Raw genomic sequence first — 111464 nt, forward strand, 5'->3', positions numbered from 1 at the left:
CTTCGATCTCTTCATGTCCGGTCCTCTCCTTGGGACGGACTCTAGCATCAGATAGACGAGTTATCGGGGGGCACAGCAGCCCGCCTGCCGCCCCACCGCAATCGGGCTGGCCCAGGCTCCGCTGCCAAATGCTTCCCCGACAGCTTCAACCGCAACTGCTGTGACGCCCTCTGGTCCCTCAATCTTCGATCCCATCAACGACCCCCGGCGGATGCTGCCACACCGCCGTCGGACCGAACTCCGCGCGGCATCGCTCAGGCCGTTATAAGTTCGGCGATCCGGGCAGGCGTGCTCGCTGTCCTTCGTGATCTTGAAGCGCCGCTTCTGTCGCGCGATCAGCTGGTCGTCATGCGGCCCGGCCCCGGCCATGTGCACGAGGTGGTCGAGGTCTCCCTGCCGCGGCCACGCAGCCGCGACACCGAGGCGTTCTCGCATCTGCGCGGGCATCTTCTGGCGGCGCTGGCCGAAACGCCTGCGGAGGTCGTGGCATGATCGAGCTTGTGTCCCCCAGCCGTTGCGTGCGCTGTGACCTGTGCTTCGGGGTCTGCCCGATGGATGTGTTCGACCGGGCCGACGACGGGCTGCCGGTGATCGCCCGCAAGGCGGATTGCCAGACCTGCTTCCTGTGCGAGGCGCATTGCCCGACCGATGCGCTCTATGTGGCGGCCGAACGGCGCCCGGCCCCGACGCCGTCCGAGGCGGAGCTGGCGGAGCGTCAGCTTCTCGGCAGCTATCGGGCGCGGCTTGGCTGGGGCAAGGGCCGTCGGCCGCCCAGAAGTTTCGACGAGGCGCTCGCGCTCTCGCAGCGGCCGGACGCGGCCGCCGGGGTGTCCCCCGCGGGCGGGCGACCGGGTGCACAGCCCCGGAAGGAGGCCCATCATGGCTGACGGATCCCGACATTCCAGCCCGGAGCTGCAGCTTGCGGCGGATGTCCTCGTGATCGGCGGCGGCCCGGCCGGCACCTGGGCCGCGCTGGCCGCGCGCGAGCAGGGCGCCAAGGTGATCCTCGTCGACAAGGGCTGGTGCGGGGCGTCGGGCGTCGGCGCGGCGGCGACCATCGGCCATTGGTGGGTGGCGCCGGAGGGGCGCGCCGCGGCGATGGCGGCAAAGGCCGTCGATGCCTGCGGGCTTGCCGACGAGACCTGGATGGAGCGCGTTCTTGCGGAGACATGGGCAAGCTGGCCGGGCTTTGCCGAGAGCCGCGGCTATGTCGGCGATCCGACCTATCGCAGCGGGCGCGGCGGGCAGGTGGTGGTGCAGGGGCCGGTCTATCTGCGCGAGATGCGCCGACTCGTGCTGCGGGCGGGGGTCACCATCCTCGATCATGCGCCGGCGGTCTCGCTGCTGATGGATGCGGCGGGGCGCTGCGCCGGGGCCGAGGGGGTGCTGCGGCAGAAGGACCAGCGCTGGCGGATCGATGCCCGCGCGGTGGTGCTGGCGGCCGGCGGGTCGGCGCTGCGCAGCGGCTGCATCGGCTCCAGCGTCAATACCGGTGACGCGCTGCTGATGGCGGCAGAGCTCGGCGCCGAGTGGTCGGGGATGGAATTCTCGAACTACTACGGCATCGTGCCGAAGGGCGGGTCGGTCGACAAGAACGGCTATCTGCTGCAGGCGGCGTTCTTCGATGCGGCCGGGCATCAGGTGCATCTCGGCTGGTCCTCGCCCTATGGTGTCATGGGCACCGCGGCGGCCCCGCTCTTCGGGCACGAACCGGTCTTTTGCCAGTTCACCCAGGTGCCCGAGGCGAACCGCCCGTTCCTGCGGGCCGGGCAGCCCAATCTGTTTACCCAGTTCGACCGGCTTGGCGTGGACCCGTTCACCCAGAAATTCGAGGTCGAGCCGATGTTCGAAGGCTCGGTGCGCGGTTCGGGCGGGATCGTCGTCAAAGGACCGGACTGCGCCTCGTCGGTGCCGGGGCTTTGGGTGGCGGGCGATGCCGCCTCGCGCGAGATGCTGGTCGGGGCCTCGTCGGGGGCGGGGGCGGTCAATGCCGCCTGGACGCTCGCCTCGGGCCGCTGGGCCGGGGCCGGGGCGGCGCGTTCGGCCCGGGCGCTGGCGCCGGGGCGGGGGGGCGCGGGTGCGCGAGCCCCTGTCGGGGCGCCGGATCGAGGCGGTGCGGCCGCTGCTGCAGGCGCTTCAGGCCGAGGTCCTGCCGATCGGTCGCAACGGCTTTCGCACCGCCCGGACGCTGACCGAGACGCTCGATCTGACCGCGGCGCTCGAAGACGAGTTGCAGTCCGCCCCGCGCGCCGCGGATGCGCGCAGCGCGCTGTTTGCCCGGGAGTTGTCGGGGATGCTGTTCCATGCCCGGACCGGAGCCACCGCCGCCCTTGCCAGACCGGAAAGCCGGGGGATGCACCGGCGCATGGATCATCCGGAAACGTCATCGGGCAACTGGCAAAGGCGGCTTGTGGGGACGGGGGATGATATGACACTTCGGTGAGCCGTGGGCACTGGCAATCCGGACGCCGGCTCCCCATCTTGGCGCCGGAACGGAAAAAGGAAACGACGTGGAAATCCGCCACCTGCCCCCGCGCGCGACCTGGCGCGAGATCGCCGAAGAGGCGGGGTTCGACTTCCATACGATGTATGGCGAACCCTATTGGAACGAGGCCCGCGCCTATCGTTTCTCGCTGCGCGAGATCGAGGAGGAGATCGAGGACCCGGTGACCGAGCTGCACGCGCTGTGCCTTGATGCGGTGGGGCGCATCCTCGCCTCCGAGGAGCTGATGGGGCGGATGGGCCTGCCGCGCGAGCACTGGGACTATGTCGCGCAAAGCTGGCGCGACGGCGATCCCGCGCTCTATGGCCGGATGGACCTTGCCTATGACGGCACGGGCCCGGCGAAGCTTCTGGAATATAACGCCGACACGCCGACCTCGCTGTTCGAGAGCACCTCGTTCCAGTGGCGCTGGCTCGAGGACCAGATCGGCGCCGGCGTGCTGCCGGACGGGGCCGACCAGTTCAACGGCACCTGGGAGGCGCTGGTCGCCCGCTTTGCCGAGATCTTTCCGGGCGCCCCGACGGTGTGGTTCACCTCGGTCGCCGACAACAGCGAGGATTACGGCACCGTCGAGACGCTCGCCTGGGCGGCGAAGGAGGCGGGGATCAACCCGGTCTATCTGACGCTCGACAGGCTCGGGATCACCCCCGAGGGCCGCTTTGCCGATGCCGAGGGCTGGCCGGTGCGCTACCTCTTCAAGCTCTACCCCTGGGAGAACCTGCTGCGCGAACCCTTCGCGGAGCACCTCGCCGGCAGCGGCTGCACCTTCCTCGAGCCGCCGTGGAAGGCGCTTGTGTCGAACAAGGCGATCCTGCCGATGCTGTGGCGCTTCAACCCCGGCCACCCGAACCTGCTGCCCGCCGTGTTCGAGGACGAGCCGGGCGATTTCCCGGACGGCGTGGTGATCAAGCCGCTCTTCTCGCGCGAGGGGGCGTCGCTGCGCATCCTCGACAGTTTCGGGCAGGAGATCGCCGCCTCGGCGGAGCGCGACTATGATGCCTGGCCGAAGATCCGCCAGGCCTATCATCCGTTGCCGGTCTTCGACGGAAAACGCCCGGTGATCGGCGCCTGGGTGGTGGGCGAGCGCTGCACCGGCATGGGGTTGCGCGAGGATGCCGGGCTGATTACCCAGAACCTGAGCCAGTTCGTGCCGCATTACATCGAGGGCTGACAGATGAAACGATCCCGGGCGATGCGCCCGCTGACCATCGGGCTGATCGGGGCCTCGGCCTTCGCGCTGGCAGCCTGCAAGCCGCAGACGGAAGAGGCGACGGCCTTCCCGGACCTGAAATCCTGCCTGGCGGAAACGGCGAAGCCCGGCGCGACGATGACCGAGGACGACTGCACCACCGCCTACGCGCAGGCGGTGCAGACGAACATGGACTCGGCGCCGCGCTATGACGCGATGACCGCCTGCGAGGAACAGCACGGCGTCGGCAATTGCGAGGCGCAGGTGAACCCGAATGGTGGCGGCGGCAGCATCTTCATGCCGCTGCTGACCGGTTTCCTGCTCGGCAAGATGCTGTCGGGCGGCGGCGGGCTGATGTCGCAGCCGCTCTATCCGCAGCGCGGCGGCGGCTTTGCCACCCCGGGCGGGCAGGTCTTCGGCAACAACCGCGGCTCGGCCACGGTGCCGGCCTCGACCTTCAACAAGCCCGCGACGACCTTCGACAAGGCGCCGCTCTCGTCGAAGCCCGCAAGCGGGTGGAGCAACAAGTCGACGGTGAAGTCGACCGGCGGCTTCGGCACGTCGCTCAGCGGCTCGGGCGGCTAGGGCGCTTCCCGTATCTGCGGCTTGACCCGAAGGGGGCAAGCCCGCTATACGCCCCCGGTGGCCCCTTGGGGGCCAGACTCACCAAGAAACGCCGTGTGCCCTCTTCTGTCGCTTGCGAGGGGGTTTCCGGCACAGGAGAAGCGACATGAAACTCAACGAACTCCGCGACAACGCGGGCGCCGCCAAGAAATCCAAGCGCGTTGCGCGCGGCCCGGGCTCGGGCAAGGGCAAGACCGCCGGCCGTGGTATCAAGGGCCAGAAATCGCGTTCGGGCGTCGCCATCGGCGGCTACGAAGGCGGCCAGATGCCGCTCTACCGGCGTCTGCCGAAGCGCGGCTTCACCAAGCCGAACCGCCTCGACTTCGCCGTCGTCAACCTCGGCCTGATCGAGAAGTTCATCGCGGAAGGCAAGATCGACGCCTCGGTCGAGATCACCGAGGACGTGCTGGTCGCGTCGGGCCTCGTGCGTCGCAAGCTCGACGGCATCCGCGTTCTCGCCAAGGGCGAGATCACCTCGAAGGTCACGCTGACCGTGACCGGTGCCTCGAAGCCGGCGATCGAAGCCGTCGAGAAGGCCGGTGGCAAGCTGACCGTTGCCGCTGCCGAATAATCGGTTGTCGGCGGGCTGTGGCCCGCTTACATAAGGCAACAGTTTTCCAGGCGCCGCCGACCGGGAGACGGTCGCGCGGCGCCTCTCGCATGAAAGAGACTGCATATGGCTTCTGCTGCAGAGCAAATGGCGGCGAACCTCAGCTGGGAGGCCCTCGGCAAGGCCACCGAGCTGCGGCAGCGCATCTACTTTACCATCGGCCTCCTCATCATCTACCGGCTCGGCACCTACATCCCGGTGCCCGGCATTGATGCGAACGCGCTGCGCGAGTTCATGGACAAGGCGGGCTCGGGCATCGGCGGCATGCTGTCGATGTTCACCGGCGGCGCGCTTGGCCGCATGGGCGTCTTCGCGCTCGGCATCATGCCCTATATCTCGGCCTCGATCATCGTGCAGCTGCTGACCGCCCTGGTGCCGTCGCTCGAGCAGATGAAGAAGGAAGGCGAGCAGGGCCGCAAGAAGATCAACCAGATCACCCGCTATGCGACCGTGGGCCTTGCGACCTTCCAGGCCTGGGGCCTGGCCGTCAGTCTCGAGAAGGGCGACCTTGCCCACACCCCGGGCATCTTCTTCCTCGCCTCGGTGGTCATCACCCTCGTCGGCGGCACGATGTTCCTGATGTGGCTGGGCGAGCAGATCACCTCGCGCGGCATCGGCAACGGCGTCTCGCTGATCATCTTCGTCGGCATCGTCGCGAACATTCCGCATGCGCTCGCGAGCTTTCTCGAACAGGGCCGCACCGGCGCCGTCTCGACCCCGGTGATCCTCGGCGTGATCGTGATGGTGGTCGCGGTGATCGCCTTCGTGGTGTTCATGGAACGCGCCCTGCGCAAGATCCATATCCAGTATCCCCGCCGTCAGGTGGGCATGAAGATCTATGACGGCGGCTCGTCGCACCTGCCGATCAAGGTGAACCCGGCGGGCGTGATCCCGGCGATCTTCGCCTCGTCGCTGCTGCTTCTGCCGACCACGATCTCGACCTTCTCGGGCAGCCAGACCGGCCCGATCATGTCGACCATCCTCGCCTATTTCGGCCCCGGCCAGCCGCTCTATCTCGCGTTCTTCACCGCGATGATCGTCTTCTTCGCCTATTTCTACACCGCGAACGTGGCGTTCAAATCGGACGAGGTCGCCGACAACCTGAAGAATCAGGGCGGCTTCGTTCCGGGCATCCGCCCCGGCAAGAAGACCGAGGAATATCTCGATTACGTCGTGGCGCGCGTGCTGGTGATCGGCTCGGCCTATCTCGCCGCCGTCTGCCTCCTGCCCGAGATCCTGCGCTCGCAACTGTCGATCCCGTTCTACTTCGGCGGCACCTCGGTGCTGATCGTGGTCTCGGTGACGATGGACACGATCAACCAGGTTCAGTCGCATCTGCTCGCGCACCAGTACGAGGGGCTGATCGAACGTTCGCAACTGCGCGGCAAGAAGAAGTCGGGCCGCAAGGCGCCCGCACGCCGCTGATCTACCGGGGGAAGTGACATGACCAACATCATCCTGCTGGGGCCGCCCGGCGCAGGCAAGGGCACGCAGGCCCGCAAGCTGGTGGAAGAGCGCGGCATGGTGCAGCTGTCGACCGGCGACATGCTGCGCGAGGCCAAGACCTCGGGCACCGAGATGGGCCGCCGCGTCGCCGAGGTGATGGACCGCGGTCAGCTGGTGACGGACGAGATCGTCATCGGCCTGATCGAGGAGAAGCTGAACACGGTGAAGGCCTCGGGCTTCATCTTCGACGGCTTCCCGCGCACGCTGGCCCAGGCCGATGCGCTTGGCGAGCTGCTGGCGAAGAACGGCCAGACGCTTGATGCGGTGATCGAGATGCGCGTCGACGACGCCGCGCTCGTTGCCCGCATCACCGGCCGCTACACCTGCGGCAATTGCGGCGAGGTCTATCACGACGAGACCAAGCCGACGAAGGTTGCGGGTGTGTGCGACGTCTGCGGCAGCCACGACATGAAGCGGCGCGCCGACGACAACGAGGACAGCCTCAAGACCCGGCTGATGGAATATTACAAGAAGACCTCGCCGCTGATCGGGTACTACTACCACGCGCGCAAGCTCTTCACCGTCGACGGGCTGGCCGAGATCGACGCGGTGGCCTCGGCCGTGGCCGCGATCCTCGACGGCAAGGCCGAGTGACATCTTGACGCTTGACCCTGTGGGCAAAAGCCTCTAGGTCACGGCGTCTCGCAAGAGAATCGCCTGAGTCTTCAGGTGAGGGGCCCGGAGCAAGAGGTTTCGGGCCTTGTTGTGAAAAAAGGTTCTGGGGCTACGGAACCGCAACGAAGGGATCCACGCTTTGGCACGTATTGCTGGCGTCAACATTCCGACCGGGAAACGCGTCCCGATCGCTCTTCAGTACATCCACGGCATCGGCCCGATGTTCGCCACGCAGATCGTCGAGGCCGTCGGCATCGATCCGACCCGCCGCGTGAACGATCTGACCGACGCCGAAGTGCTCGCCATCCGCGAATACATCGACGCCAACCTCACGGTCGAGGGCGACCTGCGCCGTGAAGTGTCGATGAACATCAAACGTCTGATGGACCTCGGCTGCTACCGCGGCCTGCGTCACCGCAAGAACCTTCCGGTTCGCGGCCAGCGCACCCACACCAACGCTCGTACCCGCAAGGGCCCGGCCAAGCCGATCGCCGGCAAGAAGAAGTAAGGGGAGGCTGAGACAATGGCTCGCGACAAGACCCGCGTTAAGCGCAAAGAGCGCAAGAACATCGCTGCTGGCGTTGTTCACGTGAACTCCTCGTTCAACAACACCAAGATCCTGATCTCGGACGTGCAGGGCAACGCCATCTCGTGGTCGTCCTCGGGCACCATGGGCTTCAAGGGTTCGCGTAAGTCGACCCCCTACGCCGCCCAGATGGCTGCCGAAGACGCCGCCAAGAAGGCGCAGGAGCACGGCCTCAAGACCGTCGACGTCGAAGTGCAGGGCCCCGGTTCGGGCCGTGAGTCGGCGCTGCGCGCGCTGGCCGCCGTCGGCCTCACGATCACCTCGATCCGTGACGTGACCCCGATCGCGCACAACGGCTGCCGCCCGCCGAAGCGTCGCCGCGTCTGATCTGATTATTACCGATCGGGCCGTGCGGGGGATCCCCGCGCGGCCCGGTCGCTTACGTTTTTAACCTCGGGCGTTCCGCGCTTACGGACATGGGCACGGGACAGGTATGGAGGCAGAACGCATGATCCACAAGAATTGGGCCGAGCTCATCAAGCCGACGCAGCTTGAAGTCAAGCCGGGCAACGACCCGCAGCGTCAGGCGACGGTGATTGCCGAACCGCTGGAGCGCGGCTTCGGTCTCACGCTCGGCAACGCGCTGCGTCGCGTGCTGATGTCGTCGCTGCAGGGTGCGGCGATCACCTCGGTGCAGATCGACAACGTGCTGCACGAGTTCTCCTCCGTCGCCGGCGTGCGCGAGGACGTCACCGACATCATCCTGAACCTGAAGGGCGTGTCGCTCAAGATGGACGTCGAGGGGCCGAAGCGCCTGTCGATCTCGGCCAAGGGGCCGGGCGTGGTCACCGGCGGCGACATCTCTGAATCGGCCGGCATCGAGGTCCTGAACAAGGATCACGTGATCTGCCACCTCGACGACGGCGCCGACCTGTTCATGGAACTCACCGTGAACACCGGCAAGGGGTATGTCGCGGCGGACAAGAACAAGCCGGAAGATGCGCCGATCGGCCTGATCGCCATCGACGCGATCTATTCGCCGGTGAAGAAGGTGGCCTACGAAGTCCAGCCGACCCGCGAGGGCCAGGTGCTCGACTACGACAAGCTGACGATGAAGATCGAGACGAACGGTGCGCTGACCCCCGAGGACGCCGTGGCCTATGCCGCGCGCATCCTGCAGGACCAGCTGAGCATCTTCGTCAACTTCGAGGAACCGGAATCGGCTTCGAAGCAGGACGCGGAAGACGGCCTCGAGTTCAACCCGCTCCTCCTCAAGAAGGTGGACGAGCTGGAACTGTCGGTGCGTTCGGCCAACTGCCTGAAGAACGACAACATCGTCTACATCGGCGACCTGATCCAGAAGACCGAAGCCGAGATGCTCCGCACCCCGAACTTCGGCCGCAAGTCGCTGAACGAGATCAAGGAAGTGCTCTCGGGCATGGGCCTGCACCTCGGCATGGAAGTCGAGGACTGGCCGCCGGAGAACATCGAGGATCTGGCGAAGCGCTTCGAAGACCAGTTCTGAGCGCCCTCGCTTGACACTTTCGGGGGGCGTGGAGTACACGCCCCCCAATCAATGCCCGGGCTGCCGGGGAATGAGGGAAGGAGAGGCTCCGGTGGAGCGTCGACGACCCGAATGGGCATGATGCCCCAACGACGCACCGTCCAACGCAGGCGGCGCAACACAAAGCAAAACGCAATTTCGGAGAAGACCCATGCGTCACGCCCGCGGCTATCGCCGTCTGAACCGCACCCACGAACACCGCAAGGCGCTGTTCGCCAACATGGCCGGCTCGCTGATCGAGCACGAGCAGATCAAGACCACCCTGCCGAAGGCGAAGGAACTGCGCCCGGTCGTCGAGAAGCTGATCACCCTCGCCAAGCGCGGTGACCTGCACGCCCGCCGCCAGGTTGCTGCCATGCTGAAGGAAGACAAGGACGTCGTGAAGCTGTTCGACGTTCTCGCCGCCCGCTACAAGGACCGTCAGGGTGGCTACACCCGCGTCCTGAAGGCCGGTTTCCGCTATGGCGACATGGCGCCGATGGCGATCATCGAATTCGTCGACCGTGACCACTCGGCCAAGGGCGCCGCCGACAAGGCCCGCCTCGAGGCTGAAGAGGCCGCCGAAGACTGATCCTGTCCCGCAAGGGAGAGTTGGAAATCCCGCCCCTTCGGGCGGGATTTTTCATTTCCGGGGACAGATTTTTGTTTCCGTCTGATCACGTTACCTGCCGCAACGTCGCATCAAAGTTGATCGGCTGGATACAATTCACAGTTGATTCTTCCGGCGCGCACCTGTCTAAAAAGACATGTCCATTCACGCCGACATCAACAAATGCCTTGCCGAGCTTGGCCGTCTTGCACCGGACGGCTATTTCATCGGCCTGCATATCCGTTTCGCCGCCCCGGTGATGCAGTTCCAGACCTATCCCGAGGCCTGGAGCGACCATTACACGCGTGAAGCCTATGCCCTGCGCGATCCGACCATCGCCTGGGGCTTCTCGGCGGAGGGCGCCTCGCGCTGGAGCGAGTTCACCCTTCCCGATCCGTTCAACATTCTCGGCGAGGCGCGGAAATTCGGCCTGAACTACGGGCTGACCGTGTCCTGCGGGCCGATCAGCTCGCGCACCATCGCGAGCTTCACCCGCCGCGACCGGGAATTCACCGATGACGAGATTGTCGCGATCTCGCACCAGATCCGGCGACTGCATGACATTACACAGCCGCCGGAGAGCCTGACGAAGGCTCAGATCGAGGCCCTGCGGTGCATCGCTGCAGGGGACCGACATGCCGCTGCCGCTGCAAAACTCGGAATCTCGGAAAGCGCGCTCAAGGCCCGTCTCCTGTCTGCTCGGGAACGGCTGATGGCGCGCACGACCGCCGAAACCATCCAGAGAGCGAAGGAGTACCGGCTGCTGTAGGTCCCTTTGCAACGGTCCGCCCCGGGCATAGCTGCCAACCCGGAGAAAGACCATGCAGACCACTACCCTGTCCTTTGCCAACATGCACAACTATGGCGAGCTTTTTGCGAACCTGTTTCGCGCGCGTCGGCAGAGCTTCATCGTCCAGAAGAACTGGGACCTGCCCGAGGAAATGGGCATGGAGTTCGACCAGTATGACACGCCGCAAAGCCGCTGGATCGCGATCCACGACTTCGGCCATGTGCTGGCCGGAATGCGCCTGACGCCGACCACGGCGCGCTGCGGCATCTATTCCTACATGATCCGCGACGCGCAGAAGGGGCTGCTCGGCGGCTCGATCCCGTCCGACCTGCTCTTCGACGAGGCGCCCGTCTCGCCGCAGATCTGGGAGAGCACGCGGGTGTTCGTCTCGCACGACATCCCGCAGAGCCTGCGCCGCAAGGTGCACTTCCGCCTTGCGGAAACGATGACCAGCGCGGCGCGTGAACTCGGCGCGACACGGCTCATCGCGCTCACCGCGGCGAACTGGCCGCGCTGGTACGGGCGTTGCGGCCTGGCCGCCGAGGCGATCGGCCGGCCGATGTTCATCGACGACGGCGATTACCAGTGCGTCTCGATCGACCTGAGCGGCAAGATGCACTGAGCCTGCCGATGCGGGGGCGGGCCTTCGGGCCCGCTCCGATCTGCCCCTTCCGTCCCGGGCGCCGGGGCGATACTGTGGGCTACCATGTCCGACCTTTTCGACAGCCCCACCCGGGAGCCCGCGCACGAGGCGCCGCGCCCGCTCGCGGACCGGATCCGCCCGCAACACCTTGCCGAGGTGATCGGGCAGGAACATGTGCTTGGCCCCGAGGCGCCCCTGGGCGCGATGCTGGCGGCAGGCTCGCTCTCGTCGATCATCCTGTGGGGCCCGCCCGGCGTCGGCAAGACGACGATCGCCCGGCTTCTGGCGTCCGAAACCGACCGCGCCTTCGTGCAGATCTCGGCGATCTTCACCGGCGTGCCGGAGCTGCGCAAGGTGTTCGAGGCGGCGAAGCTGCGCTTCTCGCAGGGCAAGGGCACGCTGCTCTTCGTCGACGAGATCCACCGTTTCAACAAGGCGCAGCAGGACAGTTTCCTGCCCTACATGGAGGATGGCACCATCCTTCTTGTGGGGGCCACCACCGAGAACCCGAGCTTCGAGCTGAACGCCGCCGTGCTGTCGCGTGCGCAGGTGCTGATCCTCGAGCGGCTGAGCCTGGCAAGCCTCGAGCGCCTCGCGCAGCGCGCCGAGAAGGCGCTTGACCGGGCGCTGCCGCTCAAGGCGCCGGCGCGCGAGGCGCTGCTCGAGATGGCCGATGGCGACGGGCGGGCGCTGTTGAACCTGATCGAGCAGGTGATGGCCTGGAAGGTCGCGGCGCCGCTTGACACCGAGGCGCTGTCGGCGCGGCTGATGCGGCGGGCGGCGAAATACGACAAGTCGGGCGACGAGCATTACAACCTGATCTCGGCGCTGCACAAATCGGTGCGGGGGTCCGATCCCGATGCGGCGCTCTACTGGTATGCGCGGATGCTCGAGGGCGGCGAGGACCCGCGCTATCTTGCCCGGCGGCTGGTGCGAATGGCGGTCGAGGATATCGCCCTGGCCGATCCGCAGGCGCAGACCGTGTGCCTGCACGCCTGGGAGACCTACGAGCGTCTCGGCTCGCCCGAGGGCGAGCTCGCGCTTGCCCAGGCGGTGATCTATCTTGCGCTCGCACCGAAATCGAACGCCGGCTACATCGCCTACAAGGCGGCGCGGGCGGCAGCGAAGAAGACGGGTTCGGAACCGCCGCCGCGCCACATCCTGAACGCGCCGACGCGGCTGATGGAAGAACAGGGCTTCGGCGCCGGCTATCAATACGACCACGACGCCGAGGACGGCTTCTCGGGGCAGAACTACTTCCCCGAGACGATGAAGCGGCCGATCTTCTATGCACCGGTCGAGCGCGGCTTCGAGCGCGAGCTGAAGAAGCGCGTCGACTGGTTCGCGAAGCTGCGCGACAAGCGCAAAACTTGACATTCCGCCCCCCGGAGGCTTTGAGGGCGGCAAAGGAGAGACCGATGCTGTCCACCGTTTTCCAGGTCGCGCTCGGAGGGGCCCTCGGCGCCTCGGCGCGCTACCTCTCGGGCGTGGCGATCCTGCGTTCGTTCGGTCCGCAGACGATTCCGCTCGGGGTGATCTTCGTGAACATCCTCGGCTCCTTCGTCATGGGGGCGCTGGTGACCTTTCTGGGGCAGAAGGAATTGACGCACTGGAACGCCTTTCTCGCGACGGGCATTCTCGGTGGCTTCACCACCTTCTCCTCCTTCTCGCTCGAGGCCTGGACGCTGATCGAGCGGGGCGATGTGGGCCATGCGGCCTTTTACGTGTTTGCCTCCGTGGGCGCGGCGCTGGCCGGTCTGATCTTCGGGGTGCATCTGATGAGATGGGTATTGGCATGAGCGCTGTGCAGACGATCCGGGTGACCGAGGCCGAGGGCGAAAGCCGCCTCGACCGCTGGCTGAAGAAGCACTTCCCGCAGCTGACGCAGGGTGCGATCGAGAAGATGTGCCGCAAGGGCGAGCTGCGCGTCGATGGCGGGCGGGTCAAGGCGAACAGCCGCGTCGCGCCGGGGCAGGAAGTGCGGGTGCCGCCGCTGCCCGACGCCGCCGCGCTGCTGCGCCGCGCCGACGAGCGCCGCGAGGGGCTGCAGATCTCGGATGCCGACGCCGAGATGATCCAGTCCTGCGTGCTGTGGAAAGACGAGCACATCATCGCGCTGAACAAGCCGCCGGGGCTGCCCTCGCAGGGCGGCTCGGGGCAGGGCGACCGGCATGTCGACGGTCTGCTCGATGCGCTGCGCTTCGGCTACAAGGACCGGCCGAAGATGGTGCACCGGCTCGACAAGGACACCTCGGGCGTGCTGCTGATCGCGCGCACCGACCGCATCGCGCGGCATCTGTCCGAGGCCTTCCGGCTGAAGACCACGCGCAAGATCTATTGGGCGGCGGTCGCCGGCGTGCCGAACCCGAAGATGGGCACGGTGCGCTATGGCCTCGTCAAGGCGCCGGGTCATGGCCGCGGCGGCGAGGGCGAGAAGATGATCTGCATCCACCCCTCGAAGGTCGACGCGACCGAGGGGGCGAAACGCGCCACCACCGATTATGCCGTGCTCGATTCGCTCGGCACGCGGGTGAGCTGGGTCGCGCTGGTGCCGATCACCGGCCGCACCCACCAGCTGCGCGCGCATATGGCCGAGATGGGCCATCCGATCATCGGCGACGGCAAATATGGCGGCTCGGGGCAGGAGAACCTGGGCGACGGCTGGGGCGCACAGCTCGGCGGCGAGATCTCGCGCAAGCTGCACCTGCACGCGCGCCAGATCAGCTTCGACCACCCGATCACCAAGAAGCGCATCACCGTGGTCGCGCCCTTGCCCGATCATATGAAGCGCACCTGGAAGACGCTCGGCTGGTACGAGAACGACGTGCCCGCCGACCCGTTCGAGGAGCTTGAATGAAGCTCGTCATCTTCGACGTCGACGGCACGCTCTCGGACAGCGCGGCGCAGATCTGCGCCTCGATGGACTGGGGCTTCTCGCAACTTGGCCTGCCGGTGCCCTCGCGCGCCGCGACGCTGTCGATCGTCGGGCTGTCGCTGCCCGAGGCGGTGGCGCGGCTGGTGCCCGAGCTGCCCGCGGCGACGCGCGCCGAGATCGTCGAGTTCTACAAGAAAAGCTATCAGGACCGCCGCATCGCGCAGCCGGCGCCGCTGTTTGCCGGCGCGGCCGAGACGCTTGACCGGCTGTCCGGGCGCGAAGACCTGCTGCTGGGCGTGGCGACGGGCAAGTCGCGGCGAGGGCTTGACGCGCTGCTGGCGCATCACGGGCTTGCCGGCACCTTCTTCACCCGGCAGGTGGCGGACGATCACCCCTCGAAGCCGCATCCGTCGATGGTGCTGACGGCGCTCGCCGATGCCGGTGCCGATCCGGCCGAGGCGGTGATGATCGGCGACACCACCTATGACATCGAGATGGGGCGCGCCGCGGGCGTGGCCACCATCGGCGTGCGCTGGGGCTATCACCCGGCCGAGGATCTTGTGGCCGCCGGAGCCGACCGGCTGGTCGGGGATTTCGCCGCGCTCGAGGCGGCGGTGGACGAGCTTCTGGGAGGATGCGCATGAGTGGCTGGGCACCGAAACGGTTCTGGACATCGGCCGAGGTCGCCGAGGCGCCGGGCGGCTTTGCCGTCACCCTTGACGGCCGGCATGTGAAGACGCCCGCGAAGGCGCCGCTCGTCGTGCCGAGCCGGGCGCTGGCCGAGGCGATCGCGCGCGAATGGCAGGCGCAGGACGAAAAGATCGACCCGGCAACGATGCCGGTCACCCGCGGCGCCAATGCCGCGATCGACAAGGTGCGCAGCCAGCATGCCGAGGTCGCGGCGCTGATCGCCGACTATGGTGGCACCGACCTTCTGTGCTATCGCGCCGAGGCCCCGCGCGAGCTGGTGGCGCGGCAATCCGAGCATTGGGACCCGCTTCTCGACTGGGCCGAGGCGGCGCTTGGCGCGCGGCTTGCGGTGACCCGGGGCGTGGTGCCGGTGGCGCAGCCCGAGGCGGCGCTGGCCGCCCTTGGTGCCCGCGTCGCGGCGATGGACGAATGGCAGCTGGCGGCGTTGCATGACCTCGTCGGCATCACCGGCTCGCTGGTTCTGGGGCTTGCCGTGGCCGAGGGACGGCTGACCGCGGACGAGGCCTGGACGCTTGCCCAGCTCGACGAGGACTGGCAGGCCGAGCAATGGGGCGTCGATGACGAGGCGGCAGAGCACGCCGGACGCAAGCGCGACGCGCTACTTGATGCCGAGCGATTCTGGCGGATGCGTCACGCGCTTTGAAGCGTGCCGCCGCTGGCAGGTGCGTTACGCCCACCTTTCAGTCATGTGCCTGCATTTTGGGCGAGCGACGTTGCGGCGTCGTTCAACTCCTCTTGACCTTTTTTGATCGTTCGGACCAGACTTGGTCACTGGGGGCGACCCCCAAATAACGTTCCAGACCCCACAGGGGCACTTTTGCCGCCGTCCGCTGGCGGAAACTCAGGAAGAGGTACACATGAAGAAATCGGTATTCTTCGGCACGCTGGTTGCGGCCGGTCTGACCGCGGGCTTCGCTTCGGCGACCACGCTCGAGGACGTCAAGGCCCGCGGCGTGCTGAACTGCGGCGTGAACACCGGCCTCGTGGGCTTCGCCGCTCCCGATGCCAACGGCAACTGGTCGGGCTTTGACGTGGCGCTGTGCAAGGCTGTCGCGGCCGCCGTCCTGGGCGACCCGTCGAAGGTCAAATATGTGCCGACCACCGGTCAGACCCGCTTCACCGCGCTGACCTCGGGCGAGGTCGACATGCTCGCGCGCAACTCCACCTGGACCTTCTCGCGCGATACCGACCTGAAGATGGATTTCGCCGGCGTGAACTACTACGACGGTCAGGGCTTCATGGTGCGCAAGGACAGCGGCATCACCTCCGCCAAGGAGCTCGACGGCGCCTCGGTCTGCATCCAGACCGGCACCACCACCGAGATGAACCTCGCCGACTATTTCAAGTCGAACAACATGACCTATCAGCCGATCGCGGTTGATTCGAACGCCGAAGGCGAACAGCAGTACCTGGCGGGTGCCTGTGACGCCTACACCACCGACGCCTCGGGCCTGGCCGCCACCCGTGCCGCCTATGCCGATCCGGAAAACCACATCATCCTTCCGGAAATCATCTCGAAGGAGCCGCTCGGGCCGGCCGTGCGCCATGGCGACAGCCAGTGGGGCGATATCGTGCGCTGGACCCTCTTCGCGCTGATCGCGGCGGAAGAATACGGCGTCACCTCGGCCAATATCGACGAGCTGGCCAAGGGCACCGAGAACCCGGAAATCAACCGCCTGCTCGGCGTCGAAGGGGACCTCGGGCCGATGACCGGCCTCGAGAAGGACTGGGCCGTGAAGGCGATCAAGGCCGGCGGCAACTATGGCGAGATCTTCGCCGCCACCATCGGCGAGTCGACCCCGATCGGCCTTGCCCGTGGCCTGAACGCGCAGTGGACCCAGGGCGGGCTGATGTACGCCCCGCCGTTCCGCTGATAGACTGACCGCAAGGGGCGTCGCGTCGCGGCGCCCCTCTGCCATGAAGACGTAACCTGCCGGCGGGGCCTGACCCCATCTCACACGGGCAAAAGCCCGGACACCGGACAGGAACAGGGGATACACCATGACCAGCGCATCCGATGCGCCGGACCGAGGGTTCCGGCTCAGTCAGCTTATCTACGATACCCGATACCGCTCGCTCACCATCCAGGTCATCACGCTGATCGTGGTGATGGGGGCGGCGGGCTGGCTTGTCGACAACACGATCCAGAACCTCAGGGTTCTCGGCAAGGACTTCAACTTCGGGTTCCTTGACAACCGCGCGGGCTATGACATCGCGCAGTATCTGATCCCCTACACCAACGACGACACCCATGCCCGGGCGATGCTGGTGGGGCTGCTGAACACGATCTGGGTGTCGCTGCTCGGCTGCGCCACCGCGACGGTGATCGGCATCTTCGTCGGCGTGCTGCGGCTGTCGAAGAACTGGCTCGTCGCGCGGCTGATGACCGTCTATGTCGAGACCTTCCGCAACGTCCCCGTGCTGCTGTGGATCCTGGTCGCGATGGCGGTGCTGACCGAGATCACCCCGGCGCCGAACGCCTACAAGGTGAACCCGGCAACTGGCGAGGCGAGCGCCTCGATGATCCTCGACTCGATCGCCTTCACCAACCGCTATACCGCCATCCCCTCGGTCAGTTTCGAACGCTCGCTCGGCGTGATCGACACCGCGCTGGCGCCGGTCTCGCTCAACGTGCTGGCAATCGTGCTGGTGCTCGCGGGCGCGATCTGGGTGAACCGCAGGCTGCTCGCCCATGCGAGCGCGGTGCAGGATGCCACCGGCGCCCGGCCGGTGACCTGGTGGAAGAGCCTGCTGATCCTTCTGGGGCCGCTCGCCCTGCTGCTGGCCGCGCTTGGCTTCCAGCTGCACGGGCCCACGCTCAAGGGCTTCAACTTCACCGGCGGCACCAATGTGTCGAACGCCTTCGTCGCGCTCTGGGCCGGCCTGTCGCTCTATACCGGTGCCTTCATCGCCGAGATCGTGCGCGCCGGCATCCTCGCCATCTCCAAGGGCCAGACCGAGGCCGCCTTTGCCCTTGGCCTGCGGCCGGGCAAGACGATGCGGCTGGTGATCCTGCCGCAGGCGCTGCGGGTGATCGTGCCGCCGCTGATCTCGCAGTTCCTGAACCTGACCAAGAACTCCTCGCTCGCCATCGCGGTTGGCTACATGGACTTGCGCGGCACGCTGGGCGGCATCACGCTGAACCAGACCGGCCGCGAGCTCGAGGCGATCTTGCTGATGATGCTGATCTATCTGGCGATCTCGCTGGTGATCTCGGGGGTGATGAACCTCTACAACCACAAGGTCCGGCTGAAGGAGCGCTGAGATGAGTGACACGTCGCACAGTGCCGTCTTCGTCCGCAAGACGATGCTTCCCCCCGAACCCGCGCCGGCGCGGCAGACGGGGCTGTCGAAATGGGTGCGCGAGAACCTGTTCTCGAGCTGGCTGAACACGATCCTCACCCTCGCGGGGATCGCCGTGATCTGGGGCCTCGCCAGCCATTTCTACCCCTGGTTCCGCCATGGCGTGTGGAATGCGGCCTCGCTGCCCGAATGCCGCCAGATCATCGCCGCGCGCTGGGGCGAGGGCGCAACCGGCGCCTGCTGGGCCGTGATCCATGCCCGCTGGACGCAGTTCATCTTCGGCTTCTACCCGCCCGAGCTGTTCTGGCGCCCGGTGCTGACCTTCGGGCTGATGCTCGTCGCGGTGGCGCCGGTGCTCTTCACCCAGCTGCCGCGGGGGATGCTGAAATTCTCGGTCGTGTTCCCGCTGCTCGCCATCTGGCTGCTCTGGGGCGGCTCGATCTGGCCGGTGGTGATGATCGCCGCGGGCTTTGCCGTGGGCTATCTGGTGGCCCGGATCCTCGCCCATTGGGGGATGATCCTCGCGATCCTGGGCGCCGTCGTCGCGGCGGTGCTGTTCTGGATCTTCGTGCCGGGCCCGGTCGACGAGATCCTCGGCCGCGTCGCGCCGATCGCGCTCGAGCCCGTGGCCTCGCGCCAGTTCGGCGGCTTCCTGCTCGCCATCACGCTGGGCGCGGGCGGCATCGCGATGTCGCTGCCGCTCGGCATCCTGCTGGCGCTTGGCCGGCAGTCGGACATGTTCCTGATCAAGACCTTCTCGGTCATGTTCATCGAGTTCATCCGGGGCGTGCCGCTGATCACGCTGCTGTTCGTGGCCTCGCTTCTGCTGAACTACTTCCTGCCGCCGGGCACCAACTTCGACATCATCTTGCGGGTGATGATCCTCGTCACGCTGTTCTCGGCCGCCTATATCGCCGAGGTGATCCGCGGCGGGCTCGCGGCGCTGCCGCGCGGCCAGTACGAGGCGGCCGACGCGCTTGGTCTCGACTACTGGAAGGCGCAGCGGCTGGTGATCCTGCCGCAGGCGCTGAAGATCTCGATCCCGGGCATCGTCTCGACCTTCATCGGCATGTTCAAGGACACCACGCTCGTCACCTTCGTGGGCCTGTTCGAGCCGCTGAAATCCATCCCCGATTCGATCCGCGCCGACATCTCCTGGAAGGGCACCTACTGGGAGCACTTCATCTTCGTCGGCGCCATCTTCTTCATCCTCAACTTCAGCATGTCGCGCTACTCGATGTATCTCGAGCGCAAGCTGAAGCGTGACCATCGCTAAGGAGTTCCCCCATGTCGGAACCGCACATCGAGCGCCCCGTCGACCGCAGCAAGCTGCAGGTCTCGGACGAGGTGGCGATCCAGATCGAGAACATGAACAAGTGGTACGGCCAGTTCCACGTGCTGCGCGACGTGAACCTGACGGTGAACCGGGGCGAGCGGATCGTCATCGCGGGGCCCTCGGGCTCGGGCAAGTCGACGCTGATCCGCTGCATCAACCGGCTGGAAGAGCATCAGTCGGGCAAGATCATCGTCGATGGCACCGAGCTGACCTCGGATCTGAAGAACATCGACAAGGTGCGCTCGGAAGTGGGGATGGTGTTCCAGCACTTCAACCTGTTCCCGCATCTGACGATCCTCGAGAACTGCACGCTTGCGCCGATCTGGGTGCGCAAGGTGCCGAAGAAGGAAGCCGAGGAAACGGCGATGCATTTCCTCGAGAAGGTGAAGATCCCCGAGCAGGCGCACAAGTATCCGGGCATGCTGTCGGGCGGGCAGCAGCAGCGCGTGGCGATCGCGCGCTCGCTGTGCATGCGGCCGCGGATCATGCTGTTCGACGAGCCGACCTCGGCGCTTGATCCCGAGATGATCAAGGAGGTGCTCGACACGATGATCGAGCTGGCCGAGGAGGGGATGACGATGCTGTGCGTGACCCACGAGATGGGGTTTGCGCAGGCGGTGGCGAACCGGGTGATCTTCATGGCCGACGGCCAGATCATCGAGCAGAACAACCCCTTCGACTTCTTCAACAACCCGCAGTCGGAGCGGACGAAGCAGTTCCTGAGCCAGATCCTCGGGCATTGAGCCCGGGGCAGGGAGGGGGCGCTGCCCCCTCTGCGCCTGTGGCGCATTCACCCCCGAGGTATTTCCGGCAAGGCGAAAGCCATGAAGGAAGGCCGGGAGGGGATGGCAGGGGCGCTTCGGCGCCCCTATTGCTTGCGGTTCGACGGGGTGAAGAAGTCGAGAAGCGAGCCGCGGCCGGGGTGGACCTGCGACCAGCGGTCGATCTGGAAGTCGATCACCGCCGTCGCGCAGGTCGGGAACTTGCGGAAGTCGGGATCGAAGACCGGGCGCGAGGGCAGGCGCGCGGCGAAGGCGGCGATGCCGGGGTTGTGGCAGATCATCATCACGGTGGGCGCGGTCGCGGTCTTCAGCACCGAGAGCAGCACGCCCGGATCGGCGTGGTAGAGCTCGTCGATGAAGCGCACCTCGGGCAGCGATTCGAGCACGGCCGACTGCACCCCCGCCCAGGTCTCGCGGGTGCGCAGGGCGGTCGAGCACAGCACCTCCTCGGGTTCGAGGCCGCGCGAGGCGAGGAAGTCGCCAAGTTCGCGCGCCGCCGCCCGGCCGCGCGCGTTCAGCGGGCGGTCGATGTCGGGCGTGTCCGGGTCGTCCCAGCTCGACTTCGCGTGGCGGGTGAGGATCAGGCGACGATAGCCAATTGGAGTCATGCGTGAAAATTCCTCATATGCCAGGCGGATTGCTCGGGCAGCCTGCCATAGGATCGGCTGAGGGGGCAAGCCCGGCGCACGGCACATCCGGTGCTGCGGCACGATGTCCCCGCGGGGCGGTCTAGGAAGCCGTGGCAGCCCGGCACGTCGTACCCCGTGGGGGTGAGGGCGCCGGCCGGGCAGGCGGCGGCGCAGGGCGCGGCGCAGCCGGTGCAGGGATGGGGCGCGGGGCCAGGCAGCGCGGCGCGGCCGGGCAGCGCGATGGCGCCGCGCAGGCTGGCCCAGAGGCCCATCTGCGGATGCACGAGCAGATGCACGGGCGAGGCGAAGAACTGCCCCGAAGCCAGAGCCCAGCGGTAGAAGGGCGCATGGGGCGGCCCGCCGAAGGGAAAGAGGGCGCGGCCGCCGTGATCGGCGGCGATCCGCCCGATCACCCGCGCCGACCAGCGGTCGACCGGATCGGGGCCGCCGTCGGCCCATTCCGGGCCGGCGGTCAGGTGGGCCCAGAAGCCGGGTTCGGCCGGGGAGAGGAGGAGAAGGGTCTCCTCCCCCTCGTGCAGCTGGCCCGCGACGAAAAGCCGCTCGGCTGCAAGATCGTCTGCGAGGCTCACCGCCGGCGCGGTTTCACCCGCGGCGTGGTCGAGCGGATCATCGAACCCGCGCCGTGTTCGGTGAACAGCTCGAGCAGACAGGCATTCGGCACCCGGCCGTCAAGAATGACGACGCCGCGCACGCCCTCCTTCACCGCCTTCAGCGCGGTCTCGACCTTGGGGATCATGCCGCCCGAGATCGTGCCGTCCTCGATCAGCGCGGTGACCTCGTCGGGGGACATCTGGGTGATGACCTCGCCCGACTTGTTCTTGACGCCGGCGACATCGGTCAGCAGCAGCAGGCGATCGGCCTGCAGCGCCCCGGCGATCGCGCCCGCGGCGGTGTCGCCGTTGACGTTGAAGGTCTCGTTGTCGTTCACGCCGGTGGCGACCGGGGCGATGACCGGGATGATGCCCGCCTCGTAGAGGTCGCGGATCACCTGCACGTTCATCTCGACGGGCCGGCCGACGAAGCCGAGCTCGGGATCGTCCGCCTCGCACACCATCAGGTCGTCGTCCTTGCCCGAGATGCCGACCGCGCGCCCGCCCTGATCGTTGATCGCCTGCACGATGCGCTTGTTGACGAGGCCCGAGAGGATCATCTCGACGACCTCGACGGTGGCCTTGTCGGTGACGCGCTTGCCGCGCACCCAGTCCGACTTGATCCCGAGCTTGGCGAGCATCTCGTTGATCATCGGCCCGCCGCCATGCACGACGACCGGGTTCATGCCGACCTGCTTCATCAGCACGACATCGCGGGCGAATTCCGCCATCGCCTCGTCGTCGCCCATGGCATTGCCGCCGAACTTCACGACGACCACGGCGCCGGTGTAGCGCTGCAGGTAGGGAAGCGCCTCGGACAGCGTCCGGGCGGTGGCGATCCAGTCACGGTCCATGGTCTGCTTTCTCATGATCTGCCCCCGGGAAAAGTCGGGGAAGTGTTACGGCCAAACGCCGGGCCTGCCAAGGGCATTGCCAATGCCGCCCGGGCGATTACCTTCGGGGGCGAAACACGGAGGTCACGATGGACGAGCGCAGGGTGATGCTGCTGACGGGGGCGAGCCGGGGGATCGGCCATGCCACGGTGAAGCGATTCGCGCGCGAGGGGTGGCGGATCATCACCTGTTCGCGCCAGCCCTTTCCCGAGGAATGCCCCTGGGGCGGCGGGCGCGAGGATCACATCCAGATCGACCTCGCCGATCCGTCGAAGACGATCGAGGCGATCGAGGAGATCCGCGCGCGCCTGGATGGCCGGCTCGACGCGCTGGTGAACAACGCGGGCATCTCGCCCAAGGGGCCGGGCGGCAGCCGGCTCAATTCGATCGAGACCGACCTGCGCACCTGGGGCCAGGTGTTCCACGTCAACTTCTTCGCGCCGATCGTGCTTGCCCGCGGGCTGAAGGACGAGCTTTCGGCGGCAAAGGGGGCGGTGGTCAATGTCACCTCGATCGCGGGCTCGCGCGTGCACCCTTTCGCGGGTGCCGCCTACGCGACCTCGAAGGCGGCGCTGAAGGCGCTGACCCGCGAGATGGCGCATGATTTCGGTCCGCTCGGCGTGCGGGTGAACGCGATCGCGCCGGGCGAGATCGAGACCTCGATCCTGAGCCCCGGCACCGAGAAGATCGTCGAGACCCTGCCGCTGCGCCGCCTTGGCCAGCCGGCGGAAGTGGCCGATGTGATCTGGTTCCTGTGCACCCAGGGCTCGAGCTATGTCACCGGCACCGAGATCGAGGTGAACGGCGGTCAGCACGTGTGAGCGGCCCCGGGGGCGCTGGCCCCCTTGCACGCCGGGTGGCGCGCGTGCGGGGCGGTCAGAGCGTGTCGATCGCGGGAAGCGGTGGCGCGGGTGGGTGCGGCAGGGCGCTCAGCGCGCGGAACCGGGCGATTTCGCTCAGCCCGGACACCTGGCTGCCCAGACGGTCGAGCCTGGCGTGCAGCGCCGCCACCTCGGCCGCGAGCGCCTCGGCTGCGGCCTGTGCCGCACGTCCGCGCGCCGCCTGCTGCCAGCAGCCGACGGTGGCGGCGATCTCGCCGCGGCGCAGGGCGGCAGCCTGTTGCGGCGTGCTGTTGGTGGCGTCGAACTGCGCCGCGACCCGGTCCCACAGTGCCTGCGGCACCGGCGCCAGGGCCCGGGCGGCGCGATCGGCATAGACCCAGCAGGCCTCGGGCTGCAGCCGTTCGAGATGCCAGGTCATGTTGGTCAGCAGCCAGCGCAGCGCCGCCTCGGCATGGGGGCTGTCCCAGTCGCCAAGGAGCGCCCGGATCGTCTCGAAATGGGTGAAGAAGGCCGCAAGCCCGGTGCCGGTGGCCGACATCGTCTGCCCGGCCCGGTTCACCCGGTGAAAGCACAGCACCCGATCGAGAACGGCGATCGAGCCGGCCTTCAGGCACACCGCCCAGTGGAAGGGGTTGTCCTCGAAGAAGAAATCCCCTTCCGGGAAGCGCAGCCCCTCGCGGCGCAGGAAATCGGCGCGGTAGAACTTGCGCCAGGGCACCGCGATCATCTCGAGCGCGCAGGCGCGGGCGGGTTCGGTTGCGCCGCTGGGCAGGGTGGCGGCGCGCGCCCAGGCGGCGGGGTCGGCGGGGCGGCGGCTGGTGCCGGTGGCCTCGTCGTGCTCGAGGTAATTGCCGATCAGGATCTCGGCGCCGCCCGTCTCGAAGGCGTCGCGGCAGGCGGCAAAGCCTGCAGGCTCGAGCCAGTCGTCGCCGTCGACGAAGAAGACCGCCTCGCAGGCGGGATCGGCCAGGGCGTGGAAGAGCCCGGTGTTGGCGGCAATGCCGACGCCGCCGAAGGTGTTGGTGCCAAGCGCGATCAGCTCGGCCTCGGCGGCGCCGAGATGCGCGCCGAGGCTGCGTTCGAGATGCCCGGCGGTGCCGTCGCCCGAGCCGTCATCGACCACCAGCACCCGGTCTCCGGGGCGGGTGCTGGCCGCGACCGAGGCGAGGCAGCGGTCGATATAGGGCAGGATGTCGAAGGCGGTGACGATGAAGGTGGTTCTCATGGCGCGCTCCCCGACAGGTAATCGTTGAGGCGTGCGGCCAACCCCGGGTCGCGGGTGGCGATCAGGGTGAAGAGCGGCAGCCCGACACCCGCCCGCAGGAAGCCCTGTGCCTTCCAGCGGAAGGCGGGGCGCAGCGCGGCATCGAGGCCGGTCTCGATCCAGTGGAAGAGGGCGAGGTGGAACTCGGCCACCGCCTCGGCGAACAGCGCGGCGCGGGTCGGATCGGCCACGAGGTCGGCCTGCACCGGCTCGAGCGCGCGAAACACCTCGAAGCGCTCGGCACCGGTGCGGTTGGTCAGCCGCCGGCCGTCCTCATGCACGAAATGCTCGGCGCAGAGCTGTGCCGTGGCGAGGATCCGGCGGGCCTGGAAGAAGCTGCGCCAGTGCAGCTCGATGTCATTGTGCACCGCGATCTCGGTGCAGCGGATGCCGGTCTCGCGCAGGAAGCCGGTGCGATAGACCTTGTTCCAGGGATAGGCCGAGATCCGGGCGAGCCGCGCCGCCGCCTCGGGGCGCAGCAGCACCGGCCGCTCGGGGATGCCGGCGAGGTTCCAGTGCAGCTGGTCGGTGTCGAGCGGTCCCGGCCGGCCCGCGGCGCGCAACCGGCTGTCGACATGGCGAAAGAGGCAGAAGTCGAACGCGGGCGTCTCTGCCGCCAGCAGCATCTCGAGCATGCCCGAGAAGGCCGGCAGCAGCAGGTCGTCGGAATCGAGGAACAGAACATGCGAGGTCTGCACCTGCGCCAGGCCGAGGTTGCGCGCATGGCCGGCGCCGCGCTGCAGCCCGCTGCGCAGCCAGCTCAGGCGCGGGTCCCGGGCAAGCTCGGCCAGGCCGAGCGCCTCGGCCGAGACCGGCTCGTCCGAGGCATCGTCGACGACGATCACCCGCACACCCTGCGGCAGCGCCATGAGCTGGCGCAGCAGCCGCGCCAGCCCCTCGGGGTCGTTCCAGACCGGGATGACGACCGAGAGGCCGGGCTCGGAAAGCATGGCGGTGTCGCTCAGAGCGCGAAGACGCGCAGGTCCTGCAGGTCGATCGCGCCGTTTTCCGGGCGGAAGAACAGGATCAGTTCCCGCCACGGCGCGGGGGCCGCGAGGCCGGGATGATCGGCCAGGCTGAGCGCGTCGAGATGCAGGCTCGGCTCGGTGTAGGCGATCGCGGTCTTGCGGAAGAAGATGTCGTCGAAGCCGCCCTCGCGACCGTTGCGCAGGCACAGCCGGAAGGTCTGCGACAGCGGCGCCTTGCTGCGGATCGCCACGCCGAGAAGCATCTTGCCGTCGAGCGGGCAGTCGGTGAGGTTGATGTGCAGCCCGAGCCAGCGCGCCTTGCCGGCGATGTCGAATTCGGCTTTCAGCAGCTCGCCCGGACGGCTGGTCACGGTGACCGTGGTCGGGGCCTCGGGGTCGGTGTCGAAGAACAGGCCCGGAACCAGCGGTTCCTGTGCCGGTTGCGGGGCCGGTTCCCGGGTCAGCTGCCGCAGCACCGCGAGGCGCGAATTGACGCCGGACTCGGGGCCGAGATCGAGGCTGTCGGACATGAAAGATTCCTTCCTTGGTGCCCGGAAAAACGAAAACTCGGGGTGTTTCCGGGCCTTGTTCACCTGCTTCCAGAGTTAGGAGCGGGAGCGGTGGATTGTCAATCTGGCGAAAGGCCGGGTGCGGGGCGGCGGCGAAGGCGTCGCACCTGCGTCAGGATTTCGGCGGCGCGCCGGGCGAAATCATGCCGGTCGCGGACGGTCTCGTGCAGCGCTGCGGCGCGGCGATGGCGGTCCTCCGGATGGGCGAGGAAATGGCGGATCGCGGCGTCGAGTGCCGGCCCGCTGTCGACCTGCACGAGCGGATCGCCGAAGATCTCGGCGCCCTCGATCCGGTCGGAGATCACGAAGCCCCCGGCCATCGCCACGTCGAACAGCCGGTTCGACAGGAAGCCGTGCTGCGCCATGTCGGGCCAGTGGTCGTTCAGCACGATCCCCGCCCGACGATACCAGGCGCCGAGGTCGCGGTTCGGGATGGTCTCGCCGCGCACCAGCCCGGCGAAGGGCGTGCTTTCCCATTCGGCGCCGTAAAGCGCCGGGGCGTGGCCCTGTGCCACCGTCTCGGTCACGATCCAGCGTTCGGCGCGGCGCGAATTGCCGACGAAGAGCAGCGGATGGGCGGGGACGGGGGCCGACGGGGGCGCGGCGGCCTCGGCGGCGAAGCGCGTCGGGTCCGAGCATTGCAGCAACGCCGAGACCCGCGGCCCGAGGATCGGGCGCAGCTTGCGGGTGTAGCTGTCCGAGGCGACGAAGACATGATCGTAGCCCGCAAGCTCCTCGGGGGCGATCCGGCCCGGGTGGCTGATCATCCACATCAGCCGCAGCGCCGGACCGAAGCGCGGCGCCGCGCGCACGCCGCGCAGCAGCAGCGTGGCATCGGGAGCGAGAGCCGCGGGGCGGTCGGCGAGCGCCCCCCAGGCGTCGGTGAGGCAGATCTCGGCGCGCGCGCCCTGCGCGGTCAGCGCCGCGGCGAGGCTTTCGGCAAAGTGGAAATCGCCCCAGCGATAGGCGCGGGCCTGGTCGGGGGCGGGGCAGAGCAGCACGATGTGCAGCGGCCGTGCCGCGACGGCGGGGGCCATCTGCGGCAGGGGCTCGGGCAGCGGCACGAGCAGCGGATCGGGCCCGGTCCGTTCGCTGCCCTGCGCGTTCTCCGCGACAAGCGCGGCGAGCGTGTCGGCACTGCTGTCCTCGCTGGCGGGGGCCAGGCGCAGCCGGCCCTGCCGCAGGGCATCCGTCTGCTCCCGGGCAAGGGTGCGGGCGATGACGTGATCGGGGCTGGTGTCGAGCACCAGCCAGTCGCTGCCGGCGAGGGGGGCGTGCAACCGGGCGCGGACGGCGGGCAGGTCGGCCGCCGACTGGGCGGTCAGCACCAGGGTGCGCCCGGGCGGCACCGGGCCGAGGCCGAGGCGCCGCGGATCGGGATCGAGGCCGCGGGCCCAGCCCTCGCGGGCGTAATGCAGGATCGGCGCCTCCTGTGGCGCGATGCGCCGGGCGGAAAGCGCGTCATAGCCGGCCGGGTCGAACCACGGGGCCGGCCGCTCGCCGCGCCGCCAGCCGTCCTGCAGATGCGCGCGCAGCGGCGCGGGCGCGGCGGGACCGGCGGGGTCGAACAGGCACAGCAGGCGGCGCAGGCTTTGCGGATCGGGGCAGAGGGCCGCCCAGGACTTCAGCTCGGCCGGCTCGTCGCCCCAGAACCGCGCCGTCTCGAGCCAGTGCGCCCCCCGCTGCGCGGCCTCGGGCAAAATGCCGCACAGCCGCTGCAGGCGCAGCGCCAGAAGCGGGGCCCGGGCGAGGGGAAGAAGGCGGAACGGCGGAAGGCTCATCGGCACGCGTGTTTGACCTGCAGGCCTTTCTGGAAAACGATGCCGCGGGTGTCAATCATCCCGGTCGGGAGATCCATCCGTGGCGATCGGCGAAGATTTGCACAATTGATGCGGCAATGCAGCGAAATTCGGGCGTTGTCTGCAGCTGCCGGTTGCTCGAATCCCGAAGCTGGGATAGCTGTCGACCGATCATTCCCCAGCGGAAATTCGAGAATGCAGATTGAAAAAACAGCGCTGAGCGGCGTTGTCGTGATCACCCCGCGTCGCTTCGGCGATGCTCGGGGCTGGTTTTCCGAGACCTGGAATGCGGAGCGGATGGCCGAGGTCGGCCTCGATCTTGCATTCGTGCAGGACAACCACTCCCTCTCGGCCACGAAGGGCACGCTGCGCGGGCTGCACTATCAGCGCCCCCCGCATGCCCAGGACAAGCTGGTGCGCTGCACCCGCGGCGAGATCTTCGACGTGGCCGTCGACATCCGCAAGGGCAGCCCGACCTATGGCAAATGGGTGGGCGAGGTGCTGAGCGCCGAGAACGGCCGCCAGCTGCTGATCCCGAAGGGCTTCCTGCACGGTTTCGTCACCCTGACCGAGGATTGTGAAGTGCAGTACAAGTGCACCGACGTCTACGCCCCCGACTGTGACGGCGGCATCCGCTGGAACGATCCGACGATCGGCATCGACTGGGGCCTTGGCGACACCGCACCGGTGCTTTCGGCCAAGGACGAGGTCGCGCCGCTGCTGGCCGACTTTGACAGCCCCTTCACCTGGGAGAGTGCAGAATGAAACTGCTTGTGACCGGCGGTGCCGGCTTCATCGGGTCCGCCGTGGTGCGGCTTGCCGTCGCGCGTGGCCATGAAGTGGTCAACGTCGATGCGCTGACCTATGCCGCCTGCCTCGACAACGTGGCCTCGGTGGCGCAAAGCCCGCTTTATGCCTTCGAGCAGGCCGACATCCGCGACCGCGCCGCCCTTGACCGGGTGTTCGCCAAACATCGTCCCGATGCGGTGATGCACCTTGCGGCGGAAAGCCATGTCGACCGCTCGATCGACGGGCCGGGCGACTTCATCGAGACGAACGTGACCGGCACCTTCAACATGCTGGAAGCGGCTCGGAAATACTGGACCGAGGCGGGCCGCCCCGAGACCTTCCGCTTCCACCACATCTCGACCGACGAGGTCTTTGGCTCGCTGCCCAAGGATCCGTCGATCAAGTTCACCGAGGACACGCCCTACGATCCGCGCAGCCCCTATTCGGCCTCGAAGGCCTCGTCCGATCATCTGGTGCGGGCCTGGCACGAGACCTATGGCCTGCCGGTGGTGCTGACCAACTGCTCGAACAACTACGGCCCGTTCCACTTCCCGGAAAAACTGGTGCCGGTGATCATCCTCAACGCCCTCGCGGGCAAGGCGCTGCCGATCTATGGCGACGGCTCGAACATCCGCGACTGGCTGTTCGTCGAGGATCACGCCGACGCGCTGCTTCTGGTGGTGGAAAAGGGCGAGCTTGGCCGCAGCTACAACATCGGCGGCGAGAACGAACGCACCAATCTCGAACTGGTGCGGACGCTCTGCGCCATTCTCGACGAGAAGCGGCCGAAGGCGCAGGGCAGCTATGCCGACCAGATCACCTTCGTCACCGACCGCCCGGGCCATGACGCGCGCTATGCGATCGACCCGACGCGGATCCGCACCGAGCTCGGCTGGCGCCCTTCGGTCACCGTCGAGGAAGGCCTTGCGCGCACCGTGCAATGGTATCTCGACAACGAGCCGTGGTGGCGCGCGCTGCAGGGCCGCAAGGGCGTCGGCGAACGCCTGGGGGTCAAGGCATGATCCTGGTCTTCGGCAAGACCGGCCAGGTTGCGACCGAATTGCAGGCGCTTGCCCCCGAGGCGCGTTTTCTCGGCCGCGACGAGGCCGACCTTTCGACCCCTGAGGCCTGTGCGGCGCAGATCCGCGCGCTGAAGCCAGAGGCGGTGATCAATGCCGCCGCCTGGACGGCGGTGGACAAGGCCGAGGCCGAGGAGGACGCCGCGACCGTGGTGAACGGCGCCGCCCCCGCGGCGATGGCCGCGGCCTGTGCCGAGCTCGGCATTCCCTTCGTGCAGATCTCGACCGATTACGTCTTCGACGGCGCCGGCGAGACCCCCTTCACCCCCGATGCCCCGACGGCGCCGCTTGGCGCCTATGGCCGCTCGAAGCTTGCGGGCGAGGCGGGCGTGCGCGTCGCAGGCGGGGTGCATGCGATCCTGCGCACCTCCTGGGTGTTCTCGGCGCATGGCAACAACTTCCTGAAGACGATGCTGCGGCTCGGCGCCACGCGCGAGACGCTGACCGTGGTCGCCGACCAGATCGGCGGGCCGACCCCCGCGCGTGCCATCGCCGAGGCCTGCCTGACGATCGCCCGGGCGCTGATCGCCGATCCGACGAAGACCGGCACCTATCACTTCTCCGGTGCCCCCGACGTCTCCTGGGCGGATTTCGCCCGCGAGATCATGGCCCAGGCGGGGCTGTCCTGTGCCATCGTGGACATCCCCACCAGCGCCTATCCGACGCCTGCACGCCGTCCGGCCAATTCCCGGATGGCCTGCGATACCCTCTCCGCCTTCGGCCTGAGCCGACCCGACTGGCGCGCGGCGACGCGCGCAGCTCTCATGGAACTTGGAGCAATCGCATGAAACGCAAGGGCATTATCCTGGCCGGGGGCTCCGGCACGCGGCTTTACCCGATCACCATCGGGGTCTCGAAGCAGCTTCTGCCGGTCTATGACAAGCCGATGATCTATTATCCGCTGTCGGTGCTGATGCTGGCCGGGATCCGCGAGATCGCGGTGATCACCACGCCGCAGGACCAGGACCAGTTCAAGCGCACGCTGGGCGACGGCAGCCAGTGGGGGCTGAGCCTGACCTACATCGAGCAGCCCTCGCCCGACGGGCTGGCGCAGGCCTATCTGCTGGCCGAGGACTTCCTCGCCGGCGCGCCTTCGGCGATGGTGCTGGGCGACAACATCTTCTTCGGCCATGGCCTGCCCGAGATCCTCGGGGCCGCAGGTGCGCAGACCGAGGGCGGCACCGTCTTCGGCTATCGCGTGGCCGATCCGGAACGCTATGGCGTGGTCGATTTCGACGCGTCGGGCAAGGTCCGCTCGATCATCGAGAAACCCGAGGTGCCGCCCTCGAACTATGCCGTCACCGGGCTTTACTTCCTCGACGGTTCGGCGCCCGAGCGCGCGCGCAAGGTGGTGCCTTCGCCGCGCGGCGAGCTTGAAATCGTGACGCTGCTCGAGATGTATCTTGCCGAGGGGCTGCTGAACGTGCAGCAGATGGGCCGTGGCTATGCCTGGCTCGATACCGGCACGCATGGTTCGCTGCTCGATGCCGGCAATTTCGTGCGCACGCTGTCGAGCCGTCAGGGACTGCAGACGGGCTGCCCCGAGGAGATCGCCTTCATGCAGGGCTGGATCGACCGCGCGCAGCTGGCCGACATGGCCGAGACCTACAAGAAGACCGGCTACGGCCAGTATCTGAAAGGCCTGCTCGGGGCCGCTCGCGGCTGAGACCGTGTTTTGGTGCGCCCCCGTGTTCGGGCGGCGCATCAAAGCATCCTGTTTGTATCAGTTGACACCGTTTCGGTATTTAGAGATCCGAGAGACAACGCATGTCCGAATTGCCCGCCGACGTCCGGGAGAACATCCCCGAGTATTACGACCTTGTCGCAAGCAGCGGCTATTTCGATGCGCCCTGGTATCTGAAGCGCTACCCAGATGTCGCCGCGACCGGGCTGGACCCGCTGGTGCATTATCTGCGGATCGGTGCGCTGCTGCAGCGCAATCCGTCGCCTCTGTTCGACACGGCCTTCTACGTGCGGCAACGCGGCGACGATCTGCCCGCGGGAGTGCCGCCGCTTGTCGACTTCCTGACCCGTGGCCGTGCCCGGGGCTGGCGAGCGCGGGAAAAGCAGGGCCGGGCGGCGCTGGTGGTGCATGTGTTCCACCTCGACGTGCTGGCCGATCTGACCGGCTATGCCGCGAATTTCCCTGCCGGTGCCGACCGGTTCGTGACCTGCCCGGACAGCTTCGGCGAGGCCGAGCTTGCCCGGATCGCCAAGGCCCTGCCGGGGGCGCGGATCGTGCAGGTGCCGAATGCCGGCCAGGACGTGGGCGCGATGCTGGCGCTTGACGCCAAGGTCGACCTGACGCGCTATGACCTGATCTGCAAGATGCACAGCAAGAAGGGCGCGAAGGAGCCCGCGCGCTGGCGCCACGCGCTGCTGCGCGGCATCCTCGGCTCGCGCGCCCAGGTCGAGCAGATCCTCGAGGCTTTCGAACGCGATCCGCGCCTGACGCTGGTGGGGGCGCGGCAGCTCTACCTGCACGGGCCGACCTACATGTGGCAGAACGCCGAGACGCTCGGCAAGATGTTCTCCGGGCTGATCGGCGATTTTGATTACATGACGCGGGACTGGGGCTTCATCGGCGGCACCTGCTTCTGGATCCGCGGCGATGCCTTCGCCGAGATCCGAGACGCCGTCGCCCCGGTCGAGTTCAAGCCGGCGGCCTATACCGATGACGGCACCGTCGCGCACAGCGTCGAGCGCCTGTTCGGCATGATCGCGGCCCTGCGCGGCGGCTCGGTGCTGCTGTGCGACGTGAGCACCCCCGAAGAGATGGAGATCGTGCACGGCGGCTTCCCGCGCAACGGCTCGCGCGAGCGGGTGATGATCTCGGATCTGCTGCGCAAGATCGACTTCCCGGTCGAGCTGGCGCGCAAGTGGACGCCGCGCGGTGCGATCAACGGCAGCGGCCCCACCTTCGTGCGCGGCTGGCTGGCGCTGGTCGGTGATCCGCAGCCCCGCCGCGGCTATCTGCAGATCGAGGGCGAGCGGCTGCCCTTCGTCGCCGGCAACTTCCGCGCCGACCTCAAGCAGCATGGCGTCAACGAGGGCTGGCACGCGTTTCAGGTCTCGGTCCCGGGCTCGCTGTGCGATGGCAAGCCGCATGAGGTGGTGCTGTTCGACGAGGCGACCGGGATCGAGCTTGGCCGCCACAAGTGCAGCTGGGCGAAACCGAAGCGCAACTATTGGGACTTCCAGGGCTTCCTGAAGTCGTCGATGACCGAGCCCGAGGTGATGACCCCCTTCGTCGAAGAGGACAAGCGCGCCTTCGCGGTGATGGAGAACATCGCCGACCGCATGGCGGGCAAGGGCCTTGCCGCAGAGTCGCGGCCGCTTGTGTCGGTCGTGATGCCGATGTTCAACCGCGCCGGCATCGTCGGCGAGGCGATCGCCTCGGTGCTTGCGCAGACCTATCCGAGCTTCGAGCTGATCGTGGTCGACGATGGCAGCAGCGACGACAGCGTGGCGACGGTGCGCGGCTTTGACGATCCGCGCATCCGGCTGATCGAACTGGGCGAGAACCAGGGCGTCACGGTGGCGCGCAACACCGCGCTGCGCGCCGCGCAGGGCGAGATCATCGCCTATCTCGACAGCGACAACACCTGGGATGACCGCTTCCTTGCGGCCCATGTGGGCGCGCTGCTCGAGCTGCCGGATGCCGACATGATCTATTCCGGCGTGCTGCTCTACAGCGGCCAAGCGACCGAGCCCTATGCGATCCGCTATGGCCACCTGCACCGGGCGCTGCTCGAGAACAAGAACTACATCGACAACAACATCATCGTCCATCGCCGCGCCTTCCTCGACCGGCTGGGCGGGTTCGATGAGGCCCTGCGCCGCTATGTCGACTGGGATCTGATCCTGCGCGCGACCGAGCTCGGGCGGGTCTATTCGGTGCCGATGCTGCTGTGCCATTACTACTACAGCCGCACCGAGAACGCGATCACCGACAACCCGACCCATGTCGCCCATCTCGACGTGCTGCGCGAGAACCTCGCGGCGCGGCAGGAGGCGCATCTTGCGCAGCTCGACACCGCCGATCTGGTCCGCCCGGTCAGCATCATCGTGCCGAACTGGCAATCGCTCGAGGACATTCGGGACTGCATCGAGGCGCTGCACCGGCGCGACTGGAAGGGGATGCTCGACATCATCGTGGTCGACAATGACTCGACCGAGGAGGTGCGGGCCTATCTGCGCGCCGAGCACGAGGCCGGGCGCATCCGTTTCGAGCCGCTCGACGGCAATTACGGCTTCACCTATGCGGTCAATATCGGCATCGCACTGGCCCGGCCCGAGTCGGACGTGATCTTGCTCAACAACGACGCGATCGCCCAGCCCGGCGCGGTGCAGGCGCTGCAACGCGCTTGCCTCGGCAATCCGCGCGCCGGCATGACCGTGCCGCGCCAGATCCTGCCCGCCGGCACCAAGACGCTGCGCACCCATGTGCCCTTCGCGCGCGAGACGAACGATTGCGACGTGAACATCTCGGCCCATCACCGCAACGTGGCGACTGTGCCGGTGTTCCATGACGGCGGCGAGCTCGAGCTGAACTATGCCGCCTTCTTCGCGGTCTACATCCGGCGCGAGCTTCTGGACGAGATCGGGCCGCTCGATGCGGAATACGGGCGCCATTACCGCTCGGACCGGGTCTATTCCGACATGATGCGCAACCTGACCGAGTACCGCATGTTCTATGTCCCGGACTCGCATTTCATCCACAAGCTGCAGAAGGCGACGGACCACCTGCGCGACGTGGGCGAGAAGGACAAGAGCTTCGAGCTGATGTTCAAGCGCAACCAGTGGGATGCCGAGACCGCGGCGCGGCTGAACTTCCGCTCGCCGCCCTGGGACGTGTTCTGAACCTTCCCGGCTGATCCCTCGGCGGCTTGCCGCCGGGGGCAGCATGACATGCTGTGTTCCGAGGGGGGCATGGCAAAGCTGAGCGCAATGGCTGCGGTGCCCGCCCTTTCCGGAATGCGGCGGGCTCTCCGATCTGGCACGGTCCGGAACAAGAAGGAGAGGGGCAGATGACGCGGATCGTCTTGCACGCCGGACCGGAGAAATGCGGATCTTCCTCCATTCAGGCCGCGATCCTCGAGCCCGGGGCGGCGCTGCGCGATCACCTGACCGGGGTCCTGCTGCCGCCGGCGGAGGTGCTGAAGCTTGACCGCGACCATCCCGATCCCGCGGTCGAGGACAGGTTTCATGCGTTCATCACGCAGGCACAGGCCGCCCGACCGGGCAAGGTGCTCGTGCTGAGCCACGAGATGATGTTCAAGATGGTGCCCGCTCTGCTCAACCTGTCGCGAATCGCGCAGGCGCATGCCGACGAGGTGGTGGTCGTGGCCCATGTCCGGCGGCAGTCGGATTTCCTTGTCTCGGCCTTCGGGCAATGGCTGTTCCGCGCCCCGGCACGGATCGCGGAAAGTGCCGCGGTGCTGCGCGAGCACGGGCTTGATCCGTCGCTGTTCTGGGGTGTCGAGCGACACCTGATCGCGGTGCTCCTCGGCGGCTGGATGGTTGGGCGGCAGCTCAGCGGCCATTTCTATCTCGACTGGTCGCAAAGCGTGCCGGAGCGGGTGGAGGCGCTCGCGGCACTCGGGGTGCCTCTCTCCGTCGGACTGTTGCCCCGACCGGGTTTCGAAAGACCGCTGATCGCCGATTTCCTCGGCCGGATCGGCCTGCCCGAGACGCTTGCCGAGGCGGTCGAACAGCTGCGCAACCCGGCCTTTCCACCCGCCCTCATCGAGGGGGTCTGCGCCGCGATCGAGGCCGGGCACGCGATGCCCGGGCCGCATGAGCACAATGACTTCTTCGAGGATATGGGCGCGGTGACCGCGGGCGGGGCGAAGCCGGCCGAGCCTTTCCTCGGCCTGCTTCGGGACCGGGTGGACAGGGCCTTCGCCGCGGCCAATGCGACCTTCGCGGGGCAGTTCGATCTGCCCCCTGCCTATTTCGCACCGGACCGACAGGTCACGCAGACGCAGGCCGAGGAGACGATCCGGCACGAGGCGCAGGCCCGGGCCGCCCTTCCCGCGGCGCTGCGCGCTCGCGAACAGGCCGCCCGCGTGGCATTGGCACGGATGGCCTGGGCCGCCTGGCGGGGGCGGCGCGAGGGATCGGAGGGACATCTCGTCACGGCATGACCCGGCTTGCTGTTTCTCCTGCGCTCGGAATAGAGTGAAAATGTGGTTGCGAGTTTGGCGATTTCGCCTTTTCCCGAGATCGACGACAGGCACGAACAGATGACACATACCGAGCTTCAGGACTGCCGCACCGTGTGCATCTCAGCGCCCGAGGAGGAGGTCCTGAATGCCTGTCGCGAGATGGGGGTGCGGGGCTACCTGATCGATGGCGAGACCGGTCTGGTGCTGATGACCTCGATCGCGGAGGCACAAAGGGTCGTGGCGCGGTTTGGCGTGCGCGCCGTCGAGGGGCTGTCTGCGGTACAGCTCAGGGAGCTGCCGCCCGCCATCTCCCGGCTGTCGCGCAAGACCTCGACGAGCCTGCGCGGGGCGATCGACGGCTTCGACGGCAAGAGCGCGATCGGCGGCTGGGTGCATCCGGATCTGGCGCCGGATCGGCGGATCCGGGTCTTTCGCGGCGAGACGCAGATCGCCGAGGTGACGGCGGATCTCTTCCGACCAGATCTGTTCGAGGCGGGCATCGGCGACGGGATTGCGGGGTTCTCTTGCCGGCTGCCCGGCCTTGCCGGGCAGGGCGGTGACATCGAGATCCGCACGATCGGCGGGGATGTCCTGGCCCGCTGGGCCGCTCCTGCGCCGGCCCCGGAGGCCGCCGCTGCCGCGCCGGCCCGTGTCGCGACGCGGCTCGGGGCCGGGGAAGTGCCCGGCCCCCCCGGGGGGGGGGGGCATTACTGCGTCGATCTGGGCGGGTTCTCTCTCGACTATTATCTCGTCCCGGGGCGGAGCGGACGGATGGTTGTGTTCTCGCCGGGGTTCCTCGATGCCAAGCGCTTTCCCTATCCCTATTTCCAGCGCATGAAATGGGCGCAGCGGCTGGAGGACACCTGCGTCTTCCTCACCGATCCGTCTTTGCTGCTGGGCGACACCCAGATCGGCTGGTTCATCGGCAACCGGACGACCCATTATCTGCCGGTGGTCGCGCGCTATGTCGAAACGCTGGCGGCGTCGCTTGGGACGGCGCCCACCGATCTGCTGTTCTTCGGCTCGAGCGCGGGCGGGTTTTCCTCGATCGGGATGGCGGCACATGTGCGGGGGGCGCGGGCGCTTGCGGTGAACCCGCAGACCAATGCGCTGAAGCTGCACAGCCCGCTGCAGCTGGCCAACACGCTGCGGTGCTGTCTGGGGGTGTCGTCGCTCGTCGATGCCTATCGCGACTACCGGCCGCGGCTGATCCTGAGCGAGATGTTCCGGCAGCTTGGTCACGTGCCGCGCATGACGATCTGGCAGAACTTCTACGATCACTACCACGTCGAGCATCACCTGCTGCCGTTCCTGCAGGAGATCAAGGATCTGTGGCCGACCGAAGAGCTGGATGTGCGTCTTGCCGCGCGCCCGGACGAGGGGCACGATCCGCCCGATCTGCAGGTCATCGAGCCGCTGTTCTGGCCCTAGAGGGCGGCCCCCTGGCGCGGTCGCGCCAAGGGGCAAGCTCGGTGGCCGTCAGTGGGTGTGATTGCCGATCTGCTCGCGCACCCAGTCCCAGCTTTCGGCGATCCCCTCGTCGAGGGTGATCTTCGGCGACCAGCCCAGATCGGTGCGGGCCCGGGTGATGTCGAGGACGACGCGCGGCACGTCGAAGCTGCGCCCCGGCTTGTAGATCGGAACGACGGGTGCCCCGCCGGTGGCCTGAACGGTGCGGTCGATGCCCCGCACCACGTCGTTGACCGAGGCCCCCTCGCCATAGCCGGCGTTGTAGCAGCCGCTGGCGTCGGAGTTCAGCGCCGCAAGGCACAGGTCGGCAAGGTCGCGGACATGGATGAAGTCGCGCACGATGCTGCCATCGCCCCAGACCTCGACCTGTTCCCCCTTGGCGATGCGCCAAAGATGGGTGCCGATGATGCCCTGGATGCCGGTGTGGCCCTGGCGCGGCCCATAGGGGTTCGAGGCCCGCAGGACCACATGCTGGAGCCCGTGCAGGTGGTGCTCCATGTGCAGGTAATTCTCGATCGCCACCTTGACGATGCCATAGGAGCTGATCGGTTGCAGCGGATGCGTCTCGGCCACCGGGTCGGTGCGGGGGATGCCGTAGACCGTGCCGCCCGACGACAGGTAGATCATCTTGCGCACGCCGGCGGCCCGCATCATCTCGAGCAGGCGCACCGTTGCCACCAGGTTGCCGGTGATGTCGGCTTCGGGGTCGAGGTTCGAGGTCGAGGGAACCGTGGTGCTGACGAGATGGATAATGGCATCCACTCCGCTCATCGCCTCGTAGATCTGGGCGGTATCGGCCAGATCGCCCATCACGTATTCCACCCCGGGGAGCGGCGTGCGGAACAGCTCTGGCCGGCGGTCATAGACGCGAACCTGCAGGCCGTCTGCAAGCAGCCGGTCGGCAACGTGCGAGCCGATGAAGCCGCATCCTCCGATCAAAAGTACTTTCAAAGGGGATCTCCGTCAAATGCTCGACCGGATGGTCGCCGGAGCGCTACCGATACCAGAACACTGTCAAAGAGCAATATAGATGCGGCTCCAGCCCCGTCCGGCCATGGGGCGCGGGCGGTCCGACGCCGGATTTTTGGGCTTCGGCTTCGGCTTTTTCGGCGGCTGATGCCGGAGGGGGTGTGGCCGCCGGGCGCCCCCTGCCGCGCCGCAGCGAACCCCCGGCGCAGGGGATTCGCGCGGGGCGGCCACTGCAAGCTGTGGTTGTGCCGGAGCCGGGCGGCAAGCTGTAGTGGATTCCCGCCGAGGTGCCGGCGCCTCGCCGATGTCCGCGGGGCCGGCCGCAGCGATTTGCAGGGATTCTCTCGCAATCTTGCTGCAGCTGCAGAATCACCATGGGTCATTCCGGCGCCGGGGAATGAGCTGGAGCTGCCTCAAAATTAGGAGACAGGGCCGCCGGCACGTCGACGGTGGCTCGTTGGAGCCGAATTCAAGTGGACCAATACACGGCCCGCGGGTATCAAGTGACGCGACGGGAGCGTGGGCCAGGGAAGCCCTCACCCATTTCTTGGATGAACAGAATTCCACATGCTGATCATAACGACCCCTACCTTTGCATCCGCCCCATCCGCGGGGCTGGAAGCCGTCTGGCCAGGTCCCAAGGCTCTGGTGATTTTTCCGGATTCCGGTCTGACGTCGCAACGCATCCGGCAGCTGGAGGACGAATTCTTCACCTTCGAATTCCTTCAGCATCCGGGCTGCGTTTCCGGAATCTTTCCGATTCTGGCGCGGTTCATGGCCACGCAGTTCCGTGAATCCGACACGCCGCTGCTCTATCTCAACCGGCCCATGACGCCGCAGGAGTGTGAGGGCAGCCTGCTCCCCGAAGATCTGGGACTGTATGATTTTACCTGCGAGTTTTCAGACGATGGCACGCTGTCCATGCTGCGCCTCGGAGAGATGATCGCCACCAGCCCGCTGTTCCTCGCACTGATGCGGGTGGTCGGGGAAAAACCGGTCGACGATGCCCTCTTCGTCGATCTGCTGCGCGAGACATTTGCCTGGAGCCTGAAATGACGTCTCTCGACCTTCTCTGGCAGAAATATGCCGCGATCGTCGGTGTGCTGGCGGACCGGCCCGATTTTCGTTTCGACCCGGACCATTATGGCGCCATCTTCCCGGACCTGGCGGGGGACCCGGCCGGTCTGCTGCGTCATTACGAGGCCGAGGGGCGGCCGGCTGGCCATGCGCCGACATTCTACCAGAAGTTGCAGGGTGACGGGTACAAGGTCGACGACGTGCTCACCGCTCTGGTTGCCGATCCGCACCTTGCTGCGGCGATCCGGGACGGCGTGCCCGGGGCCTGCCATCTCGCCTGCGAGCTGATCCATCTCGGCGCTCCCGTCGACGCGATGGTGTCGGACTTCTCGATGAGCGGCTATCTCGACATGCATCCCGACATCAAGAACGCCGGGATGGATCCGCTGCTGCATTACCTGCTCTATGGTGCGAACGAGAAGCGCCGCATCCTCGCCGATCTGCGCAAGTCGCAGATCCGCGGGCGCTGCAGCTATTCCGCCGATCGCCCGACCTGCATGATCGTGGTGCACGAGCTGTCGCGCACCGGTGCCCCGATCGTCGGGCTGGATCTTGCCCGCGAAGCGGCGCGCACTCACAACGTCATCGTGGCGGCCCTGCGCGACGGCCCTTTGCTGGATGAAATCCGCGACCATGCCTGCGAGGTGCTGATCACCACGCAGCCGCAGCGCGACTTCGACTTCTACCGCGGAGAGATCTTCCAGGAGATCGACTTCGCGATCACCAACTCGGTCGAGGCCTTCCCGTTCATCCCGCTGCTGGTCGCGCGGGAGATCCCGTTCCTCGCCTATGTGCATGAATACGCGGACTATACCTTCCCGGCCTACAAATCGACCTTCACCGGGCTCTTCACCGACCTGCTGGTGTTTTCCTCGGAGCATGTTCGCGACAGCTGGGATGGCCGGCTGCAGGACATCGAATTCGACATGGAGCGCGACTGCACCATCGTGCCGCAGCGCGACTTCGCGGTGGGCGGTGTCGATGCGGAGGGCTTTGCTGAGGCGCGCGCGCGGCTGTCGCAGCTGATCGGGCGCGATCTGACCGATGTGCGGCTGATCTGTGGCGCCGGGCATCTGCAGTGGCGCAAGGGAACCGACATCTTCGTCATGGCGGCCCAGATCTGCCGCCGCGACCCGGACACGGTGTTCGTCTGGATCGGTGACGGGCTGAACCCCGAGGACATGGGCTTCGGCGCCTGGATGAGCTACCATCTGCGCCAGATCGGGGCCGGGGATCCGGACGGCAACCTGTTCTTCCTGCCGGCCGGGCCGGCCTATCCCGACGTGCTGGCGGCCTCGGATGCGATGTTCGTCTCCTCACGGCTCGACCCGCTGCCGAACGTGGTGTTCGACGCGCTCGATGCCGGCTGCCGGATCGTGCAGTTCGAGGGCGCTTCCGGCTTCGGCGACAGCCACTATCGCGGCTCCGAGCATTTCATCTCGGTCGAATACGGCAACCCGGACGCCGCAGCGGCCGCGATCCTGGCGCTGCCGCGCAAGGAGCCCTCGCCCGGTTCGAGCGGCAGCGCGGCGCGTCCGAAGCTGTTCGCGCGGCTGCGGGGCGAGCTGTTCCGCCGGCTGGAGGAGCAGCGCCACTTCGTCGTCGGCAAGTCGCAGATCGACGTGCCGATGCTGTTCACGAGCCGTGACGAGGATGCCGAGCTGCGCATCCGCGAGCGGGAAAAGACCATGCGCTATCGGCGCCGGCTGCTGTGGCGCGACCTGAACGAGGTCGAGGAAACGCTGGCGGCCTCCGACAACTGGATCCATCGCAACCTGCGGCTCGCCCCCTATGGGGAAATCCCGGCCGCGGAGGCGAAGGTGCCCGACTTCTCCATGCACATCCATGCCTTCTATACCGACGATCTGCTGGATGACCTGCGCAGCCACCAGGCCTATCACCTGGCGCGCAGGATCGTGGTGACCACCGACACGCCGAAGAAGGGCGACGAGATCTGCGAGATCATGGGGCTCGAAGGTCTTTCGCCCGAGATCGTGCTGGTGAAGAACCGGGGCCGCGACATCCTGCCCTTCATGGAGCTGTTCTATCCCGAGGGCGCGGCCGGAGAGGACGAGATCTGGTGTCACCTGCATCAGAAGAAATCCGTCAGCACCACGGATGCAGGGGATATCTGGCGCCAGTTCCTGATGCGCATCCTGCTTGGCTCCGAGAGCGCGGTCTCCGATGCCATCACCCGGCTTTCCGACCCGAAGGTGGGGCTGGTCGCACCGTTCGAACCCTACTTCATCCCGTGGAACGCCTCGCGCGGGCTGCTGGAGAAGTTCGCCGATCGTCTGCCGGGGCCGATGCCGAAGAACCCGCTGCTGTTCCCGGTCGGCAACATGTTCTGGACCCGCCGCTCGGTGGTGCTTGCGATGAACGACATGTTCGGTCCAAGCTATCCTTGGCCGAACGAGCCGATCGCGAATGACGGCACCGAGTTCCACCTGATCGAGCGGCTGTGGCCCGCGATGAGCACCCATCTGGGGCTCGACTCGGTCTTCGTGCACAAACTCGACCAGAGAAGGGTCTGATCTGATGCGCATCGTCATCCATGCCGGGATGCACAAGACCGGCTCGAGCTCGATTCAGGACTACATGGGTGCCCAGACGGACGAGGAGATCGTCTATGCCCGTTGGGCCAGCAGCAACCATTGCGGGCTTTTCGTCCTGTTGTTCCAGGATCCGGAGCTGATTGTGAACTATCACGGCTTCAAGGCCCGGGGGGCCGCGTTCCTTGCGACGCTGCCCGAGCTGCGCGCCAAATGGCGCCAGTCGATCATCGAGGATCTGGAGCGCAGCCGCGACAAGACCTTCGTGTTCTCCGCCGAGGACATCTCCTGGCCGCAATTCCAGCTGGCCCGCAAGAACATGCACGACTTTTTCCGCAGCTGGAGCGATGACATCACCGTGGTCGGCTATGTTCGCGATCCGCTGTCCTTTGCCGTCAGCGCCTTCCAGCAACGCCTGAAAGGGGGCATGACGACTTTCGCGCCCCATACGCATTGGCCTGAATACGAGGGCCGCTTCGCGCAGATGGACGAGCTGTTTGGTCGGGACAAGGTGATTCTGCGCCCCTACGACCGCAGCCAACTGCACGGCGGAGATGTGGTCGCTGACTTTGCCGCGATCCTCGGGACAGAGTTCGTCCCCGACCGCAACGCCGAGGCCAATACCTCGCTCAGCGCCGAGGCGACGGCCTTGCTGTTCCTGCAGCGCAACCTGGGCGACGGCTATGTCGCGGGCTTTCCGACGGCGCCGGCCGGCAACCAGGTGTTTATCGAGGCGCTGCGGCGGATCGGATCGCGGCGCTACACCTTTGCCGAGAAGATCTGGGATGAGGTCAAGGAGCAGCACCGGTCGGATCTGGACTGGATCGAGGAACGGCTGGGACAAAAGTTGCCGGAACGGCGCCCGGCCGATGCCTTGGTCATTTCAAGCGGCCAGGATCTCCTTGACCTGGCGGTGTCGCAGCTTCCTGAAGCCGAGGCGCTTTTGATGGATGTGATCCGGCAGCGCGAAGAGCCCGCAATCCAGAAAACCCGGCGCGTTCTGGATCTGTTGCGGCAGGCCAGTTATTGACAGCGGAACGGCCAAGGCCGAGCCTCACTCCCGAACCATGTCCCCCATTCAAGGGGGGAGGATCTTAATGCAAAGGCGCGCCATGAGGGGGGTATGAATGAAAGGGGTCATTTTTCATGTGGGGATGGGCAAGACTGGGTCGACTACAATACAAAATGCACTTGCCTCGAACACTGCTGCACTGACTGAAGCGCAGCTGTGTTATCTGGGGCGCTGGATGGGTATGGTGCATCCGGACTTCGACGATTTCTCAGGGTTTCAGAGATTTCTGCGTCAATCGCCCGACGGGCTTGTCCAAAGCGCACATGCGCTGTTGTCCACAGTTCACAGGATTCACGCCGAAACCGGCGCGCAAACATTTGTCCTATCCAACGAGCAGTACCTCGAAAATATCCCGACCTTGGCGGATTTCTTCCGTACCATTGCAAAAACAGTGCCCCTGAAGGTTGTCATCTTCGTCCGCCCCCCGGCGACGTGGCTCCCTTCTGCCTATACTCAATGGGGAGTTGCCCATAAGACAAACCCGGGTGCAGTTCAGTCGTTTGGCGAGAAGGCCCGACAACTGATGCGGCAGTACGACTACATCCGGCAATGGCGCGAAATTCTGGGCGAGTGTGTCACTGTCATTCCCTTCGAAGAAACTGTTGATACAGCCCTGGAGTTCTCCAAATTTCTGGGTGTCACGATGAAGGCGGATCCGGTTCGGCATCAAACTCGTCCGTCGCCTGCGCAAATCTTGCTGCGCGCGGCCTGCAACAATGTTCGGCCTGGAATTGTGTTGCCAGACGTATTCAATGCGATCATGCAACAGGCACCGTCGGGAACTCCTGTCGGTCTGGGGGCAAAATTTGCCCATGTGTTTCAGTATGATGAAATACCCAGAATCCTTGCCGAAAATGCGGAAACGCTCTCATATCTCGAGCGTGAGTTCGGTATGAATATGCGAGAAAGCAGCCCACCTGCGCGTCCGCCGTTTGACACGTCGGAGCTGGTTGATAAATTGCTGGGCAACATGCTGGATATTGTGTTCAGTCAGGCATATCAGATTGAAAAACTCACCCAACGTCTGGATGCGGTGGAGCGGGCTCAAGCCAGTCTTGCGCAACTTGGGAAAGCTGGCCATTGATGGATGCGCCGGGACGATAAGCGTCGGAGAGCAGCAGATGCTCAAGATGATCTTCGCCCTGGCTGAGGAGGTCGCTCTGATGCGCACCCAGATCGCAGAGCTGAAGAAAAAGGTGGCGGGCGGCCCCGGCTCCTGAGAGAATACGAATATCATGGTTACCTCGACGCCCCGCCGCTCTTCTCCGCCCCGCATCGCCCTTGTCGTCCTGGGGATGCATCGCTCTGGCACTTCGGCTCTGGCCGGGGCCCTGGGGCGTATCGGGTGTGATCTGCCCAAGGATCTGATGCCGCCGACCGCGATGAACGAGAAGGGGTTCTTCGAATCCAGTCGGATCACCGCGTTGAATGACGAGATCCTGCGGGCGGCCGGCCGGGACTGGGCGAGCTTCGAGGCGGTTCCAGCCGACTGGTATGCCTCGCCCGAGGCCCGCGAGCTCCAGGTGCGGGCCGGTGAGGCCCTCGTCGAGGAGTTCGGCCGTTCGTATCTGTTCGTCCTGAAGGACCCGCGGATCTGCCGGTTGCTGCCGTTCTGGCAGAAGGTTCTTGAGCAGAGCGGCTGCCAGACCCGCTATGTGATGACGCATCGTGATCCGCGGGAAGTGGCGGCGTCGTTGCAGCGCGGAACGCAATTCTCGGAGCTTTACAACAGGTTTCACGACCTCCGCTATGGTGCATTCATCTGGTTGCGCCACGTGCTCGAGGCCGAGGCCGGGACACGCGGTCAGCCGCGTGCGCATACCTCCTACAACCTGCTGATGCGCAGCTGGCAACAGGAGATCGGGAAGATCGGCAAGGCCATCGGGATCTCCTGGCCGCGCAGCCCCGCGACCAGTGGCATCGCCGAGTTCCTCAGTGGTGGGTTGCGGCATTTCGAACAGACGGCGGCATCCGGAGCCCCGCAGGACTGGATGGCGACCACGCTCGGGATCATGACGCGCTGGAGCATCAGCGGCGAAGACCAGGCCGACCATGCCGAGCTTGACCGGATCAGCGACGCCCTGAAACAGGCGGAACCTGTCCTGGCCGAGCTGTTCCACGACAGCCAGACGCTGCGCCAGGAGCAGCGGCAGGTCCGCGCAGAGGCGGCGCAGCTGACCGCCCTGCTCCACACCAGCCGGGCCGAGGCCGAGAGCCACCAAGTCAATCATGCGACGGAACAGAGTGCCCGCGGCGCCGCCGAGCAGCAGCTTGTGGCGCTGTCCGCAGAGGTCGAGGGGTTGCGGGCGGAGGCCGAGGGGCACCGCAGCAACCACGCCACGGAGCAACGGGCCCGCGGGCTCGCGGAACAGCGGGTTGCGGGGCTTGCTGCGGAACTCGACAAGGTGCGGGCCGAGGCGGAGAACCTGCGCTTGATCTGTCCGGACATTCAGGAGCGCCTTGCGCGTGCCCTTGCCGAAAATGCCGATCTGCGCGCGACCCATCAGGGGCTTGAGGAGAAGCTCGAGCGGCTCGAGGAGGCATGGCTCGAAGCGAGCCAGAGAGCGGACAGTCTGCAAAGCGCGCTCGCGCAGCGCAGCCAAGAGACCGAGGACCTTTACCGCACCGCTGCCGAAAACCTCGACCGCATCGCCGAGCTGGACGCGGCGCTCGAGAGGGCCACGCAGGACAACTTCCGCCTTGACCGTCGCTGCATCCGCGACAGTCGGCATCTGGAAGACCTGACCCGCTGTCTGTCGCGGATCATGGAAGAGAGCGTCACCGCCCGTCTTCGGCAGGGGCAGTCGCCGGATTTGCCACGACAGGATTGAGTTCGGTCCCTTGCGGGAGAGGCGGAGGTCGCTTCGGCCCTCGGGGCCGATTTGCGCTGCGCCGGGGATCGGGGCGGCGGTCGCGCAGGGCACGGCCTGCCGCCGCCCGCTCATGACGGCAGCCAGATTATCCTGACAGTGCACTCGCGACCGGTGTCGGCACCGGCCTCCACCGGACCGGATGGAACCGGCACCGGCGGAGGTCCTGTGCGGGATCAGCCCCGGCGGAGGTGCTGCACGATCCAGCGCAGCGGCGCGGTCAGCCGCCACGAGGTCGAGTGCAACAGGGCCTCGTTGTGGGCGCTTGCCGCCGAGAGCCGATCCTGCGTCAGCTGATAGCTGTCGGCCAGGGCGTCGATCTGCTGGCGCAGGATCGCAAGCAGCACTGCGGCGCTTTCTGCACTCTCTGTGCTGTTCGGGTCGGTAGCGGGCTGCGGCAGGTTGAAGCGCTGTGCCAGAAGATCCCGGGCCTCGAACAGGGCATCGCGCAGCGCGATCGCGTCGCGCTGTTTCTGGGCAGTGCTGGCCGTCGCGTCCTCGAGGCTCTTCTGATAGCCCAGCACGACGGTGGCGATCTGCGCAAGCTCGGCGTCGCGCTGGGCATTTGCCGCGCTGAGAGTGGCGATCTCGCTCGATTGGGTCCGGATTGTCCGTTCAAGCGAACCGCACTGTGCCGTACTGCGTTGCCTTTCCGCCTCGGCGGCCGCCAGACGGGCGCTGCTTTGTGCAAGATCGCGCTCCCGCTGCGCGAGCAGGTCGCGGCTTTGCGCCAGCTCCGAGCCAAGCGCGGCGCGGGTGGCCTCGAGATCGCGCTGGACGGTCTGCAGGGCGCCGGTGCTGGCGGCGGCCTCCTCCTCGCGCCGGGTGGCGAGGGTGGCGAGGGTCGCGAGCTCCCGCTCGTTCTCGGCGAGACGGGCGACGGCGCGGGCAAGATCCTGCTCGCGCTGGGCCAGAGCACCTTGGCTTTCAGCCAATTCGGCGCCGAGCGCGGCGCGGGTGGCTTCGAGATCGCGTTGCGCGGTTTGCAGGGCGGCATTGTTTGCGGCGGCCTCCGCCTCGCGCCGGGTGGCGAGGGTGGCGAGTTCGATCTCGATCTCGGCGAGACGCGCGACGGTGCGGGCAAGATCCTGTTCGCGCTGGGCCAGAGCGCCGCGGCTGTCGTCCAGCGCCTGGCCGAGAGAGCGGCGCTCGGCGGCGAGCTGCGCCGCTTCGGCCTGCAGGCGCTCCAGCGCGGTGCGGGTGGTTTCCAGGTCGTGCAGCGAGGCCTGCAGCGCAGTGGCGCTGGCCGCGGCGTCGGCCTTGTGCCGGGCGGCAAGCGCGGCGGCCTCGGCCTCGATCTGGGCAAGATGTGCGGCGGTTCGGGCAAGATCCTGCTCGCGCTGAGCAAGCGCGCCGCGGCTGTCATCCAGCGCCTGACCGAGCGCGAGGCGCTCGCCGGCAAGCTGCGCCGCTTCCGCCTGCTCGCGCGCCAGCGCGGCGCGGGCGGCCTCAAGCTCGTTTCGGCTGGCCTGCAGGGCGGCAGCGTTTGCCGCGGCCTCGGTCTCGTGCCGGGCCGCAAGGGCGGCGAATTCGGCCTCCAGCTCGGCTAGACGTGCGGCGGTCTGGGCGAGGTCCCGCTCGCGCTGCGCCAGCGCACTGCGGGCGGTCAGCATTGCCTTGGTGATCTCGGTAAGCTCGGTGTCGCGTCGGTTGCGCGCGTTGCGCAGCGTCTCGACTTCGTCCGCCTGGCTCTGCAGCTGTTCTTCGGCCTGAGACAGGGCCTCCTGCGTGCGCACGAGCGAGCCGGTGACGTCGTCGATCTCGGCCTTGCGTTGCGTGAGTGTGTTCAGCGCCCGGGTCAGCTCGTCCTGCAATGCTTCGCGCTCGGCCTTCAGGGCCGTGCCCTGCTCGATCTGGGCGGCGAGCGCCGTGGCGAGTTCCTCGCGCTCGATCCGGGCTGCATCGCGCTCGGCGGCCAGGGCCTCGACGGCCTTGGCGCGCTCGACGAGGCGCGGCTCGACCTCGGCGATCTTGGCGCGGGCGGCATTGCGTTCCGCGGTGAGGGTCTCGATCGCCTTGGCGCGTTCGATGAGGCGCGGCTCGATCTCGGCCGTCCTGGCACGGGCGGCGTCCAGCTCGGCGGTGAGGGCGGCGATGGCCTGCGCGTGTTCGGCAAGCCGCGGCTCGATCTCGCTGAGTCGTGCCTGAGTGGCACTGCGCTCGGCGTGGAGGGCCTCGATCGCCTTGGCTCCCTCGGCCAGGGCCGCCTCGACCTCCGCCAGACGGGCACGGGACGCCGCAAGCGCTTCTCGGTTGCTGCTGTCCTCGGCGGTGACGAGCGGGCCGAGGAGGATGGCGCTTTCGTCAAAGGCCTTGCGGATCTCGTCGAGACGCGCGTGATCGCTCGCGGATTCGCCGGTCTCGGCCCAGGATTCGAGGATCCGGAAGGTGTCGCGCAGCCATTCGGACATCAGGCTGTCCTGCAGCACCGCCTCGGGGGCGATCGCGTGATGCTTCAGCTCGGGTTCGATTGTGTCGCGCAGCTCGGGCATGTTGACCGGCGAGAGCCGCGGCCAGGAGATCCGGAGGTCGCGGCCAAGCTTCTTGGCGACGTCGCCGCAGTTCGCGAGGAGCCGGTCATAGCTGGTGAAGGCCCGCGGCAGGCCGCGGCTGCCCGCTTCGGCATCCAGAACATGGCGCAGCCAGAGCAGATAGGCGTATTCGGGGACGAAGCCGTTGCGCGCGCCCAGCGAGGCAGCGACTTCGAGCGGGTTGCGATGGGTGTGCACGACGACGGGCTGGATCTTCATCTCGGCGAGCAGCCCGGTCCAGAACGGCAGGATGCGGCAGATGCGCGGATCCTTCAGCACGAAGAGGCTGGAGGTGCCATATTCCGCCTCGAGCGTGTCGCGGATGCGTTCGCGGAACTCGTCGGCCTTCGGCGAGCTCAGCCAGGAGGCGGGGAAGGGGCGGTAGTCGTTCCAGCTGCTGCCGGCGGAGGCAAGCAGGGCCTCGTGCTGGCGGAAGAGCGGGGAGGACTCGAAGAAGCCGCGCGGGTTCTCATCGGCCGCCGGCATCGGCGTTGCCGGGCCGTCACAGCCAAGCGCGATGAGCAGCTCGGAAAGCGCGGAGGTCCCGGATCGGTGCATGCCGAGGATCAGGATGGCCTTGCGCTTGAGCGAACTCTTTCGGGTGGTACTCCGCGAACGGGTGCCGGAAGTCTTGGGGCTTTTGGATGTCGTCATGGGGGAGGTATGTCGCAAAAGAAAGGCCTGTGGCAGAGCCTAGCTTGGAACCGCCCCGCCTGCCACCTCTTTGCGGTCGGCCAGGCAGGGCATCTGCGGATGTGCCCATCTGCTGTGCAGATGCAGCATCCACGCGGAAACGCTCAGTCCACGCCGAAGAGGTCGCGGGTGAAGACCTTGTGCGCCACATCGGCAAGGGCCGGGGCAAGGCGGTTGGCGAGGATGAGGCCGGCCTCGGCCTTGAAGGCATCGAGGTCACGGATCACCCGGGAATGGAAGAAGCTGTCCTCGGCGAGGGCGGGTTCATAGACGATGACCTCGATCCCCTTCGCCTTGATCCGCTTCATGATCCCCTGGATCGCGCTTTGCCGGAAATTGTCGGAGCCTTCCTTCATCACCAGCCGGTAGACCCCGACCACCGTCGGGTGCCGCGCCACGATCTGGTCGGCGATGAAATCCTTGCGGGTGCGGTTCGCATCGACGATGGCGGTGATCAGGTTCTGCGGCACATGGCTGTAATTCGCCAGAAGCTGCTTGGTGTCCTTCGGCAGGCAATAGCCGCCATAGCCGAAGGAGGGGTTGTTGTAATGCCCGCCGATGCGCGGGTCGAGGCAGACGCCGTCGATGATCTGCCGGGTGTTCAGCCCGTTGGTCAGCGCATAGCTGTCGAGCTCGTTGAAATAGGCGACGCGCAGCGCGAGGAAGGTGTTGGCGAAAAGCTTGATCGCCTCGGCCTCGGTCGGGTCGGTGAAGAGCACGGGGCAGTCGCGGTCGATTGCGCCCGCGCGCAGCAGTTCGGCAAAGACACGGGCCCGCTCGCTGCGCTCGCCCACGACGATGCGCGAGGGGTGCAGGTTGTCGTAAAGCGCGCGGCCCTCGCGCAGGAATTCGGGAGAGAACAGGATGGCGTCGGAGCCGGTCCGGGCGCGGATCTGGGTGACGAAGCCCACCGGGATGGTCGACTTGATCACCATCACCGCGGCGGGCGCGATCTGCAGCACCTGGCCGATCACCGCCTCGACGCTCGAGGTGTCGAAGCGGTTGCTCTGGGCGTCGTAATTCGTGGGCGTTGCGATGATGACGAAATCGGCCCCCGCGAAGGCCTCGGCCGGATCGGTGGTGGCGCGCAGGTGCAGGGCGTGATGGGCGAGGTAGTCCTCGCATTCCGCATCGACGATCGGGGACTTGCGGTCGTTGACCAGCGCCACGCGCGCGGCCGAGACGTCGAGAGCCACGACCTCGTTGTGCTGGGCGAACAGGATGGCGTTCGACAGCCCGACATAGCCGAGCCCCGCGACCGCAATTTTCATCGTTCAAATTCCTGCCTGATCTGTCGGCCCGGTTTATCGGGGGAAAGCCGGGGCGAGACAAGGCTGTTTGTGCCGTAGGGGCAACCATGGGCGGGGCTTGGCCGAAGCCGTGGGGAAGGCAGCGTGCGCTGCCCTAACCGGATCTTTGCCGCGCTGCGGAACAGTCGGGGACGACGCATCTTCTGGAGAGCCCCGATGGCCGACACCACCGCCAACCTCGACCTGCCGCGGATCCTGCCGGCGCAGGCGCAAAAGCACGTCACCCACAACGAGGCGCTGCAGCTTCTCGATGCCGTGGTGCAGCTTGTCGTGCAGGGCTTCGATGCGGACACGCCGCCCGCGACGCCGGGGGAGGGAGAGGTCTGGGCGCTGGGGGCGGTGCCGACCGGGGCCTGGGAGGGGCAGGCCGGCAGGCTTGCGGTCCGCGCCGGGACGGGGTGGCTTTTCGCGGCGCCGCGCCCGGGCTGGCGGGCCTGGGGGCGGGCCGAGGCCGATCTGCGGATCTGGGACGGGGCGGGCTGGGGGTCGCTCTTTGCCGGGCGCGCCGGTCTGGGCATCAACACGGGCTTCGACGCGGCCAACCGGCTTTCAGTTGCGGCGCCGGCAACGCTGCTCAGCCACGAGGGCGCGGGGCATCAGCTGAAGATCAACAAGGCAGGGGCGGCCGAGACCGCGGCGCTGCTGTTCCAGAGCGGCTGGTCGGGCCGGGCCGAGATGGGGCTTGCCGGCAATGATGACTTTTCAGTCAAGGTCTCGGCAGATGGCAGCAGCTGGATCGCGGCGCTGACCCTCAACCGGACGAACGGGCATCTGGGCGGCGCGGCGGTGCAGCAATCGGCGAGCGACATCACTGCCGGGCGGCTGATGCGGGCAGATTACGGCTTTTGCCGGGGCAATATCCTGGGCACGGTCGGACAGGCGGCGGGCGTGCCGACCGGCGCGGTGATCGAACGTGGCACCAATGCGAACGGCGACTATGTGCGCTTCGCGGATGGCACGCAAATCTGCCTGCGCGAGGTGTCGACGCTGACGACAGGGGGGGCGGCGGTGACATTTCCGGCAAGTTTCATTTCCGCCGGCGCCTATCGTGGCTCGGGCATGGCCCGATCGACGACTCCGGTTGTGACGGCAGTGGACAGCAAGACCGCGACGCAGATCAATGTCAGTTGCTGGGACCTGTCTGGTGCGCGGGTTTCGAGGCAGGTCGACCTGATGTTCGTCGGTCGCTGGTTCTGAGCGGAGGAGGTCGCGATGTTTCTCATTACCCTGAGCCCGATGCGGCGCGACGATACGCTTGCGGTTTCCGTCGCCGGCGACGTGTTGACGCTGAACGGCGCGGCGCTCGATCTTGGCGCGCTTGCCCCTGGCGAGAGCCTGCCCTGCGACGAGATCGGCTGCGAGTGGATTGCCTCGGACATCGTCCGCGGCGAGGGCGGCGAGATCGCGCTCACCCTGATCTTGCCGCATGGGGCCGAGGCCACCGACGCGCGCCGGTTCCCGCAGCCGGTCACGGTGACCGCAGACGGGCCGGTGGCGCTCGACTGAGGCCCGGTTCAGGGGTGAAAAGGCGCAGCCCGGTTCCGGGCGCCTCTGCCCGACGGCGCAGGACGGCGAGGTCGCGTGCCTCGATCGCCCTAAACAGCGCGTGTTCGCGCGCGTCCCACGGATCGAAGCCGGGCCGGTCCAGCCCGCGCGGCAGCGCCGCTGCCATCGCCTTTACCGCCTCCGGGGTCATCGGTGCCGTTTCGGCCCGGGCGGTGATCGCGTCGATCGCTGCCTGCGAGAAGCCCGGGCGTTCGGTGCCCTCGTGCAAGGTGAAGGCGTCGGGCGCGAGGCCGGTGACGGCCGCCAGAAGCCGTGCCTCGTTTCCGGGCAGATCCTCGGCGCGATAGAGCAGCATCGGGCTGTCGGGGAAGGCGGCGCGCAGCCGGTCGATCAGCGGCAGCCAGCTCATCGCCTCGGGCGGCCAGCGCAGGAAGCTGCGGAACGGCCGGAATGGCGTCGATTTCAGCATCTCGCAATAGAGCGAGGGCAGGTAACCCGCGAAGCCGCGCAGCCCCAGCACCAGCCGCGGCGCGCGCAATCCGAGATGGCGCGCCACGATCTGCGCGCGATCTGCGCCTTGCGGGTAAAGTCCCGCAGGCGTCACCGCATCCTGCACCAGCGCGAGGATATTCTCGTCGAAGACGAGGCGGCAGGCGCAGTCGGGGAAGGTCTCCGCCGGGGCGGGGGCGACGTCATGATCCGCGTGCAGCAGCGGCCGCGTCCAGGCGGCACGGAACGATTCGAGCCCGGTCCAGCCGATCCCCGCGGCCTGCAATGCCTGCTGCGAACGGTCGAGCGACTTTTGCAGAAAGGTCGTGCCGGTCTTGTGCACGCCAAGCCAGAGAATGTCTTGCGGCATGGCGCCGTCTCCCGTTGCGTCCCGTCCTGCCCGGCTCTGTCCGGGTCAGGTGTTCAGGATGTCCTTGTGATAGCGCATGAGCAGCACGAGCCCGAGCGCGCACAGGACAAGCGAAACCGTCACGACATAGGCGGTCGACACGTACTCGGCCTTGTACATCGGATAGAAGCCGCGCCGCATCAGCCCGAGGATGTGGACGAGCGGGTTGTACCACAGGATGTTCTGCACCGAGCGGGGCAGCTGTTCCATTGTCATCAGCACCCCCGAGGCCAGGAACAGCGGCCGCGTGATGATCGACCAGACCTGTGTCCAGGCGGGGTAGAGCCCGGACAGAAGGCAGTTCATCGTGCCGACTCCGAGCCCGAGCAGCGCGCACAGCACGAGCGCCTCGAGAATCGGGCCGAAGTCCAGAACCGTTCCGGTCTGCGCCGTCAGCAGGATGCCGGTGAACAGAATGTAGATGACCATGAGCTGGGTCAGCGAGTTCAGCACGAAGCGCGCGATGATGGCGTCCATCCAGGTCACGCTCGGATAGCGCAGCAGCGGGCGGGAGAAGGCCATCGAGGTGGCGATCGCGCCGGCTACGCCGTTGTAGAACAGGAAAGGCATCATCCCCGTCGCGTAGAACAGGATGAAACTGGTGCCGAGCGCGGGGGTGTGCATGACCAGCGAGAAGCCCGCCGCCAGCACCAGGATGCCACCCAGAGGCTCGAGAATGGCCCAGGCATAGCCCCCCGGCGACCCCCCGTAGCGGGTCGACATTTCACGCAGCATCAGCGCGATGATGGTGCGCAGCGTGGCGAATTGCCGCGTCTGCACACGTTTGGGCTCGCTTGGTGGAGACAGGTCGCTTGGGGACATCGCACGGATTGTTGTTCTAGTTTTTCAGGCCCGCATTATGTAGAATAACGGCAACAAGATCAATTCCGGCCATCTCGGGACAGCAATTTGACAAAGCAAGACACGATCGCGGGCGGCGGCACTGCGCCGGAAAGCGCGCCGCAGGCAGGTGCGCGGGATGCGAAGACGGCAGCCGATGCTGCGGTTGCGAAGACGGCTGCTGCCGGCGCATCTGCGGGTGCTCCTGCCGGAGCAGGTGCGCCGGCCGGGGCGCGTGCCGGTGCCCCTGCGGCCGCTGCCGGCGCTGGCCCGGCGGGGCCGGGGGCGGCGCAGAGACCGCGCCCGCCCGGGGCGGGGGGCGGTCCCGGAGCGGGGGCCGGTCCAGGGGCTGGTCCCGGTGTCGGGGCTGGTCCCGGTGCCGCAGCCGGCCGCAGGCCGGGCGCGATGGGGCCCGGGGGAATGCCGGGGGCAGGCCGCGTGGCGCCAGGCGGCGCAGCTCAGGTGCCGCCGACGGTCATCGTCCGGCCGCTGCCCGCGGTTGCGACGCTCAAGCGCCGGCATCGCGGGCTGCTTTACAGCCTTGCCGCCGTCGTGCTGATCCCGCTTTTCATCACCGCGCTCTATCTGGGGCTGGTCGCGCGTGACCAGTATGCCTCGACCGTGGGCTTCACTGTGCGGCAGGAGGACGGGACCTCCGGCGCGACCTCGCTTCTGGGCGGGCTGTCGCAATTCGTCGGCACCAGCGGTGGTTCGCGCGACAGCGACATCCTGTATGAATTCATCCAGAGTCAGGAGATCGTCTCGGAGATCTCGAAGCGGATCGACCTCGTCGGCCTCTATTCGCAGAACTGGCCCTGGGATCCTGTCTTCGCGCTGTCGCCCGATGCCACGATCGAGGACTTGCTGGACTACTGGAAGCGCATGGTGCGGATCTCCTATGACCAGTCGACCGGGCTTATGGAAGTGCGCGTGCTCGCCTTCTCGCCCGAGGATGCGCAGAAGGTCGCTTCCGAGGTCGTGCGCGAAAGCCAGAAGATGATCAACGACCTCAACACGACGGCGCGCGAGGACACGATGCGCTATGCGCTCGAGGATCTCGACACCTCGCTGACCCGGCTGAAGGGCGCGCGCGAGGCGATGACGCAGTTCCGGACCCGCACGCAGATGGTCGACCCGTCCTCTGACCTCGCCGGCCGGATGGGGGTGCTCAACAACCTGCAGCAGCAGCTGGCTCAGGCGCTGATCGATCGCGATCTGCTGCTCGACCAGAAGGGCGGGCCGGGCGACGACCCGCGGCTCCAGCAGGCCAGCCGGCGCATCGACGTGATCCGTCAGCGGATCGTCACGGAACGGCAGAGCTTCACCAGCGCCACCGGCGAGCCGAGCGCGCTGCCCGAGAACTATCCGAGCCTGATCTCGGAATACGAACGGCTGAACGTCGACCAGCAATTCGCCGAAGAGACCTATCGCGCCGCCCTCGCCGCGGTCGATGTCTCCCGCGCCAATGCCGCGCGGCAAAGCCGCTATCTTGCGGCCTATGTCCGCCCGACCCTGCCCGAGACATCGGAATTCCCGCGCAGCTGGGACATCCTCGGCCTGATGGCGCTGTTCCTGACGCTGGCCTGGGCGATCGCGGCGATGGTGTTCTACTCGATCCGGGACCGTCGCTGATCCATGATCCGCTTCGAGAACCTGACCAAGAGCTTCTGGGTGCAGGGCGAGCGCCGGGTGGTGATTGACAATCTCAACCTGACGCTGCCCACCGGCTCGTCGCTGGCGCTGCTCGGGCGCAACGGTGCCGGCAAGTCGACGCTGATGCAGCTGATCGCGGGCACCATGCGCCCCGATCACGGCCGCATCACCTCGGACGGGACGATTTCCTTTCCGGTGGGCTTCGGCGGGTCCTTCCACGGCGAGCTGACCGGGGCGCAGAACACCCGTTTCATCGCCCGCATCTACGGCGTCGACACCGACGAGCTGATGGCCTTCGTGCAGGATTTCGCCGAGCTCGGCGATTTCTTCTACGAGCCGATCCGGGTCTATTCCTCGGGGATGCGCTCGCGGCTGGCCTTCGGCGTGTCGATGGGGATCCGCTTCGACACTTACCTGATCGACGAGGTGACGGCGGTGGGCGACGCCGCGTTCCGCGCGAAAAGTCAGGCGGTGTTCCGCGAACGGATGAAGAGCTCGGACGCGATCCTCGTCAGCCACGACATGGCGCAGGTGCGCGAGATGTGCAGCGCGGGCATCGTGCTCGACCACGGCCGGCTGAGCGTCTTCGACGATCTCGAAGCGGCCATCGAGTATCACCGCAAACTGATGCTGGGCTGAGGTAGCTCAGTCTTCGCCGCTCCAGCGCAGGACCTCGGCATGCGGCACATGGCGCCGCCCGGTCAGCCCGTCGCGGATCGCGCGCCCGATCAGGGCGGTGAAGCGCCCGCGCGCCCCGGCATGCGCCCGCGCCTTCATCAGCCATTTCGGCAAGATCACCAGGAGCACCGGCCAGAACATCGGCCCCGCCGCCAGCCGATAGAGCAGCAGCAGGTTGCGGTGATAGTAATAAGCCTTCCACAGCGGCCGGAACTCGCCGCGCTGCTGGCCCGAGAAGGTACCCATGTCGTGCTCGAAGCGGATCCGCGGCTCGAAGCACATCCGCCCGCCCTTCGCCGTCAGCCCGAGCGTGTAAAGCCCGTCGTCGCCATAGATGAACAGGTCCGGATCGGGATAGCCCGCCCGCGCGATCCCGGCGCGCGAGATGAAGAAGCCGACGAAGGAGGTCACGTCGATCGGGCTCGGCCGGTCGAGCGCATAGGCCGCCGGCGTCAGGTGAAAGCCGCCGCGCCCGCCGCGCATCGTGCGCAGGAACTCGCGCCCGTGCCAGAACGGGTTGCGCGAGGGGCGGTTCATCTCGCAGATCGTGCCGTCGGGGAAATAGACCGCGGCGGCGATGCCGTCGACGTCGGTCTTGTCGAGCGCGTGGAAGGCGGCGAGTGCACCCGGCACGGGCGAGCCGTCGTCATCCATCAGCACCAGCCAGTCGGGGTCGAAGCGGGCGACGGCCTCGCGCATGCCGCGGGCGAAACCGCCGGCGCCGCCGCTGTTGACCGGCTCGCGCAGCACGGTGAGCCGCGGATCGTCGAGCGTCGCCAGCCAGTCCGCGGTGCCGTCGGTCGAGGCGTTGTCGACCACCACCACCTGCGCCAGCTCCTCGGCCGGGCTGGCAAGCAGCCGCGCCAGCGTCACCTGCAGCTTGCCGAGCCGGTTGAAGGTTACGACCACGGCCGCCAATGTCTCTGTCCTTGCCGCGTGCGTCATTCCGTCTCCGCCATCCGTCTCTCTGGAATTAGCCACTCCGGCACTGGCCCGCTGCCGTCAAGCCGAAACTGGCGGGGGATGGCGCAGCGCGGGCGGAGAGATGCCGAGTGCCATTGCCCTCCCCCGGGCGCTGTTGGTAGGGTGCGCCGAGACGGTTTTGGAGGCTTTTCGTGCATATTCTTCTTGTCGGGGCCGGTTTGTCCGGTGCGGTGATCGGGCGTCATCTGGCCGAGGCCGGGCACCGGATCACCATCGTCGATGCACGTGATCACGTGGCCGGCAACTGCCACACCGAACGCGACGCGGAAACCGGCGTGATGGTCCATGTCTATGGCCCGCACATCTTCCACACCGACGATGCCGAGGTCTGGGACTACGTCAACCGCTTCGAGACCTTCCAGCCCTACAAGAACCGGGTGAAGACCACCTCGCGCGATCCGCAGGGCGAGCTTGGCGTGTTCTCGCTGCCGGTCAACCTGCACACGATCAACCAGTTCTTCCGCAAGACCCTGCGCCCCGACGAGGCCCGCGCCTTCATCACCGAGGAGCAGGCCGACACCACGATCGCCGATCCGCAGACCTTCGAGGAACAGGCGCTGCGCTTCGTCGGCCGCGACCTCTACGAGGCCTTCTTCAAGGGCTACACGATCAAGCAATGGGGCGTGCAGCCCTCCGCGCTGCCGGCCTCGATCCTGAAGCGGCTGCCGGTGCGCTTCAACTATGACGACAATTATTTCTTCCACCGTTTCCAGGGCATGCCCGAGAACGGCTATACCGCGATGATCGAGCGCATTCTCGACCATCCGGCGATCGAGGTGCGGCTTGGCACCCAGTTCAGCCGCGACCAGGCGGGGGCGTATGACCACGTCTTCTACTCGGGGCCGCTGGATGGCTGGTTCGATTACGAACTCGGTCGGCTCGGCTATCGCACCCTCGATTTCGAGCGCTTCAGCTATCAGGGCGATTATCAGGGCTGCGCGGTGATGAACTACGGCGAGGTCGAGGTGCCCTATACCCGGATCACCGAGCACAAGCATTTCGCCCCCTGGGAAAGCCACGAGGGCTCGGTGTGCTACCGCGAGTTCTCGCGCGCCTGCGAGCCCGAGGACATCCCCTATTACCCGATCCGCCAGGTCGAGGAGAAGGCGCTTCTGGCCGAGTATGTGGCGCGCGCCGAGGCCGAGCCGGGCGTGACCTTCGTCGGCCGGCTGGGCACCTATCGCTATCTCGACATGGACGTGACGATCCGCGAGGCGCTTGATGCCGCACGTGCCTTCCTGACGCATGCGCAGGAGGGAACCGCGATGCCCGCCTTCGTCGCGGCGCCGCTCTGAGCGGAGTGGTGCCGATGCAACGGGCACGGGTGCGCGGACGGCGGTCATCGGGGCCGCGGGGGCGCCATCGGGCGCAGCGCGCGACGGTGCGGTGCGCGTGGCCATTCATCGGCCCGGAGCGTTGCAGGTGATTGGGCGGACGGGGCGCCGCATCGGGGCAAGGCTCAGATCCCGCGTCATGTCTCGCTCAGCTATTTTCAAGGACAAGGCCAGCAGGCGTATGAAACTCATCCTTTATATCGGCCATCACAAGGTCGGCTCGACCTCCTTGCAGCAGTTTCTTGCCGTGAACAGCATCCCCCTCGCGCGGGAGGGGGTGCTTTACCCCGCGACGGAAAGCGACGGTCTCAGCTACATGCTGGCAAGCAGCCTGTTCGGCGCCGAGCAATTCGACCGGACGCTGTCGATCAACGCCCGAGAGCCACACAATTCGCTGGCCTTCCGGATGCTTGCGTCCCGGGTGAAGGACAACAAGGGGCGGGTGCCGCCCTTCCTGACCGATATCCCGTCGCTGCAGCAGATGCGGGCCTTCCTGCGCAACCAGAAGGCCTATCTCAAGCCGCATACGATGGTCGTCTGCTCGGAAGTGATGGCGAATTTCGGCAAGGCCGATCCGACTTTGATCGACGAGCTTTATGACATCCTCGGCGCCAGGCCGGCAGAGATCTACTGCGCGCTGCGCCGCCCGGACGATTACATCGTGTCGTGGCACGGTCAGCGGCTGAAGTTCGGGCAGAAGATCCCGCGTCTCAGCGCCGGCGGCACGCAGGCCTATTTCAGCACCGTGCATTTCGACTATCGGTTGATGCTGGCGCCCTGGGTCGAGCGCAGCCCCGAGGCCCGGCTGCATGTCCGGCCCTACGAGGAGATCGTCGAGGCCGGGGGCTCGGTTCTCGATTTCACCCGGACGGTCTCGGTGGACTTCAGCAATTGCCGGATGCCGCGGGACGATTCGAACCCCAGCATCCCGAGTGCGGCGCTGGAAATCGCGCGCCGGGGCAACGGTGTGCTCGCGCCGCAGGGGGCGCAGGTGCTGCGCCAGTTCCTGATCGAGATGCGCAAGCACAAGGCGGTGCCGGCCAATGCCGAGGTCGAGCTTTTCGGGGCTGCGGCGCGGGCGGCGCTGGCCGATGCCTTTGCGCCGATCGAGGCCTATCTCGAGACTCTGACCGGGCGCACGCCGTTCTTCCGCGACCTCGAGGCCCTGCGCCAGGAGCGGCCGATCCCGGAAGACGAGGCCAACCGCGCCGTCCTGCGTCTGATTTCGCCGCAGGATCCCCGTTTCTCCGAAACGCCGGGGCTGCCCGAATTCATCGCGGAGCTGCGCCGGGAATACGGTCTGTGATTGCCGGTCCGGGGGCAGGGCCCCCGGACCTCGAGCCTCAGTCCCGGGTGTCGAGCTTCAGCCGCTTGCGCCAGAAGGTCTCGGTGGCGAGGCGGTCATAGCCCGCGCGCCACTCGCCCCGGATCTTGTCGTAATCGCGCAGGAAGACGCGGGCGTTCTTCAGGAAGCGTTTCGTCTCCTTCCAGGCGCGGCGCTTCGAATGCACCATGGTGAAGGACTTGCCGGTCTTCTCGTCGCGCCAGGTGATCTGTGCCGCGCCCCAGATCGGGGCAAGCTGGCCGCGCTGGCTGGTGGTCAGGGTGACGCGGTTGCCGAACAGCCGGTAGAACGGGATCAGGTGGCCGTTCAGCGTGGCGAGCATCGCCAGCGCCGCCCAGCGACGGCGGATGTGGAACCGGATCCGGTCGGGCGCGTGGGGAGTGTCGTCGCGCAGGGTCTCGTCATGGCGCAGCGCGCCGATGGTGGCGCGGCGCTCGGCCATGTCGGCATTCTCGGCGAAGAATTCGGGCCCCTTCATCACGTCCTCGAAGGCGAGGTTCAGCGCCGCGAGCGTCTCGTAATGGCATTGCACCAGGCTGCGGGCGAAGAACCAGGCCGGGATGCGCAGCGCGCCGCGCGCGCTCAGCGCCAGGCCGGGCTGGGTCAGGTGATGGACGAGGTGGCTGCGCAGATCGAGATAGAGCGTCTGCAGCGTCTCCTTGTCGGAGAAATCGGCGTCCTGGAAGCACACGACGCCATTCAGCCGCGCGATGCGGAACGGATTCGCCAGGCTGAAGCTGATGTCGTCGCCGCGCACGAAGAAGGGGAAGGGCTCGTGCACCACCTGGTCGACCGGGAAGGCGAAATACCACCAGCCGCCATAGAAATTCGCCGGCGGCTTGCGCGTGGTCTCGTATTCCATCGCCAGCACCTGATCGACATTGCGCAGATCGGTGCCGAGGAACTGCGGCTTGCAGTTGTGATCGAAGACGGCGCCGTTTTCCCACATCGAGAAGCGGGCAGACGCCATGGTCATCGCGCCACAGACCGCGGTGGCCGGATCGGTCGCATAGGCGAGGAACATCCAGGTCCGCTCGAGGCTTTCCATGTGGATCGCGGCGTCGTCATCCATGAACAGGCAATGGCTGGCGCCCCGGTCCTGTGCCGCGAGCAGCCCGCGCGCGAAGCCGCCCGAGCCGCCGAGGTTCTCGTTCGGGATCGCGGTGACATGGGCGCTGCTTTCGATGCCGGCGCTCTGGCCGTTGTCGACGACGGTCAGGTGGATCCTGTCGCGCAGGCTCGAGCCGGGCAGGAAGGTCTCGAACCGGCGCACGGTGGCCTGCACGGCCTCCTCGCGGCGGAAGGTGGTGATCGACAGCATCAGCTCGGGGCTGCGCTGCGGCGCCTGCCGCGTCTGCCAGGCGGCATCGAGGAACAGGCAACCGTCCTCAAGCGCGCGCAGCTCGAAATAGGCGACGGCGCGGTCACTGATGCCCAGCACATGCGACAGCTCGAAGCGCAGCGGCCGGCCCGGTTCTAGGACGATCTCCTCGTTCACCGCGCATTCCCACGAGCGGTCGGGGAAGGCCGCGAAGACCTTCAGCTCCATCCGGCCGCGCCCCTCGAGGCGCAGGTGCAGATCCTCGAGCCCGCACAGGGAGCGCCATTTTCCGAGGTTGAAGAGGTTGAACCAGGTGTTGGCGATCAGCCGGGCGCCCTCGCCCAGGCTGACCTGGCCCGCTGCTTCGGAATAGGCTGCCAGCCCTTCGATGCGCAGGTAGAGATCGCGTTCGGTGCAGATCCCCTGTTCGGTGCGGACCATGCCCTGCAGCGTGACGAACCCGTCGGGGTCACGCGGCACCCAGGGCGTTTCTGTGGTGGCATTGGTCATGGCTGGGTCTCTCGCTCTGGATGGATGGAGGGTCGGGCGTTGCGTTCGGTGCCGGGAGAGGCCTCGACGCGCCGGGGGGTGGCAACCGCGGGGCCTGACATGGCGCGCGGCTCGCCCAACCTCAGGCCTCGACGTTCGGCGCAGGCGCCACAGCCGCGACCTTGCCCTCGGTCAGCATGAAGGCGCTGAGATAGGCAAAGTCCTGCAGGCTGATCACACCGATATTGGACGTTTCCCCGAGCTCGGGGCGCGCAGGAAACAGCGGGGCAGGGTGGTGGGGCAGGAAGGTCTGGCGCACCCATTCGTTGCCCTGCCTGTAGCGCTCGAGGACGCGTTCGGACTGCGCGCGCGACATGTAGGGGCGGGGCCGGTCGGGAAGCTGGTTGATCCGTGCCTCGAGAAGCTGGCGCGCCGGGTTGATGCTGTTGCCCTGATAGAAGGGCACGAAGGGCTGGATCCGGCGCAGGAATTCCTGCGCCGGAGCGGACAGGCTGCGGTTGTCCTCGGCGGGCAGGGCGAGGCCCGCGGTATCGGTGATGTCGAAGATGCGGGTGAGGAAATCCGTCAGCACGTCACCTCCGACCATCTGCGCGCGGTCGAACAGCAGCACGCGGATGGCATCCTTGCCGAAGGCCTCGAGCCAGAATTCCAGCAAGACGCGGTATTGCAGGAAATGCGGCACCGCGGGGCGTGCGGTCGCGCCCTGCAGGAAGGCATCGAAGGTCTGGTTGTTGTAGCCGCGCCGCATGAACTCGCCATACATGCTGAGCACGGCATCGTCCTGGCGGCGCAGGTAAATGACGATCTCGACCTCGTCGAAGAGCGGGCGGAGCATCTCGGCGAGGTTGAGGACATCATGCCGGCCGAGGTTGCCGGTCAGGTTCTCCGAGGAGAACAGCATGGTATGGGCATGCGGCGGGGCCGCGTCGATCTGCGCGCGGATGTGCTCGACGAGCCGGGCACGGAAGGCCGCGACCTCCTCCATGCTGTGCAACCCATAGGCGACCGCCGAGGGGTCGAGATAGGTTGCCGCGGCGTAGAAGAGGGTGATGTGATTGGCCAGCGGGGACAGCAGGTCCGGATAGATGATGCCACGTTCGAGAAACCAGTCCCGGTTCTGCTGAAACGTGCCCTGAAGATAGGTCGACCCCGTCTTCGGGGTTCCGATGTGGCAGACAAGCTTCAATTCAGAACGAGGTCCCTGTTTTCATCGCTGCGGGCTCTGCCCCGGGAGCATGATGTGGCGACGGAAATCTAGCAATCGTGCCGCTGCGGTGCAACATGCGGGGTGGCGGCAGGGCCCGAAGGCCCGGCGGCTTCCCGCGCAGCGCCCCGCGCGCGAAGGCTCACTCGAGCGTGGTGATGATGGTGCGCAGCACGTCGATGCCCTCGCCCTTCTCGGACGAGGTGACGACCAGCTCGGGATGCGCGGCCGGGTGTTTCGCCAGTGCGCCCTTGACCTGCTCGAGCACCGCCTCGCGCTCGGTGCGGCTGATCTTGTCGGCCTTGGTCAGCACCACCTGGAAGGTCACCGCCGAGCGGTCGAGCAGCGTCAGGATCTCGTCATCGACCTTCTTCACGCCATGGCGCGCGTCGATCAGCACGAAGGCGCGGCGCAGGTTCACCCGGCCCGAGAGATAGGCCTTGAGCAGATCCTGCCATTTCTTCACCACCGGCACCGGCGCCTCGGCAAAGCCATAGCCGGGCAGGTCGACGAGATAGGGCCCGCCGGTGGTGGTGAAGAAGTTGATCTCCTGCGTCCGGCCCGGCGTGTTCGAGGCGCGAGCGAGGTTCTTGCGGTTCGTCAGCGCGTTGATGAGAGAGGACTTGCCCACGTTCGAGCGGCCGGCAAAGCAGACCTCGACCCGGTCGGCGGGCGGCATCCCCGACATCGCGACGACCCCCTTCAGGAAGTCGACGGGGGCGGCAAACAGCAGCCGGCCCTTCTCGCGGGCGAAATCATCGGGCTCGGGGGCAAGGGTGAACTGCATCTGCATCAGAGAATCTCCACGGTGTCGCCGCGCGCGATCTCGCCGCCGCGGGTGACTGTCGCGTAAAGCCCGAAGAGCGTGTCGCCGTTCAGCGCCCTGAGCGCGGCGAGCGTGTCGACGTCTTCGGCGCCGGTTTCGGGATTGGCGCAGGTGGCGCGGCAGCGGGTGATCGGCATCGCCACCTCGAGCTCGGCCGCGCCGATGCGCAGGCGCCGGCCGACGAGGTCGCGCTCGGCCCAGGGCGCCCAGCCCTCGACCCAGAGATTGCCGCGGAAGCGGTGGCGCGACATCGGCGAGCCGGTCGCGTCGGACAGCGCGCCGAGCGAGGCGAGTGACAGGATCGAGACATAGGGTTCAGCCATGTCGGCAAGCGTCACGCCCGGCACACGCTCGACCCGGCGCGGGGCAGGGCGGTTCGCGGGCCACAGCGGCGCCAGCCAGGCGATCAGCTTCGCCTGGTCCTCGGCCCGGTCGGGATCGACGACAAGGTGCCACAGCTCGGGATGGGTCAGCTCGATCCGGCCGTCGTCCATCGTCCGGGCCGTCACCGCCATCAGCCCGGGGGCTGCGACGCCGCGCACGAAGTTGCGCTTCGATGCCCATTCGGCCAGCGGCCCGTCAAAGCGCGCCTCCTCGTGCGAGATCGCCCAGAGCCGGTCAAAAGGCATGGCGCGCCCCTCGTCGAGGAGCGCGCCCGTGATGTCCTCGTGGCCCACCGACTTGATCGGGTGGCGCACGAGATGCGCAAGATGCGCCGTCATTTCTTCGGTTTCTCGAGGGCCGGCTTCTTCTTGCGGAAGCCCGACTTGATGTTGTCGAACAGCTCGGGTCGTTTCCCGTGCATCGACATGATCGTGTACTGCTGGATGAAGGTGATGGTGTTGTTGGTGATCCAGTAGAGCACGAGGCCCGAGGCGAAGCTGCCCAGCATGAACATGAACACCCAGGGCATCCAGGCGAAGATCATCGCCTGGCTCGGGTCGGTCGGCGCCGGGTTCAGCTTCTGCTGGAACCACATCGAGATGCCGAGCAGGATCGGCAGCACGCCGAGCGAGAACATGAAGAACATCGAGCCCGGTTCCGGCGTGGCGAAGGGCAGCAGGCCGAAGAGGTTCAGGATCGACGACGGATCGGGCGCGGAAAGGTCACGGATCCAGCCGATGAACGGCGCGTGATAGAGCTCGATCGTGACGTAGATCACCTTGTAGAGCGAGAAGAAGATCGGGATCTGCAGCAGCACCGGCAGACAGCCCGCGGCGGGGTTGACCTTCTCGCGCTTGTAGAGGGCCATCATCTCCTGCTGCATCTGCTGCGGGTTGCCCTTGGTGCGCTCTTTCATCGCTTCCATCTCGGGCTGCAGTTCCTTCATCTTCGCCATCGAAATGTAGGATTTGCGCGCCAGCGGGAAGACCAGGGCCTTGATGATCAGGGTCAGGCACATGATCGCCCAGCCCATGTTGCCGATCGCGCCGTGCAGCCAGTGCAGCAGGCGGAACATCGGCTTGGTCAGGAAGAAGAACCAGCCCCAGTCGATCGAGTCGACGAAACGGGTGATGCCGGCGTCGTCCTGATAGTGCTTGATCACCTCCCACTCCTTCGCGCCGGCGAAGAGGCGGGTCTGCGCGACGGCCGAGGCGCCCGGGGCAACCTCCATCACCGGCAGGCGGGTCTCGGCCTGATAGAGGTCGGCGCCGGGGGTGTACTTGATGACCGAGGTGAAGGCCCCGTCCGCCGGGATCAGCGTGGTCATCCAGTACTTGTCGGTGAAGCCGATCCAGCCGTTCTGGCTGGCCGAGGTCAGTTCGGCCTGGCCCTCGCCGGCGACGGCGTCGAGCTTGGTCAGGTTCTTGTACTTGATCTCTTCAAGCGTGCTGTCGGTCATCCGCACCGCACCCTCGTGCAGCACATAGACGCGGTTGCCCTGCGGGATGCCGTGGCGGGCGATGATGCCGTAGGGCGCCAGGCGCACCGGCGCGGCGGTGTTGTTCTCGACCCCCTGCGCGACGGTGAAGAGATAGTTGTCATCGACCGAGATCGTGCGGGTGAAGCGCAGGCCCGCGCCGTTGTCCCAGCTCAGCGTGACCGGGGTCTCGGGGGTCAGTACCGCATCGGCGGGCGCAGTCCACAGCGTCTTCGGCCCCGGCACCAGTGCCGGGTCGAGCCCGCCGGCGGGCGACCAGCCATAGACGGTGTAATAGGGCTTGGCCGCACCGAGATCGGTGCCGCCCGCCGGGGCGAGCAGCCGCACCAGCGGCGAGTCGGCGTCGAGCGTTTCCTTGTATTTTTTCAGCGACAGGTCGTCGAAGCGGCCACCGAGCAGCGAGATCGTGCCGGTCAGCGCGGGCGTGTCGATCCTGATGCGCGGGGCGTTCGCGTCGCTCGTCTGCGCTGCGGCCGTCGCGGCGTCGAGCACGGCGCCGGCCACGGCCTCGGGCGTCGCGGCGGGCGCGGCCGGGGTGGCGGTCTGTTGCGCGACCGGGGCGCCGTCCGTCGGGGCCGCGGGCTCCGGCGGGAAGAAGTAGGTCCAACCGATCAGCACGAGCGCCGAGAGGACGGTCGCGATGATGAGGTTCTTGTTCTGGCTATCCATGGGGGTCCATCCGCCTGCCGGTCCGGGTTTGCGGTGGTTCAATCGAAGGGGCGGCCAAAGGTCAAGCGCTTTTCCCCGAAATCACGAGGAAACCATGGGCCCGGGCCGCGGGCGGGGCGCGGTTTTCCCCGCCCCGGCGACGGTTCTCCCGCCCGGCTCAGCCGCCCTGAAGCCGCGGCGTCGCGGCCAGCTTCTCGGCGTGGCGCTCGAGCCAGGCAAAGCTTTCCTCGAGGCGCATCGGCGGGGCGATGGCGTCGCCCTGCACGTTGGTTGCGCCAAGCTGGGCCAGCATCGCATGTTCGCCGATGCTCGAGACGCCGTCGGCCAGGGTCTCGATGCCGATCTGTTCGGCCATCGAGATGATCGCGGTGACAAGGCGCTGCTGGTCGGGGTCGGTGTCGACGTCGTGCACGAAGCTTTCATGGATGCGCACGCGCGCGGCGCCGGTGCTGCGGATCGCATTGACCGGGACCGCACCGGTGCCGAGGCCGGCCAGCTCCAGCCGGCAGCCGATCGCGCTGCAATGGCTGAGGTTGCGGCGGATCACCTCGTCGTCGAAGCGCGAGAGCGTGCCGCCGCTCAGCACCAGACGCAGTCGCTCGGGTTCGATGTCGAAGCGCTCGAGCTCCCATTTCAGCCGGGTGGCCATCTTCGGATTCGACAGCACCTCGGGCGAGATGCCGATCGACAGCGTGCCCACCGGCAGGCCGACCCGCTGCCAGCTGCGCAGCGCGCCGAAGCCCTGATAGAACATCACCTCTGCCAGCCTTTCGCGCAGCCCCTCCGAATCGATCGCGGGCAGCAGGTCGTCCTCGGTCAGGATGCCGCGTTCACGGTGCAGCCAGCGCGGCACCGCCTCCATCCCCGAGACCTCGCCGGTGTCGGTCGACAGCTGCGGGCGGAAATGGCAGGTGACCTGGCCGGCCTCGAGCGCCTCGAACACCTCGGCCGCCAGCGCGCTGCGGCTGCGCTGGCTGCGCTGCACCTCGGAGGAGAAGGCGCGGATCGCGCTCGGCCCGTTGCGCTGCGCCTCGTCGGCGGCGCCCTCGGCCGCGGCGATCAGCCCCGCGCCGCTTGGCACCGGCGCGCGGCGCATCAGGCAGAAACCGACATGGATGGTGGGCGAGAGGTTGCGGCCCTTGACCGCATAGGGCTCCTCGCAGCCCGCCTGCAGCCGCACGGCGAGCTGGATCAGGCTTTCGAGGTCCTGCCGCTGCGTCGGCTGCAGCATCACCGCAAAGCGGGTGCCGCCGAGCCGGCCGATCCGGTCGCTCTCGCGCACCGCGCCGCGCAGCCGGTCGGCCAGCAGCTGCAGCAGGGTCTCGTATTCGTCGGGCAGCAGCTGCCGTTCCAGTTGCGCGGCCTCGTCGCAGCCGATCACCAGACAGGCGGTGTGGCGCCCGGTCCGTTCCGCCTCGCGCAGCAGGTCGTCCATCAGCCATTCGCTTTCCGGGCGCAGCGGCAGGCCGGTGGCGCCATCCCCGCCCGCGCCCTCGGCCGCCGGGGCGAGGGGGCGCGTCAGCCAGGCGACGGCAAGCGCGGTGAGGCCGATCACCAGCATCGCGTCGATGCCGAACCAGAGCCCGGCCAGCAGCATCGCGGGCAGGAAGGGCAACAGTTCCTTGCGGCCGAAGATCGGCCCGATCCGCGTGCGTCTCGGGGCGCCGCCCCTGCCCAACTGCCAGAACCTGCCCATCGTCCTTTCCCCCCGCTGCCGCGCGGGACTCGCCCGCAGCGGTCACGCTAGGCCGAAGACGTCAGCGGAAGGTTAATTCAGCCGCGCAAATCCGGGATTCCGGGGGCTTTGGACGGGGTTTCAGGCGCTTCGCCGCGCATCAGTGCCGCGAAATCGAAGATCGAGGGGTCGCACAGATGCGACGGGCGCACGTTCATCAGGGCGCGGAACATGATCTGCCGCCGGCCCGGGCTGCGCGCCTCCCAGCCGTCGAGAATCTGTTTCACCTGAACGCGTTGCAGCCCTTCCTGGCTGCCGCACAGGTCGCAGGGGATGATCGGATAGTTCATCGCGCGGGCGAATCGCTCGCAATCGGCCTCGGCGACGAAGGCGAGGGGGCGATAGACGAAGAGATCCCCCTCCTCGTTCACCAGTTTCGGCGGCATCGTCGCCAGACGCCCGCCGTGGAACAGGTTCATGAAGAAGGTCTCGAGGATGTCGTCGCGGTGATGGCCCAGCACGACGGCGGAACAGCCCTCCTCGCGCGCGATGCGGTAGAGATTGCCGCGCCGCAGCCGCGAGCACAGCGAGCAATAGGTCCGACCCTCGGGGATCTTTTCCTTCACCACCGAATAGGTGTCCTGATACTCGATCCGGTGCGGCACGCCCATGTCCTCGAGGAACTTCGGCAGCACGGTCGAGGGGAAGCCGGGCTGGCCCTGATCGAGGTTGCACGCCAGCAGATCGACCGGCAGCAGCCCGCGCCATTTCAGCTCGTGCAGCACGGCAAGCAGGGTGTAGCTGTCCTTGCCGCCCGACAGGCAGACAAGCCAGCGCGCACCGCGTTCGATCATGCCGTATTTCTCGATCGCGTCGCGGGTCTCGCGCACGATGCGCTTGCGCAGCTTCTTGAACTCGGTCGAGGAGGGGGCGCCGGCGAACAGCGGGTGGATCGGGGCGTCTTCGTCGTCAAGCATGGTCATGATCCTTGCAGCGGCGGTGCGCGTCGAACTCGGGATCGGCGCCGGGCACCGGATCATAGCCGTGCCCGCCCCAGGGATGGCAGCTGAGCACCCGTTTCGCCGCGAGATAGGCTCCCTTCAGCGCGCCGTGCCGTTCAAGCGCGTCAAGCGCATAGGCCGAACAGGTCGGCTGATAGCGGCAGCCATGGCCGACCCAGGGGCTGAAGAACAGCCGGTAGGCGCGCACCGGAAGGGCGACGATCTGCGCGAGCGGGCTCATCCCTTGCCCCGGCGCCGGCCCTTGGCCGGTTCGCTGCGCGGCCGGGCCTTTTGCGCGCGGCCGGAATGGACGTCGCGCAGCGCGCGGGCCAGATCGGCCTGCAGTGCGGCGAAATCGCGGCTGATGGTCGCCTCGGGGCGGCCGACGAGCACGTAATCCCAGCCGGGCTGCGCCAGGCCGGGCAGCACCAGTCGCGCAATCTCGCGCAGGCGGCGACGGGCCCGGTTGCGCAGCACCGAGTTGCCGACCTTTTTCGAGCAGGTGAAGCCGATGCGCACGAGGCCCGGAAGGGCGGTTTCCTCCGGGCTGCGCGCACGGGCCTGCAGCAGGAAACCCGAGGTCCCCTGACGCAGCGCCGCGGCGGCGCGCAGGAAATCCGCCCGCTTGCGCAGCACATCGATGCGCGGCGCGGGGGCGGTCTCCGGACAAACGGAAACCGCCGGGGCGCTGCCCGCGCCCCGACCTTGTGGGTCAGTCACGGGAGCCTCCGGCGGTGTCATGGCGTGCAGATCTGTACGGCCTTACGCCGACAGAACCTTACGGCCCTTGGCGCGACGGGCGTTGAGGACCTTACGGCCGCCCTTGGTCGCCATGCGCGCGCGGAAGCCGTGACGGCGGGCGCGCACGAGTTTCGACGGCTGGTAGGTGCGTTTCATCGCGGTTACTCCGGTTCGTTCTACGGTCGGGCAACACAAACCTGCCGGATTCGGCTGCCGCTCATATTCGAGGCCCGGTCTTTAGGGGCAACCGGACGGCAAGTCAATTGATCTGTGCGTCTTTTTCTCGCGTCAATGCGCTGGCGGCCGCTCACGAGGGGGCTGCAGCGATGCGCGCCCTTCCGCCCGCCCCTGCCGGCGCCTATTTATTCGCGGTAACAACTGGTATTTCATGCGAAATGCCGGCTTTGGTGTTACAGGCGGAGAATGAGGCCGCGGCAGGCGGTCCGCAGCGCGTATCAGGATGAAGATCAACACACTCTCCGGCCGGTTCCTGTTGCTCACGACGATTTTCGTCGTGCTGGCCGAAGTGCTCATCCTTCTGCCGGGCCTTGCCAATTTCCGCGAAGACTATCTGCTGACGCGACTCGAACGGGCCCAGATCGCCTCGCTGGCGCTGCTGACCACCGACCAGATGATCGAGCCGGACCTCGAGCAGGAGCTTCTGAACAACGCCGGCGTCTACAACGTCGTGCTGCGGCGCGATGCGGTGCGGCAGCTGGTTCTGTCCTCGCCGATTCCGCAGCCGATCGCCGATACCTATGACCTGCGCGAATCGACGTTCTGGACCCGGGTGCGCGATGCGCTCTCGGTTCTGGCCGATCCGGAGAATCACGTGATCCGGGTGATCGGCGATCCGGTGCAGAAGGGCGGGCTGGTGATCGAAGTCACGCTCGCCACCGGGCCGATGCGGATCGCGATGATCGAATACGGGCTGCGGCTGCTGTCGCTTTCGGCGTTGGTCTCGGTGATCACCGCCTTCCTGCTGTTCTGGCTGGTGCGGCGGCTGATGGTGGTGCCGATCAAGCGCGTCGTGGCCCATATGGCGGCCTATGCCGAGGCGCCCGAGGATGCGCGCCGGATCATCGCCCCCGAGGCCAGCATCGAGGAACTGCGCGTGGCCGAGGATGCACTGGCCTCGATGCAGCGGCAGCTGACCGCCGCGCTGAAGCAGAAGGAGCGGCTCGCCCAGCTTGGTCAGGCGGTGGCGAAGATCAGCCACGACCTGCGCAACATCCTGACCACGGCGCAGCTTTTCGCCGACCGCATGGAGGGCTCGGACGATCCGGTGGTGCAGCGTGCTGCGCCGAAGCTGATGAATTCGATCGGTCGCGCGGTGAACCTGTGCGAGACGACGCTGGCCTTCGGGCGGGCCGAGGAGCCGCCGCCCAGCCTGTGCCGCTTCCCGCTCGCTGCGCTGGTGCAGGAGGTGACCGAAAGCGAGCAGCCGCCGGCCGATGCCGCGCAGATCGACTTCGTCACCGACGTGCCGCCTGCGCTCGAGATCCGGGCCGACCGCGAACAGCTCTACCGCGTGCTGTCGAACCTCGTACGCAACGCCCGCCAGGCGATCGAGGCGACGGGCAAGCCCGGCACCATCGAGATCGGCGCGGGCGAGGAACCCGAGGGCTGGTGGATTCGCGTGCAGGACACCGGCCCCGGCCTGCCCGAACGCGCCCGCGAGCACCTGTTCCAGCCGTTCTCGGGCGGGGTGAAGAAGGGCGGCACCGGGCTCGGCCTTGCGATCTCGGCCGAGCTCATCCGCGGTCACGGCGGGCGGCTCGACCTCGTGCGCACCGATGCCGACGGCACCGAGTTCAAGATGCACCTGCCGAGCGAATTCGCGATCGCCTCGCAGGAATAGCGGGCCTGCGGCATCGCGCCGCGACGGAAGCGGATCTGGCGGGCGTAACATCGGCAGATCAATCGTTTCGAAAGGCCATTTCCGTGTCTCTGCGTTCCTGGGCTACCCCGCTTGTCATCGGCTCCTTCCTCCTGATGGGAGTGACGGGGGTGCTGATGTTCTTCCATCTCGATACCGCGACGATGAAGACGGTTCACGAATGGGCGGGCTTCGTGCTGGTGGCGGGCGCCATCGCCCACCTGATTCTCAACTGGCGTCCGTTCACGCTGTATCTGCGCCGGCCGCTCGCGGCGACGATCATGGGGCTTGGTGCGCTCGCGCTGGTCGCGACCTTCGTGCCGAATCTGATCCCCGGCGTCGTCGAGGGGGCGGGGCTTGGCCCGAAGGTGGTGATGGACGCGATGGGCAATGCCACGATCACCTCGCTTGCCGAGATGGCGGGCAAGCCCACCGATGCGCTGATGGCCGAGCTCGAGGCCGCGGGCCTGACCGGCATCGACCCGGCCAAGACCGTGAAGCAGAACGCCGCGGGTGACGGCGGCAAGCTGCGCGAAATCCTCAGCGTCGCACTGGTGCCGCAGGGCTGAGCCCGAAGGGTCCCGAAAGGCCTGCCGGACGGGTGGGCGAAAAAACTTTCGGATAATCTCGATTTAGCTCTTGCGCCCCCCCGACGCAGGGGCTAAATCCCGCCGCACAGCGCACCCGTAGCTCAGCTGGATAGAGCATCAGACTACGAATCTGAGGGTCGGGCGTTCGAATCGCTCCGGGTGCACCATTTCCCCCTTCCGTGCTGTAAGACGACTGAGTGGCGTTCCGTTTTGGGACAGCCGCGACTGTCGCTTCCGGTCGGGGGGCGTGTCGCCTGACCGCCTGCGGCGGTCCGCGCTGCGCACTCTTCTCCCTTCGTCCGAACTCCCCCTGTGTCGTTTCCCGCATCCGCGGGGCGTCTTGCGCGCCACGCGTGGCGTGCTGCCTTAACGTCACCTTAAGCCTGCCCTTTGTACCGAGGGCCGTGAGGTGTGTCTGTCGGGCGGGGGAGCCCACGGGGCACGGGCGTGTGTCGAGACGGCTGCCGTCGCCACGCAAGACCTGCGGGGGGATCGGATGAGCTTCGAGATTTCCGGAACGGCGATCCAGCGGGTCGTGAGTCCGATCCGCATCGATTTCTCGACCGGCAACGAATATCAGGTGAACTATCCGCTCAATCTCGGTGCGCTGGCAACCCAGACCGGCACGCTGACCGCCGACGACCAGAGCGGCAATGGCGGCATCTCGGTGGGCGAGACGATCGACCACGACAACACGAATATGCCGCTCTTCGACGCCATTCCCGACCTGACCGACGCGACGGTGCTGGGCGTCGGCTACATGGGGGGCTTCGTCAGCGATCTTGCCGTGCGCTATCCGGTGATTCTGGTGCGCTCGGGGGCAAGCCAGTACCTGATCTATCCGGAGGGCGCGCCGGACCTGCTGACGCGGATCACCGGAACGGTGAACACGACGCTGCATTTCTATGCCAATGCGCAGTATTTTCCCGGCGGCGGGGTTCCCTGCTTTGCCGGCGGCACGCCGATCAAGACATTGCGCGGCGAGATGCCGGTGGAGCGGCTGCGCGTGGGCGATCTCGTGCTGACCTTCGACGACGGGTATCGCCCGATTCGCTGGATCGGGTCCAGGCGCCTGACGTCGGGCGACCTGGCGATGAGCCCGCAGCTGCGGCCGGTCCGCATCCGCGCCGGCGCCCTCGGGGCGGGGCTGCCCGAGGCCGATCTGATCGTTTCGCCGCAGCACCGGGTCCTGGTGCGCGCGGCCGTGGCCAGGCGGATGTTCGGCGAGGCCGAGGTGCTGGTCGCGGCAAAGCACCTTCTCGCGCTCGACGGGATCGAGGTTCTCGAGGATCTCGCGGGTGTCACCTATTGGCATCTCCTGTTCGATGCGCATCAGCTGGTGTTCTCGTCCGGGGCGGTGACCGAGAGCCTGTTCACCGGTCCCGAGGCGCTGAAATCCGTCGGCCCCGCGGCGCGCGAGGAAATCTTCACGCTTTTTCCGGAGCTTGCATCGGGTGGCACGCCGGTGCCCGTGCGTCTGCTGGTGCCCGGCAGGCTGGCGCGCCGGTTCGCCGAGCGGGTTTCGCGCAATCGCAAGGTTCTTGTGGATGCTTCGGTCGGCTGAGTGGCGTCCCGGTTGCGGCCGCTTCCCCGGAGTGGTGCCCTTGCCCTTTAATGCCGCGAGTCGAAGAAGATCCGTGCCAACCCTTCCTTGGTGACCTCGATCGCGTGATCCGGGCTCATCACGATGTGGTGGCGCAGGATCTCGAGTCCCGCCGGATCGCGCCGGCGCAGGCAGTCGAGCACGGCCACATGCGCGTCATGGGTCGCCTCGCGTCGCGTCGGATTTTCGAGGTCGATCCGTCGGAAGAAGCGCAACTTGGCGTTCACGTCGAGCAGCGCGGTGACGGCATGGGGGTTGCCCGACATCTTCGCGAGCTCGACGTGGAACTGCTCGTCAGCCTCGCAAAGGCAGTCTCGGTTCTCGCTCGCGGTGGTCTTGGCTCGGACGGCCGTAAGGGCGTCGATCTGGCCCGGGGAGGCGCGTTGCATCGACAGCCGATAGGCGCCGCATTCGAGCAATGCGCGGAATTCGCAGATGTCGCGCAGGTCCTCGGGGGCGATCTCGCGGGCATAGAAGCCGCGGTTCGGCACGAAGGTCACGAATTCCTCATGCACCAGCCGGCTGAGTGACTGCCGTACTGGCGTGCGCGAGACGCCGAAACGCTGCGCAAGTTCGACCTCGTTGATTCTCTGGCCGGGGCGGAAGCGGTATTCCACGGCCATCTCGCGGACCTGAGCATAGACCTTCTCGACCACGTCCGCCGCGCGTTTCATCGGGGCCCGGGTGTTGGTCTTTGCGGATCTCGCCGTGCTCACCGGAACCTCCATTCATCGACGCGCAATCGCTGGCAGCGAAGGCTACCCGCGTGAAAAGGTGGAGGCAATTCGAAGCTCTATTGTGTATTCAGTTATGGGTTGGTGACCTGATCCAGAAACCGGAAGCGGCGATGATCCCCGCCGCCTCTGCGCCGGAGGGCTTGGCCGAGGCGCTTCGACGTCCGCACGATCACCTCGCACGGCGTGAATTCCGTGCGATGTGCGCGGCGAGGCCGCTCGGCTATCCGCGTTCGCCCTGTCCGCGTGCATACATGTCGTCGTAACGCACGATGTCATCCTCGCCGACATAGGCGCCGGTCTGGACCTCGATCAGCACCATCGGCACACGGCCCGGGTTTTCCAGTCGGTGCTTGATCCCGAGCGGCACGAACACGCTCTCGTTTTCAGAGACCAGATGCACCTGATCGCCCACCGTCACCTGTGCGGTGCCCTCGACCACGATCCAGTGCTCGGCGCGGTGGAAATGGCTTTGCAGACTGAGCCGCCCGCCGGGGTGAACGTGGATGCGCTTGACCTTGAAGCGCGGTCCGGTGACGAGGCTTTCGAACCAGCCCCAGGGCCGGTGGTCCTTGGGGAAATGGGTGGCCTGACGGGCCTCTTTCGCCCTGAGCGCAGTGACGGCCTTCTTGACCTGCTGCGCCTCGCGCATGTCGGCGATCAGCACGGCATCCGACATGGCGATGGCCATGATGCCCTCAAGGCCGATGCCGACCACCTCCAGATGCTCGCTTTCAGAGCGCAACAGGGTGTCGCGGCAGTCGATGGCCGTCGTGCGGTCGCCGGCGACCACGCCCCTTGCGTCAGGCTCCATCTCGCGCCAGACCGAGTCCCAGCCGCCAAGGTCCGACCAGTGCCCCGAGAAGGGCACCACCGCGAGATTGCGGGCCTTTTCCATCACCGCGTAGTCGATCGAGATCTCCTCCACCGTGGACCAGGGGGCCGGCGCCAGGCGCAGGAAGCCGAGGTCGGCCTGGGCGGCCGCGACGGCGGCTCTGGTCGGTTCGACAAGAGCCGGCGCATGCGTCTCGAAAGCGGCGAGGATATCGCGGGCGGCGAACAGGAAGATCCCGGCGTTCCAGAGGTAATTGCCGGCCGCGAGCATCTCGGCGGCGCCGCTCGCATCAGGTTTCTCGACAAAGCGCGAGAGCGCGATGGGGGCGCCGCTGCCGTCGGGCTGGGTGGAGAGTTCGAGGTAGCCATAGGCGGTCTCGGGGCGGTCGGGGGAGATGCCGAAGGTGACGAGCTTGCCCTCGGCCACCGCCTCGAGGCCGCGTGTGACGGCGTCATGGAACGCTTTGCTGTCGGGAATGTCGTGGTCGGAGGGGGCGACGAGGAGCACGCCGTCGGGATCGGAGGCCGCGACGTGAAGGGCGGCGGCAAGGACGGCGGGGGCGGTGTTGCGGCCTTCCGGCTCGATCAGGATCGCGCCTGGGGCAAGGCCGGCGTCGGCGAGCTGTTCGGTGACGATGAAGCGGAAATCGGCGTTGGTGAGCACCAGCGGCGGGGCGAAGGTCAGGCCGTTGGCGCTGGTCAGGCGCCGGGCGGACGCCTGAAACGGGGTGTGTGCGCCGATGAGGTTGACGAACTGCTTTGGGTAGCTCTTGCGGCTGAGGGGCCAAAGGCGGGTGCCGGACCCGCCCGAGAGGATGACTGGGGTGATTTTCATTGCGTGGGTTCTCCGGGCAAGGGGGACGGAAACGCAGAAAACAATCGCGATGGTCGTAGGTTACGGTGCAAGCTCCTGCGCGGCACGGGACAGCCAGCGTGCAAGCAGGAGCTGCGCGGCTTCGGGGCTGCCGGCCTCGGTGTAGACGCGGAGCTCGGGCGCGTTGCCCGAGGGGCGCAGATGGACGATGTCTCCGGTCGCGAAGGTCAGCCGGAGCCCATCGGTGGTGTCGACCGCTGCAATCTGGCCGGCCTCGGCAAAGACGGCGGTGCGGGCGTCGGGCGTCGCCGCGAGCCGGTCGAGCAGGGAGGCTGACACGCTGGTCGGGATGCCCTTGAGCCGGTCGGCCGCGGTAAAGCGCGCGGGCAGCTTCGCCACCGCTTCGGCCAGGGTCTCTCCGGCGCGATGGGCGGCGACGAGCGGCGCAAGAATCGGCAACAGGCTGTCGCGGGTCATCAGGGGCGCGAGGTGCCCGTTGCCGGTCGCGGCGGCAAAGCCGAGCAGGAAGCCGCCATTGGCCTCGAAGCCGACCACCCGCGCCGCGGGGGAGGCGGCCAGGAGGTCCGTCATGCCGGCGATCACGAAGGGCGAGCCGATCCGGGTCAGGACGACGCGGGGGAAGAGCCCCGCCGAAACCATGCTGTTGGAAGAGACCGGGGTGACGACGCTTTCGGCGCCCAGGGCGCGGGCGGTGAGCACGCCGAGGACGTCGCCGGCCAGCGTCGCGCCGGTCGCATCGGTGACCATCGGCCGGTCGGCGTCGCCGTCGGTCGAGACGATCGCATCGAGACGATGGCTGGCGCACCAGGCGGCGAGCTGGCTGCGGGTCCCGGGATCGACGGCCTCGGTGTCGACCGGGATGAAGGTGTCCGATCGCGCGAGCGGCACGGCCTCGGCGCCGAGCGCGGCGATCACCTCGCGGAGGAGGTCGCGCGCGACCGAGCTGTGCTGATAGATGCCGATGCGCAGACCGGCCAGCGCGCCCGGACCGAAGGCGCGGGTGTAGCGCTCGGCATAGGCGGCAAGCGCATCGCGCTGTTCGTCCGTCCCGGCCCCGGGGGAAGGGGCGCGGCTGCCAGCATGGGCCGCCTGGAGTGCGGCTTCGTCCTCCTTGGTGATCTCGCCGGCCGGGGTGTAGAACTTCAGCCCGTTGCGATCGGCGGGAATGTGGCTGCCGGTGACCATGATCGCCGACGCCCCTTCGGCGGCCAGCGCGAGCGCGGGGGTGGGCAGCACGCCGCAGTCGATCACGGCAAGACCCGCGGCGCGAGCGGTCGACCGCACCTGTTCGGCGATGGGGGCGGAGGAGGGGCGCAGGTCGCGCCCGACGAAAATCTGTCCGGGTGGCGGGCTGGCGACAAGGAAGGCATTCGTCCATGCCGCGATCGTTTGCGGCGTCATCTCTGACACGAGCCCACGCAGCCCCGACGTGCCAAATGCTAATGACAAGGAACTCTCCTCAATAAAGACGAGGACAACTGTGAATTGTGCGAAAAAACTGGAACTACTGTGCGGCGTGCATGGGAGGCAGTCAACGCCATGTGTGAACTCGCCGGAGTTTTCGACGCGTCTTGCCCCGGGTGCAGCAGCCTGTGAGGTCGCTGCCGGTTTCGGTGGTCGAGGGCCTTGTTGCAGACGTCGGCGTCAGGACGTGAAGCCCTTCCCCGGCCAAGGTCAGGCCGCGCGGTCGATCTCGGTGGTGCCGAGGGCGTTGAAGCCGTTCTTCGGGGCAATTCGGATGTGGATCTCGGCGGTCTGGCAGAGGCGCCGCCAGGGTAAGCGGTGAGCGGCTGGCTGCATGTGGTGGGGCCGAGCGCGGGAAAAATGTGCGCCGCTGCCATGTGTCGCAATGTATGGTCCGGGACGGGCGCGGAACGAGAATGTTGCCAGGCGCGCTGTCAGAATTTCGCCTGCGCGCTGCCTGTCTCGTAAGTGCTTGATAGGATTTGGAGGCGGGTACCGGAATCGAACCGGTCTTCACGGATTTGCAATCCGCTGCGTAACCTCTCCGCCAACCCGCCAGCCTCAAGGATGCCCTCACCTAAACAATCGTGGGCGCTCGTGCAAGAGGTCTTGCACAATCCCCCGCGCGATGCCGCGGCATCTGTTGCCCCGCCTGTTTTTCTGTGGCAAAACCGATCCTAGGCACACCAGACCGAAGAGTTCAGAAGATGCAAGATTTCGCCACGCGACGCACGATGATGGTGGATACTCAGGTCCGCCCCAATGACGTGACGAAATTCCCGATCATCGAGGCGATGCTCGCCGTGCCGCGCGAGGACTTTGTTCCCCCCGCCCGCCGCGAGGCCGCCTATATCGGGGAAAACGTTCCGCTGGCGCCGGGCCGCGTCCTGCTTGAGCCGCGCAGCTTTTCCAAGATGCTCGACGCTCTCGACATCCAGCCCACTGACCTCGTTCTCGATATCGGCTGCGGCCTTGGCTATTCGAGCGCGGTGATCGCGCGCATGGCCGAAGCCGTGGTGGCCCTCGAAGAGGGCGACATGGCGACGCTCGCCGAGGCCGCGCTGGCGCGCGCCGGGGCCGACAATGCCGCCGTCGTCGCCGCGCCGCTGATCTCGGGCGCCGACAAGCACGGCCCCTATGACGCGATTCTGCTCGAGGGCGGCGTCGAAGTCGTTCCCGCCGCGATTCTCGGCCAGCTGAAGGAAGGCGGCCGCATCGCCGCGATCTTCATGCAGGGCGCGCTTGGTGTCGCGCGGATCGGCCGCAAGATCGACGGCGAGATCGCCTGGCGTGACATCTTCAATGCGGCCGCCCCGGTGATTCCGGGCTTCGTCGCGGAAAAAGAGTTCGTGCTCTGAACGCGGCTTCGCGTTATTCAGGGTCATATAGATAGATTTGAATATCTGGGCCGCTCGGCGGCCCGGAGCCCGGACCGCCGAAAGAAGTGGCCGGCACCCCCCAGATGAGGACCCAGGCATGACGCGCAAGATCCTGAAACCGCTTCTTCTCGCCACCGTGGCTGGGCTCGGGCTGATGACGTCCACGCTTGCTGTCTCGGCCGAGACGCTCGCCGACGCGCTGGTGTCGGCCTATCGCACTTCGCATCTGCTCGAGCAGAACCGTGCCACGTTGCGCGCCGCGGACGAGGATGTCGCGCAGGCGGTGTCGGCGCTGCGCCCGGTGCTGCAGTGGACCGCCGATTACGGCTATTCGGCGACCGATTCGACGCTTGCCACCTATCGCGCCCAGCACAAGACCTACGACCGGCTCACGGCCTATACCTCGCTCGTGGCGCAGATGACGCTCTATGATTTCGGCCGCACCCGGCTTGCCATCGACATGAAGAAGGAAGCGGTGCTGGCCACGCGCGAGGCGCTGCGCTCGGTCGAACAGAACGTGCTGCTGAATGCGATCAGCGCTTATACCAGCGTCAAGAGCACCGCCGAGCAGGTTTCGATCAACGAGAATTCGGTGCGCGTCTACGGCGAGGACCTGAAGGCCGCGCGGGACCGCTTCGACGTGGGCGAGGTGACGAAGACCGACGTGTCGCAGGCGGAGGCGGCCGAGGCCGCGGCGCGGGCGGCGCTTGCGGCGGCGCGCGGCAACTATCAGATCGCGCGCGAGGCCTACAAGGCGTCGATCGGCCATTATCCGGACAAGCTCTCGCCGCTGCCGAAGGCGCCGACGCTGCCGAAGTCGCTCGAGACCGCGCGCGAGACCGCGCTGCGCAACCACCCCTCGATCAAGCAGGCGCAGCACAGCGTCAGCATGGCCGAGCTGGGCGTTTCGGCCGCGGCGGCCGAGCGGCTGCCGACGATCGACGGCTCGGCCGGCTTCACCAAATACGAGGGCAGCAACAAGGGCACGTCTGTCGGTGTCGGCCTGACGCAGACGCTCTATGCCGGTGGCAAGCTGTCCTCAGTGCATCGTCAGGCGATCGCGAGCCGCGATCAGGCGAAGGCGGCGCTGAGCGAGGCGGGGGTGGAGATCGCCGATGCGGTGGCCCAGGCCTGGGCGCAGATCGACGTCTATCGCGCCCAGATCACCGCCTATGACGAACAGATCTCGGCGGCGCAGATCGCCTATCAGGGCGTGAAGGAAGAGGCGACGCTGGGCGCGCGCACCACGCTTGACGTGCTTGACGCCGAACAGACGCTGCTCGATGCCCGTGCCTCGCGGATCACTGCCGAGGCCGACCTGCAGGTCGCCTATTATCAGCTCCTGTCGGCCATGGGCCTGCTGACGGTCGACGACCTGAAGCTCGGCATCCCGACCTATGACCCGGCGGGTTATTACAATGCGGTCGAGAGGGCGCCTGTCACCAGCGTGCAGGGCAAGAGCCTTGACCGCGTGCTGCAGGCGATCGGCAAGAAGCCCTGATCGACCCCGAAGAAGCGGCCGGGCCGGTGGGCCCGGTCATGATCTGCCCCGACCGTCGCGGTCGGGGCTTTCTGTCCTTGTGCGGGGCTGGACAGCGGCCCCGCCCCGTCGCAGGATGGCCAGCGTGATGAATGAGCCCGGACCCCATATCGAGATCGAGGACGTTCTGACGTCGATCCGCCGCCTCGTGTCGCAAGACGCAGGCAGTGCGCGTGCCCCCGTCATGCCGCATCGTATCGCGGCGCCTGTGGCCGAGCAGCCGGCAGCGTCCGCGCCACAGGCCGGCGCCGAGGCGGACGAGGAGGCGCCCTGCCTGGTGCTGACGCCCGCGCTGCGCGTCGAGCCGGGCGAGGAAGCCCCGCTGGAGCCCGTCGCGGCGCCGGAGGCGCGTTCCGATGCGGATATCGGCGAGGAGCTGAGCCGGCTTGAAAGCACCATTGCCGAGATGGAAGCGGCCGTGGTCGGGCATGACGTCGACTTCGGCATCGGTTTCGACGCGGACGACTTGCCCGAACCCACCGAGATTGACGCAGAGCCTGACGGCGCGGCCCTCGAGGCTGCGATGCCGGAAGATACCGTGCTGTCCGAGCCGCCGTTTGCCGAGTCGCGCGATGCCCCCGAGGACCTCGAAGCGCCCTTCGCCGAGGATGTCCCGACCGAGGATCTCGAGGCGCTGCTGCACGACATGACCGGGGCTGCCGGTGCCGAATACGAGGATGAGGCCGCCGATCTGCGCGACGAGATCATTGCCGCGGATTTCGTTGAGGCGGTCGAGACGCCCGAGGACGAGGGCGAGCCTGCGCTTGGGGCCGGGGATCTGGCCGGGGGCGGGGATGACCCCGATCTGCATGACGACGCCTGGACCGAAGATCAGGGCGCGCTGGACTGGACCGAGGCGGCGCTGAACCTTGCGGCGACCACGGGGCAGGGGCCGCGGCGGCTCCATCTTTCGGATGCGCTCGAGGAAGACCGCAAGCCCGAGATCCTGCGCTCGAGCTATCAGTCGCTCCGTGACGAATATGAGCGCGACGAGGATTTGCCCGGGATCGAGGCGGCGCTCGATGACGAACCGGTGATGGATGCCGGTCTGATCGACGAGGAGGCGCTGCGCGACCTCGTGGCGCAGCTGATCCGCGAGGAGCTGCGCGGCGTGCTGGGTGAGCGCATCACCCGCAACGTGCGCAAGCTGGTGCGGCGCGAGATCCAGCGCGCGCTGATGGGCGAGGATTTCGAGTGATCCGTCGCCGCTTGCGGGCGGCGCCCCTGAAAATGCAAACGGCGCGCCACTGGCGCGCCGTCTGATCCGGAGATCCGCCCGAGCTCAGGCGGCCTCAGCCTCTTCCGCCGCCATGCGACGTTCGCTTTCCTCGCGCGACAGTGCGACCGAGGTGCGCACGCCCTTTGCGACGAATTCCATCAGGCCCTTCACAACGCGCTCGTTCGGGTCGATCCCGGCGCAGGACAGCACTTCACGGCCGTCGCGCGAGCGCGCCCAGCGGGCGATCTGTTCCGGCCCATTGCCATATTTCTTGTCATCGGCGATCGCATCGTCGAGAGCAGCGAGAACGACGGCGGCGAACAGCTTGCGCGCCCTCTGTCCCTGCTCATAGTTGAATGCGGAGCCGTCAACGAAATCGCGCATTATTCCGTCCTTTTTTATTGCTCTTGCGTTTGCTGGCGTGCGGGCCATCTAGGGCGCATGAGGGGCGATTCGATATGGCCCGCGAGGAATGCCTGCCATGCACCATGCGCATATGACGCCCTGTCCAACCCTTGGGACTGACCCCTGTTCCATGGCCAGTCGCGCATATATAGGCCCGCTTTGCCACCGATCAAGGCATTTATTGCCGGATTTCAGGCAAACTGCGAAGAAACCGCGGCTTTTGGGCGCGGCGTGACATGGTGGCGCAGGGGGAGGGGCCATGATCGGGGAACATGACTCGCGAAAACGTGAAAATGGCCGCAGCCGAAAGCTAGTCCGCGCTCTCTTCAAGCTGCAACCGGGCGTCGCCGGCCATCAACAGTCCCTCCGTCCGGTCGAAGCGCAGATGGGCGATTGCCCGGCCGCCGGACTGGGTGAAGAGCGTGCCGACGGTGCGGCCTTCGGCCTCGATCGGGGTGCCCACGGGGGCCGCGCCCTCGATCGCCAGCCGCACCAGGCCCTTGCGCAACTCGGTCTTGTGCTTCATCCGCGCGGTCACTTCCTGCCCGACGTAACAGCCCTTGCGGAAGTCGACGCCGTGCAGCCGCTCGAACCCCGCCTCGAGGATATAGGTCTCGGGCGTCAGCTCGATTCCGGTCTCGGGGATCAGGTGGGCCACGCGGATCGCGTCCCAGTCGCTGCCGTCGTCGCCCTCGGTCTCGCCGTAAAGCCGCCAGCCAAGCGCCGGGTCGCGCGGGTCGGCGACGGCGCCCGCGGGGGCGGGGCCGGTGCCGCGAAAGACCTTCAGCGCCGAGGGTGTGATCGTCACGTCGGCGCGCAGCTTGTACATCGACAGCCGCTTCACCGTCGCCTCGGCGATGCTGCCGTCGATGTCGAGAAGAATGGTCTCGCCCCGTGGCACCAGCAGAAAATCGGCCAGATACTTGCCCTGCGGCGTCAGCAGCGCGGCATAGACCGGCCCGTCCTTCAGGTGGCGCACGTCATTGCTGACGAGGCCCTGCAGGAAATGCTCGCGGTCCGCGCCGGTGATCTCGTAGATCCGTCTGTCGCCCATCGTCCGACCTCCTCACTCGACCAGCTGCATCCGGCACAGCCCGGCATAGGCGCCGCCCATGGCGAGCAGCTCGTCATGCGTGCCCTGTTCCACCACCTGCCCCTCGACGATTACCACGATCCGGTCGGCATCGCGCACGGTCGAGAGGCGGTGCGCGATGACCAGCGTCGTGCGCCCCTCGGAGAGGTGCGAGAGCGCCTGCGCCACCTTCGCCTCGGAGGCGGTGTCGAGCGCCGAGGTCGCCTCGTCGAGGAGCAGGATCGGCGCGTCGCGCAAGACCGCGCGGGCGATCGCCACGCGCTGCCGCTGCCCGCCTGAGAGCGCCGAGCCGCGCGGGCCGGCCGGCGTGTCGAGGCCCAGCGGCATCGCGGCGGTGAACTCTGTCACATGCGCGACCTCGAGCGCACGGGCAAGCGTCGCCTCGCTGACATCGGTGCGGCCCAGAAGCACGTTCTCGCGGATCGTCTCGTCGAAGAGCGCGGCGTCCTGCGCCACCATTGAGAACATGTCGCGCAGCGTGCCGAGCTCGAGCGCCGCGACCGGCACGCCGCCGACGCTGACGGTGCCGCTGGTCGGATCGGCCAGACGGGTGAGCAGGTTGAAGACCGTGGTCTTGCCTGCGCCCGAGGGGCCGACGAGGGCGGTGGTCTTGCCCGCTTCGGCGACAAAGCTGAGGCCGCGCAGGACGGGTTTGCCGCCATAGCTCAGGTGCACGTTGTCCAGCCGCACCTCGGTCGTCGCCGGGCGCGGCACGGGCAGGGCGGGCGAGGTGATCGCCGGGGCGATGTCGAAGACGCGGTAAAGCCGTTCGAGACTGGCTGCCGCGGTCTGCCAGGTGCCGGCAAGCCCGCCCAGCCGGCGCAGCGGCTGGAACGCCAGCGCCATCGAGGTGAAGAAGGACATGAACTCGCCCACTGTGCGTTCGCCCTCGACGATCTCGGGGCCGCCCAGGACCAGCACGGCGAAGAAGCCGAGCCCGGTCACCACGTCGATGAGCGCGGGGATCATCGACTGTGACACCGCCATCTTCACCATGGCGCGGCGGATGAAGGCCACCAGCGTTTCGAAGCGGCGGATCTGGTAGGTTTCCATCCGGTTCAGCTTGACCGCAGAGATGCCGTGGAACACCTCGTCGAGGCGGGTGGCGCGGGCGCTCGCCTGATTGCGCATCTGCCGCGTCTTCTTGCGGATGTAGCGCTGCGCCATGGTGGTTGGCAGCACCAGCAGCGGCGCGCCGATCAGCGCGGCCAGCGTCCAGCGCGGGTCGATCGACAGCGCCACGCCGAAGAGCGAGACGAGCGCGATCGCATCGCGGCCGGCGCCGGTGATGAAGGTGGTCCAGACACCCTGCACCGCCAGCGTGTCGCCCTGCACCCGCTCGATCAGCGCGCCGGGCGGGTTCTCCTGGAAGAACGACTGGTCGAGCGTCAGGATGTGCCGCACGAGGTCGACCTGCATGTCCGAGGAGGAGCGCTGCGACACCTCCGACAGCATCGCGCGCGAGCCGACCGAGGTGACGGCGCGGATCAGGAACAGGCCGAAGATCGCGCCGCCCACCCACCAGATCATCCCCGACTGGCCCTGCACGAAGACCTTGTCGAAGAGCGGTTCGAGCATCGCGCTGAGCGCGCCGAGGGTCGAACCCTCGATCACCATCAGAACCATGGCGGCGACCATCTTCGGCCAGTGCCGGCGCAGGTAGCGGTTCCACATCCGGGAAAAGAGCGTGCGGGAACTGTAGGGGGTGTCGGGCCTTGCCACGGAAACCTCGCTGAGGGCGCCGGCGGGCGCGGGGTGAGCCCGATCTAGCGCGAAACCTGCCGCCCGGCAAGTTTGCGGCCGTCGGGGGGCAGGATGGGGGCCGCGGGCGTTGACCCCGTGGGGGCGGTTCAGTACCGAGGAAGGATCAGTTTCAGGAGACACCGATGAGCCTTGCGCAGGGCCGCCCCTATCTTGCCATTCCCGGGCCCTCGGCCATGCCCGACCGGGTCCTTGCCGCGATGCACCGCGCCGCGCCGAACATCTACGAGGGCGACATCGTCACGATGACCCGCGGCATCATCGCCGATCTGCGCCGCGTCGCGCTGTCGAGCAGCCATGTGGCGATCTACATCTCGAACGGCCATGGCGTGTGGGAGGCGGCAATCGCCAACCTGTTCTCGCGCGGGGATCGGGCGCTGTCGCTCGCCACCGGGCGGTTCGGCATCAACTGGGCGCTGCACGCGGGCGCCATGGGGGTCGAGGTCGAGACGCTCGATTTCGGGCTGAAGGCGCCGGTCGATCCGGCCCGGGTCGAGGCGGCGCTGCGCGCGGATACGGCGCAAAAGATCAAGGTGGTGCTGCTGACCCATGTCGACACCGCGACCTCGGTGCGCAATGACGTCGCCGCGGTGCGCGCGGCGATCGACGCGGCCGGGCATCCGGCGCTTCTGGCCGTCGACTGCATCGCCTCGCTCGGCTGCGACGCGTTCCGCTTTGACGACTGGGGCGTCGACGTGATGGTCGCGGCCAGCCAGAAGGGGCTGATGGTGCCGCCCGGGCTGGGCTTCGTCTGGGTGTCCGACAAGGCGCTCGAGGCGAGCCGGACGAGCGATCTGAAGACCCCCTACTGGGACTGGGCGCCGCGCCTCAACCCCGAGCATTACTATGAGTATTTCGCCGGCACCGCGCCGACGCACCACCTGTTCGGTCTGGTCGAGTCGCTGAAGATGCTGCTCGACGAGGAGGGGCTGGCCCATGTCTGGGCGCGGCACGCGACGCTTGCGCGCGCGGTCTGGGCGGCCTTCGACGCCTGGGGGCAGGGTGGCGAGATCACGATGAACATCGCCGACCCGGCGCAGCGCGGCCATTCGGTGACGGCGGCACGGATCGGCGGCGGCGGCGGCGGCGCGGCGCGACTGCGCAGCTGGTGCGAGGAAGAGGCGGGGCTCACCCTCGGCATCGGGCTGGGCATGGCCGAGCCCGGCACGCCCGAGGTGGCGAATTACCTGCGCATCGCCCACATGGGCCATGTCAACGCGCATATGACGCTCGGTGCGCTTGGCGTGATGGAGGCGGGGATGATCGCCCTTGGCATTCCGCATGGGGCGGGCGGCGTGGCCGCCGCTGCGGCCGTCTGCGCGCAGGGCTGAGCGCGGGACCAAAGGCAGGCGGCGAGGGGAGGGAACACCCTCGCCGCCTGCGACACGACGCCGGGTCAGGGGAGACCCCGGCGCCGCAAGGCGGAAGGCTCAGGGGTTGCCGTGCTTCTCGAGCCACTGCACCATCCAGTCGACCTCGGCCTGCTGGCTGGTGATGATGCCCTCGGCAAGCTTGCGCACGTCGGGATCGTCGCCATAGTCGCGCGCGATCCGCGCCATCTCGATCGCCCCTTCGTGATGCGGGATCATTGCGCGGACGAAGTCGATATCTGCATCGCCGGTATAGGAAACCTCCATCGCCGTGTGCATCTTGCGGTTCGCGGCCAGGAACGCCTCGGTCGAGGGGGCTGCATCGGCGGTCGCGTTGGCGCTGCTCATCTTGTGGCTGTCATGCCCCTCGGCGTCGCCGCTTTCCTGCGCATAGGCGCCAAAGGCGATGGCGAAGGCGATGGGGCTGAGCATCGCGATCCGGCGGGTGCGGTTGATTCTGCTCATCTTCAACTCCTGTTCCCTTGGACAGGAGCCTGCGCCCGCGGCGCGCCTGCGGCAAATCACCACTGAGCGAGGAAAACGTGAGTCGCCGTGGCCCTCAACGCGCCGTGCGGGCGCGGGCAAGCGCACCGGGAAGGGCCGCGGCAAAGGGCTCGACCTCGGCCTCGGGGCCGCAGGAGACGCGGATGCAGCGGTCAAGCGGCGCCACGCCCGGCATCCGCACGAAGATGCCCGCAGAGGTCAGTTCCGCCAGCACGGCCCGCGCGAAGGCGCCGTCGCGGCCGCAGTCGATGGCGACGAAATTCGTGGCCGAGGGCAGGGGCTCGAGCCCGTTTTCCCGCGCGATGGCGCCGATCCGGTCGCGCGAGGCGCCGATCAGTCGCCGCATATAGGCCAGCCAGGTGGTGTCGGTCAGCGCGGCCAGCGCGCCGGCCTGGCTGATCCGGCTCATGCCGAAGTGATTGCGGATCTTGTCGAAGGCCGCGATCAGCGGCGCCGCGCCGATGGCATAGCCCACCCGCGCGCCGGCCAGCCCATGCGCCTTCGAGAAGGTGCGCATCCGGATCACCCGCGGATCATCGGCGTCGATCGGCGCTTCGGTGCCCTCGGGGGCGAGTTCCACATAGGCCTCGTCGACAATGAGCAGGCTGCCCTCGGGCACGCGCGGCACCATCGCGGCGATCGTCGCGCCGGGGTGGTGCGAGCCCATCGGGTTGTCCGGGTTGGCGATGTAGATCAGCTTCGGCACGATCTGAGCGGCCAGGGCCAGCAGCGCCTCGGGGTCCTCGGCATCGCCCGCATAGGGCACCTTGTGCAGCACGCCGCCAAAGCCCGAGACGTGGAAGTTGAAGGTCGGATAGCCGCCTTCCGAGGTGACGACGGCATCGCCCGGCGCGATCACCAGCCGGCACAGATAGCCGAGCAGACCGTCGATGCCCTCGCCGACCACGATGTTCTCGGGCCGGCAGCCGTGGCGCGCGGCAAGTGCCGCCTTCAGCTCGTAATTCTCCGGGTCGCCGTATTTCCACGCCTCGCCCGCCGCCGCCGCCATCGCGGCGATCGCGCGCGGCGAGGGGCCAAAGCCGTTCTCGTTCGCGCCCAGCCGGGCGGCGAAGGGATGGCCCATGCGGCGCTCCTGCGTTTCCGGCCCGACGAAGGGCACGGTCGAGGGCAGGGTGTCGATCAGCGGGGTGTAGCGAGGTCCGGTCATGATGCGAAATCCCTAGGAGCAAAGCCCGCGTCGGGCAAGGGGGCAGATTTCGTCGCGTCACCCGGACGCGGACCCGCTGCCATGGGCCAAGTCCCGGCATATATTGGCGAAAGGGCAGATCGGGAGGAAAAGATGGCTCGGCTCACCACGGAAATTCTGGGCGGGATCGCCTATGTCACGCTCGCGCGGCCCGAGAAGATGAACGCCGTCGATTTCGAGATGATCGATGCGGTGATCGAGGCGGGCGAGGCGCTCTCGACGCAGCCTGGGCTGCGCGCGGTGGTGCTGGCGGGCGAGGGGCGGGCCTTCTGTGCCGGGCTCGACGTCGCGAATTTCGCCCGCCTCGCGCAGGGCGGGGCGGAGGAGCTGATCCTGCCGCGCAGCCATGGCGCGGCGAACCGGTTCCAGCAATTCTCGCTGGTGTGGCGGACGCTGCCGGTGCCGGTGATCGCGGCGCTGCATGGCGTGGCCTTCGGCGCGGGCTTCCAGCTTGCGCTTGGCGCCGACATCCGGGTGGCAGCGCCCGGCACGCGGCTGTCGATCATGGAAATGAAATGGGGCCTTGTCCCCGACATGGGCGGCATGGTGACCTTGCCCGAGCTGACCCGCGCCGATGTGGTGCGGCGCCTGACCTATACCGCCGAGGAGATCGGGGCCGAGCAGGCGCGCGACTGGGGCCTGGTCACCGAGATCGCCGAGGATCCCTTCGCCCGCGCCACCGAACTGGCCGAGACGATCGCGACGCGCAGCCCCTCGGCGATCCGGGCGGCGAAGCGGCTGATCGCCACCGCCTGGGCGGCGCCTGCCGAAACCGTGCTGATGGCCGAAAGCCGCGAGCAGGTGGAGCTGATCGGCAAGCCCGACCAGCGCGAGGTGATCGCCGCCAACCTGCAACACCGCGCGCCGGTTTTCTGAACCGCCGGTTTTCTTGGCACAAAGACTCCCGCCGGAGGCGCCTGCGTTGCGGACGGCGCCTCCGGCGGGAGCCTTTGAACACGGAAAAACCGGACGAGAGCTCAGCCCTTCAGGAACTTGCGCCGCGATTCCTCGGCGATCGCCTGTTTCATCATCAGCTCGGACAGGCGCGCCATCAGGGCGCGGCGCGCCGTCTCGTCGGTCTCTGCGACCAGCTCGGCGCGAACCGCCTCGACCTGCTTCTTCAGCACGATCTCTTCGGGCAACACACCCGCCGCCGCCATCATCCGGAAGCCGACCGCTTCGCCGGCATCGAGAAAGGCCTCTCCGCTGCGGTCGGGGAGGGGCTTGCCCTCCCCTGCAAGGCCCGAGAGCTTGCCCTCGGCCCGCGCCTTGAGCATCCGCCGTTCGGCGAGTTTCTCGAGCCAGCCCGCCATGGCTCAGCCGAGCTCGGCGAGGCGCTTCACCGCAGCGGCGACCTTGGCGGCCTCTTCCTCGCGGGCGGCGAGGTTCTCGCGGGCCTCGTCGATCACCTCCTCGGCGGCGTTCTCGATGAACTTCGGGTTCGAGAGCCGGCCGCGCAGGCCCGCCGCCTCCTTCTCGAGCTTGCCGAGGGTCTTCTCGAGCCGGGCCTTCTCGGCCTTGACGTCGATCACCCCCTCGAGCGGCAGGCCGAAGAGCGCGCCCGCGACCGGGATCGAGATCGCGCCCTTCGGGATCGCGGTCTCGGTCAGGCTGTCGAGGCGGGCCAGCTTGAACACCAGCGCCTCGTTGCGGGCAAGCGCGGTGCGCGCGGCCTCGTCGGCCTCGGCCAGCACCATCGGCAGCTTCAGCCCCACCGGCACGCCCATCTGCGCGCGGCTCGACCGGATCGTCTCGATCAGGTCGATGACCCAGTTCATCTCGCGGTCGGCCTCGGCATCGATCAGCTCGGCGCCATAGATGGGCCAGTCGCCATGCACCAGCATCTTGGCGCGGCCTTCGGCGGGGGCCGTCAGCGCCCAGAGCTCTTCGGTGATGAAGGGCATGATCGGGTGCAGCAGGGTGTAGCACTGATCGAGCACCCACCGCATCGTGGCGCGGGTCTCGGCGGCCTCCTCGGTGTCGAAGAGGGGCTTCGCGAATTCCACGTACCAGTCGCAGACCTTGCCCCAGACGAAGGCGTAAAGCGCCTGCGCCGCGTCGTTGAAGCGGTAGGCGGCAAAGGCCGCATCGACCGTCTCGCGCACCTTCGCGGTCTCGCCGATGATCCAGCGGTTCACCGTGTGCTTGGGCTGCGGCACGCCGGCGGCGGCCGGGCCCTCGAACACGCCGTTCATCTCGGCGAAGCGGGTGGCGTTCCAGATCTTGGTGCCGAAGTTGCGATAGCCCGCGATGCGGTCCTTCGACAGTTTCAGCACGCCGCCAATCGCCGCCATCGAGGTATTGGTGAAGCGCAGCGCGTCGGCGCCGAACTCGTCGATGATCTCGAGCGGGTCGATGACGTTGCCCGCCGTCTTCGACATCTTCTTGCCCTTCTCGTCGCGCACGAGCTGGTGCAGGTAGACAGTGTGGAAAGGCACCTGGTCGACGACGGCAAGCTGCATCATCATCATCCGGGCGACCCAGAAGAACAGGATGTCGAAGCCGGTCACCAGCACATCGGTCGGGAAATAGCGCGAGGTCGTCTCGTCCCAGTTCGGCCAGCCGAGCGTGCCAATGGGCCACAGGCCCGAGCTGAACCAGGTGTCGAGCACGTCCGCGTCGCGCCAGACCGGATAGACCAGAACGGTCGGATCCTGGCTGATGTTATACTCGGCGAGGCTTGCCGCCAGCGTGTCGATCGCCGCCTGCTTGTCGGCCACCTCGACGATGCGCGCATGGCTGAGCGGGATCGGCAGATCGGCGATCTCGTCCTTGAAGGCCGCCGTCACCGCCTCGAAGGCCGGGGCGCAATGATAGACGTCATTGCGGTGCAGCATGCCGCCCTCGTTCAGGAGCCGGCCGAGTTCCACCTCGTCGAGCGCACCGTCGCCCTCGTCGTCGCGGAAGCCCGGCGCGCCGAGGTCGAGCCCATACCACACCGGGATCTGGTGCCCCCACCAGAGCTGGCGCGAGATGCACCAGGGCTCGATGTTTTCCAGCCAGTGATAATAGGTCTTCTCGCCCGCCTCGGGCATGATCACGGTGTCGCCGTTGCGCACCGCGTCGAGCGCCTTGCCGACGATCTTCTCGGCATCGACGAACCACTGGTCGGTCAGCATCGGCTCGATCACCACCTTCGAGCGGTCGCCGAAGGGCTGCATGATCGGCTTCGCCTCGACCAGCGGGATCACGTTCGGCTCGCCCTCTTCGCCGGCCTTCGGGTTCGCGACCATCACGGCGAGCCCCTCGGCCGTGACCTGGGCAATCACGGCCTCGCGCGCGGCATAGCGGTCAAGCCCGCGCAGCTCCTCGGGCACGAGGTTGAGCGCGTCGACCTCGGCTTCGGTGAAGGACGCGCCCTTCGAGATCTCCATCGCGCGCTTCGCGGCCTCGGCATAGGACAGCCCGTCGGTGCGCATCTGCGCGCGGGTGTTCATCAGCCGGTAGAGCGGCAGGCCCGCCCGTTTCGCCACCTGATAGTCGTTGAAGTCATGCGCGCCGGTGATCTTCACCGCGCCCGAGCCGAAGGTCGGATCGGGGTAGGGGTCGGCGATGATCGGGATCTGCCGGCGGTGTTCCTTCGGGCCCACCGGGATCTCGCACAGCTTGCCGATCAGCGCGGCATAGCGTTCGTCATTGCCGTTCACCGCGACCGCGCCGTCGCCCAGCATGGTCTCGGGGCGGGTGGTGGCGATCGAGATATAGTCGCGCTCTTCCTCGAAGGTGATGGTGCCGTCCTCGTCCTTCTCGCGATAGGTGTAGGTCACCCCGCCCGCGAGCGGATACTTGAAGTGCCACATGTGGCCCGCGACCTCGATGTTCTCGACCTCGAGGTCGGAGATCGCGGTCTCGAAATGGGGATCCCAGTTCACCAGCCGCTTGCCGCGATAGATCAGGCCCTTTTCGTACATCTCGACGAAGACCTTGATCACCGCGTCATGGAAGTTGCCTTCCTCGCCCGCCGGTGCGCCGGGCGCGCCCGACATGGTGAAGGCATTGCGCGACCAGTCGCAGGACGAGCCGAGGCGCTTGAGCTGATTGATGATGGTCGAGCCGTACTTGCCCTTCCACTCCCAGACCTTCTTCAGGAACTCCTCGCGGCCCAGCTCGGTGCGCGACGGTTGCTGCGTCTTTGCCAGTTCCTTCTCCACCATCATCTGGGTGGCGATGCCGGCATGGTCCTGACCGGGCTGCCACAGCGTGTCGAAGCCGCGCATCCGGTGCCAGCGCACCAGGATGTCCTGCACCGTGTTGTTGAAGGCATGGCCGACGTGCAGCGCGCCGGTGACGTTCGGCGGCGGGATCATGATGCAGAAGGTTTCCGGGCGCGAAGCATTGGCCCCCGCCTTGAAGGCGCCGGCCTCTTCCCATTTCGCATAGATCCGAGGCTCGGCCTCGCGCGCGTCGAAGGTCTTTTCCATCGTCATCGGTCTTGTCCTTTCAGGGCTTGACGGCTGTTTAGCGCGCACACCCCGCAAGGAAAAGCCTTTCCGCGCGCCGCAAGGGGGGCGCTGCCCCCCTCACCCCCCGAGGTATTTATGGCAAGATGAAGGGATGAGGGCGCTTTTCATCTTGCCCGAAATACCTCGGGGGTCCGGGGGCGGCGCCCCCGGCTGTACCGCCTAGACCGCGCGGTCGAGTTTGGTCGACAGGTGGATCAGGCTTTCCGAGCTTTTCACCCCCTGCATCTCGCCGATCTGGTCGAGCACCGCGTCAAGCTGCGCGGTCGAGTTCGCCGCCACCTGCAGCAGCAGGTCGACCCGGCCCGAGGTGGTCGAGATCCGCTCGACCTCGGGGATCGCCTTCAGACGGGTCAGGATCGCGGCCTGCGCGCGCGGCTCGATGGTCAGCAGCACGGTGGTGCGCAGCCGCCCGGCCCGCGCCGCCTCGCCCAGCTTGACGGTATAGCCCGCGATGATGCCCGTCGTTTCCAGCCGCTCGAGCCGCGCCTGGATCGTCGAGCGCGCCACCTTCAGCCGTCGCGCCAGTGTCGCCACCGACATCCGGGCATCGCCCGAGAGCAGGCCGAGGATCGCCGTATCAAGTTCATCCATGGAAGTGCCTGCAAATTGACCGGATATCTCGTCATTATAACGATGATATGCTGCACATCTACTCTTTTGATCGGTGAAAACGTGCCCCATTTAGCGCAAACTGAATAGACAGGAAAAGGGCGCCTCATACGCACCTGGCCTGGTTGGTTGAAACGCTGTAAGCGTCTCCCGACCCGTGAAGCCGGGGCAAGAGGTGGCTGCAATTCTGTTGGCGAGGGAGAAGCCGATGGGACTGTCGAAGACTATCTGGGCGAATCCGTCCGAAATCATCCGTCACAAGCAACCTGAGCACCCGGTGCTGGTGTTCTCGCCCGCCGCGTTGCAGGCGAGCGCGCGGCGCTTCATCCGCGGCTTTCCGGGTATCGTGACCTATGCCGTCAAGTCGAACCCCGACGAGATGGTGATCCAGAACCTCGTGGCCGCCGGCGTGCGCGGTTTCGACGTCGCCTCGCCGTTCGAGATCGACCTTGTCCGTCGTCTCGCCCCGGGGGCGGCGCTGCATTACCACAACCCGGTGCGCGCGCGGGCCGAGATCGCCCATGCGGTGAAGGCCGGGGTGAAGACCTGGTCGGTCGATTCCGTTTCCGAGCTCGAGAAGCTGATCGAGATGGCGCCGGCCGAGGGCGCCGAGATCTCGGTGCGCTTCAAGCTGCCGGTCGCGGGCGCGGCCTACAACTTCGGCGCCAAGTTCGGCGCGACGGCCGAGCTGGCGGCCGAGTTGCTGAAACGGGCGGCCGCGGCGGGGTTCCTCCCCTCGCTCACCTTCCATCCGGGCACGCAATGCACCGACCCGATGGCCTGGGACGCCTATATCCGCACCGCGGCCGGGATCTGTGCCGCGGCCGGGGTGAAGGCGGCGCGGCTCAATGTCGGCGGCGGTTTCCCGAGCCATCGACTGGACGGGCCGGCGCCGGAACTCGAGGCGATCTTCGCGCTCATCGACCGCGTCGCGACCGAGGCCTTCGGTGCCGATCGTCCGGCGCTGGTGTGCGAGCCGGGCCGCGGGCTGGTGGGCGATGCCTTCACCCATATCACCCGGGTGAAGGCGCTGCGCGACGGCACGCATGTGTTCCTGAACGACGGGATCTATGGCGGGCTGGCCGAGCTGCCGCTGATCGGCAACATCGACCGCATCGAGGTGATCGCCCCCGGGGGCACGCGCCGCAGTGCCGCGCCGGTCGGCCGCACCGTCTTCGGCCCGACCTGCGACTCGGTCGACCGGTTGCCGGGGGAACTGCCGCTGCCGGGCGATCTGGACGAGGGCGATTTCATCCTCTTCCACGGCATGGGCGCCTATTCCTCGGCCACCAACACCCGATTCAACGGCTTCGGGGCGATGGAAATCGTCACCGCGCTGTCGCTGAAGGGCTGAGACCGCGGCCTGACCCCGCGTCGCGCCCCGCAGCGCACGAGATCGTCAATGACCATTTACCGACCTTGCCCTATCCTCGGGGCAAGGTCTTTTCATGCGAGGGGGAGATGGGCGCGGATTTCACCGCCCGCATCCCGGGAGGCTCCGGGTGATGCGCGGGTTGATCGAGCGGCTGGTCGCCTTTGCGCGCCACCACCTGCACCGGCGACAGCCCGAGGCGGCGCCGCCCGCACCGCGCACGCGCGGGCCGGTCGATCACGTGCTGCTGCTCGACGGCACGCTCGGCGCGCTCGACCCGGCGCGGATCACCTCGATCGGGCTGATCTGGCGGTTCCTGCGCCGGCGGGTGCCGCGCGCCTCGATCTATTACGGCAAGGGGTTGCAGTTCCGCGAATGGCGCGACCTGACCGATGTCTGGTTCGGCTGGGGGGTGAATGCGCAGATCCGCCGCGCCTATGGCTGGCTGGCGATGCGCTATCGGCCGGGCGACCGGATCTTCGTCATCGGCTATTCCCGCGGCGCCTTTGCCGCGCGCTCGCTGGCGGGGATGATCGAGCGGGTCGGCCTCTTGCGCCCCGAGGAGGCGACCGAGCGCAACGTCACGCTCGCCTGGCGCCATTACGAGGGGGTGCTGTCGCCCGAGGCCTTCCGTCACGCCCATTGCCATGCCGAGACGGCGATCGAGATGGTCGGCGCCTTCGACACGGTGCGCGCGCTGGGCGTGCAGTTTCCGCTGCTGTGGATGCTGAGCGAGCCGCGCTATCGCTTTCACGACCACCGGCTCGGCCCCTCGGTGCGGCACGGCTTTCATGCGCTTGCGCTGCACGAGACCCGCTCGGTGCTGGAGCCGCTGCTGTGGGCGAGCGAGAACACCGGCGCGGCACGGATCGAGCAGGTCTGGTTTCGCGGCTGCCATGGCGACATCGGCGGGCAGCTGGGCGTTTTCGAGGCGTCGCGGCCGCTGGCCAACATCCCGCTGGTGTGGATGCTCCACCGCGCCGCCGAGCTGGGTCTTGCCCTGCCCGAGGGCTGGGAAGACGCGTTTCCGACCGACCCGCTTGCCCCCTCGGTCGGCAGCTGGAGCAGCTGGGGCAAGCTGTTCTGGCTGCGCGCACCGCGGGTGATCGGTCGCGACCCGTCCGAGAGCGTGCATGACACCGCCTTCATCGCCGGGCGGGAATGGTGGCTGACGATCCGGCCGTGGCTGGCCGAGAAGGGCGCCCGCATCCGCCGGCTCGGGAAGAGGCGCTCAGTGCGCCTCGCCCATGACGAAGCAGGTGGCGGTGCCGACGGCATAGAGCCGGTCGTCGTGCACGCCGCGGATCTCGCCCCGCGCGACCCCGGTTGAGCGGCCCAGATGCTCGAGCCGGCCGATGCCCACCACCTCGGTGCCGATCGGGATCGCGCGCAGCATGTTCACCTTGTATTCAAGGGTGGTCTGGAACTGGCCGCGCGGCAGGCCGGTGATGACGGCGCAGGTCAGGCAGGTGTCGAGAATCACCCCGTACCAGCCGCCATGGGTGCCGCCGAAGGCGTTCGAATGGCGGAACTCGGGCGTGCCGCGAACCTCGACAAGGCCCTCCTCGACGGCGCTGATACGGTAGTTCATCGATTGCGCCAGCGTCGTCGTCGGCACCTCGCCCGCGACCATCTTGCGCATGAATTCGAGCCCCGTCATCGTGCGCAGCGCCTCGAGGGGCAGGAAATCGCCGGGGCCTTCGGCATACATCGGTTCGGTCATGGTCGTCTCTCTCCCTTGTCGGGGGGCAGCCTGCCGTCTCGCATGCGCAGCGAAAAGGGGGCGCGAGGCCCCCTCTGGTCAAAGTTCCGTAACGTCACCCTGCCTCAGGCCGCCGCGGCCGCCGGCACCACGCCAAGCGCCGCGCAGACCGCCTGCGTCATCTGCGGCCGGTTCAGCGTGTAGAACTGCAGGTCGCCCACGCCGCCCGCGATCAGCGCCTCGCACAGCGCGATGCACAGATCGGTGGCGTGCTCGCGCTCGCGCCCGGCGGCGATCGCCGCCTCGAAGCCCTCGGCCACATGCGCCGGGATGGCCGCGCCACAGCGGCTGGCAAAGCCCTTCGCGCCCTTCCACGACTGGATCGGCAGGATGCCCGGGATGATCTTCGCGGTGATCCCTTCCTTCACGCAGGCGTCGCGGAAGCGGAAGAAGGTGTCCGCCTCGAAGAAGAACTGGGTGATCGCCGAGCTCGCGCCGGCCTCGGTCTTGCGCTTGAGCCAGCGCACGTCGGCCAGCGCGTCGGTGGCCTCGGGGTGCGGTTCGGGATAGGCGCCGCAGCGGATGGTGAAGCGGCCGTCGGCGGCCAGCGCCTCGATCAGCTCGACCGAGCTCGCGAAGCCCTGAGGATGCGGGGTGAAATGCGTGGCCCCCTTCGGCGGGTCGCCGCGCAGCGCCACGATCTCGGTCACGCCGGCCTCGGCATAGGCGTCGACGATCTCCAGCGTCTCGGCCTTGGTCGCGTCGACGCAAGTGAGGTGCGCCGCGACGTTCAGCCCATAGTTCTTGTGGATCGTCGCCACCGCCTCATGCGTCAGCTTGCGGGTGGTGCCGCCGGCGCCATAGGTGACCGAGACGAAGCCCGGTTTCAGCGGCGCGAGCGCCTGCACCGTCTCCCACAGGCGGAACGACGCGTCGAGCGTCTGCGGCGGGAAGAATTCGAAACTGACGGTCGGCGTGGTCATGGCGGCATCCTTGTTTTCCGGCGCCCTTGTGCCCGATTCCGCGATGTGAGACAAATTCATAATACTCAAGAAGGTTATGAGTCTGTCAACAAGATGCACCTGGAACTGAGACATCTGCGCACAGTGCGGGCGATCCATGACGCGGGCGGGCTGGCGCGCGCGGCCGAGATCCTGCACATCACGCAATCGGCGCTGAGCCATCAGGTGAAGGGGCTCGAGGAACAGGCGGGGGTCGAGCTCTTCGTGCGCCGCTCGAAGCCGCTGCGGCTGTCGGCCGCCGGGATGAAGCTCCTGCGTCTGGCCGAGCGCGTGCTGCCCGAGGTCGACGCCGTCGCCGACGAGTTCGAGGCGCTGCGGGCCGGCCGCGCCGGGCGGCTGCACATCGCGATCGAGTGCCACGCCTGTTTCGACTGGCTCTTTCCGGTGCTTGAGGCGTTCCGCCGCGACTGGCCCGAGGTCGACATCGACATCCGCCCGGGGCTCGCCTTCAACGCGCTGCCGGCGCTCGCGCGCGAGGAGGTGGATCTGGTGATTTCCTCGGATCCCGAGAAGATCGCCGGCATCACCTTCAACCCGCTCTTCGACTATTCGCCGACCTTCATCGCCGCCTCGACCAGCCCGCTCGCGGCGAAACCCTATGTCACCGCCGAGGATTTCGCCGATCAGACATTGATCACCTATCCGATCGACCGGGCGCGTTCGGACGTGTTCTCGCTGCTTCTGGGCCCGGCGCGGGTCGAGCCGAAGGCGCATCGGCAGGTCGAGCTGACCGCGGTGATCCTGCTGCTGGTCGCGGCCGGGCGCGGCGTCGCGGTGCTGCCCGACTGGGTGTTGCGCGAGGTGAAGTATCAGCCCGACTACATCACCCGCCCGGTGACCAAGACAGGCCTGCGCAAGCGCCTTTACGCCGCCACCCGCGACGAGGACGTGGGCGAGGGCTACATGGCCGATTTCCTGCGTCTGGCGCGGACCGAGCCGGTCAAGCTGCAGCGCGCGTGATGTAACCGTCACAATTCCGGACGTGACGGAATGCCGCGGCGGGGGCTAGATCGGCGGGCAACCCCGAGGGACCGCCCGATGACCGCCATGCCGCAGCCAGCCCGCGCCAACGCGGGCGCGACCGTCTTCCCGATCCTGATCGCGATCTCGCTGTGTCACATGATGAACGATGTGATGCAGTCGATGCTCTCGGCGATCTATCCGATGCTGAAGACGGATTTCGCCCTCGACTACTGGCAGATCGGGCTGATGACGCTGGCCTTCCAGGGCACGGCCTCGCTGCTTCAGCCGGTGATCGGCATCCTCACCGATGCCCGGCCGCAGCCCTGGTCGCTGCCGGTCGCCTCGGTCTCGACTTTCCTCGGCGTGATGGTGCTGGCCTTCGCGCCAAGCTGGCCGCTGCTGATCGTCGGCGCGATGCTGATCGGCTTCGGTTCGGCAATCTTCCACCCCGAGTCGAGCCGGGTGGCGCGGCTCGCCTCGGGCGGGCGTTTCGGGCTCGCGCAATCGGTGTTCCAGGTGGGGGGCAATTTCGGCACGGCCATCGGCCCGCTGCTTGCCGCCTTCATCGTGCTGCCCTTCGGGCGCGGCTCGGTCGCCGTCTTCGGCCTGCTCGCGGTGATCGCCGGCACCATCCTGACCCGGGTCAGCCGCTGGTATGGTGCGCATCTGAAGGCGCGGGCGCGCAGGGCGATGGACAAGACCCTGCCGCTGCCGCGCAACCGCGTGGTGCTGGCGCTGACGGTGCTGGCCTTCCTGACCTTCACCAAGAACATCTACATGGCCTCGATGAGTTCCTATTACACCTTCTACCTCATCGACACCTTCCAGGTGGACACCCGCACCGCGCAGCTGATGCTGTTCCTGTTCCTCGGCGCCGTTGCCGCGGGCACGGTGCTGGGCGGGCCGGTCGCCGACCGCTGGGGGCCGATGGCGGTGATCTGGGTCTCGATCCTCGGTGTGCTGCCCTTCACCCTCGCGCTGCCGCATGTGGGGCTCGTGGCCTCGGGCGTGCTGACGGTGCTGATCGGGCTGATCCTCGCCTCGGCCTTCTCGGCGATCGTGGTCTTTGCGCAAGAGCTGCTGCCCGGCCGCGTCGGCATGGTGGCCGGCATCTTCTTCGGTCTCAGCTTCGGCATGGGCGGCATCGCGGCGGCGGCGCTTGGGGTGCTGGCCGACCATCACGGCATCCGCTTCGTCTATCTGATCTGCTCGGGTCTGCCGGCGCTTGGCGTGCTCACCATCCTGCTGCCGCGGCGGCGCGAGTTTCTGCGCGGCTGAATCCGCCCGGACCGGGCCGCAAACCCCTTGGATTCCGGCCTCCGCCCGTGTAAGGCAGCGGCCTGAACCGAAGGAGCGAACCGATGCAAGGCAGCGCCAACCTCAATCTGATGATCAAGGCCGCGCGCAAGGCCGGCCGCTCGCTGGTGAAGGATTTCCGCGAGGTCGAGAACCTGCAGGTCTCGGCCAAGGGGCCGGGCGACTTCGTCAGCCGCGCCGACCGCGAGGCGGAACGGATCATCAAGGAAGAGCTGCGCGGGGCGCGCCCCTCCTATGGCTGGCTCGGCGAGGAGACCGGCGAAGAGGCGGGCGAGGACCCGACCCGGCGCTGGATCGTCGATCCGCTCGACGGCACCACCAACTTCCTGCACGGCCTGCCGCACTGGGCGGTGTCGATCGCGCTCGAGCACAAGGGCGAAATCGTCTCGGCGGTGGTCTTCGACGCCGCGAAGGACGAGCTTTACTGGGCCGAGAAGGGCTCGGGCGCCTTCATGAACGAGATGCGTCTGCGCGTTTCGGGCCGCAACCGGATGATCGAGTCGATCTTCGCCACCGGCGTGCCCTTCGGCGGCCGCTCGACCCTGCCCGCGACGCTGCAGGACCTGGCTCGGCTGATGCCGGTCTGTGCCGGCGTGCGCCGCTTCGGCGCCGCCTCGCTTGACCTCGCCTATGTGGCGGCGGGCAAGTACGAGGGCTATTGGGAGCGCGGCATCAAGGCCTGGGACATGGCCGCGGGCCTGCTGCTGGTGAAGGAAGCCGGCGGTTTCGTCGGCCCGGTGCGCGAGGGCCGCGACATCTTCGAGACCGGCAGCGTGATCGCCGCGAACGGCGAGCTGTTCGAGCCGCTGTGCAAGGTGCTGCGCGCCGAATAAGGCCGCAGCCGGGCAGCCGTTCACGGCTTGTTCACTCCCTGATGACATCCTGCCCCCCGATCCACAGATCCGGGGGGCTTCTTGATGGACGACACCTTTCACTGGACTCAGGCCGGGCAGATCCTTGCCCGCCACCCGCGCAAGCCGGCGCGGGCCGCAATCGGCACGGCGCTGGACGCGATCGGGCAGGCCGCGAATGACATCGTCTTTGCCGAGATGGCCGCGATCATCGCCGCGCGCCGGGTCGAGGTGCTGGTCGACATGATCGCCGCCTGCGAAGCCGAACGCGCGCGGGGCGAGGTGGTGGCCGAGCTGGACGAGGCGATCGACACGCTCGAGGCCGAACTCGACCGCGCCCAAACCACGCTGCCGCTCGAACAGGCCTTTCATGCCGATGCGCGCGACGAGGCGCTGGCGCGGATTGTCGCGGCGCAGGCGGGGCTGCGTTCGGCGCTGGCGTCTTCCGCGCTGCCACAGCCCGTTCCGGGGCTGAGCCGAGCCGAGGCGGTGGCCCTGGCGCGTGCGATGCTGTCCCATCCACCGGACGCGATCGCCGCCGCGGCCCGCGCCGAGGCCGAGGCGCGGCTGGCGGGCCAGGCGCTCGCCCCTGACGCCGGGGACGATTACGGCTTCACCCAACCCGAGGGGCAAGGCACCTGGCTGGCCACGCATCTGGCCGGGCAGGCCGGGGGCGCGCTTGGCGGCTGAGCCTCAGTCCCGCTTCGGGATCAGCGAGCCGCGCTGCACCGCCGGGCGGGCAAGGAAGCGCTCGAGATAGGCCGGCACATGGGCCAGATCGGCCCAGCCGGCCAGATCGGCGGCCTTGTAGAAGTCGCGCAGCGTGCGCAGCCAGGGGGCGATGGCGATATCGGCGATGGAATAGTCGCCCGCCACCCAGTCCCGGCCCGCAAGCTGCCCGTCGAGCACCTTCAGCAGCCGTGCCGCCTCGGCGCGGAAGCGTTCCTTCGGGCGCGGATCCTCGATCTCCTTGCCGGCGAAGGTGTGGAAATAGCCGAGCTGGCCAAGCATCGGGCCAAGCCCGCCCATCTGCCACATCAGCCATTGCAGCACCTCGTAGCGGCGCGCCTGCGGCAGCAGCATCCCGCTCTTCTCGGCCAGATAGATCAGGATCGCGCCGCTTTCGAACAGGCCGAGCGGCTTGCCGTCGGGCCCGTTCGGATCAAGGATCGCCGGGATCTTGTTGTTCGGTGCCAGCGACAGGAATTCGGGCGTCATCTGGTCGTTGGTGTCGAAGCGCACCAGATGCGGCTCGTAGGCGAGGCCCGTCTCCTCGAGCATGACCGACACCTTCACCCCGTTCGGCGTGGGCAGCGAGTAGAGCTGGATCACCTCGGGGTTTTCGGCGGGCCAGCGGCGGGTGATCGGGAATTGCGCAAGATCGGTCATCGGTACCTCCTGTTTGACGCAAGCCGAGCACATTTTCCCCCCAAGGAAAAGATGCAGCCGCAGCACGGGCATGCTACCCTGCGCCGTCCGCGCCGGCTGGGAAGGCGCTGAGAGGGGCATAACATGTTGCAAGAGTTCAAGAATTTCATCGCCCGCGGGAATGTCGTCGACATGGCCGTGGGTATCATCATCGGTGCGGCCTTCACCGCGATCGTCAATTCCCTGGTGTCGGACCTGATCAACCCGATCATCGGCGTCATCACCGGCGGGCTCGATTTCTCGAACCTGTTCGTCAACCTCGGTGCGGGCAACTATGCCTCGCTCGCCGCGGCGAAAGAGGCGGGCGCGCCGGTCTTCGCCTATGGCTCGTTCATCACCGCGGTCATCAACTTCCTGATCATCGCCTTCGTCGTCTTCCTGCTGGTGAAGCTGGTGAACAAGGTCAAGGACGCCGCCGTGAAGAAGGAAGCCGCCGCCGCGGCACCGGCCGGCCCGAGCGAGCTTGACGTGCTGCTGGAAATCCGCGACGCGCTGAAGAAGTGATCCGGCACCGGCCGGACGAGGAAGGGCCCGGTCCGCGTGACCGGGCCCTTTGCGTTACAGGCCAAGCGCCTCGGCGCCGGAGATCACCGGCAGGCCGAGCGCCACGCCCACCGGCCCGCAGGTCAGCCGTCCGGCATGCACGTTCAGCCCGTCGAGCAGGTGCGCGTCTTCCGAACAGGCCCGCCGCCAGCCCTTGTCGGCCAGCGCCAGCACGAAGGGCAGGGTGGCATTGCCAAGCGCCTGCGTCGCGGTGCGGGCAACGGCGCCCGGCATGTTCGCCACGCAATAGTGCATCACCCCATCGACCTCGTAGATCGGGTCTTCATGCGTCGTCGGGCGCGAGGTCTCGAAACAGCCGCCCTGATCGATCGCGACATCGACGAGCACCGCGCCCGGCTTCATCGTCTTCAGCATCTCCCGCGTCACCAGCTTCGGCGCCGCCGCCCCGGGGATCAGCACCGCGCCGATCACCATGTCGGCCGTCGCAACCAGCTCGGCCGTCGCGGCGCGCTCGGAATATTGCGTCGTCAGGCGGCCCATGAAGACGTCGTCGAGATAGCTCAGCCGCGGGATCGAGCGGTCGAGCACGGTGACATGGGCGCCCATGCCGGTGGCGACGCGCGCCGCCGCCGTGCCGACGACGCCGCCGCCGATGATCACGACATTCGCCGGTGCGACGCCCGGCACGCCCCCCAGCAGCACGCCGCGCCCGCCATTCGCCTTCTGCAGCGTCCAGGCGCCGACCTGCGGCGCGAGCCGCCCTGCCACCTCGGACATCGGCGCCAGCAACGGCAGCCCGCCATTGCGGTCGGTCACCGTCTCGTAGGCGATGCAGGTCGCGCCCGAGGCGAGCAGGTCATGTGTCTGTGCCGGGTCCGGCGCGAGATGCAGATAGGTGAAGAGCACCTGCCCCGGGCGCAGCATCGCGCGCTCGCCCGCCTGCGGCTCCTTCACCTTCACGATCATCTCGGCCTGGGCAAAGACCTCGGCCGCCGAGGGCAGGATCCGCGCCCCCGCCGCGACGTAATCCGCATCCGTATAACCGGACCCCGCCCCGGCGCCCGCCTCGATCAGCAGCTCGTGGCCGTGCCCCACCGCCTCGCGCGCCGCGCCGGGGGTGAGGCCCACGCGGAACTCCTGCGGCTTGATCTCCTTCACGCATCCGATCTTCATTCGGTCCTCCTCCGATCCGAAATGCTCCTCCGCTGCCAGCCTGCGCCCGGGCGCGGAAAATTGCATCGAAAAGCGGTTGCATTTTTCGGCCATGGGCGCGCATATCTTCGACCATAGTCCCCTGCGGCCGAAGAAGATTGCGTGACCATGACCCTTGACGCGACGGATCGTCGAATCCTCACCGTCCTGCAAAAGCAGGGGCGGATCTCCAATGCGGAACTCTCCGAGCGGGTGAACCTCTCGGCCTCGGCCTGTCACCGGCGGGTGCAGCGGCTGGAGGAGGAGGGCTATATCCGCGACTATGTCGCGCTGCTCGATGCCCGCAAGCTCGGCCGGCCGACCACCGTCTTCGTCGAGATCACGCTGTCGGGGCAGGCCGACGAGGTGCTCGAGGCCTTCGAGCGCGAGGTGAAGAAGATCCCCGACGTGCTCGAATGCCACCTGATGGCGGGTTCGGCCGATTACCTGCTGAAGGTGGTGGCCGAGGATACCGAGGATTTCGCCCGCATCCACCGCGCCAAGCTGGCGCGGCTGCCGGGGGTGCAGGGGATGCAGTCGAGTTTCGCGCTGCGCACGGTGTTCAAGACCACCGCGCTGCCGGTCTAGTCGCGCCAGAACCGCGGCAGGAACAGCACGAAGATCGCCAGCATGCCCAGCCGGCCGAGCAGCATCGCAAGGCACATGGTCAGGGTCTCGATGTCGTTGAAATCAACCATCGTGCCGGTGCGTGCCACCATTGGCCCGACGCCGAACCCGATGTCGCCGAGGCAGCCCCAGATCGCGAAGAGCGAGGAGGTGAAATCTGCGCCGGCCATCGACATCAGCACCGAGAGAACGCCGAGGGTCAGGATATAGCCCGAGACATGCAGCATCAGCGGGCCGAGGGTCTCTTCGTCGAGCGGCTTGCCGTCATAGCGCGGCTGGATCACTCGGTGTGGCGAGTGCAGTTGCCGGATTGCCGCCCGCACCACCGAGAGCACCACCTGCACGCGGAACACCGACAGCGCACCCGAGCTTGACCCTGTGCAGCCGCCGATCAGGCCCAGCAGGAAGGCGATGACCATGGCAAAGGTGCCCCAGGGTTCGATCGGGCCGACGCCGAAACCCGTCCCGGTCAGGATCGAGGCGAAGTTGAAGGTGGTCTCGCGCAGAACCTGCTCGAACGGCAGGTCCTCGCGCCACAGCCGAAAGGCGATGACGATGGCGCTGAAATAGACGAACCAGCGCAGGAAGGCACGCACCTGGCTGTCGTGCCACAGCGGACGAGACTGGCCCTGCACCAGCTGGAAGAAGCGGATGTAGGGCATCGCGCCCAGCAGCATGAACACGGTGCCGGCATATTGCGCGGGCACCGACCAGACCGCGAAATTCGCGTCAAAGGTGCCGAAGCCGCCGGTGGCGATCGCGGCCATGGCGTGGATCGAGGCGTCGAACAGCGGCATCCCGCACAGCACGAAGACCACGGTGCAGAGCACCGTCAGCCCGGTATAGACCTCGAGCAGCGAGATCGCGATGTCGCGCGCGCGCGGCAGAACCTTGCCGAAGGTGTCGAAGCCCTCGGTCTGGAAATAGCGCATGCCGCCGATGCGCATGACCGGCAGGAAGATCATGGCGACAAAGGCGATGCCGAGCCCGCCCATCCAGTTCAGCATGCCCCGCCACAGCAGCACCGAGCGCGGCAGGTCCTCGATTCCGGTGAAGACTGTGTAACCGGTCGTGGTGATGCCTGAGACAGCCTCGAAATAGGCGTCGGTCAGGCTCACGTCGGGTTTGCCGTGCAGGAAGGGCAGGGCGCCGAAGAACGGCACGAAGATCCAGATCGCAGCGGTCAGGAGATAGGCCTGCCGCAGGGTCATCGCGTGAGGTTTGTCCGAGCGAGTCGCGAGGGCAAGAAGCGCACCGAAGAGCGTGGTCTCGATGGCGGCCTTGAGTACCTGCAATCCGTTCGGTTCCGCGCCGAGCAGGTCGACCCCCACTGGCGCAAGCATGGCGACCCCGAGCGCAAGCAGGATCAGGCCGAGATGGTGAAAGACGGGTCCGAAATCGGTCATCGTGGTGCCAGCGATGCAGGCGGGCGGCGCGGCAGGCAATTCACGAAATCGTGAGATTGTTCCGGCGGCGTCCCGTGTCCTTGGGGTCAACCTGTTCAAAAGAACCAAAAACCCCCGATGGCAGGGCCACGGGGGTCATCAGTGCGGGCAAGCCCGCCAGCGGTTCCAGTCGCTCAGAGCGCGCCTTCACGCTGCGCCTTTTTCCGCGCCAGTTTCCGGGCACGGCGAACGGCTTCAGCTTTCTCGCGCGCTTTCTTGACGGAGGGTTTCTCGAAATGCTGCTTGAGCTTCATTTCACGAAACACACCCTCGCGCTGAAGTTTCTTCTTCAGAGCACGAAGCGCCTGTTCGACGTTGTTGTCGCGAACGCTGACCTGCATGTGGTGTCACCACCTTCCTAAGTTAGAGTTGCATCAGATTGCAGGAGCGGGCCATATAACAGGGGACCGGAGTTTTGTCCACTCCCCGCGATGGGGCGTGGCGAAGGAATATGCCATGAAAAACGACCATCTCGACGTTGCGCGGATGCGGGCCGACCTGCTTGCCGCGATCGAGCCGCACGTGCCTTTCGACGGCTGGTCCGAGCCCGCCTTCCGGCAGGCGGTGGCGGATGTCGGGGTCGACCCGGCGCTGGCCCGTCTGGTCTGCCCGAGGGGCGCGGTGGATCTCGCCGTGGAATATCACCGCGCGGCCGACCGGGCGATGGTCGCGGCACTGGCCGCGGCCGATCTCACGGGGATGAAATTCCGCGACAAGGTCGCCCATGCCGTGACCCTGCGCCTTGGTCTTGTCGATCCGGAACTCGTGCGCCGCGCCGCCTCGCTTTTCGCGCTGCCGCAGCATGGTGCGACCGGCGCCCGGCTGGTGTGGGAGACGGCCGATGCGATCTGGCGCGCCCTTGGCGACGAGAGCGCGGATTACAACTGGTACACCAAGCGGATCACGCTGTCGGGGGTGTTCTCCTCGACCGTGCTGTTCTGGCTTGGCGACGAGAGCGAGGGGCTGGCCGAGACCCACGCCTTCCTCGACCGCCGCATCGGTGACGTGATGCAGTTCGAGAAGGTGAAGGGCGCGGTCATCCGCCTGCCGGGGCTCAAGGGCCTGCTCGGCGCGATCCGCGCCCCGCAGCCCACCCCGCTGCCCGGCCATGAGGAGCGCGCATGATGACCCTTCCGCTGCAGATGCAGGCAATCGAGATTTCCGTCCCCGGCGGCCCCGAGGCGCTGAAACCGGTCTCGCGCCCGGTGCCGCTGCCCGGTCCGGGCGAGATCCTGATCGAAGTGGCCTTTGCCGGGGTGAACCGCCCCGATGCGCTGCAACGCGCCGGCGCCTACCGCGCCCCGCCCGGCGCCTCGGACCTGCCCGGGCTCGAATGTGCGGGACGGATCGCGGCGCTTGGCCCCGATGTCTCCGGCTGGCAGGTGGGCGATGCGGTCTGCGCGCTGCTGCCCGGCGGCGGCTATGCCGAATATGCGGTCTGCCCCGCGGCCCATGCCCTGCCGGTGCCCGAGGGCGTCAGCCTGCGCGACGCCGCCTGCCTGCCCGAGACCTGCTTCACCGTCTGGTCGAATGTGGTGATGCGCGGCGGGCTGAAAGCGGGCGAACGTTTCCTCGTCCACGGCGGGTCCTCGGGCATCGGCACGACGGCGATCCAGATCGCGCGCAACCTGGGCGCCCGGGTCTTCGCCACCGCTGGCTCGGCCGGGAAATGTGCCGCCTGCGAGGCGCTCGGCGCCACCGCGATCAACTACCGCGAGGCCGATTTCGTCGAGGTTCTGCGGGCCGAGGGCGGTGCGAACCTGATCCTCGACATGGTCGGCGGCAGCTATATCCCGCGCGACGTCAAGGCGCTCGCCGATGATGGCCGGCTCGTCTTCATCGCCTTCCTCGAAAGCCCGAAGGCCGAGCTGAACTTTGCCCAGGTGATGCTGCGCCGGCTGACGATCACCGGCTCGACCCTGCGCCCGCAATCGGATGCCGCCAAGGCCGCGATCGCGGCCGAGCTGCGCGCGCAGGTCTGGCCGATGGTCGCCGCCGGCCGGCTGCGCCCGATCCACGACAGCACCTTCCCGCTGACCGAGGCCGCTGCTGCCCATGCCCGCATGGAAAGCTCGGCCCATATCGGCAAGATCGTGCTGCAGGTCCGTTGAACCCACCCCGCGGAGGCACCATGACCAAGGGATATTTCGAGACGCTCCCGGGCCTGCCCGCCGACGTTCTGGCGATCGAGGCCAGGGGCACGATCGACGCCGAGGCCTATAGCCGCGACCTGATCCCGGCGATCGAGGCGAAGATCGCGGCCGAGGGGCGGCTGAAGCTCCTCTATGTCATCGGGGCGGAGTTCGAGAGCTATACCGCCGGCGCCGCCTGGGAAGACGCGAAGGTCGGGATGATGCATCTGGGCGATTTCGCCCGCATCGCGCTGGTCAGCGATGTCGAGTGGATCCGGCTCGGCGTGAAGGCCTTCGCGCCGATGATCCCGGGTGCGGTCAAGGTCTTCGCCCTCGCCGATCTCGCGGCGGCGAAAGCCTGGATCACGGATGATGGCCATGGCGGGACGGGCAGCCCCGGCATCGCCGCCGATTACACCATCCCGCCGCTCGAGGACCGGATCCCGGAAGAGCCCTGATCCCTTTTCTCCTTGCGAAAAATACCTCCGGGGGTGCGGGGGCAGGCAGCCCCCGCGGGCGCCACCTCCGCCGACGCCCGCAGGCTTCAGCGCACCCGCTCCATCAACGCGTCTGACATCGTGCAGTCGCGGATCACGTCGGCGCCACAGCGGCGCGGGCGCAGATCCTTCGTCAGGCAGATCCGCGCCTCCTGGATCCGGCCGGCCTTGCAGGTCACGGTGATCTCGTCGCGGGCAAGCCCCGGATTCGCCTCGAGAAACGCCTCCTCGACCACCGCGGCGGGCAGTTTCACGTCCCGGTCGAGGCGGCGGAACACCTCGGGGATGGCAATCGCGCCATAGGCGCGGCGGGCGAGCGCGAAATAGTCGCGGGCGGTCAGCCCCGAACAGCGCCCGTGCTTCTTCCACTGATACCAGGCGGCCCCGTCCGAGCCCATCACGTCCGCCATCGCGGCCGAGGCGCTGCGCGCGGGATCGCGCGCCGTGGTGCGGCAATCGCTCGGATAGCCGCGCTCGTCCTGCGGCCAGAGCCCGTGCAGCACGAAGCTCGCATCCCCCGCCGGGTCGCATTGCGCGGCGCCGCGGCCCGCGCCGTCGGTCGCGCACCAGGCGGGCGCCCAGCTCAGCGACAGCACGTAATAGTCGAACTCGCCCGCCCGCTCGCCTTCGGCCAGTGCCGCGCTTGCCCAGAACAGGCAGCCGAGAACCGCCGAAACCCGCATTTTCGCTTCCCCTGTTGCCGTTTCCGCCCTATATAGCAGACCAATTCCCCACCAGAAATGGACCGCGGCCGGGGACCCCCGCGCCGCAGCCGGTTTCTCGGCCCGGGAGAGATATGTGCAAAGGACCGATCAGATGACGACGAACAAGCCCCTGATGGCCAAGGCAACCGCCGTGTGGCTGGTGGACAACACGACGCTGAGCTTCAAGCAGATCGCCGATTTCTGCGGCATGCACGAGCTCGAGGTGCAGGGCATCGCCGACGGGGACGTGGCGGTGGGTGTGAAGGGCTTCGACCCGATCGCGCACAACCAGCTCGACCAGAAGGAAATCGACAAGGGCGAGGCCGACCCGCTCTACAAGCTCCGGCTCAAGTTCAACGCCGCCGCCGTCGGCGAGGACAAGCGCCGCGGCCCGCGCTACACGCCGCTTTCGAAGCGTCAGGACCGTCCGAACGCGATCCTGTGGCTGGTCAAGTTCCACCCCGAGCTGGCCGATGCGCAGATCGCCCGTCTCGTCGGCACGACGAAGCCCACCATCGCCTCGATCCGCGACAGGACGCACTGGAACATCCAGAGCATGACCGCGATCGATCCGGTGGCGCTTGGCCTGTGCCGGCAGTCGGAGCTTGACGGCGAAGTGCAGAAGGCCGCGAAGAAGCGCGCCGCCGAGGGCGTGATGTCGGATGACGAGCGTCGCAAGCTGGTCTCGACCGAGCAGTCGCTGGGCATGACCGAAGAGCCGCGCCTGCCGTCCTCGATCGCCGGGCTCGAGGGCTTCAGCCTCGGCACCCCCGAGGAAGAGCGCGAGAATCCGAAGGACTTCTCGGATGCGGACAGCTTCTTCAACCTGCCGCATGGCGAGGACGACGAGGACGAGGACGACGAGCACGATCCGCGTCGCTGATCGTCCGTTCCGGAAATCGCAAAGGGCCGTCCCGAGAGGGCGGCCCTTTTTGCGGGGCGAACTGCGGAAGAGCTCAGGCGGGATCGGCCAGCGTGGCGAGGAGCGCGTCGAGATCGGCCCGCGCCCGTTCCGCCTCGGCCGCGTCGCGCGGGGCGGCGATCAGTTCGGCCAGACGATAGGCCTCTTGCACATGACAGAGGTTGCGCCGCGCACGGGGCGCGGCGGGCATCGGAAAGGCGAGGACCGTTGTGTTCTTGCTCAAGGTGCGATTCGTGCCTGACTGACCTCGGGCATAGCCGCCGCGATGCCGTTTTTGCAAGACTCATGCGAAAAAACAGGCAGTTGCCTTGATCTGCGTCAAAACGCCGCGCAGATTTTGACGCGGGCGAAGCGCCTGGCTCCGCCCGCCGTCGCCTCGCCTCAGATCGAGAGGCAGATGTATTTCAGCTCGAGGTAATCCTCGACGCCGTGATGCGAGCCTTCGCGGCCCAGACCCGACTGCTTGACGCCGCCGAAGGGGGCGACTTCGGTCGAGATGATGCCGGTGTTCACTCCGACGATGCCGTATTCGAGGCCTTCCTGCACGCGGGTGATGCGGCCGATGTCGCGGGCGTAGAAGTAGGAGGCAAGGCCGAAGATCGTGGCGTTGGCCTTCTCGATCACTTCTTCCTCGGTCTCGAACTTGAACAGCGGCGCGACCGGGCCGAAGGTTTCCTCGGTGGCGACCTTCATCTCCTGCGTCACGCCGGTGACGACGGTCGGTTCGAAGAAGGTGCCGCCAAGCGCGTGGCGCTTGCCGCCGGTGACGACGGTGCCGCCGCCCTTGACCACGTCGGCGATGTGATCCTCGACCTTGGCGACGGCCTTGTCCGAGATCAGCGGGCCGGTGGTGATGCCGGCCTCGAGCCCGTCGCCCACGTTCAGCTTGGCAACCGCGGCGGCCAGCTTCTCGGCGAAGGCGTCATAGACGCCGGCCTGCACATAGATGCGGTTCGCGCAGACGCAGGTCTGGCCGTTGTTGCGGAACTTCGACATCATCGCGCCCTCGACCGCGGCGTCGAGATCGGCGTCGTCGAAGACGATGAAGGGCGCGTTGCCGCCAAGCTCCATCGAGCATTTCATCACCTGATCGGCGGCCTGACGCATCAGGATCCGGCCGACCTCGGTCGAGCCGGTGAAGGTCAGCTTGCGCACGGTGTGGTTCTCGCAGAACTCCTTGCCGATGTCCGAGGCCTTCGACGAGGTGATGACCGAGAAGATGCCCTTCGGCAGGCCGGCGCGTTCGCCCAGAACCGCCAGCGCCAGCGCCGACAGCGGGGTCTCGGCGGCCGGACGGGCGACGAAGCCGCAGCCAACGGCAAGGGCCGGGCCGCATTTGCGGGTGATCATCGCGTTCGGGAAGTTCCACGGCGTGATCGAGCCGACAACGCCGATCGGCTGCTTGATCACCTGGATGCGCTTGTCGCGCATGTGGCCCGGGATCGTCTCGCCGTAGATGCGCTTGGCCTCCTCGCCGAACCATTCGATGAACGAGGCGCCATAGGCGATCTCGCCCTTCGCCTCGGCAAGCGGCTTGCCCATCTCGGCGGTGAGGATCGCGCCCAGATCGTCCTGGTTCGCCATCATCAGCTCGAACCACTTGCGCAGCACCTGCGCGCGTTCCTTGGCGGTGCGCGCGGCCCATTCCTTCATCGCGACGCGGGCGGCCTCGATCGCGCGGGCGGTCTCGGCGCGGCCGAGATCGGGCACGGTGCAGATCACGTCGCCGCGGGCGGGGTTGAGCACCTCGAAGGTGGTGCCGTCATCGGCGTCGACCCATTCGCCGGCCACATAGGCCTTGGTGGCGAGCAGGGTGGGGTCCTTGAGAAGGGATTTGAGATCGGTGGCGGTGTCGAGCATGGGTATCTCCCTGTTTTGGGCGTGGCGGCAAGGAAGCATGCGGGGCCG

The 111464-nt window shown here is 67.4% G+C and carries 106 protein-coding genes, 2 tRNA genes and 1 pseudogene; 64 read left to right on the forward strand and 45 right to left on the reverse strand.

All coding sequences use genetic code 11. From position 1 onward, the window contains the following. The first annotated feature begins 288 nt into the window (after nucleotides 1-288). The 24 genes and pseudogenes from DYS74_RS05045 (at nucleotide 289) to DYS74_RS05155 (ending at nucleotide 20127) form a co-directional block, all read left to right on the forward strand. Entirely contained in the window at nucleotides 289-492 is a 204-nt protein-coding gene (locus DYS74_RS05045) for a hypothetical protein (protein WP_121531564.1), read from the forward strand. Next, the gene (locus DYS74_RS18910) at nucleotides 489-887 is read left to right on the forward strand and encodes a 4Fe-4S dicluster domain-containing protein (RefSeq protein ID WP_121531566.1); all 399 of its coding nucleotides are present in this window, start codon (nucleotides 489-491) and stop codon (nucleotides 885-887) included. Before DYS74_RS05045 ends, DYS74_RS18910 begins: the two co-directional genes overlap by 4 nt. After that, nucleotides 880-1536: pseudogene (locus DYS74_RS19120) on the forward strand (FAD-dependent oxidoreductase); the annotation flags it as partial. The gene DYS74_RS18910 and the pseudogene DYS74_RS19120, both read left to right, overlap by 8 nt. Before the next feature lie 451 nt (nucleotides 1537-1987). Next, nucleotides 1988-2443 (forward strand): hypothetical protein, encoded by a 456-nt coding sequence (locus DYS74_RS19125; protein ID WP_394342938.1) that lies wholly within the window; start codon nucleotides 1988-1990, stop codon nucleotides 2441-2443. Between the two features lie 67 nt (nucleotides 2444-2510). After that, entirely contained in the window at nucleotides 2511-3674 is a 1164-nt protein-coding gene (locus tag DYS74_RS05060) for a glutathionylspermidine synthase family protein (protein ID WP_121531570.1), read from the forward strand. A gap of 3 nt (nucleotides 3675-3677) precedes the next feature. Then, nucleotides 3678-4277, forward strand: coding sequence for a DUF1190 domain-containing protein (locus DYS74_RS05065; protein WP_121531572.1), 600 nt, complete (start codon nucleotides 3678-3680; stop codon nucleotides 4275-4277). Nucleotides 4278-4422: 145 nt separating this feature from the next. Continuing rightward, the gene (gene rplO / locus DYS74_RS05070) at nucleotides 4423-4887 is read left to right on the forward strand and encodes a 50S ribosomal protein L15 (RefSeq protein WP_121531574.1); all 465 of its coding nucleotides are present in this window, start codon (nucleotides 4423-4425) and stop codon (nucleotides 4885-4887) included. 105 nt (nucleotides 4888-4992) lie between these two features. Next, nucleotides 4993-6351, forward strand: a complete 1359-nt coding sequence (gene secY / locus DYS74_RS05075) for a preprotein translocase subunit SecY (protein WP_121531575.1) — start codon at nucleotides 4993-4995, stop codon at nucleotides 6349-6351. An 18-nt stretch (nucleotides 6352-6369) separates the two neighbouring features. Beyond that, complete coding sequence (locus DYS74_RS05080; protein WP_121531577.1) at nucleotides 6370-7026, forward strand: adenylate kinase; 657 nt, start codon at nucleotides 6370-6372, stop codon at nucleotides 7024-7026. A gap of 160 nt (nucleotides 7027-7186) precedes the next feature. Then, complete coding sequence (gene rpsM / locus DYS74_RS05085) at nucleotides 7187-7555, forward strand: 30S ribosomal protein S13 (RefSeq protein ID WP_113902066.1); 369 nt, start codon at nucleotides 7187-7189, stop codon at nucleotides 7553-7555. Nucleotides 7556-7570: 15 nt separating this feature from the next. Continuing rightward, nucleotides 7571-7960 (forward strand): 30S ribosomal protein S11, encoded by a 390-nt coding sequence (gene rpsK, locus DYS74_RS05090; protein WP_121531579.1) that lies wholly within the window; start codon nucleotides 7571-7573, stop codon nucleotides 7958-7960. A 121-nt stretch (nucleotides 7961-8081) separates the two neighbouring features. Beyond that, nucleotides 8082-9098 (forward strand): DNA-directed RNA polymerase subunit alpha, encoded by a 1017-nt coding sequence (locus tag DYS74_RS05095; RefSeq protein WP_121532041.1) that lies wholly within the window; start codon nucleotides 8082-8084, stop codon nucleotides 9096-9098. 190 nt (nucleotides 9099-9288) lie between these two features. Continuing rightward, nucleotides 9289-9708 (forward strand): 50S ribosomal protein L17, encoded by a 420-nt coding sequence (gene rplQ, locus DYS74_RS05100; RefSeq protein WP_121531581.1) that lies wholly within the window; start codon nucleotides 9289-9291, stop codon nucleotides 9706-9708. Between the two features lie 175 nt (nucleotides 9709-9883). Next, nucleotides 9884-10495 (forward strand): autoinducer binding domain-containing protein, encoded by a 612-nt coding sequence (locus tag DYS74_RS05105; RefSeq protein ID WP_121531583.1) that lies wholly within the window; start codon nucleotides 9884-9886, stop codon nucleotides 10493-10495. Nucleotides 10496-10547: 52 nt separating this feature from the next. Further along, nucleotides 10548-11138 (forward strand): acyl-homoserine-lactone synthase, encoded by a 591-nt coding sequence (locus tag DYS74_RS05110; protein WP_121531585.1) that lies wholly within the window; start codon nucleotides 10548-10550, stop codon nucleotides 11136-11138. Nucleotides 11139-11222: 84 nt separating this feature from the next. Further along, nucleotides 11223-12533, forward strand: a complete 1311-nt coding sequence (locus DYS74_RS05115; RefSeq protein WP_121531587.1) for a replication-associated recombination protein A — start codon at nucleotides 11223-11225, stop codon at nucleotides 12531-12533. A 44-nt stretch (nucleotides 12534-12577) separates the two neighbouring features. After that, on the forward strand, nucleotides 12578-12958 hold the full coding sequence (gene crcB / locus DYS74_RS05120; protein ID WP_121531589.1) for a fluoride efflux transporter CrcB: 381 nt from the start codon (nucleotides 12578-12580) through the stop codon (nucleotides 12956-12958). Continuing rightward, nucleotides 12955-14016, forward strand: a complete 1062-nt coding sequence (locus DYS74_RS05125) for an RluA family pseudouridine synthase (protein ID WP_121531591.1) — start codon at nucleotides 12955-12957, stop codon at nucleotides 14014-14016. The genes crcB and DYS74_RS05125 overlap by 4 nt, the downstream gene beginning before the upstream one ends. Then, a complete protein-coding gene (locus DYS74_RS05130; protein ID WP_121531593.1) occupies nucleotides 14013-14678 on the forward strand; it encodes an HAD-IA family hydrolase in 666 nt (221 codons plus the stop codon). The genes DYS74_RS05125 and DYS74_RS05130 overlap by 4 nt, the downstream gene beginning before the upstream one ends. Continuing rightward, a complete protein-coding gene (locus DYS74_RS05135; protein WP_121531595.1) occupies nucleotides 14675-15388 on the forward strand; it encodes an ATP12 family chaperone protein in 714 nt (237 codons plus the stop codon). Before DYS74_RS05130 ends, DYS74_RS05135 begins: the two co-directional genes overlap by 4 nt. Nucleotides 15389-15602: 214 nt before the next feature. Then, nucleotides 15603-16619, forward strand: a complete 1017-nt coding sequence (locus tag DYS74_RS05140; RefSeq protein ID WP_121531597.1) for an amino acid ABC transporter substrate-binding protein — start codon at nucleotides 15603-15605, stop codon at nucleotides 16617-16619. 127 nt (nucleotides 16620-16746) lie between these two features. Further along, on the forward strand, nucleotides 16747-18009 hold the full coding sequence (locus DYS74_RS05145; RefSeq protein WP_121531599.1) for an amino acid ABC transporter permease: 1263 nt from the start codon (nucleotides 16747-16749) through the stop codon (nucleotides 18007-18009). Between the two features lie 553 nt (nucleotides 18010-18562). After that, nucleotides 18563-19324 (forward strand): amino acid ABC transporter permease, encoded by a 762-nt coding sequence (locus DYS74_RS19130; RefSeq protein ID WP_394342939.1) that lies wholly within the window; start codon nucleotides 18563-18565, stop codon nucleotides 19322-19324. A gap of 11 nt (nucleotides 19325-19335) precedes the next feature. Beyond that, on the forward strand, nucleotides 19336-20127 hold the full coding sequence (locus DYS74_RS05155; RefSeq protein WP_121531603.1) for an amino acid ABC transporter ATP-binding protein: 792 nt from the start codon (nucleotides 19336-19338) through the stop codon (nucleotides 20125-20127). Nucleotides 20128-20252: 125 nt separating this feature from the next. Here the strand turns inward: DYS74_RS05155 and DYS74_RS05160 are convergent, their stop codons facing one another. Genes DYS74_RS05160 through argB form a run of 3 tightly spaced genes read right to left on the reverse strand, consistent with a single transcriptional unit; the run spans nucleotide 20253 to nucleotide 22260 of the window. Beyond that, nucleotides 20253-20774, reverse strand: a complete 522-nt coding sequence (locus DYS74_RS05160; RefSeq protein ID WP_121531605.1) for a SixA phosphatase family protein — start codon at nucleotides 20772-20774, stop codon at nucleotides 20253-20255. Further along, nucleotides 20771-21385 carry a ferredoxin gene (locus DYS74_RS05165; RefSeq protein WP_121531607.1) on the reverse strand — a complete coding sequence of 205 codons (615 nt, stop codon included), beginning with the start codon at nucleotides 21383-21385 and terminating at the stop codon, nucleotides 20771-20773. The genes DYS74_RS05160 and DYS74_RS05165 overlap by 4 nt, the downstream gene beginning before the upstream one ends. After that, nucleotides 21382-22260, reverse strand: coding sequence for an acetylglutamate kinase (gene argB, locus DYS74_RS05170; protein WP_121531608.1), 879 nt, complete (start codon nucleotides 22258-22260; stop codon nucleotides 21382-21384). Before argB ends, DYS74_RS05165 begins: the two co-directional genes overlap by 4 nt. A gap of 128 nt (nucleotides 22261-22388) precedes the next feature. On the opposite strand from argB, the gene DYS74_RS05175 reads away from it, so the two are divergent. Further along, nucleotides 22389-23120 carry an SDR family NAD(P)-dependent oxidoreductase gene (locus DYS74_RS05175; protein ID WP_121531610.1) on the forward strand — a complete coding sequence of 244 codons (732 nt, stop codon included), beginning with the start codon at nucleotides 22389-22391 and terminating at the stop codon, nucleotides 23118-23120. A 55-nt stretch (nucleotides 23121-23175) separates the two neighbouring features. Here the strand turns inward: DYS74_RS05175 and DYS74_RS05180 are convergent, their stop codons facing one another. The 4 genes from DYS74_RS05180 to DYS74_RS05195 all read right to left on the reverse strand — a co-directional run bounded on the left by DYS74_RS05180 (nucleotide 23176) and on the right by DYS74_RS05195 (nucleotide 27723). After that, entirely contained in the window at nucleotides 23176-24366 is a 1191-nt protein-coding gene (locus DYS74_RS05180; RefSeq protein ID WP_121531612.1) for a glycosyltransferase family 2 protein, read from the reverse strand. Further along, complete coding sequence (locus DYS74_RS05185) at nucleotides 24363-25355, reverse strand: glycosyltransferase family 2 protein (RefSeq protein ID WP_121531614.1); 993 nt, start codon at nucleotides 25353-25355, stop codon at nucleotides 24363-24365. The genes DYS74_RS05180 and DYS74_RS05185 overlap by 4 nt, the downstream gene beginning before the upstream one ends. Nucleotides 25356-25366: 11 nt before the next feature. Continuing rightward, nucleotides 25367-25903, reverse strand: coding sequence for a hypothetical protein (locus DYS74_RS05190; RefSeq protein ID WP_121531616.1), 537 nt, complete (start codon nucleotides 25901-25903; stop codon nucleotides 25367-25369). A 98-nt stretch (nucleotides 25904-26001) separates the two neighbouring features. Further along, nucleotides 26002-27723 (reverse strand): glycosyltransferase family protein, encoded by a 1722-nt coding sequence (locus tag DYS74_RS05195; protein WP_121531618.1) that lies wholly within the window; start codon nucleotides 27721-27723, stop codon nucleotides 26002-26004. A 213-nt stretch (nucleotides 27724-27936) separates the two neighbouring features. On the opposite strand from DYS74_RS05195, the gene rfbC reads away from it, so the two are divergent. The 7 genes from rfbC to DYS74_RS05230 all read left to right on the forward strand — a co-directional run bounded on the left by rfbC (nucleotide 27937) and on the right by DYS74_RS05230 (nucleotide 37210). Further along, nucleotides 27937-28506, forward strand: a complete 570-nt coding sequence (gene rfbC, locus DYS74_RS05200; RefSeq protein WP_121531620.1) for a dTDP-4-dehydrorhamnose 3,5-epimerase — start codon at nucleotides 27937-27939, stop codon at nucleotides 28504-28506. Then, nucleotides 28503-29552 carry a dTDP-glucose 4,6-dehydratase gene (rfbB, locus tag DYS74_RS05205; RefSeq protein ID WP_121531622.1) on the forward strand — a complete coding sequence of 350 codons (1050 nt, stop codon included), beginning with the start codon at nucleotides 28503-28505 and terminating at the stop codon, nucleotides 29550-29552. Before rfbC ends, rfbB begins: the two co-directional genes overlap by 4 nt. Continuing rightward, a complete protein-coding gene (rfbD, locus tag DYS74_RS05210) occupies nucleotides 29549-30397 on the forward strand; it encodes a dTDP-4-dehydrorhamnose reductase (protein WP_121531624.1) in 849 nt (282 codons plus the stop codon). Before rfbB ends, rfbD begins: the two co-directional genes overlap by 4 nt. After that, complete coding sequence (rfbA, locus tag DYS74_RS05215; protein WP_121531626.1) at nucleotides 30394-31275, forward strand: glucose-1-phosphate thymidylyltransferase RfbA; 882 nt, start codon at nucleotides 30394-30396, stop codon at nucleotides 31273-31275. Before rfbD ends, rfbA begins: the two co-directional genes overlap by 4 nt. Before the next feature lie 101 nt (nucleotides 31276-31376). Next, nucleotides 31377-34472 carry a glycosyltransferase gene (locus DYS74_RS05220; RefSeq protein ID WP_121531628.1) on the forward strand — a complete coding sequence of 1032 codons (3096 nt, stop codon included), beginning with the start codon at nucleotides 31377-31379 and terminating at the stop codon, nucleotides 34470-34472. A 167-nt stretch (nucleotides 34473-34639) separates the two neighbouring features. Continuing rightward, nucleotides 34640-35758: a hypothetical protein gene (locus tag DYS74_RS05225; RefSeq protein ID WP_121531630.1), complete on the forward strand. Its 1119-nt coding sequence runs from the start codon at nucleotides 34640-34642 to the stop codon at nucleotides 35756-35758. A 99-nt stretch (nucleotides 35759-35857) separates the two neighbouring features. Then, a complete protein-coding gene (locus tag DYS74_RS05230; protein ID WP_121531632.1) occupies nucleotides 35858-37210 on the forward strand; it encodes a hypothetical protein in 1353 nt (450 codons plus the stop codon). Between the two features lie 48 nt (nucleotides 37211-37258). On the opposite strand, the gene DYS74_RS05235 is transcribed toward DYS74_RS05230, so the two are convergent. Next, a complete protein-coding gene (locus tag DYS74_RS05235) occupies nucleotides 37259-38200 on the reverse strand; it encodes an NAD-dependent epimerase/dehydratase family protein (protein ID WP_121531634.1) in 942 nt (313 codons plus the stop codon). Between the two features lie 585 nt (nucleotides 38201-38785). Here DYS74_RS05235 and DYS74_RS05240 point away from each other — a divergent pair. The 5 genes from DYS74_RS05240 (at nucleotide 38786) to DYS74_RS05255 (ending at nucleotide 45750) form a co-directional block, all read left to right on the forward strand. Next, nucleotides 38786-39274 carry a hypothetical protein gene (locus DYS74_RS05240; protein WP_121531636.1) on the forward strand — a complete coding sequence of 163 codons (489 nt, stop codon included), beginning with the start codon at nucleotides 38786-38788 and terminating at the stop codon, nucleotides 39272-39274. Then, a complete protein-coding gene (locus DYS74_RS05245) occupies nucleotides 39271-41829 on the forward strand; it encodes a rhamnan synthesis F family protein (protein WP_121531638.1) in 2559 nt (852 codons plus the stop codon). The genes DYS74_RS05240 and DYS74_RS05245 overlap by 4 nt, the downstream gene beginning before the upstream one ends. Before the next feature lie 4 nt (nucleotides 41830-41833). Next, entirely contained in the window at nucleotides 41834-42877 is a 1044-nt protein-coding gene (locus DYS74_RS05250) for a hypothetical protein (RefSeq protein WP_121531640.1), read from the forward strand. 97 nt (nucleotides 42878-42974) lie between these two features. Continuing rightward, nucleotides 42975-44003 carry a hypothetical protein gene (locus DYS74_RS18460; RefSeq protein ID WP_147435456.1) on the forward strand — a complete coding sequence of 343 codons (1029 nt, stop codon included), beginning with the start codon at nucleotides 42975-42977 and terminating at the stop codon, nucleotides 44001-44003. Nucleotides 44004-44154: 151 nt separating this feature from the next. Continuing rightward, a complete protein-coding gene (locus tag DYS74_RS05255; protein ID WP_147435458.1) occupies nucleotides 44155-45750 on the forward strand; it encodes a sulfotransferase family protein in 1596 nt (531 codons plus the stop codon). 215 nt (nucleotides 45751-45965) lie between these two features. Here the strand turns inward: DYS74_RS05255 and DYS74_RS05260 are convergent, their stop codons facing one another. Further along, the gene (locus DYS74_RS05260) at nucleotides 45966-48878 is read right to left on the reverse strand and encodes a hypothetical protein (RefSeq protein WP_121531644.1); all 2913 of its coding nucleotides are present in this window, start codon (nucleotides 48876-48878) and stop codon (nucleotides 45966-45968) included. A 239-nt stretch (nucleotides 48879-49117) separates the two neighbouring features. After that, a complete protein-coding gene (locus DYS74_RS05265; RefSeq protein ID WP_121531646.1) occupies nucleotides 49118-50284 on the reverse strand; it encodes a nucleotide sugar dehydrogenase in 1167 nt (388 codons plus the stop codon). 195 nt (nucleotides 50285-50479) lie between these two features. Here DYS74_RS05265 and DYS74_RS05270 point away from each other — a divergent pair, with 195 nt between their 5' ends. Next, complete coding sequence (locus tag DYS74_RS05270; protein WP_121531648.1) at nucleotides 50480-51520, forward strand: DUF2793 domain-containing protein; 1041 nt, start codon at nucleotides 50480-50482, stop codon at nucleotides 51518-51520. Between the two features lie 15 nt (nucleotides 51521-51535). Continuing rightward, nucleotides 51536-51829: a hypothetical protein gene (locus DYS74_RS05275; RefSeq protein ID WP_121531650.1), complete on the forward strand. Its 294-nt coding sequence runs from the start codon at nucleotides 51536-51538 to the stop codon at nucleotides 51827-51829. On the opposite strand, the gene DYS74_RS05280 is transcribed toward DYS74_RS05275, so the two are convergent. Continuing rightward, nucleotides 51792-52688, reverse strand: a complete 897-nt coding sequence (locus tag DYS74_RS05280; RefSeq protein WP_121531652.1) for a hypothetical protein — start codon at nucleotides 52686-52688, stop codon at nucleotides 51792-51794. The two genes, DYS74_RS05275 and DYS74_RS05280, sit on opposite strands and share 38 nt — an antisense overlap. A gap of 45 nt (nucleotides 52689-52733) precedes the next feature. Next, a complete protein-coding gene (locus DYS74_RS05285) occupies nucleotides 52734-53549 on the reverse strand; it encodes an ABC transporter permease (RefSeq protein WP_121531654.1) in 816 nt (271 codons plus the stop codon). Between the two features lie 480 nt (nucleotides 53550-54029). Here DYS74_RS05285 and DYS74_RS05290 point away from each other — a divergent pair, with 480 nt between their 5' ends. Continuing rightward, a complete protein-coding gene (locus DYS74_RS05290) occupies nucleotides 54030-55199 on the forward strand; it encodes a sugar transporter (protein WP_121531656.1) in 1170 nt (389 codons plus the stop codon). Between the two features lie 3 nt (nucleotides 55200-55202). Next, a complete protein-coding gene (locus DYS74_RS05295) occupies nucleotides 55203-55859 on the forward strand; it encodes an ABC transporter ATP-binding protein (RefSeq protein ID WP_121531658.1) in 657 nt (218 codons plus the stop codon). Nucleotides 55860-55865: 6 nt separating this feature from the next. Here DYS74_RS05295 and DYS74_RS05300 read toward each other — a convergent pair whose 3' ends face one another. Continuing rightward, nucleotides 55866-56843 (reverse strand): glycosyltransferase, encoded by a 978-nt coding sequence (locus DYS74_RS05300; protein WP_121531660.1) that lies wholly within the window; start codon nucleotides 56841-56843, stop codon nucleotides 55866-55868. A gap of 170 nt (nucleotides 56844-57013) precedes the next feature. On the opposite strand from DYS74_RS05300, the gene glf reads away from it, so the two are divergent. After that, complete coding sequence (gene glf, locus DYS74_RS05305; protein WP_121531662.1) at nucleotides 57014-58177, forward strand: UDP-galactopyranose mutase; 1164 nt, start codon at nucleotides 57014-57016, stop codon at nucleotides 58175-58177. Nucleotides 58178-58397: 220 nt separating this feature from the next. Then, on the forward strand, nucleotides 58398-59522 hold the full coding sequence (locus tag DYS74_RS05310) for a hypothetical protein (RefSeq protein ID WP_121531664.1): 1125 nt from the start codon (nucleotides 58398-58400) through the stop codon (nucleotides 59520-59522). Between the two features lie 37 nt (nucleotides 59523-59559). Here DYS74_RS05310 and DYS74_RS05315 read toward each other — a convergent pair whose 3' ends face one another. The 10 genes from DYS74_RS05315 to rpmH all read right to left on the reverse strand — a co-directional run bounded on the left by DYS74_RS05315 (nucleotide 59560) and on the right by rpmH (nucleotide 69546). After that, nucleotides 59560-61392, reverse strand: coding sequence for a glycosyltransferase (locus DYS74_RS05315; RefSeq protein ID WP_121531666.1), 1833 nt, complete (start codon nucleotides 61390-61392; stop codon nucleotides 59560-59562). A 121-nt stretch (nucleotides 61393-61513) separates the two neighbouring features. Next, nucleotides 61514-62578: a hypothetical protein gene (locus DYS74_RS05320; RefSeq protein ID WP_121531668.1), complete on the reverse strand. Its 1065-nt coding sequence runs from the start codon at nucleotides 62576-62578 to the stop codon at nucleotides 61514-61516. 160 nt (nucleotides 62579-62738) lie between these two features. After that, a complete protein-coding gene (gene yihA, locus DYS74_RS05325) occupies nucleotides 62739-63389 on the reverse strand; it encodes a ribosome biogenesis GTP-binding protein YihA/YsxC (protein WP_121531670.1) in 651 nt (216 codons plus the stop codon). Then, on the reverse strand, nucleotides 63389-64144 hold the full coding sequence (locus tag DYS74_RS05330) for an MOSC domain-containing protein (RefSeq protein WP_121531672.1): 756 nt from the start codon (nucleotides 64142-64144) through the stop codon (nucleotides 63389-63391). The genes yihA and DYS74_RS05330 overlap by 1 nt, the downstream gene beginning before the upstream one ends. Beyond that, nucleotides 64141-65973, reverse strand: coding sequence for a membrane protein insertase YidC (gene yidC / locus DYS74_RS05335; RefSeq protein ID WP_121531674.1), 1833 nt, complete (start codon nucleotides 65971-65973; stop codon nucleotides 64141-64143). Before yidC ends, DYS74_RS05330 begins: the two co-directional genes overlap by 4 nt. 157 nt (nucleotides 65974-66130) lie before the next feature. Further along, the gene (locus DYS74_RS05340) at nucleotides 66131-67669 is read right to left on the reverse strand and encodes a bifunctional diguanylate cyclase/phosphodiesterase (RefSeq protein WP_121531676.1); all 1539 of its coding nucleotides are present in this window, start codon (nucleotides 67667-67669) and stop codon (nucleotides 66131-66133) included. A gap of 77 nt (nucleotides 67670-67746) precedes the next feature. Further along, the gene (gene ttcA / locus DYS74_RS05345) at nucleotides 67747-68625 is read right to left on the reverse strand and encodes a tRNA 2-thiocytidine(32) synthetase TtcA (protein WP_121531678.1); all 879 of its coding nucleotides are present in this window, start codon (nucleotides 68623-68625) and stop codon (nucleotides 67747-67749) included. Then, on the reverse strand, nucleotides 68618-68890 hold the full coding sequence (gene yidD / locus DYS74_RS05350; protein WP_121531680.1) for a membrane protein insertion efficiency factor YidD: 273 nt from the start codon (nucleotides 68888-68890) through the stop codon (nucleotides 68618-68620). The genes ttcA and yidD overlap by 8 nt, the downstream gene beginning before the upstream one ends. Then, nucleotides 68887-69390 carry a ribonuclease P protein component gene (rnpA, locus tag DYS74_RS05355; protein WP_121531682.1) on the reverse strand — a complete coding sequence of 168 codons (504 nt, stop codon included), beginning with the start codon at nucleotides 69388-69390 and terminating at the stop codon, nucleotides 68887-68889. Before rnpA ends, yidD begins: the two co-directional genes overlap by 4 nt. Before the next feature lie 21 nt (nucleotides 69391-69411). Further along, on the reverse strand, nucleotides 69412-69546 hold the full coding sequence (rpmH, locus tag DYS74_RS05360; RefSeq protein WP_076483939.1) for a 50S ribosomal protein L34: 135 nt from the start codon (nucleotides 69544-69546) through the stop codon (nucleotides 69412-69414). Between the two features lie 304 nt (nucleotides 69547-69850). On the opposite strand from rpmH, the gene DYS74_RS05365 reads away from it, so the two are divergent. From DYS74_RS05365 to DYS74_RS05380, 4 genes are all read left to right on the forward strand, one after another. Next, nucleotides 69851-71251: a sensor histidine kinase gene (locus DYS74_RS05365; protein ID WP_121531684.1), complete on the forward strand. Its 1401-nt coding sequence runs from the start codon at nucleotides 69851-69853 to the stop codon at nucleotides 71249-71251. Between the two features lie 83 nt (nucleotides 71252-71334). Next, nucleotides 71335-71838, forward strand: a complete 504-nt coding sequence (locus DYS74_RS05370) for a DUF4405 domain-containing protein (protein WP_121531685.1) — start codon at nucleotides 71335-71337, stop codon at nucleotides 71836-71838. Nucleotides 71839-71949: 111 nt separating this feature from the next. Further along, nucleotides 71950-72026: transfer RNA gene (locus tag DYS74_RS05375), tRNA-Arg, on the forward strand. A gap of 329 nt (nucleotides 72027-72355) precedes the next feature. Next, nucleotides 72356-73423, forward strand: coding sequence for a Hint domain-containing protein (locus DYS74_RS05380; protein ID WP_121531687.1), 1068 nt, complete (start codon nucleotides 72356-72358; stop codon nucleotides 73421-73423). A 47-nt stretch (nucleotides 73424-73470) separates the two neighbouring features. On the opposite strand, the gene DYS74_RS05385 is transcribed toward DYS74_RS05380, so the two are convergent. The 5 genes from DYS74_RS05385 to DYS74_RS05400 all read right to left on the reverse strand — a co-directional run bounded on the left by DYS74_RS05385 (nucleotide 73471) and on the right by DYS74_RS05400 (nucleotide 77886). Beyond that, entirely contained in the window at nucleotides 73471-74178 is a 708-nt protein-coding gene (locus DYS74_RS05385) for a GntR family transcriptional regulator (protein WP_220668826.1), read from the reverse strand. Between the two features lie 241 nt (nucleotides 74179-74419). After that, entirely contained in the window at nucleotides 74420-75865 is a 1446-nt protein-coding gene (locus DYS74_RS05390) for a mannose-1-phosphate guanylyltransferase/mannose-6-phosphate isomerase (protein WP_121531691.1), read from the reverse strand. A gap of 60 nt (nucleotides 75866-75925) precedes the next feature. Further along, nucleotides 75926-77314: a phosphomannomutase gene (locus DYS74_RS05395; RefSeq protein ID WP_121531693.1), complete on the reverse strand. Its 1389-nt coding sequence runs from the start codon at nucleotides 77312-77314 to the stop codon at nucleotides 75926-75928. Between the two features lie 225 nt (nucleotides 77315-77539). Then, nucleotides 77540-77665, reverse strand: coding sequence for a hypothetical protein (locus tag DYS74_RS19025; RefSeq protein ID WP_281272454.1), 126 nt, complete (start codon nucleotides 77663-77665; stop codon nucleotides 77540-77542). 147 nt (nucleotides 77666-77812) lie between these two features. Next, a tRNA-Cys gene (locus DYS74_RS05400) sits at nucleotides 77813-77886 on the reverse strand. Nucleotides 77887-78036: 150 nt separating this feature from the next. Here DYS74_RS05400 and DYS74_RS05405 point away from each other — a divergent pair. The 3 genes from DYS74_RS05405 to DYS74_RS05415 all read left to right on the forward strand — a co-directional run bounded on the left by DYS74_RS05405 (nucleotide 78037) and on the right by DYS74_RS05415 (nucleotide 81446). Continuing rightward, a complete protein-coding gene (locus tag DYS74_RS05405; protein ID WP_121531695.1) occupies nucleotides 78037-78687 on the forward strand; it encodes a protein-L-isoaspartate O-methyltransferase family protein in 651 nt (216 codons plus the stop codon). Nucleotides 78688-78805: 118 nt separating this feature from the next. After that, nucleotides 78806-80209 (forward strand): TolC family outer membrane protein, encoded by a 1404-nt coding sequence (locus DYS74_RS05410; RefSeq protein ID WP_121531697.1) that lies wholly within the window; start codon nucleotides 78806-78808, stop codon nucleotides 80207-80209. Nucleotides 80210-80336: 127 nt separating this feature from the next. Then, nucleotides 80337-81446, forward strand: coding sequence for a hypothetical protein (locus tag DYS74_RS05415; RefSeq protein WP_121531699.1), 1110 nt, complete (start codon nucleotides 80337-80339; stop codon nucleotides 81444-81446). Between the two features lie 84 nt (nucleotides 81447-81530). Here the strand turns inward: DYS74_RS05415 and DYS74_RS05420 are convergent, their stop codons facing one another. The 3 genes from DYS74_RS05420 to DYS74_RS05430 form a co-directional block, all read right to left on the reverse strand. After that, nucleotides 81531-81851, reverse strand: a complete 321-nt coding sequence (locus DYS74_RS05420) for a DUF6280 family protein (RefSeq protein ID WP_113900578.1) — start codon at nucleotides 81849-81851, stop codon at nucleotides 81531-81533. A 331-nt stretch (nucleotides 81852-82182) separates the two neighbouring features. After that, nucleotides 82183-82926 (reverse strand): CAF17-like 4Fe-4S cluster assembly/insertion protein YgfZ, encoded by a 744-nt coding sequence (ygfZ, locus tag DYS74_RS05425; protein WP_121531701.1) that lies wholly within the window; start codon nucleotides 82924-82926, stop codon nucleotides 82183-82185. A 12-nt stretch (nucleotides 82927-82938) separates the two neighbouring features. Next, a complete protein-coding gene (locus tag DYS74_RS05430; protein WP_121531703.1) occupies nucleotides 82939-84639 on the reverse strand; it encodes an ABC transporter ATP-binding protein in 1701 nt (566 codons plus the stop codon). A gap of 212 nt (nucleotides 84640-84851) precedes the next feature. On the opposite strand from DYS74_RS05430, the gene DYS74_RS05435 reads away from it, so the two are divergent. After that, complete coding sequence (locus DYS74_RS05435) at nucleotides 84852-86057, forward strand: pyridoxal-phosphate-dependent aminotransferase family protein (RefSeq protein ID WP_121531705.1); 1206 nt, start codon at nucleotides 84852-84854, stop codon at nucleotides 86055-86057. Between the two features lie 99 nt (nucleotides 86058-86156). Here the strand turns inward: DYS74_RS05435 and copM are convergent, their stop codons facing one another. Further along, nucleotides 86157-86561, reverse strand: coding sequence for a CopM family metallochaperone (copM, locus tag DYS74_RS05440; RefSeq protein ID WP_245965204.1), 405 nt, complete (start codon nucleotides 86559-86561; stop codon nucleotides 86157-86159). A gap of 94 nt (nucleotides 86562-86655) precedes the next feature. After that, entirely contained in the window at nucleotides 86656-87768 is a 1113-nt protein-coding gene (locus DYS74_RS05445; RefSeq protein ID WP_121531707.1) for a pyridoxal phosphate-dependent aminotransferase, read from the reverse strand. Between the two features lie 132 nt (nucleotides 87769-87900). Here DYS74_RS05445 and DYS74_RS05450 point away from each other — a divergent pair, with 132 nt between their 5' ends. After that, nucleotides 87901-88683 (forward strand): crotonase/enoyl-CoA hydratase family protein, encoded by a 783-nt coding sequence (locus DYS74_RS05450; RefSeq protein ID WP_121531709.1) that lies wholly within the window; start codon nucleotides 87901-87903, stop codon nucleotides 88681-88683. 101 nt (nucleotides 88684-88784) lie between these two features. On the opposite strand, the gene DYS74_RS05455 is transcribed toward DYS74_RS05450, so the two are convergent. The 3 genes from DYS74_RS05455 to DYS74_RS05465 form a co-directional block, all read right to left on the reverse strand. Further along, nucleotides 88785-89120 carry a DnaJ family domain-containing protein gene (locus DYS74_RS05455; RefSeq protein ID WP_121531711.1) on the reverse strand — a complete coding sequence of 112 codons (336 nt, stop codon included), beginning with the start codon at nucleotides 89118-89120 and terminating at the stop codon, nucleotides 88785-88787. A 3-nt stretch (nucleotides 89121-89123) separates the two neighbouring features. Continuing rightward, a complete protein-coding gene (locus DYS74_RS05460) occupies nucleotides 89124-92234 on the reverse strand; it encodes a valine--tRNA ligase (RefSeq protein ID WP_121531713.1) in 3111 nt (1036 codons plus the stop codon). Between the two features lie 195 nt (nucleotides 92235-92429). Further along, a complete protein-coding gene (locus DYS74_RS05465; RefSeq protein WP_121531715.1) occupies nucleotides 92430-92861 on the reverse strand; it encodes an Lrp/AsnC family transcriptional regulator in 432 nt (143 codons plus the stop codon). A gap of 226 nt (nucleotides 92862-93087) precedes the next feature. On the opposite strand from DYS74_RS05465, the gene DYS74_RS05470 reads away from it, so the two are divergent. Continuing rightward, nucleotides 93088-94233 carry a type III PLP-dependent enzyme gene (locus DYS74_RS05470; RefSeq protein ID WP_121531717.1) on the forward strand — a complete coding sequence of 382 codons (1146 nt, stop codon included), beginning with the start codon at nucleotides 93088-93090 and terminating at the stop codon, nucleotides 94231-94233. Nucleotides 94234-94384: 151 nt separating this feature from the next. Beyond that, nucleotides 94385-95581 (forward strand): DUF2235 domain-containing protein, encoded by a 1197-nt coding sequence (locus DYS74_RS05475; RefSeq protein ID WP_183077462.1) that lies wholly within the window; start codon nucleotides 94385-94387, stop codon nucleotides 95579-95581. On the opposite strand, the gene DYS74_RS05480 is transcribed toward DYS74_RS05475, so the two are convergent. Further along, the gene (locus DYS74_RS05480) at nucleotides 95483-95974 is read right to left on the reverse strand and encodes a PaaI family thioesterase (RefSeq protein ID WP_121531720.1); all 492 of its coding nucleotides are present in this window, start codon (nucleotides 95972-95974) and stop codon (nucleotides 95483-95485) included. The genes DYS74_RS05475 and DYS74_RS05480 overlap by 99 nt on opposite strands. 104 nt (nucleotides 95975-96078) lie before the next feature. Further along, nucleotides 96079-96936 carry a methylenetetrahydrofolate reductase [NAD(P)H] gene (metF, locus tag DYS74_RS05485; protein WP_121531722.1) on the reverse strand — a complete coding sequence of 286 codons (858 nt, stop codon included), beginning with the start codon at nucleotides 96934-96936 and terminating at the stop codon, nucleotides 96079-96081. Nucleotides 96937-97029: 93 nt separating this feature from the next. Here metF and DYS74_RS05490 point away from each other — a divergent pair, with 93 nt between their 5' ends. The 4 genes from DYS74_RS05490 (at nucleotide 97030) to DYS74_RS05505 (ending at nucleotide 100796) form a co-directional block, all read left to right on the forward strand. Then, a complete protein-coding gene (locus tag DYS74_RS05490) occupies nucleotides 97030-97935 on the forward strand; it encodes a LysR family transcriptional regulator (protein ID WP_121531724.1) in 906 nt (301 codons plus the stop codon). A gap of 78 nt (nucleotides 97936-98013) precedes the next feature. Then, entirely contained in the window at nucleotides 98014-99216 is a 1203-nt protein-coding gene (locus tag DYS74_RS05495) for an MFS transporter (protein WP_121531726.1), read from the forward strand. 83 nt (nucleotides 99217-99299) lie between these two features. Next, nucleotides 99300-100088, forward strand: a complete 789-nt coding sequence (locus tag DYS74_RS05500; RefSeq protein WP_121531728.1) for an inositol monophosphatase family protein — start codon at nucleotides 99300-99302, stop codon at nucleotides 100086-100088. A gap of 84 nt (nucleotides 100089-100172) precedes the next feature. Beyond that, on the forward strand, nucleotides 100173-100796 hold the full coding sequence (locus DYS74_RS05505) for a hypothetical protein (protein ID WP_121531730.1): 624 nt from the start codon (nucleotides 100173-100175) through the stop codon (nucleotides 100794-100796). 3 nt (nucleotides 100797-100799) lie between these two features. Here the strand turns inward: DYS74_RS05505 and DYS74_RS05510 are convergent, their stop codons facing one another. Further along, on the reverse strand, nucleotides 100800-101495 hold the full coding sequence (locus tag DYS74_RS05510; RefSeq protein WP_121531732.1) for a glutathione binding-like protein: 696 nt from the start codon (nucleotides 101493-101495) through the stop codon (nucleotides 100800-100802). Nucleotides 101496-101618: 123 nt separating this feature from the next. On the opposite strand from DYS74_RS05510, the gene mscL reads away from it, so the two are divergent. Further along, nucleotides 101619-102038 (forward strand): large conductance mechanosensitive channel protein MscL, encoded by a 420-nt coding sequence (mscL, locus tag DYS74_RS05515; RefSeq protein ID WP_121531734.1) that lies wholly within the window; start codon nucleotides 101619-101621, stop codon nucleotides 102036-102038. Between the two features lie 54 nt (nucleotides 102039-102092). Here mscL and ald read toward each other — a convergent pair whose 3' ends face one another. Further along, on the reverse strand, nucleotides 102093-103211 hold the full coding sequence (ald, locus tag DYS74_RS05520; protein ID WP_121531736.1) for an alanine dehydrogenase: 1119 nt from the start codon (nucleotides 103209-103211) through the stop codon (nucleotides 102093-102095). A 147-nt stretch (nucleotides 103212-103358) separates the two neighbouring features. On the opposite strand from ald, the gene DYS74_RS05525 reads away from it, so the two are divergent. After that, nucleotides 103359-103817, forward strand: coding sequence for an Lrp/AsnC family transcriptional regulator (locus DYS74_RS05525; protein WP_113900560.1), 459 nt, complete (start codon nucleotides 103359-103361; stop codon nucleotides 103815-103817). Here the strand turns inward: DYS74_RS05525 and DYS74_RS05530 are convergent. Further along, on the reverse strand, nucleotides 103814-105262 hold the full coding sequence (locus tag DYS74_RS05530) for a TrkH family potassium uptake protein (RefSeq protein ID WP_121532045.1): 1449 nt from the start codon (nucleotides 105260-105262) through the stop codon (nucleotides 103814-103816). The two genes, DYS74_RS05525 and DYS74_RS05530, sit on opposite strands and share 4 nt — an antisense overlap. 173 nt (nucleotides 105263-105435) lie before the next feature. Next, the gene (gene rpsU, locus DYS74_RS05535) at nucleotides 105436-105642 is read right to left on the reverse strand and encodes a 30S ribosomal protein S21 (protein ID WP_011748553.1); all 207 of its coding nucleotides are present in this window, start codon (nucleotides 105640-105642) and stop codon (nucleotides 105436-105438) included. 115 nt (nucleotides 105643-105757) lie between these two features. On the opposite strand from rpsU, the gene DYS74_RS05540 reads away from it, so the two are divergent. The 3 genes from DYS74_RS05540 to DYS74_RS05550 are packed head-to-tail and all read left to right on the forward strand — an operon-like array spanning nucleotide 105758 to nucleotide 107891. Further along, the gene (locus DYS74_RS05540) at nucleotides 105758-106426 is read left to right on the forward strand and encodes a COQ9 family protein (protein ID WP_121531738.1); all 669 of its coding nucleotides are present in this window, start codon (nucleotides 105758-105760) and stop codon (nucleotides 106424-106426) included. After that, nucleotides 106426-107412, forward strand: a complete 987-nt coding sequence (locus DYS74_RS05545) for an NAD(P)H-quinone oxidoreductase (protein WP_121532047.1) — start codon at nucleotides 106426-106428, stop codon at nucleotides 107410-107412. Before DYS74_RS05540 ends, DYS74_RS05545 begins: the two co-directional genes overlap by 1 nt. A gap of 20 nt (nucleotides 107413-107432) precedes the next feature. Further along, on the forward strand, nucleotides 107433-107891 hold the full coding sequence (locus DYS74_RS05550; RefSeq protein WP_121531740.1) for a SpoIIAA family protein: 459 nt from the start codon (nucleotides 107433-107435) through the stop codon (nucleotides 107889-107891). Nucleotides 107892-107977: 86 nt separating this feature from the next. On the opposite strand, the gene DYS74_RS05555 is transcribed toward DYS74_RS05550, so the two are convergent. Next, the gene (locus DYS74_RS05555) at nucleotides 107978-108613 is read right to left on the reverse strand and encodes a ribonuclease T2 family protein (RefSeq protein ID WP_121531742.1); all 636 of its coding nucleotides are present in this window, start codon (nucleotides 108611-108613) and stop codon (nucleotides 107978-107980) included. A 133-nt stretch (nucleotides 108614-108746) separates the two neighbouring features. Here DYS74_RS05555 and DYS74_RS05560 point away from each other — a divergent pair, with 133 nt between their 5' ends. Next, nucleotides 108747-109517, forward strand: a complete 771-nt coding sequence (locus DYS74_RS05560) for a DUF1013 domain-containing protein (RefSeq protein WP_121531744.1) — start codon at nucleotides 108747-108749, stop codon at nucleotides 109515-109517. 73 nt (nucleotides 109518-109590) lie between these two features. On the opposite strand, the gene DYS74_RS18470 is transcribed toward DYS74_RS05560, so the two are convergent. Further along, nucleotides 109591-109779, reverse strand: coding sequence for a hypothetical protein (locus tag DYS74_RS18470; protein WP_147435459.1), 189 nt, complete (start codon nucleotides 109777-109779; stop codon nucleotides 109591-109593). A 158-nt stretch (nucleotides 109780-109937) separates the two neighbouring features. After that, a complete protein-coding gene (locus DYS74_RS05565; protein WP_121531746.1) occupies nucleotides 109938-111416 on the reverse strand; it encodes an NAD-dependent succinate-semialdehyde dehydrogenase in 1479 nt (492 codons plus the stop codon). Nucleotides 111417-111464 lie beyond the last annotated feature (48 nt).

This window comes from Paenirhodobacter hankyongi (genome assembly GCF_003664585.1).
Lineage (GTDB): Bacteria > Pseudomonadota > Alphaproteobacteria > Rhodobacterales > Rhodobacteraceae > Rhodobacter > Rhodobacter hankyongi.

Coding starts and splice junctions, on each gene's coding strand:
- DYS74_RS18910 (WP_121531566.1), top strand. CDS start 489: ATGATCGAGCTTGTGTCCCCCAGCCGTTGCGTGCGCTGTGACCTGTGC.
- DYS74_RS19125 (WP_394342938.1), top strand. CDS start 1,988: ATGCCGCCTGGACGCTCGCCTCGGGCCGCTGGGCCGGGGCCGGGGCGG.
- DYS74_RS05065 (WP_121531572.1), top strand. CDS start 3,678: ATGAAACGATCCCGGGCGATGCGCCCGCTGACCATCGGGCTGATCGGG.
- rplO (WP_121531574.1), top strand. CDS start 4,423: ATGAAACTCAACGAACTCCGCGACAACGCGGGCGCCGCCAAGAAATCC.
- secY (WP_121531575.1), top strand. CDS start 4,993: ATGGCTTCTGCTGCAGAGCAAATGGCGGCGAACCTCAGCTGGGAGGCC.
- DYS74_RS05080 (WP_121531577.1), top strand. CDS start 6,370: ATGACCAACATCATCCTGCTGGGGCCGCCCGGCGCAGGCAAGGGCACG.
- rpsK (WP_121531579.1), top strand. CDS start 7,571: ATGGCTCGCGACAAGACCCGCGTTAAGCGCAAAGAGCGCAAGAACATC.
- DYS74_RS05095 (WP_121532041.1), top strand. CDS start 8,082: ATGATCCACAAGAATTGGGCCGAGCTCATCAAGCCGACGCAGCTTGAA.
- rplQ (WP_121531581.1), top strand. CDS start 9,289: ATGCGTCACGCCCGCGGCTATCGCCGTCTGAACCGCACCCACGAACAC.
- DYS74_RS05105 (WP_121531583.1), top strand. CDS start 9,884: ATGTCCATTCACGCCGACATCAACAAATGCCTTGCCGAGCTTGGCCGT.
- DYS74_RS05110 (WP_121531585.1), top strand. CDS start 10,548: ATGCAGACCACTACCCTGTCCTTTGCCAACATGCACAACTATGGCGAG.
- DYS74_RS05115 (WP_121531587.1), top strand. CDS start 11,223: ATGTCCGACCTTTTCGACAGCCCCACCCGGGAGCCCGCGCACGAGGCG.
- crcB (WP_121531589.1), top strand. CDS start 12,578: ATGCTGTCCACCGTTTTCCAGGTCGCGCTCGGAGGGGCCCTCGGCGCC.
- DYS74_RS05125 (WP_121531591.1), top strand. CDS start 12,955: ATGAGCGCTGTGCAGACGATCCGGGTGACCGAGGCCGAGGGCGAAAGC.
- DYS74_RS05130 (WP_121531593.1), top strand. CDS start 14,013: ATGAAGCTCGTCATCTTCGACGTCGACGGCACGCTCTCGGACAGCGCG.
- DYS74_RS05135 (WP_121531595.1), top strand. CDS start 14,675: ATGAGTGGCTGGGCACCGAAACGGTTCTGGACATCGGCCGAGGTCGCC.
- DYS74_RS05140 (WP_121531597.1), top strand. CDS start 15,603: ATGAAGAAATCGGTATTCTTCGGCACGCTGGTTGCGGCCGGTCTGACC.
- DYS74_RS05145 (WP_121531599.1), top strand. CDS start 16,747: ATGACCAGCGCATCCGATGCGCCGGACCGAGGGTTCCGGCTCAGTCAG.
- DYS74_RS19130 (WP_394342939.1), top strand. CDS start 18,563: ATGATCCTCGCGATCCTGGGCGCCGTCGTCGCGGCGGTGCTGTTCTGG.
- DYS74_RS05155 (WP_121531603.1), top strand. CDS start 19,336: ATGTCGGAACCGCACATCGAGCGCCCCGTCGACCGCAGCAAGCTGCAG.
- DYS74_RS05160 (WP_121531605.1), bottom strand. CDS start 20,774: ATGACTCCAATTGGCTATCGTCGCCTGATCCTCACCCGCCACGCGAAG.
- argB (WP_121531608.1), bottom strand. CDS start 22,260: ATGGACCGTGACTGGATCGCCACCGCCCGGACGCTGTCCGAGGCGCTT.
- DYS74_RS05175 (WP_121531610.1), top strand. CDS start 22,389: ATGGACGAGCGCAGGGTGATGCTGCTGACGGGGGCGAGCCGGGGGATC.
- DYS74_RS05180 (WP_121531612.1), bottom strand. CDS start 24,366: ATGAGAACCACCTTCATCGTCACCGCCTTCGACATCCTGCCCTATATC.
- DYS74_RS05185 (WP_121531614.1), bottom strand. CDS start 25,355: ATGCTTTCCGAGCCCGGCCTCTCGGTCGTCATCCCGGTCTGGAACGAC.
- DYS74_RS05190 (WP_121531616.1), bottom strand. CDS start 25,903: ATGTCCGACAGCCTCGATCTCGGCCCCGAGTCCGGCGTCAATTCGCGC.
- DYS74_RS05195 (WP_121531618.1), bottom strand. CDS start 27,723: ATGAGCCTTCCGCCGTTCCGCCTTCTTCCCCTCGCCCGGGCCCCGCTT.
- rfbC (WP_121531620.1), top strand. CDS start 27,937: ATGCAGATTGAAAAAACAGCGCTGAGCGGCGTTGTCGTGATCACCCCG.
- rfbB (WP_121531622.1), top strand. CDS start 28,503: ATGAAACTGCTTGTGACCGGCGGTGCCGGCTTCATCGGGTCCGCCGTG.
- rfbD (WP_121531624.1), top strand. CDS start 29,549: ATGATCCTGGTCTTCGGCAAGACCGGCCAGGTTGCGACCGAATTGCAG.
- rfbA (WP_121531626.1), top strand. CDS start 30,394: ATGAAACGCAAGGGCATTATCCTGGCCGGGGGCTCCGGCACGCGGCTT.
- DYS74_RS05220 (WP_121531628.1), top strand. CDS start 31,377: ATGTCCGAATTGCCCGCCGACGTCCGGGAGAACATCCCCGAGTATTAC.
- DYS74_RS05225 (WP_121531630.1), top strand. CDS start 34,640: ATGACGCGGATCGTCTTGCACGCCGGACCGGAGAAATGCGGATCTTCC.
- DYS74_RS05230 (WP_121531632.1), top strand. CDS start 35,858: ATGACACATACCGAGCTTCAGGACTGCCGCACCGTGTGCATCTCAGCG.
- DYS74_RS05240 (WP_121531636.1), top strand. CDS start 38,786: ATGCTGATCATAACGACCCCTACCTTTGCATCCGCCCCATCCGCGGGG.
- DYS74_RS05245 (WP_121531638.1), top strand. CDS start 39,271: ATGACGTCTCTCGACCTTCTCTGGCAGAAATATGCCGCGATCGTCGGT.
- DYS74_RS05250 (WP_121531640.1), top strand. CDS start 41,834: ATGCGCATCGTCATCCATGCCGGGATGCACAAGACCGGCTCGAGCTCG.
- DYS74_RS18460 (WP_147435456.1), top strand. CDS start 42,975: ATGAAAGGGGTCATTTTTCATGTGGGGATGGGCAAGACTGGGTCGACT.
- DYS74_RS05255 (WP_147435458.1), top strand. CDS start 44,155: ATGGTTACCTCGACGCCCCGCCGCTCTTCTCCGCCCCGCATCGCCCTT.
- DYS74_RS05260 (WP_121531644.1), bottom strand. CDS start 48,878: ATGCACCGATCCGGGACCTCCGCGCTTTCCGAGCTGCTCATCGCGCTT.
- DYS74_RS05265 (WP_121531646.1), bottom strand. CDS start 50,284: ATGAAAATTGCGGTCGCGGGGCTCGGCTATGTCGGGCTGTCGAACGCC.
- DYS74_RS05270 (WP_121531648.1), top strand. CDS start 50,480: ATGGCCGACACCACCGCCAACCTCGACCTGCCGCGGATCCTGCCGGCG.
- DYS74_RS05275 (WP_121531650.1), top strand. CDS start 51,536: ATGTTTCTCATTACCCTGAGCCCGATGCGGCGCGACGATACGCTTGCG.
- DYS74_RS05280 (WP_121531652.1), bottom strand. CDS start 52,688: ATGCCGCAAGACATTCTCTGGCTTGGCGTGCACAAGACCGGCACGACC.
- DYS74_RS05285 (WP_121531654.1), bottom strand. CDS start 53,549: ATGTCCCCAAGCGACCTGTCTCCACCAAGCGAGCCCAAACGTGTGCAG.
- DYS74_RS05295 (WP_121531658.1), top strand. CDS start 55,203: ATGATCCGCTTCGAGAACCTGACCAAGAGCTTCTGGGTGCAGGGCGAG.
- DYS74_RS05300 (WP_121531660.1), bottom strand. CDS start 56,843: ATGACGCACGCGGCAAGGACAGAGACATTGGCGGCCGTGGTCGTAACC.
- DYS74_RS05310 (WP_121531664.1), top strand. CDS start 58,398: ATGAAACTCATCCTTTATATCGGCCATCACAAGGTCGGCTCGACCTCC.
- DYS74_RS05315 (WP_121531666.1), bottom strand. CDS start 61,392: ATGACCAATGCCACCACAGAAACGCCCTGGGTGCCGCGTGACCCCGAC.
- yihA (WP_121531670.1), bottom strand. CDS start 63,389: ATGCAGATGCAGTTCACCCTTGCCCCCGAGCCCGATGATTTCGCCCGC.
- DYS74_RS05330 (WP_121531672.1), bottom strand. CDS start 64,144: ATGACGGCGCATCTTGCGCATCTCGTGCGCCACCCGATCAAGTCGGTG.
- yidC (WP_121531674.1), bottom strand. CDS start 65,973: ATGGATAGCCAGAACAAGAACCTCATCATCGCGACCGTCCTCTCGGCG.
- DYS74_RS05340 (WP_121531676.1), bottom strand. CDS start 67,669: ATGGGCAGGTTCTGGCAGTTGGGCAGGGGCGGCGCCCCGAGACGCACG.
- ttcA (WP_121531678.1), bottom strand. CDS start 68,625: ATGCTTGACGACGAAGACGCCCCGATCCACCCGCTGTTCGCCGGCGCC.
- yidD (WP_121531680.1), bottom strand. CDS start 68,890: ATGAGCCCGCTCGCGCAGATCGTCGCCCTTCCGGTGCGCGCCTACCGG.
- rnpA (WP_121531682.1), bottom strand. CDS start 69,390: ATGACACCGCCGGAGGCTCCCGTGACTGACCCACAAGGTCGGGGCGCG.
- rpmH (WP_076483939.1), bottom strand. CDS start 69,546: ATGAAACGCACCTACCAGCCGTCGAAACTCGTGCGCGCCCGCCGTCAC.
- DYS74_RS05365 (WP_121531684.1), top strand. CDS start 69,851: ATGAAGATCAACACACTCTCCGGCCGGTTCCTGTTGCTCACGACGATT.
- DYS74_RS05380 (WP_121531687.1), top strand. CDS start 72,356: ATGAGCTTCGAGATTTCCGGAACGGCGATCCAGCGGGTCGTGAGTCCG.
- DYS74_RS05390 (WP_121531691.1), bottom strand. CDS start 75,865: ATGAAAATCACCCCAGTCATCCTCTCGGGCGGGTCCGGCACCCGCCTT.
- DYS74_RS19025 (WP_281272454.1), bottom strand. CDS start 77,665: ATGCAGCCAGCCGCTCACCGCTTACCCTGGCGGCGCCTCTGCCAGACC.
- DYS74_RS05405 (WP_121531695.1), top strand. CDS start 78,037: ATGCAAGATTTCGCCACGCGACGCACGATGATGGTGGATACTCAGGTC.
- DYS74_RS05410 (WP_121531697.1), top strand. CDS start 78,806: ATGACGCGCAAGATCCTGAAACCGCTTCTTCTCGCCACCGTGGCTGGG.
- DYS74_RS05415 (WP_121531699.1), top strand. CDS start 80,337: ATGAATGAGCCCGGACCCCATATCGAGATCGAGGACGTTCTGACGTCG.
- DYS74_RS05420 (WP_113900578.1), bottom strand. CDS start 81,851: ATGCGCGATTTCGTTGACGGCTCCGCATTCAACTATGAGCAGGGACAG.
- ygfZ (WP_121531701.1), bottom strand. CDS start 82,926: ATGGGCGACAGACGGATCTACGAGATCACCGGCGCGGACCGCGAGCAT.
- DYS74_RS05430 (WP_121531703.1), bottom strand. CDS start 84,639: ATGTGGAACCGCTACCTGCGCCGGCACTGGCCGAAGATGGTCGCCGCC.
- DYS74_RS05435 (WP_121531705.1), top strand. CDS start 84,852: ATGAGCCTTGCGCAGGGCCGCCCCTATCTTGCCATTCCCGGGCCCTCG.
- copM (WP_245965204.1), bottom strand. CDS start 86,561: ATGAGCAGAATCAACCGCACCCGCCGGATCGCGATGCTCAGCCCCATC.
- DYS74_RS05445 (WP_121531707.1), bottom strand. CDS start 87,768: ATGACCGGACCTCGCTACACCCCGCTGATCGACACCCTGCCCTCGACC.
- DYS74_RS05450 (WP_121531709.1), top strand. CDS start 87,901: ATGGCTCGGCTCACCACGGAAATTCTGGGCGGGATCGCCTATGTCACG.
- DYS74_RS05455 (WP_121531711.1), bottom strand. CDS start 89,120: ATGGCGGGCTGGCTCGAGAAACTCGCCGAACGGCGGATGCTCAAGGCG.
- DYS74_RS05460 (WP_121531713.1), bottom strand. CDS start 92,234: ATGACGATGGAAAAGACCTTCGACGCGCGCGAGGCCGAGCCTCGGATC.
- DYS74_RS05465 (WP_121531715.1), bottom strand. CDS start 92,861: ATGGATGAACTTGATACGGCGATCCTCGGCCTGCTCTCGGGCGATGCC.
- DYS74_RS05470 (WP_121531717.1), top strand. CDS start 93,088: ATGGGACTGTCGAAGACTATCTGGGCGAATCCGTCCGAAATCATCCGT.
- DYS74_RS05475 (WP_183077462.1), top strand. CDS start 94,385: ATGCGCGGGTTGATCGAGCGGCTGGTCGCCTTTGCGCGCCACCACCTG.
- DYS74_RS05480 (WP_121531720.1), bottom strand. CDS start 95,974: ATGACCGAACCGATGTATGCCGAAGGCCCCGGCGATTTCCTGCCCCTC.
- metF (WP_121531722.1), bottom strand. CDS start 96,936: ATGACCACGCCGACCGTCAGTTTCGAATTCTTCCCGCCGCAGACGCTC.
- DYS74_RS05490 (WP_121531724.1), top strand. CDS start 97,030: ATGCACCTGGAACTGAGACATCTGCGCACAGTGCGGGCGATCCATGAC.
- DYS74_RS05495 (WP_121531726.1), top strand. CDS start 98,014: ATGACCGCCATGCCGCAGCCAGCCCGCGCCAACGCGGGCGCGACCGTC.
- DYS74_RS05500 (WP_121531728.1), top strand. CDS start 99,300: ATGCAAGGCAGCGCCAACCTCAATCTGATGATCAAGGCCGCGCGCAAG.
- DYS74_RS05505 (WP_121531730.1), top strand. CDS start 100,173: ATGGACGACACCTTTCACTGGACTCAGGCCGGGCAGATCCTTGCCCGC.
- DYS74_RS05510 (WP_121531732.1), bottom strand. CDS start 101,495: ATGACCGATCTTGCGCAATTCCCGATCACCCGCCGCTGGCCCGCCGAA.
- mscL (WP_121531734.1), top strand. CDS start 101,619: ATGTTGCAAGAGTTCAAGAATTTCATCGCCCGCGGGAATGTCGTCGAC.
- ald (WP_121531736.1), bottom strand. CDS start 103,211: ATGAAGATCGGATGCGTGAAGGAGATCAAGCCGCAGGAGTTCCGCGTG.
- DYS74_RS05525 (WP_113900560.1), top strand. CDS start 103,359: ATGACCCTTGACGCGACGGATCGTCGAATCCTCACCGTCCTGCAAAAG.
- DYS74_RS05530 (WP_121532045.1), bottom strand. CDS start 105,262: ATGACCGATTTCGGACCCGTCTTTCACCATCTCGGCCTGATCCTGCTT.
- rpsU (WP_011748553.1), bottom strand. CDS start 105,642: ATGCAGGTCAGCGTTCGCGACAACAACGTCGAACAGGCGCTTCGTGCT.
- DYS74_RS05540 (WP_121531738.1), top strand. CDS start 105,758: ATGAAAAACGACCATCTCGACGTTGCGCGGATGCGGGCCGACCTGCTT.
- DYS74_RS05545 (WP_121532047.1), top strand. CDS start 106,426: ATGACCCTTCCGCTGCAGATGCAGGCAATCGAGATTTCCGTCCCCGGC.
- DYS74_RS05550 (WP_121531740.1), top strand. CDS start 107,433: ATGACCAAGGGATATTTCGAGACGCTCCCGGGCCTGCCCGCCGACGTT.
- DYS74_RS05555 (WP_121531742.1), bottom strand. CDS start 108,613: ATGCGGGTTTCGGCGGTTCTCGGCTGCCTGTTCTGGGCAAGCGCGGCA.
- DYS74_RS05560 (WP_121531744.1), top strand. CDS start 108,747: ATGACGACGAACAAGCCCCTGATGGCCAAGGCAACCGCCGTGTGGCTG.
- DYS74_RS05565 (WP_121531746.1), bottom strand. CDS start 111,416: ATGCTCGACACCGCCACCGATCTCAAATCCCTTCTCAAGGACCCCACC.